Genomic DNA, 115,343 nt, shown 5'->3' with positions numbered 1-115,343 from the left:
TTAGCTATCGATTTTGTTTCCTGCATATTAACTTAATGATTTTATAAAACACATCCATGGCAATAATTCTTCATGGATATTTTGGAACCTTTCCAGGCAGCTTTTTAGGATTATCCTTAAAATATTCCATTATATTATCTTTTTTATATACAGTTCAAAAGAGCTTCCATTCCCGATCTTTTTTACCAGCTCAGGCACTTTTTCTGTATTCAGTGCATATATTTATTAAAGGGAATTACCGTTTATCCCCTTCCATTAATTTAAGCATATCATTAAGCCATGAAGGATCGTCAAAAACGTATTTCTGCCTGATAGGGTGTTTTAAATCAAGCTTTTGCATTTCTTGCCAGGCGAGGCTATATTTTTCATTAGCATCACTATTTTCTTCATTCAGTTTATTGTTTTTATCCTTTAGCGGAATTTCACCGGTTTTATAAGTATTTAAAAGAAATTTATCAGATAAGACATAATACCATGACAAATAAGTTTGGTAGTACCGCTCCCTGGGTAAACCACTACAAGCAATTTTTCTTTCTGCATCCCACTTAAGGTAATAGCCGTTGTCGATAAGCATCACAATGTCAGTCACGTTATAAAACTTACTATCAATTTTTATCGACATACTCAAAACATCTTCATTTATTGAAAAGCCCACTTGTACCACATTGTTTACAAGGGTAACTGCATCCAGTTCAGACCTGTCAATTTTGAAACCATATTGTTTAATCGTATCAGAAAACACTGACTGAACATCATCAGGGAATTTATAATAACCATCTATCATACTTTTTTATTTAATAAACATCTTTGTTGCAGGATCATAATGATAGCCATTTTGATTTAATATTTTCACTTCTTTTCCAAAACCAGTAAGTTTTCTTTCAGCAATCCCCGTATTTGGATCCGTTACCATTATCCAATCATTAGTTACTTTATTCCGTTCATATATAAATATTTCTTTGGTTGGATCGGAGGCTGAATAAAAATTATCCCCCCGCTTAATTGCCTCTAATAACCATGGGCGATTATAATTGTCAAAAAAAGTTCCCGGCTCATAAAATCCCTCACCAACATTCAATACGTTAAAACCACCCTTCTTTGCCCCGAAATCAGCATTTTTCAGATTACCAAAATTGTCAAACAGCTGTGGCATATCAACTATTTCAACTTTTCCATCAACTACCCTGAAGGCACCGATTATAGTAGTTGTTTTATTAGGATCAGCAACGATTCTGGCGCCACTGCTAAAGATGCCTTTAAGTGGGGCATTATTACCTGTAAGACCATGATATACTTTTAATTTTTCTGCCGCTGCCGGAATATCTTTTACGGGATCATTTATCAGTATCTTGGCAAATGCATTCTTTTTATAATTCCTGGCATCATCCAAATAAAAACCAAGTATTTCTCCAGATTGTGCATCGCCAATTAATAAACGCCCATCCTTCGGATCATATTTGAGGTAATACTTCCCTTCGTATACAACGTCATAAAGATTGGGACCTTTTTCGTCCCAAAAATCTTTTGCCGACACTATTGGTGTACCTGGCCCCTCTAATATTTTAATTGAGGGTATGTTATTAATATTATTCCAGTTTACATTTATTGAATGCGCATTATCAACCGCTAGTTTCACCGCAGGGCGTTCAAGTATAGTTCTGTTAATGGCGCTTTCTTTTGTATCCGGGTAAAAAACAAGTTTGGAGCCATCCGTCAATTTAACCTCGATCATTCCTTCTTTATCAGGTCCGCTCACATTTTCTTTCCCATAAAATCGCATAATTTCATCTACAGAGGCCTGGCCGGGCTTATAAGCAATTTTATCAGATGCGAATTGATTTTGCTTGAAATCTATCGCTCTTTGAAATTCAACCAACCTTATTTTTTCCAGCGCTTCTTCAACTTTCCTCAGTTCTTCGTTAACATTTATATCCGTTGAAATTTCTTTTGCATCCCTAAGTTCGGTAAGTATTTTTTGCTGTCGTTCCAGCAAAACACGTTGCTCTATAATAAGCTTAAGCCCTTCACTTTCGCTAATACTGCCTTTCCCGGTCATCGTCGCAAGCTTCTTTTGCGATAAAATAATATCCTGTTTTAGCCCTGTTATCTTACCATTTATCATTGCCACTCTCGCATCAAGCCCTTTTGCATAAAACGATTCAATAAGTGGCCTTGCCAGCGTGCTACCCGCCTCCACAGCGGCCAGAGTTACAAGATTTTCATATATAAACAGATAAAGGTCGCGGCCCTGAGGCAGTTTTTTATTTTCCCTATAATAGTTGAAAAGACTGTATCCTAAAAATGCACCGGTTGTTGCAGATAAGCGGTATACAGCTGCCGCATTTTTCATAATACGGCCGAGGCCGGAAAAAATGCCAGACAGCACCAGGTTTTCACCAAATGATTTGGCAAGATCACCAAATCCATAATAGGCCTTATCTTTACCCAAAGCTCCCTGGCCCATTGCCTGGTTCAGCCCTTCGGTCATAACCGTCATCGCGGCTGCACTTACTACAACCTCGGTTACAGCAAATGCTGTTGTTCCGGCTTCAAAAAATGCAGCCGCAACGCCGGCGCCTATTCCTCCAGACACCACAACTATTGCCGCAGTTACAATTGCTGTTAATGTAATGATGCCTATTTTTAATACCAACATGGCATCATCCATGTTAGCTACGGTATTAGCATATATCTGCTCCATCATTCCTGAAAAAGCGTATTCGCTTCCTGCTAGCGGTTCCGGCATAAAGCCCTTGGTTTCATCGTGATGTGGGAATGTATTTCCCTTTATTTTTGTGAAGCCGTTGTTTTTATAAACCTGATCGCGGATCATGTTCCCAAATTCACCTTCCACTCTTAGCGGTTCAAAATCACCGCTCTTTATTTGTTCTATAATCTTGGCAGTATCAGCAGCCACAGTTTTCATTGAAGAACGCAATACGTTAAAACCAACTGTTTTGACACTGATCCCAAATGCGATTTGCGAAGCAGTTTCAGGGTCAGAAAACATATTGTAATAAATATCCTTCCGATCATCTGGCACCCCCATCATTGAAATCACATCCCGCTTTGTCTTTGCATCCATTTTGGGAAATGAAAGCAATAAGTTTCGCAAAGCGTCATCAGAGTCAATCAGTGCCTTAAGTGGACTGTAGATTTTATTCAGTATATTAATCGCAATAGCAGCGGCTTCATTATTTAGCCTGTTTAATACGACCAGTGTAAGTGACGATTGTAAAGGCCTGCTACCTTGAGCGGTTTGCCTGAAGTTATAGTCCTCGCCGGCTCCGTGATCAAGCTGAGCTTCAATATATGCCAACAATTTTCCGCCTCCTGTTTCCTTGTATATGTCATACATTAATGGCGTATATTCCTGTTTGTCGGGGGTTACTCTTTTTACATCTTTTTTATACTCATCAACATTCTTAAAATACAGCCTTTTACCTTCAACATAATCTGCATCAATGCTATGAAATTTACCTTTCCCCTTTACATTTAAAGCCACAAATTGGCCTTCAGGCATTTGATATGCTTTGGCAATATTTTCAGGAAACTCAATCTGTTCATCTATTTTTTTCCATAAAGCAAGTGCATCATCATGGCTCACGGGCTTACGGGCAAAAAAACCGCTACTACGTGTTTTGTAAATTATTGCCTCACTATTTAATGATTTTCCATGGCCGGTAGCTGCTGCATCAGGGTCAACATAAAAATAGTTATCCGCAACATCATGCCCGTCCACTTCATTTCCGTTGATATACAGCTTTTCCAGTTTTACTTTATCTGGTAACTTCCGCCAGTCAATTTTAGGATCATTACCTTCATTGTTCCGTAACTCATTGGTGATCCTGAAAAGGTCCATCTGAGTAAGCTCATACAAATGAAATTTACCATCAGCTGTTTGAACAATCATCAGGTCCTTTTTACGCATTGCTGCGGCTGCTTTTTTAGCTTCGTCAAGCGTTTTAAACTCTTTCCCCTGTATTTTACGGTTAGGGTCGTCCAGCGCAATAGCTGAATGTGGCACATAGGCTAGCATCAGCTTAATTGCCGCGTCATATATATGTTGCGCATCCTGGTCGTAACCTGTCAGATCAGGGGCATAGGTATGTATTATATCATTCAGCGATGTTACCTGCTGATCGTTTATTGGGTCGGCACTTTCAGGCATATTTCCAGGAAAAGTTTCATTAAGAAGAATGGAAATGCTTGAAGTACCAAAAGGATAATTCAATAATTGATTAACTATTGAACGCGGAGATTTTTTTGTAATCTCAAAATTCCTTGTTAAGGTAGTTTGAGCCCTCAATGATACATTGCCAACCACGCCGTTGTTCGTTTTAATTGAAATTCGGCGTGTTACTCTTAATACAATTGCTTTTTTGGGCCCTTGTATTTTCAGCTCATTTGGAGGTGGTGATACAGGCGGTGCATTATTATCTTCATCAATAAAATGCATCTCATCTGAATTTTTAATCCTGACAGGTTTTGGCTCAGGCGGTAAAAATAGCTTTGTTTTTTCAGGAGGAAGGTTCAGCAATTCTATTTTAAGGTATCCTTTTAACAGTATACCCGGATACAATCCTCCGGCAGGTTGATTTGATAATTCATCCTCAAGGATTACTGTGTCCTCGGTAATAGTTTCAGTTACTTTTTCTTCCGGAATTCGTTGAATTTGAGCAGGGGCAGCCTGTCCCTGTTGTATTACGTGTGTTAACTCATGCGCCAGTAAATGTTTACCGCTATCGGTTTCCGGGTGATACTGGCCACTATTAAAATATATATTGTTGCTTATAGTAAAAGCCTTTGCATTTAATGACCTGTTTAGCTCAGTTGACTCACCTCCGTTGTGGATCTTTACATTGCTAAAGTCTGCTCCGAAACGGCTTTCCATAAAACTTTTAGTATCTGTCTGCATGGGGCTCCCCCCACCCATGCTTGACTGGATTTTACCTGATACAGCCTCACTTACTGCACGCGCTCCATTACCCTTTGCCTGTATAAAAGGCGTGATCTGGCTGGCCAATGGTTTAAGGCGGATATGCTCATCATCATAATCACCGCATGAAAATGCGGATTTACGCTGAATAAATGATGTCTCTGGCATTCGCATTACTTTATCAGCCATGGCATCTGCCTCGTATTCTAAAGGGTCATCTGCAGCGCCAACTGAAAGTTTTAGCTGTATTGGTAACCGCTCATTTAGTTCAGTTTCTAAATCAAGCTGTTCCTCCGGTAAGTGCACGGCCTCATTAGCCAAAGCAGCCGGGCTGCTTTGAGGCTGATTAGATATGGAAGTGCTCTCGCGCATATTTTTTAACTTTTACTATCAAATAAGACTTATTATCCTGTCGCTAACGAACAAACTGGATAAATACCCCACCCCCATAATCAACAGATTGAGGGCCGCCGGTTTGCAAAGTAAACCCGGTTGAACCCTGTCCTCCAAATTGAAACCAACTGTGCGACAATGACGGAGTTACAACCAATTGCGTACCAATTGATGGCTGAAATTGAAAACTCGCTGCCGGGTTAAAAGGCGAGCCTATAAGGGCCTGGACAAAAGCGCTCCACTGCAAATGGTTATGAGCAAAAGGCACAACATACGACAATTGGCTGCCTCCGGCTATACTCACTGTCCCGGTGCTTAAACTTATTTGCAGTTGTACAAGCCCCTGCAGCTCCACATGTCGGGGGTATCTGCTGGCAAATTGGTGTGTAAACGCCAACCCAAGCTGAACAACAGCCTCAGCTGCAGGATCAGTGGCACTTGAGGGACCAAGATAAGTATGTCCAACGCCGCCAAACCCAGGCTGAACACTAATTTGGTTACCTGCCTCAGTACCGCCGGATGGTGTAGCGGGTTGCCCGATGGCGGGCTGTCCGGTTGCAGGTGGTGCAGGAGTGATGCCGGGGATAGTTCCGCTCCCGGATGGGAAAGCCGGTCTTGCCGCTGGTGTGGGTGTAAACATTGAAACTTTCACCCTCCGGTCAAGGGGGTTAATTTCTGAATGTGCGTTTGCGGTTCCGCAACCGTATATGCCATCTTCAGCCCTTGCGCAGGTATGTGATCCTCCCGGAACATCATGTATGCGTCCAATACCAAGCTGTTGGCCAATATACCGGGCCCTGCGTATAGATAGCGCCTGGTTATTTTCCGGTGTTCCTTCAATAGAAGCATTTCCTTCCAGTTCAGCTTCCATGTTTGGGTTTGCCAGAAAAGAATTTCTAATCATATTTAATGAGCCGAGGCCACTCGCGGTAAGCACTGCGGATGGCGCTGCGGTAATTTCTGCCGGTGATGGTTTGTTGTTTAAAAACTGGATATCCCAATTTGTAGTAAGGGTAAATTGGCTCATTCCACCCTGCCTTTCCTGCCTTTGAATTTTCCTCCCGATAGAACCTGATTGCTGCACCACATGTGTTAGTTCATGAGCCAATAAACGTTTCCCATCAGCAGCCCCGGGCGCATATTTACCCGAATTAAAATAAATATCGCTGCCAACCGTAAATGCATGTGCATTTAATTCATTTGACATTTGTGCGGCATAATCGCCGGTATGGATCTTAACACCGCTAAAATCCGTTCCAAAACGATTTTCCATAAAATTTTTAGTAGTGGCTGCCATTGAGCTGCCTCCTCCTTTTGTTTCTTTTATTTTACCTGAAACTGCCTCACTTGCTGTGCCGCCATCCAAACTTTTGGTTTGGATAAAAGGCGCACGTTTAAGATGAACATGCTCATCGTCAAATTCTCCGCAGGAGCCAGCCGCTTTACGCTGCACAAACGGAGTTTCAGGCATCCTCATCATTTTATCAGGCTGATTGTTAAAGGCACTATTAATACCGCCAACAGTTGCTTTATGCAGGCTAGCAGCCCCACCCGCAGATATCATTCCTGAATTGCCAACACCCCGGTAATTACTTTGCCTGCTCATAATTCGTCGTTTTAATTGTATTATTTCGTTTTACATCAGCGAACTTTACTTCCAACAATCCAGGTTGCTGTTGTAAGTGCCGACAGCCAATCAGCAAAAGGTGCATATACATCTGCCGTAACTGTATTGCCGACATTCATTATCCTGTTATTAATATGTGCCCTTGCGGGGTCTATCTGGCTTGCTGATGTCCCGCTGTCATTTAAGTATTCATCCCCCAGTCCTATCATGTGGCCAAATTCATGAGCAGATGTGTTTTGGGTAAATGTTTGGTTATCATTTCCATCATTCACAGAAAAACCGGTGCCCGCCCGGATAGCCGAACCTTTGGCACTATGATTTTTATTGGCATTTTCATCCAGCTGCACAGTACGGAAACTTACATTATCCCTGATGTTAACTATCCTGGCATCCATGGTCCAGGCGGGCTTGCTTATTAAACTGTTATTCAGGGCTGCCGCTTCTTCATTTGCATCCTTCATCTGGTGCACCACCGTCTTATCAAAATCAATTTTAACATGTGTGGTTCGTTTCTTTCCGCCCTGTTCTTTTAACAGAAACCGGTCTTCCCAAATATCTCTTACAGCAGTTTCAAAATCGCTTACGTAACCATCACGTTTTGAATCGTTCCAGCCATGCGGAAAGATCCACGCCATTGAAAAGGTTACCCTAAATTCGGAGGAACTCTCATCGTACGATACCTTTGCATTAGGGAACGGAGAAGTTCCGCCGGCTTTCACCTGCTTGTTACTCCAGCCGTCTAGATTGTAGCTTGCTGTTGATGATTGGGTGCCGGCTAGTGGTGCCCTTTGTACAATTTGGCCTCCTGTGCTACGCTGCTGCGCTACATGAGTTAACTCATGAGCCAGCAAACGCTTACCATCGCTTGTGCCGGGAGCATATTTCCCGGAGTTGAAATAAATATCGTTACCTATTGTAAACGCCCTGGCGTTTAAGTCATTGGAAATTTGTGCGGCATAATCGCCAGTATGAATCTTAACGGCTGAAAAATCGGTACCAAAGCGATTTTCCATAAAGCTTTTTGTGCCATCAGCCATTGAGCTGCCGCTCCCCCTGGTTGTTTCTATTTTGCCTGAGACTACATCACCCGGAGATGGAGCAGCTTCACGCCGGATCAACGGCGTAGTTGGCATCTGCATAATATTATTGACTCCGGCCTTACGCTGCGTTGCTGCAGAACCCGCAGACGTTATTGCTGAATTTTCAGTTCCCGGTTTACGCTGATGCCTTTTCATACCCTGTTAATTTTTTTCGTCACATGCCCGCACAAATCCCTTACATCGTTTTTCCTTCTTTTTTAAATTCCTTTTTTATCCCCAGGATAATATCTTCAACCATAATTTTTTTATCATTCCTATTTAAAGCCATTAGCGATGCGTATTGAATAACATTCATAATGGACCCGCCCGAAAGTTCATGCTGATGTGCAATTTGTTGCATTTGCTCACTATCCGGCGGAGTACACTCCGGGCTAAAACCGGCATTCCAGATCCTTAACCGTTCGCGGCTCTGGGGTTTTTGAAAATGCACTATTGAGTTTAAGCGGCGTGTAAAGGCCTCATCAACGTTATTCCGCATATTGCTGGCGAGTATCACCAATCCGGGATAATCCTCCAGTCGCTGCAGCAGGTACGCTATTTCCTGGTTAGCATACTTATCATTTGAATCAGAAATGCTTGTGCGTTTACTAAAAAGCGCGTCAGCTTCATCAAAAAACAAGATCCATCTTTTATTTTCTGCTTTTTTAAAAACCTTCTCCAGGTTTTTTTCTGTTTCGCCTATGTATTTTGATACCACCATTGAAAGATCAATCCGGTACACATCCAAATTAAAAAGTTTACCCAAAAGTATTGCGGTAAGTGTTTTCCCGGTACCCGGTGAGCCATGGAACAATGCTTTAAAGCCAGGTTTAATTTTTTTGTTCATCCCCCAATCTGTTTGCAGTGTTTCACCATGTTGCAGCCAGATACGAATCTCATCCAATTGCTGCATCGTGTAATCGTCTACCACCAAATCACTCCATTCCATTCCTGTGGTTAGCCTTTTTGCAGGAAAATCAGGACTGAACTGAGGTTTACGCAAATTCCCGGTAGTGAAAAAATCAACGTATTCATCAGTAACATTTATTATACTGCAATAAAACGGTTCCGTCGCCCCGCCCTGGTCAAGCTGAAGAATATTATGCGCAAAGAAAATATGGTCAGGTTCAAACAGGCTATACAATTTAAACCGGTAGCTTAGGTCATTACCACCCAGTAAAAAAAGTGCAGTTTCAATAGTGGGTATAAAACCGCTGTGGCGGCTTCCTTTAACGCCGCCAAACTCGGTATAGCCCCTCCCCATGGATTTGTTGACAGAAAAAAAAGCATCCAGTAAATGTGGCTGGATGTAAGGAATGAGCGCCAATACCAAAAGCAGGCGTTCATCAGCGTTTAATTTATAGTAGCTAACAAAGTCTGAATAAACAGAATGATCGTTACTAAGGTCCGGCATGGCCACATCAGCAAATTTTGTTGTACCACCTGAGGAACTAACAATTTCCGGTCTTTCAGCATCATTGTTCAAATGCAATTTCTCCGCAGGGAAAAAATCCATGAGTTTCTTATTAACCACATTTACAAACCAGGTAACCTCGCGGGTTAGTGTTTCGGCATTTAAACCGGTAACATTACGGGCGGGTACCACCGGGCTTATTTGTTCTATATCCTTTCCTGACTTTTTCATAACCATTTACCATTCAACTGATACCAGGTAATTATTCCACGTTAAACTAAGTGTAGAAAAGCCCCAGGGAATACCATCAAGCAATACATCAAGGGTTTTCCTTTCAATCTGTACGCGCCAGCCGGTATCCTTTTGTGTCAGCAGCCCGTCGCGTTTTAAAAAAGTCTCGCGCAACCCGTCGATTGAGGTATTTTTGAGTGCGCTCCAGTGTTGTATCACCGCTTTTAAAAGGGATTCTGCTTCCCCGGTTTCCCTGTCATCCAGCAAAACGTTAAGTGGCACAGGAAAATCAACAGGCAACCCACATAATATCTTTTCAAACACCAGCGAATATTCCGGTACCTGCTGATGCCCATTGCTCAAAAACTTCAATAAATGCACCCCTTTAAATGTGCAGTCCATATTTTTCCAGGTGCCATCCTCCAGCAGGTTCAGCTCATCAAAAAATGCTTTTAAGAAAGGGGCCAGTAAAACAATTCCGGCATATTTTACGGAATATTTTTTAACAGGGTCTTCAGCATCATATCCGGAAGTAACAGAATCATCATCCACAACCTCATTCAATTTCGATACACTATTTTTTTGCGGCGGTTCTACACCTGCATTGGTAATAATCTTCATAAACTCTACAGCAGCCAGTCCGCCAGCCGCTAAATCACCTTTAAAAACACCATTGATATAAGTTTTAAAGATCCCCGGCAAAATATCGGCATCTTCCATATTTTGAAGTATTGAAGCTGCATTTTCTATCAGTGTATCATTAATCAGCAACTCATCATGAAGTACCTGAATATCACTAATATTTGCAAACGGCCCCTGTGGATTTGCAGCCTTTTGCTCATTAATGCCATCAATAAGGGTATCAATCCAGCCAGCGAACATTTCCTGAATGATTTTGAGCCCGGTTGACAAGTTGACAACTAGTTTTTTCGATTGGCTGTTAAGCTGCCATAATACCCGCTGCCATACCTTTTCCGTTAACCTGTTTTGAAAAAGAAAATTCCTGAACAATTTTTCGTCTTTAATTAAAACCTCCGCGCATATTTCATCAATATTTACATCGTCCGCATTAACCCACCACGGTAATGTACCATTGATTAAGAAGTGTAAAAGAATTTCGGTTTGTGAACGCTGTCGTGAAACCTGCAGGCCGGCGGGCGTGATTTTTGAAATATTTTTGGCTAACTCCTGCTCAAATTTTATACTCAGGATCTTTTTAAAATCTGCGGCAAAAGTTTGCCTATTAAAATTTCCAAGGTCAAGCTCAAGCCGCTCAATTTTTAAATCTTCGTCCTCACTTATATATTCCGAGCTGACTTTTTCAATAACCTCCGCTATCTCAGCCTGCAGGGTCTGGGCAAAATTTTGGCGTAAGTTTAAAGACATCTCTTCATCCGGGCAATTAATTTCAAAACGTAACCTGTTAACTGCGTGTGTCATTTACATCCTTTTTAATTACCGTTGGCGCTGCTTCATGGTTACAATCATCGTCACATACTCCGCAAGGCCTTAAAGTGTTAATAACATCAACCAGCGGGTTTACCACTTCATAATCAGGCACTTCAGTTTGCGCCATTTCAAGCAACCAGTTATTATACGCTTTCTCAAATCTTTGCATTTCTTCAATACCTATCCACATTACCTTTGTTTGAATATGCGCCGGTGATTCAGCTAAAATGGTTTTCTCAACCAATCTTCTGAACGATAGATTGCGGAGCCGTTTCGGCCAGCACGGCAGTACTATTGTAGTTTTAAAAGAATATGGATCGGCGTTTGCGTCACAAGGGATGCTTTTACAATACAGGTCAAGTTCATATCCAAAATATTGCATAAGGGTATTTATTTCCTTTTCAATATCAAACGGATCGGTTGCTGCTACCGCGCTGTCACTATTTTTATTAAAAATATAGATACTCTGCGCCAGCACCGCTCCATTTTCACCGTGAATTATAAAGCCATATTTTGTTTGATTTTCAGTTTCTGAAATAATCTCATAGTTGCCACGCTCTGACCCAAACTCACAGAGATCGCTGATTCTTTGAACCATGTCTTCATATTTTCTGAATTTCAGCAATACCGGGTTTGGATCGCCCGGCGTCACTTTCTGAAAAAGAACAGATTTTTCGTAGATCTCCGTACCAGGTGTGCGCCTGATATACTGAAGCACCCATGGCATCTTGTCATAGCACTTTTCGGCAGGCATTCTTGATATTTTTTTGCGGTAAGGCGGCTCTTCAATATACTCATCCTGTACCGACTTTAAATCACAGCTATCCAGGCAAATATTTAAAAAGCTCACCGGCTCGTCCACATTATTTTCGTCTAATACCTCATCCAGTTTTGGTCGCAGCAAGATATGCTCAACCAGGTGCAAGCCTTCATTTTTATTGATCAGGCTCATTGTATGCTGCAACCTTTCAAACGCGGCATCGCGATCTTCCTTTTTTCCAAATTGGTCGCTGCTGCCCAGCAAAACTGCCGTAGCGGCATCATTAGCGTCATACAAATCAAACCAAAACTTGCCCACTAACCCGGCTGCTCTCCTGCTGCGTGTTTTAAGCTCATCGCTAAACTTAAAATAAATGCGGTTGTCGGCGTGTTCCAGTATATCCTCCATCAATGCTTCGGTGCAACATCCCTGCATAACCTCAACGCTGGTAAAAATCACTTTTGTTTTGTCGGAAGGGTCAAGTATTTTAATAACATTAAGCGGCACACCTGTTTTTGTAACTTTTTGTACAGGTGGCTTGGCGGGGTCATCCTGAACCATTAGTGGCCCGCTCACCAGGTAATCGGGCACCAGTGACCTTCTTGTTATATCATTAAAGCCAAGCAGCCTGCTTATTCTCCGTTCTGCACCGGAAACATTAGCTGTTTTCCAGGTTTTAGTACGCGCATAATTATAAGCCCTGCCCCTTTCACTCCCTATAAACCGGTACTCATTATCTTTAAGTATATTTATCTTATCGTGTATCAGCCGTTGAGCCACGTTATCCGGCTCAAGCCACCCCATCAGTGATTGATATTCTGAAAGATCTTCGCTAAACCTGGCAAGCATGTGATCTAAAAAAATATTGCGCCTGTCATTAAATAATCGGGGCGTTTCAACCAGGTTTTGTACAACCTTTACAAAATCACTTAAAATTAAATCAAAGTGGTTGCTGCCATGGTTACCCTTATCAATCAATAGTTCGTTTAAGTTCTCAATCTCTGTAAGTGCACGGGTAAAGTAAGTATGCTTTACAGAATCATCGAAGGTAAAAAGGTCACGCAAATGGTCAAGCTGAACCAGGTAGTCGGCCAAAATCTGCTCAAAAAACAGCAGATAGCCGCTTAGCTGATGCGCCTGGGTTTTACGGGCATCATCTGCGTTGGCCGGCAGGCCAGCACGATCACTTATACCATAGGTATTCGGTAAGGAGTAAGTAACCGGGTAATAATCCTGCAACTCCATATAATCGCCGTTTGGCACCGGGAAATCAAGTTCAGCGCCAACCAGTTTGTATTTGCGTTCAGCGGTTTTCATGTCTTTAAATGCCTTCAGCATTTTGGCGGGTAACCTGTCTTTTGTACTACCGGTATAATAGGTTATAAACTCACGCTCTTTGCAAAACATAATTTGCGACATAGCTGGCTGGATCCTCGCAATTTTGCGTTCGTTTTTAAGCCGTTTTACCCATTCGTAAAAATAATTTGTTGCTGCTGATTTGCCGGCTACACCATTAAAAGGCAAATGAAGATAGGTGATAGCCTTAACGCCGTTAATGTCAGAAATTTCAGCAATTATATCAGACAGCATGATATCACGGAACAAGCTGGTGCGCTCAAGGTCAGTATCGTCAATAAATCCATGTTTTAAAGCCGGGCCTTCAAATATTTCGTCAACCTGATAATTTTTGGCCAGCATTTGGTCAATGGTATAAAAAGGCACTGATGGGGTAAAATACTTGTAGATGGTGAAAAATATTTGCGCTAAAACAAGGTCCGGATCAGCATATTCTTCCAGTACAATTGACGCACCAATCCCAAAATCAAGATATTCAACGGCATCTATACTCAAAAAATCTTCGCATAAATTACGGTTGGCAGCCAGCCGGTCAATTACTACCTGCCTTATCTCTTCCCGTTTGCCTCCGTCTATAATATCTTCCTCATATTCAATCATTACATTGTATAATCCTTCAATCTCAACAATTTCGGGTGCAATAAATGTATCGTTTGCAGCATCCCGCTGTTCCTGTTTCAGTTCGGTGTTTTGCTGTTCCAGGGCAGCTATATCTGCCGTTAACTTTTCCTTAACAGCCACATCTGAATCTGCGGGCAAATTTGAGAGTTCATCTCTCTTTGCCTTAATTTTTGATGCCAGCACGGCTATAGAGGCTGTTAGCTGGTTAAGCTTATCCAGCCGCTCCCTTTTTGCATCTGTTAAGTTAACCTGGTTAACACCCAGTTTTCCATAACAGATCTTTTCTTCCTTATCGTCACAGTCGCAATCATAATCTTCTCTTTTTTCAAAATGATTGTAATCAATCCAAATAGGCACCTCATAGTCTTTGCTTGGCGTAAGCCAGGCGTTTCGTACCCCCACAACATCAATAATTAATTTGCGGTAATCATTAATATTAAGTGCGCTATTATGCAAGATGTGCCTGGCAGTATAAAACACCTGGTTCCATGTATCATTGGTGAGCTGCTGCGGAGCCAGCAGATCTTTTATATCAAAATCGGTCCTGTATGACAGATCGGTTATAGCATAACAAACCGCCTCTAAAATAGTTATCCCCGGATCCGAAACATTATAATTCGTCCAATTGTCACTACCTAATTTTTCAATCAGTTTTATTCCCTCTGAGCGAAGTGAAACATAATCTTCTGCCGGCAGAAGCGGGTTGCTTTTTATTAATGAAACCGAATTTAACATAGCAGTAATTTTTGTAGAATGCCTTTGATAATTTTATAATTCCCCGCCTTGGTTACAACCGGCAAGGGCTTGTACAATAAGTATTAACTGTCCTTTTTCCCGGTACCGGCCTGATCTTTGCCACTGTTTCCGGGTTTATCGCTGTTTTGATTTGAATCTTTGGGAGTACCCTTAACTACATTTTTTAAGAAATCCTCCGCCTTTTTAACAGTAGCTTTACCCTTGGTTGTAATTAACGCAGCCTCATCTTTTAAAATTTTATCAACGTCGTCAATTGCCCCTTCAATTTTCTCCTCAATATTTTTCATTTCCGAAGGCTTAGCAGTTGCAGACGCTGTAACTTTTTCAGCAGCGGGTGTTTCAGCCGCAGTAGTTTCTTTCGCAACTATGGGCGTTGCCTTACCGGCAGCTTTTTCGGCGGTTACAATTTCATCTTTGGAAGATGCAGTAGCTGTAGCCGGCACTTGTTCTGTTGATTTACCGGCAACATTAACGCTATCTTCTTTATCTTTCTTAATAGCAGTTTTGGCGTTGGAGGTATCAGCTGTAACGGGCGCTTGTGCGGTAATCACTTTATCTTCAAAAGTACCTGTACCTATGGTGGTATCAGCCAAATTTGGTATCACCTTTATATTACCGGCATTACCCTTCGTGGTTACCTGCCCAACCGCAGGTGAAGGCAATGTTGATTTTTCCCCTCCGGGATAGGTGGCAACGGGCGGTAATGTATCTACGGGTATTTTCGGTTTCTTTATTAGCAGTCTTTTTTCACAGGGGGTAAGCACCACCGGCTCATCATACAGTAATATGATATGTTTTGGCGCAGACACCAGTAAGGACATTTGCGACGATGGCTTTGCGATTACGTCTCCTATAAAATAGCCCTGATCTTTCAAAAACACTTCGATGTCGCTGCACCCCGACACTTTATCCACTTCGGCAATAAAACCCTTTTCAGTTATTTTTACTGCATTGTGCTGTTTTGGCGGGCAGCATTCATCGCGGCATACCCCCATTAAAAAATCTGTTATGAAATCAACATAGGGCCTTTGTTCAATAAAATTAATCACTGCTGATGCATATATTTTTTGACCAAATTCTGCCTCAATGGTTTCATCAAAAGCCCATGGAGTAAGGTATTGAACAATTTCATCATTCAATTTTTTCAGGTAATACCCTTTATCCACCCCGCTAAGAAACTTCACCCTAAAGAATACGATCACCTGCTCGTAAACCGGGTTGCGGGCATGTACTTTAACAAATGGCGAAGTAACTTTACTTAAATAGTCGCTGATCTCTATCAGCGTTAACCTGCCCGTTTTAGGCTGCAATGGATTTACCGCATTATTGTTTTTAAGATTTGGAACCGGCACTATCAGTACATGGCCTGTAACAGATACGGGGCCGCAACATTTAATCTTCCCCAGGTGCTCCCGGTGTGTTACCGGTTTGCGGCAAATACAACCCGGATCGGTAGTGGGAATACATTTCACCTTAAAAACATTTGGAAAACGGTCCAGCACCAGGTGTTCATAGTCCCAACTGGTTACCGCCCTCCTTTTATGGCGCAACCTTTCGCTAACCCGGGTGTAGTATTCCTTTCCCACTTCTTTATGTTTTCCATCAAAAGACGCAAATGGCTGGGTTACTTTGCTTACCTGTGCTACCGCTACTGATAGTTTATTTATGGTGCCGGCTGCAAGCGCATTATCAAAATGAAGCTGGCTGTTGTTCTGGTCAAAAAATTGAACTTCTGTAGCCTGTGCTACCACGTCAATTAACTGCGGAATACACCTGGAATCTTTACAAACGCTGGCGCTAAACCAATACAGGCCATCGGTAATAATAGTATGCCTGCTATTTATGTCGCCGGGTACGTCAAGCTTAACAATCCCGGTTGTCTGGAAACCATAAGTACTGTCTGATATTAAGTTTTCAGCTTTCAAAGGCCTCCATTCGTTATATACCAGGTACGACCAGTTAATCAGCGGCGGGTCATTATCCTCGTCAATTGCGCTGCCATCGGCAAACTGAAAAAGTAGTGAAAGCGTTTGCAGCGGCTGCAAATTTTGCAAACCGATAAACAACTGCCCTTCTTCCTGAAAATCAGCTGAGTATTGATTATTCCCTCCGTTAATTTCTTCATTCAAACCGCTCGACTCCAATATCAACTGGTTTAATCTTCTGTCGCCAGACAGGTGCGGAAATTTCTTATCGGGATCTAAATAGATTGAGTTATCAGCCACCTGGTTTAAAAGTGCAGTTTTATACTTTAGGTCCGGATTCAAATAGGTAAACTGCGGTAACAGTGCATCGTTGGCATCAACCACTAAAGGGTTTTCCGAAATCTTTTTTAGGGATAGCCTGCCCAGCCCAATCAATTGATTTTTCCGTTGAAATTCAGCACTTAAGTCGATGTAAGTTTCAACGGTTCCAAACGGGTAAACGTGGAAAAATTGATCTATTGTGGGGTCAAGTTCCGTTAAATTTGAAATATAACTAACCGAGAGGCTTTTAATCTGCAATTGAGGCGCGAGATTTAAACGCGACTGAATATCATTGTAATAGCCGGAATTGCCATCTCCATTAACGCCATAAATATTATCTACTCTTAAAAAGCCCTTGTCGGCATCGATGTCATATTTGGGGAAATATTCTATTGGTGTTCTGCCAATACTGATTTCACTGGGAAATGCCCTTGCCTTTGTTTTGATCTCACCCTGACCAGCTTCCGACAGGTATTGGTTTAAAATATTAAATGTAAGGCTTGCAGGCGAGAACTGATCACCGTTGTAATCTACCAGATGCATCCAGTCGTTGCTATGTAACACACTAACATTATACTCAGCCGGGATATAACTCCCATCCTGTCCAAATGATATATCATCCTGTGTTTTTGAAATATTCAACGCAAGCTTGCCAAGGGGCTTATTAAATACCTCATCACTGCCAATGTAAAATGATGTTCCGGGTGATGGCGTTGCCGTAAAAGGATCAAACGCTTTTCCGGGAGTCATTGCGGCTACGTCGTTTTGAATAACCAGCTTTTTTAATCCGTCAAAATGTTGAACAAGGATGTCGCCTTTGGGAGTTGCGGGCGTATTAAGCAAATTAATTGACCCTACCTGTACCGCTATTGAAAGGTTACTAACCCTTAACCGTTTGTAAATACTGGCCGGCAGTTCTATCTGCGGCCCAATAAGAACCTGCGCTACCGGATACTTTGTATCATAGCTATGCCCGGTATGCAATTTGGCATTAAATGGCACTATTCCCTGTTCTGAAACAGGCAGGTACACATATATGGCGCCGCCAAGAAACATATACCCCGTAGTGTTTACCAAACTGGTGTCAAACCAGCCCTCTTTTGTTAATGTATCAAGCCATTGCTGGTTGTCTATCACGGCATCAACATTTAACCAACCCTTTTCGCCGGTTAAAGCTACCTTTATAGTAATTGCGCTGTTGATCTTGGCAAGTGCTGCTATCCCTATTTTTATCAGCCTGTTACCCCCCTGTAGCACTAACTGGGGTGAAGCTACGGCGAAACCTATTGCAGCCGTATTTTTTGCGCTTAACTCCGTTTCCTTTTTGCTGATAAATTCGCAAATATTTTTAACCCGCTGACTGCTCAAAATGCTATTTCCAAAAGTTGGCCACTTTGGCTCGGGCACTGTAAACTTCTCGCCATACCCATCTTTTGAATTGGCTACGGGATTAGCGTAAATCACGCCTATTTCTTTGTGCGCTTCATCGGCATCAGCAGGTGATTTAAGTATAAAAATATTTTTTAGTTCTTTTACGCTGGCCTGGTTAACAACAAAATCATTTTCGGTTTTATAAACCTGTTCTTTACCTGACACATCCTTGCCTGCGCTTAATGCTGTACCCTGCGCTAAATCATATTCAGCAACGTTTTTCGCCAATTCAAAAACCACAAATGCCTTATCAGGAACCGACGGTTTCTCCGCCAGGTGAAGCACGTCGCGATAGTAAAAGTCAAGCATTTTACCGGTTAATCCGTTCATCTGCTGTTGCGCAACATTAAAAAGTTTTAAAAAAGCAATAAACAATGCCATATAAGGCTGATGGGCCGGGTATTGCGTTAAAGCAAATTCAATATAACTTGTTGATTGTTCAACAATGTTAGTGATAACACCCAGGAACGCATGGAAAACATCGTCGACATATGGAACGGCATTCAGTATTTTATCCTCCGGGGTAATGCCTTCGTAAATATCAAATTCCGGGTCAATCTTATCATTTAATCCCCAGGTATCCTGATTTAAAATTTTACTATAGTCAATGTTTAGTATTGTTTTTGAATCAACTACAATAAAGCCTTCTTCATAAGCAATAGCCTTTTTCAGTTCGCTGCTAAGTGATGACTTAATTGCCAGGTTAATGTCGGTATATAAAGGATTTTCGGGAATTGACTGAGAATACCACTGATCTATCTTTATAGCTATTGCCGCTACCTGGTTAAATAACGATGCATATAAATCATTGGAAGGATTTGCAAGGATTTTACTGTTCGTATCGTCATATTCTTTTTTAATCCGGTCAAGGTCAACAGTAGCAATTGAGGCGGCTATTACAGCCATATCTCTTTTAAAAAATTCAGACCAGCTTGCTTTATTGGGGTCGTCAACGGTACTGTCGGGCATATCATAAAACCTGATCTGCTCGGCATATCCTGCTGCAAATACCAGCAGGTCTTCCATACTGCGGCCATCAATTGATACGTATGACGGATCAAGGGCTTTCAGATAACGCTCTAACTGGCCCGACCCTTTCAGGATTATTTCGTTATGGCAATTACAGTTTTCCATTGTAGCGTATGTTTGGTGTTTGGCTAAATGCCTTTTGGTAAATAATTATGTTGATTTAATAAACCGCTTTCACGTTGTAATATTTGTTGCCTCATTAATGTAGAATGGATAAACATAATTATAGCGCGTATTGGTACTTATAATGGTGTATTGTATATTTATCTGCAACACTCCGTGGTTTTCGTCAGGTGTGGCCGTAACACTTTCAACTATAATTCTGGGTTCGTTAAAAACAAGCGCATCGTTAACTATTTTTTGGATCATGGCAACATTTGGCGTGTTCATTACATCAAAAACATGAGGCTGCAGGTTGCAGCCGAAAGTTGGCAGCATAATCCGTTCACCGGTTATGGTTGATAAAATTATTTCAATGCTGCTGCGCACATCCGGCTCATTTACCAGCATATCAACTGTGTATGATTCTCTGCGAAAAGTTGGTGGAAAACTCCACCCCGTTCCTAAAAATGATTGGTCTGTTATAGCCATTGTTCTAATATTTTTAAAATCAACCTCCAATTAAAACTGTTGGGCAGCCTCCCACAATGCTGCCCCCATGTGCTGTCGAATCGCCCATCCGCGCTGCCGGGCTACCACCTATCATCACCGTTGCCGACCCCATTACAATGCTGTCAGGCGGACCTGCACAGGTACACATATTGCCAACCGTTGCCGCCGGCATACCACCAATTAGAACAGTTGGCACACCAGGCGGCAAAATCGGGCCGCCAGTGTGCGGAGTGGATGCCGGCGGTGGGTTCACCATCGGGCATACATGATTATCGGATGCGCGTGCTGCTGGTGGCATAGCTTGATATTTTTTATGTTGTTAATTTTCCTGTTAATTGATCATTACCTGCAGACCTTTTATAATTACATTGCCCATACCTGCTTGTATGGTAATTCCGCTCGAGTCCATTTTTATGCTGTTTTGATTTTCATCCGTCATCACAAAGGCACCCGAGTCATCATTTAAAATCACAGATTTTTCACCCGTAGCGGTTGTTACCGATAAAGTGAGGCGCTTGTTGGTATCGTCAAAAATTAATTTCACCCCTTCCTTTGTAACAAATCCATATTGTTCAGCACCTGAATCTACCGGTAACGGCGATTCTTTGGAACTGCTGCTGTGCAGGTATCCAAGTATCACAGGCTCCCGCGGATCATCGTTTAAAAAACCAAGCACTACCTCGTCCGATGCCTGGGGCCTGAAATATACACCCCGGTTTGCACCGGCATCAAGTGTTGCTACGCGGGCCCACATGCCCTCGTTTCCTGATGTAATTGTAGGTACCTGCACCTTTACCCGGTACTGGCCCGCATCGGCGTCATCCACATCCAACACTGTGCCTATCAGTAAACCGTTTACGCCCGGCAATAAACCACCGGTTGGTTTATCCATTACACCTTCTTTTTTATAAAACAGCTCTTCATTCCAGCCAAACTGAACGTCAGTTATCCAGTTGCCATCAAAAACATGCTGGGTGCCGCTAACAAATACATCGCCGTTAAAACGGTCGCCTACACCGGCAAGGGTGATCATTGCGCCTGGCTTCACACCGCTGTTACCCTGAATTCGTACCCGGCCAACATTTTTCGAAAGGTGGTTTCTCAATTCATAAGCGTCGGCCCATGCCTGTAACTGTGGTTGTGTTAAATGCCCCGGATGGTTTAACTTTACCTGAGCCCCAATAACATCGCCCAGGTCGGCCGTTGAAATATTACCGTTATCGGAAAAAGAAGCAACACCAGGGTCAGACTGTTCCATCTGCTGTTGGGTATAGTCCCATGATATGCCGGTAACTCCGGCAATCTGCCTGCGGGCATCCATTTCAGCTTCAAATTCATAAATTCCCTGCCCGTAAGTTGCTGTTAAAACGGCTGTGCCGCCGGTAGCGGGTTTCTTAACAACAAGCTTACCGTCATCAGTTAAAACCAGCATACCATTCGCTTCCGCCCTGGTTACAATAAAATCCCAGTCAGTAGTATCAAACTGCACCAGTTGGGGATGGGTTACCGTTGTATCGTCAATATCATTGTCAAGGCTGCCTGCAAGTGTAGTAATCACATCACTATCCTTTTTTTCAATATAATATGCGCTGTTGCGGTTAGCGGTAAGCTTAATAGCTTTATCCTTGGCTTCAATCAAAAGCAATGAGCTGCCGTTTTGCCTGGCTTTAATAGCGTGTTTAACAATTATTCCTTTAAAAACAGTTTCCACCTGCCCGTGATAGCCCAATTGAATTTCAATCTCGTTGCCGGGTTTATAATTATCATTATCGCTCAGCGGAAAATCAGCAGCCGATGCTGACCCATCCAAAAACACAATCTTAGCATAGGCCACTTTGTTGAAAGTTTTGTTTACGGTTATCCGCGAAAGCAACACTTCATTGCTCTGCACGGTTCCGTTTATCAAAACCTTTTGGCTAACTACGTCGGTTGGCGGTGGTGTGCCCGGTGGTAAGCTATCTAACATTGCTTAATTGTTTAATTGCTATTTATTTGAAATTGGCGGAAAAATCAATGTGCTGCCCGCTTTAAGCTTTCTAAAATTTTTGAGCTTGTTAACCTTCGCCACTTGTAAGTAATAGTTTTGATCCTTATAAATCCGGGTTGTTAAAAGTGGTAACAAGTCCCCTTCCATTACCTGTACCGAATGGGTAAGATCAGGTGAAGAAAGCATGCTCATGATATTACCGAACGTTGAAAGCGTGCGCTCGGTAAATGATGCGCTGATCTTGGCCCGGATGGGCAGGCCGAACATATCAAACATGGTATAGGTAACTGTTGAGCTGTTTAAAACACAATTACATATGAATAAACCGTATTGCAGCAATAAATAATTAGGTCGGTGAATGGTGCCCGAAATGGTGGTTGTTACCAGCCTGAAAAGCAATACCTGCGCTGTAACCGGGATCTTTACGCCATTTGTGTTAACACCCGTGCCATCAAGCGTAAGCTCTATGGTAAATGTGCGTGGTTGAATCCCTACGTGCCTTGGGTCGGTGCCGGTTTGGCCCGGCGGCGTTGTTACTTCCCATATTACCGACTCGCTAATAGCGATGTTTTCGGGATTGAACATAGCCAGGAATGGTACACCAAGAATAGGGATCCCATTCACATCTGTTTGTAAGATCTTAAGGTTAAATGGCAACATTGCCGCACTTTGAGTATCCATCAGCGTTCCTGTTTTTCTTTAATTATTTCCAATACTTTTTCTACAGCTTCATAACTTTCATCGCTTCCGACGCCCTGCGGCGTCTGGCTGCTGCTGCCGCTGTTCACAGGTGCCGGGTCAACAACCGCCCTGATAATTATTTCATTGATCTGTACAGGCATAGCTTTACATTTTTCGTTCAAAATATTGATAAGCCAGTTCTATGGTTTCCACTACTACTGAGTTGTCTGTCGATTTAAAATCAGACGTTGACCACTTTAACGGGTAGGCCTGCACTACATTCCAGATGGCATAGGGCTGATCCGCTTCGTCCAGCAACGTTATCATAATATCTGCAGGTTTAAAATCGTATATCGGTACCATGAAATAGGTATTCTGTGCCGATTTGAACCAGGCAAGCAGGGCTGTCCCTTTTAGCAATCCTCTTTTCAAAACAAGATTTGGATATTTGGCCCTTTTGGGCAGTTTATAAACAAACCTGTTCTCCCCGCCCTCGCGTAATTCTTCCGTTTCAATCTCTACAGACAAGCCGCTAACTTCCTGAAAGCGTTGTTCGGTATCGCTGTCAGCACCGCTTACCCCAACAAATTCAACTTTGAAGTGAAAGCCTGCCGGTGGATAGTAGGTTGCCATTTATTAAGCCGATTTTAATGTTATCCCTTCGTGTACAAGCTCAATTGATTCAATAGCTGTTTCGTTCCCGGTTGCTTTTAAACCGGGGCCCTCAATTTTAACCGGCCAGGCCTGCGCTATGCTCCAAACAAAAACAGGGTTGTTTTCATCATTTAACAAAGTGATCGTAAGGTCTCTGCGATCAACACCGGGATTTCCTTTATTATTCAGCCAATCGTACAGATCGTTGTTTGCGGTAGTCATACCCCTTTTCAAAGTAATGTTACCTGATTTTCTTAGCCCCGGTCTTTTCAGCGGCATGGTGGTATATGTCATTAAGCCATCCCTGTATTCAATGGCCTGAACTTCCTGCGAAAGTCCGCTTACTTCTGAAAAACCTATAGGTGCACCGCCGCCCAATGAAACACTGAAATGGAAGACTGGTAATGGATAATTTGCCATTTTTGTAGTTTTTATGTTTTACAATAATTTTAAATACTATTCTTACTTTACTGTTAAGAGGTTTGCATCATCTGCTCAAACTGCATAATGATAAATTCAGCCGGGCGTGCCACCGCCATACCAATCTGGATAATAAGCCTTCCCTCTAATATATCAACAGAGGTCATTGTGCTGCCCAGCCCGATGTTTACAAAAAACGCCTGCTCAGGTTTGGCACCGGCTAAAGCACCATCGCGCCATTTCAGGAAAAGGTAATTTTCAACCATAGCTTGCACCTTTACCCAGGTTGCCGAAGTATTTGGCTCAAAAACAAACATGCCCATTGAGTTTTTAATAGACTGTTCAACGGTTATAAAAAAGCGGCGAACGTTAATGTACCTCCACTCGTTATCATTGCCGTCCAGCGTGCGGGCGCCCATTACTACCGTACCAAAACCCGGCGAATTCAATATGGCATTTACCGATTTACCGGTTTGGTCATTTACATTCAGCAAGTCCTGGTCAATCCGGGCAACGGTAACATTTGCTTTTACAACATCGCTTAGCGAAATATTTGCAGGTGCCTTCCATACCCCTATCTTTTGATCAACGCCACAATACACACCCGCAATAGCAGCAGAAGGTGGTAAGGTGATGTGTAACTGCTGGAATTTGGCAAGGATAAAATTGTATAAACTTGATGCCGTAGTTTTGAGCGATAACATTGTTGCTCCGGCTTTCGGATCGGCAGGCGCAGGGGTGGCACCATTTATTTTATAAGTGCTTATGGTAAGCGCGTCAAAATTAAAGGCATAATTGTAAATGGTCTCCAGGTAAGGATAATATACCGCTGCATATTGAAGCGCGAATGGTGCCTTACCGGATGGGTTCACTCCGTTTATTGCAGTTGCCACATCAGTTGTTATGGAACCTGCTGTTTTAGGAATAGTTGGTGCCAGCGTATCAATAATAGCAAAACGATCAGTAAGTGAAGCTGCCTGGTCGGCCATGTACTGGTTGAGCGAAGCAAAGCTGGCGCCCAGGTGAATTGCCTCAGGACACAGCAAAATGGTAGGCCCATCTATTGCGCCTACTGCATCAAAACCTGCTTCCAGATCTGCCAGCGCAATGGCATTGGCATACTTACCTACCGATGTAATATAGCATCTTGTACCTCCATTTGCAAAATAATGCTTTACAGCGTGATACAAAATATGGGTACTCATTTGCGTTAAATCAGGAGTTATTACAGCACTATACCCTGTTGTTTTACCTCCCGACTGTTTTTCATCAATGTCAATGGTTATGTTAGCCGGGTCTTCAACATCAGGACCGCCAAAAAACTGTACATAATCACTCATGCTATTGATGGGTGTAGGTACGTTTGCCAGGTCGTTTGTAACCAGGTTAGTAGCTATACTTGTATAGCCTACAAAAGCAGGAACAGCAGATTCAACTTCTGCTATTGAAGGTGGAAGGGTAGATATTTCCTCTACATATACACCCGGAGATCTGTAATTTGCCATTTTTTATTGTTTTTAAAGTGTTATGAATACGTCTGAATAAATAGCCGGAAGACTGCCTGCATCAATTGTTGCTGTTGACGGGTAAGGCAGGTTTGTTTTTATTACCGCTTTTTTTGCGGGAGTATTGATATACTTGTTCAATGTGATAATCAGCGGATCTTTAGCAGCGCTTGTTGTAGAGGTATACTTTTCCATCAAGGCTATATTAGCCAGTGACACAAACACCAGGCTTAAATCAGTATTCGACAGCAGCTTAAACTTCACGTTGGTATCATTAGCGCTAATGCCCAGTTGCTTTATAAAATCGGTTTTCTGAACCGGGCTTAACTTTGACATCTCTAAATAAATTGCGCTGTTGGTTTGCAGCTGGATAGTATAGCGCCAAAAGGTTTGGCGGTTTTTAAATAACACCACGTAATTAGGTCTCGCTGTCACCAGCGACTGATCCGGCTCAATAATCCTGTAATTTGCAGGCAGGGCTGACGAGAGCGACAACTCAACTACGCCGAAAATTTGCTGGTTAGCCATGGTGCCTAAAAAATAAAACGTGTCTGTTACCACGTTATTAACCAGCAGCTGGCAGCACCCCGAAGGAAGTGCAGAAAGATTGAATGTAATGTCAGACAGTGTGTTTTGAACAATTACAGAACTCGCGGTAACTGTAGCACCCGTTAACAGGTGTTTCACTTTGGCATCAGCTGCCGTTATAACCCCGGCAAAATTATATTTATAGTTAGCAGTAGCTTTTTTTAACTGGTCAGCATTACCGTCAACTCCCGCAACATTTTTTGTTAAATGGAGATTGTTCCTGACAGCTGCCAGGTCCTTTACCTGGTTGCTGAAATAATAAATATTACCTTTATTTAGTGTAGTTGGTAAAAGATCGAAATTGATCAATTCGGGATTTCGAAGCACCATAAAAAAGCTTAGCTTATCGGCCTTTGTTATCTTGTTCCTGATGATGTTGTTACCGGTAATAGTTTTGCCGGACGTGGCCGCTAAAACGGTAAATCCACCATTAGTTCCCGTATTTCTAAATACCATATTTTTAGCTTGCATAAAGGCCTGGCATTCTGCAGTTGGCACAATGGTAAAATCTAATACCGGTGTGGATTGATAGCTACGGCATATTTTATTACTATAAAATAATTGCATAACCGAAAGGGTCACCAGTTCCGAATATTTTACTATTACTGTAGGCATAACATCAGTTTTCAACAAAATTAAGTTCACTAATTGCAGCAACTTTTTCATCGCTTTTGGTTTCAAAAACGGTGAGCATTTTCACACGGTACACAGCACTGGGCATATATTTGGAGCTCAACATTCCCCATAAATTATTCTGCTGTTCAAAGGTTAGGCTTACCAGTTTAATGCTCAGCCTTTCAATCAATTGCCAAACCTTGTTAACCGGGTCAGTTACCGATGCATTGAGCGACGGATACTTTTGACTATCAAATACAGTGTGCGACTGAAAAAATTCAATTACATCCGAAAGATCGCGTAAAGCTGTAGGGTAATCAGCGTTGTTGGCTACGAACAACAGGAAAAGGTCAATCTCCACCGGGGGACTCAGCTTTAAAAACTTCTTATCGTCAGTAGGGATATAATACGGCTGCTTGCCTTCGCGCCGCTCCTCCTCAATATTTACCAGCATTACCGTAACGTGGGTGCTTTCCGTAATGTTGATATTGCCATTGGGTAACACAATAGATTTTAAATCGACCACATTACCGGCGCTATAACTTGCGGGATCCTGCTCCCGGTCAACCATGTAGGTTTCAAGTTCTTTCTTTAAGAATTCGAGTGCAGTGCGGATCATATAAGTGTCTATTTATTTAGAAATACTAAACTTATAACTTGTTATGAAAACAACAAACTCATATCTGATACAATATTATAATATTTAATTAATAAACAAAAGATAATTTATAATTAAAAATGATAAAGTGACATTACAGGTTTGAGTTTTTGATATTGGTTTATACAGTTGTTAATATCTGGAATAAAATTATAACACAATCAATTGATCTACAATAGTATTTATACGGGTTTAGCCGCGTAGTTTTACGTTAAGTGGAGGGGTAAAAAATGCAGAAAAGCAAGTTACAAGTGTAAAAATTACCAAAAAGTATTAATTTTAAATTAATAAGAAATTTATCGAAACTTATTAATAATTAACACTTACCAATAATTTAATACACAAATGAAATATTGAACAAAAACTGAAAAATAACTAAAAGCCTGAGACCGGCATTTTTTTAACGATAAATTTTCATCATTTGGTTGAAGCGGCCTGCTCCAACTGATTTATCTTATCAAACATTACCCTGAAAGTATTCCACGGGGTATTGTTACCGGATTCAGGGTTAATTGACCTTCCATAATACCCATCAAGAAACTGAACAGGCGACGACCAGATGGTTTCCGCAACTCCGTAAAAACGGCGTTTAAGCTCCCTGCCGGATGCGGCCCTTGAACGATACAGATTTTCTACCTGGCTCAACGCTACCTGCGGACGATTCCACGCGCAGGTCACTACTCTTAAGCCTTTCATTGCAAAATAAACTGCTGTTTGATTATCCTGGTCATACTGCCAGTCGCAGATCACCACATCGCGCGGGATGAGGTCAATAGCCTTCCATGTATTATTATAACTTGCGGCCCACTCGCCTATGCCGGTAGTTCTGCCGTCAATTAAACGGTCGCCCCAAATCCAAAGTTCCCGGCCTTTTTCGGCCAAATGATCACGAATAGTTTGTACTTCATCAGCAAACAGGACAGCCTTATCGCGCCCGGCGCAACGCGGGCATTTATCCTCGCCCAGGTAAAATACTTCATCCATCCCCGCATGAAAAGCACTTGCTTCAAACACATCCATTACCTCATCAATCACGTCGAACACAATTTTATGAACACCAGGATGAAGCGGGCAATAACTTTTACAATACAAACCATCGGCGTTGGGCCATTTATATTCGCCCGCAGTTAAAGGAACTTTAATCCATGGAGTTTCATCAAATTCGGGATAAACCCTCAATAACATCCCTGTTTTGTTGGCCCATGACTGGTGCCCCAACAAGTTAACCTGCGGAATAATACTAATATTATGCTTCTTACACGCCTCCACAATTTTTTTAACATCGCTTTTTGAAAGCGCTATTGAATCCATTAGTTCCGGGTGGCTTTTATACTGGTAGTTATAATCAACCCTCAATATCAGCGTATTCACTTTACGCGGTGCCAGTTCTTCATCAATAAATTTAATAAAATCTGCAACACCATTAGGCCTCGGCGCCGCTATTGCGAAGCCTTTTACCTGGTAAAGGCTATCTGTAGTTTGTTGGGCAAACAAATTGATGCTTACAGCAAGGCCGGTAAATAACAGCAATAAGTATTTAAGTTTTTTCATATCAATAAGGATTCAAATAAAGGTGAACTAAGTTAAAACTAAATAGCTCCCGTTTTTACAGGCAAGTGATGAATTTCAGGTCCGGATTGTAAAAATAGTATAACAAATAATTTAAAAAGCGTGGCAGCTTAATTAGAAATGATAACACCTTTATTTTTTTTATAAATTAGACTTATGAAAAACACCTATACCCAATCCCGCTTAGGCCTTTGGCAAAAAACATTGCCCTTTATGTTAGGTGCGGTGCTTATCAGCAGCATTGCATTGGCACAATCAAACAAACCGGTTATTGACAGCATAATGGCCGAAGAAACAAACAACTCGCAATTGGAAAAATTGGCCCATGAGCTTTTTGATGGCGTTGGCCCCCGTTTGGTGGGCACCCCGCAAATGAAACAAGCTAATGACTGGGCTGTTGCCAAATATAAAAGCTGGGACATCCCGGCTCATAATGAAAAATGGGGCGAATGGCGTGGCTGGGAACGTGGGGTTTCGCACATTGATATGGTGTCTCCACGGGTAAAATCCCTTGAAGGTACCCAATTGGCCTGGAGCCCTGGAATGGGCAAAAAGACTACCACGGCCGAAATAATTATATTACCCGATTTAGCCGACTCTGTTGCTTTTCAACAATGGCTGCCAAATGTAAAAGGTAAGTTTGTTATGATCTCCATGTGCCAGCCTACCGGCAGGCCCGATGATAACTGGAAGGAATTTGCTACAACGGAATCTTTTGATAAAATGAAAAAAGAGCGCAGCGCCATGACTGATGCCTGGCGTAAACGCGTCAGCAAAACCGGCCTTAATAATAAAACATTACCGGTAGCGCTTGAAAATGCCGGGGCAGTGGGGATATTAACCAATAACTGGTCTGCCGGATTTGGAGTTGATAAAATTTTTGGCGCTTATACTAAAAAAGTACCGACCGTTGATATTGCACTGGAAGATTACGGGATGCTTTACCGTTTAACCGAATCGGGTGCAAACCCGAAGATCAGCGTGCATACCGAATCAAAAGAACTGGGTGTAGTACCAACCTTTAATACCATCGCCGAAATAAAAGGCAGCGAAAAGCCTGAAGAATATGTAATGTTAAGCGCGCACTTCGACTCGTGGGATGGCGGAACCGGGGCTACCGACAATGGCACCGGCACCCTTACCATGATGGAGGCTATGCGCTTGTTAAAGAAATATTATCCCCACCCCAAACGCACCATATTGGTTGGCCATTGGGGCAGCGAAGAGGAAGGATTGAACGGTTCACGGGCTTTTGTAGAAGATCACCCTGAAATAGTAAAAAACCTGCAGGCACTTTTTAACCAGGATAACGGCACCGGCCGCGTGGTAAACCTGACCGGGCAAGGCTATGTCGAGGCCAAAGACTACCTTACCCGCTGGCTTGCCGCAGTACCTGATACTATTAAGAACCGCATAAAAACGGTATTCCCCGGCGCACCCGGAGGCGGCGGTTCAGACTTTGCCTCATTTGTTGCCGTCGGTGCACCCGGCTTTTCGTTAGGCTCGCTTAGCTGGTCGTATGGGTCATATACCTGGCATACCAACCGCGACACCTACGACAAAATAGTTTTTAGTGACCTGAAAAATAACGCCATGCTTGCTGCCATGTTAGCCTACATGGCCAGCGAAGACCCCGCAAAAACAGTAAACACAAAAACAGAAGGGATTAAATGGCCGGTTCAGGTAAAAGCGACACGGAGGGGTGGGTTGGATAAGTAAACCCGTTTATTTCTGCCTCGCATATTCAATACACCGCAGGGTTGGCAAGCGTAATCCTGCGGTGTATCGGAAAGCGGACGTCAATTTACTTCTTTATAATCTTCTTCAACATAATATCCGCCGTTTGCAAAGCGCCTTCAACCCAGCCCTGGGCATCGGAGTAGGCTTCGCCGCAGATGTAAAGCTGTAAGTTATCAATGGGCTGCGTAATTTGATCCCGTACTTCCGAGCTTTTTACGCCTATGTTCCAGCTGTTCCAGCCACCGCCAAATGGATCTTCGCCCCAGTCGCGGAAGGCGGCATTTTTTACGATCGGAGTATGGCTCAATCCATGCATGAGTTGTAGTTGCCTTGCCACTTCATCAACCATTGGTGTGGGCGCCATGTATTCAAACCAATCCAGGTGAGCTTTGTCATTTTGGGCTTCTCCTAAAAACGGATCCTCAATTTTTGCATGGGCGAGGCCTTCTGCCCAGGCTTGCTTGCGTTGCGGGCGCAGACCATCCCAAAAACCGATGTTGTTGCCATCGTCATAACTGGCCAGCAGCATTGATTCGCCTTTTGTGGCGGGTTTGCCGTTGTTTTTTGGCCAGTAGTAAGTCTGTCTTACCGGGAGATCGGTAACGCTCCGGCCTGACTCAACCGGGACGAATTTACCGGTTGTTTTATCGGTATAGCCAGCTGCCATCCACCATGGGTTTGCGTAGGTGGTAAACAATTTAAACAGCGGACGCGGCGTAACGCTGCCTATCAACTGCTTAATTTGTTGTAATGACGGACTGTTCGGCGCAAGCAGATCAAGCGAACGGCGGGGCATCGCCAGGATCAATGAATCTGCAACAACGGTACTATCCTTAAAAGCTAAATGAAATTTGCCATCAATAGTTTCAAAACCGTTTAGTTTAGTATTCAAATTAATTTCGCCGCCCAGTTGGACAAAAAAATCGGCCAGGGTTTTAGGAATCTGCTGAAAACCTTTTTTAAAGCCCTTGTATTGCGGCACTATCCCAAAATCAGTCAGGAACCACGGGATAGCATCAGCGGCATTCCAGTTAGATAGGGTTGAATTATAACCACCTGCATCCATACCAAATTGATAAGCTTCGCCGCTGATAACGCGGTAAAGCACATTCCAAAATCCTTGTTTATAAAGTGGCTCCCCGGCAAATTCCGCATTTTGCGCCAGCAGCCGCCTTTCCTCTTCAGTTAGCTTTGGATTGGTAATTCCGGGCACTATTTGCTCAATGGCATTTACAATGATAACGCCTGGCGAGCCGCCTTTTTCAAGGAACGACAACTTATAAGGTACTTTATCTGGGTTTAATGTATAGTCAGATAACCTAAGGTAAACCCCTCTTAAATACGCTATGTTCTGATTCTCATCAACAGGAAAATCATATAACTCAATCTGATTATCATCCGCAAGCTGCTTGTTTAACTTTTTGATAAGCCCGACGATCAGCGGCTGGGCATTTTCAAGTATGCGCATCCCGCCAAGTTCAGCCACCATATCAGGAATATGAGGCGGCACAACAGAAAGTAACCGGCCACCTATATGGTCGCCACCTTCAAATACTACAATTTTTTTTGCGGGATACTTTAGCTTAAGTTTCCATGCGCTATAAACGCCGGATACGCCACCACCTATAATGGCGATGTCAATAGTGTCATTTTTTTTCATCATGAATCCTCTTTGCGGAGAGGTGCCGTTGTTAAAGGTTTTAGGATTAAATAGTGCAGCTATACTGCTTATTCAAATATTGGATTTTTTTTAATAACCGGTCGCTATTTTTTTATATTTTATAATAGGCGTTCTTTACAATTACAGCCCTCAGTTTTATATTTTACTTAACATTAAATTAACATAACGGTAATTAAACGTTAACAACATAGCATTTACCTTTGTATAGTTATTAATTGTTAAAGTTAAAATCATTGTATCATGCACAATAACATTAGAACTGAAACTCAAAACAGGGAAATATTTCAAATTCAGGCAAATTCTGAAGATGAGTACTGGTCGAAAAAATATGAAGTTTCTACTGAAGATCTGAAAGGAAAAGGCATGAATATTGGCATTTCCGATAAGATTTTAAAAGCCATCTCTAAAAACAAGGTTCTGGAACTTTAAACAACGGCATCCCGCCGGTAAATTTAACGTCGTTTTATTTAATCGGGAAAATCCCAAGAAACTTTTTCTTTTTCTTGTGCAATTTCTTTTTAGCCAACAGTGCTTTTTTGCGGGCCAACTTTATGCTGTCTGCTTTTTGTGCTGCTTTAACTGTGTCTTTATTAACAATAGGAACAGCTACCTGTAATTTCTTATTTTTAACAGTATCTGCCATAGGCTTTTTGCCGGCTAACTGCGTTGAATCTCTCAGGGCGGAATTCAAACCGGTTGTTTTAGCGGGTGATTTAAATATCCCGTAGGTTATTGAGGCCAACAGCAGCGTTATTACCCCCGCAAATACAGGCTTTGATAAATTGATCGTATTCTCTTTACCCGCTTCGGCTTGCTGATATCCTGATAGCCTTTGTTGTAATATTTTGTTTTCTGCTGTTAATGCAGTTATGGCACCTGCTGCTCCTTCTGTGCTTTCAGAAATACTGTTTTCAATAATTACTTCGTGGATCTCAGTGCCATTAGTAAACCGGTTATCCGGGGATTTTTCCAGGCATTTCTTTATCATTTGAAGCAGCCATGCCGGAACCTGCATTTCTTTTTCCTGCTGCAATAAAGGCCATGACTGAGGCAAGTTCTGTCTTCTTAGTTCCAGCACATCAGGAACCGGTTGTTCCAGGTGTGATAGCATTACATTATTTCTTGCAGTTTCGCCGTTATCCTTTAAAGGAAACGGAACCTGCCCGGCCAGCAACTCATATAATACAACCCCATAGCTGTAAATATCTGTTTGGAACAGCATTTGCCCCTCGTTTTGCTCCGGGGCCATAAACTCTATAGCGCCGGCGTGGCGCATACTGCTCCGCCGCTGTTCGTCTGACATTACCGACAGGCCGAAATCAAGCAGCACATAATTTCCCGAGTGGATGTTAAATTTGATATTGTTGCTTTTTATATCGCCATGCTTCACACCTACTTTATGGCAATGAGAGAGTGCAGATGCGAGCTGGTCGGCCAGTTTTATTACTTCTTTAATGGTGAATATCGTTTCGTGCGGTGGTTTTAATAACTCTCCAAGGTCCGGCCCTTCTATAAACTCCATTTCTATAAAGGGCAGCGACCCGCTTTCTGTTATCCCGGAGTTTAGTATTTTAACTACATTAGGATTAGGTATTTCATTTACCTTTCTGAGTTTTTCAACTTCATTTAAAAAATTGCGATAATTATGGTCATCCATACTTTCGCTATGAATTGGCGTTGGTAAAAGCTTAACTGCGCTAATGATAGCACCTATTCGCCTGCCTTTATATACAGAACCCTGGCCACCCGTTCGCAGGGCACCCATATTCTCCAGGCCTTCTGTTATAGTAAATACTTTACTCATTTAAATTGCTGATGGATTATAGCTAAACTCCAGCACTGCCGACTCTCCCAAAATAATCTGGTCACCTTCATTTAGTTTATGCCCGATATTGGTAGAATGGAGCTTAATTAAATTTACATTACCAACAGACTTGATCTTAATTTTATTGCCGGGGGGCACGCCGCCTTCATCTGCATAAAGAATAAAACACGCATCGTCATTATTCCATTCCACATGCGCATGTTGCCTGCTGATGAACTTGTTGCTTTCATTTGCACTATTTCCCGGAAAAGCTATTTGATTGAGCCTGAAAAAACCATCGTTTACCTGCACCTTGCTTTCGCGGCCGATGTTAACCTTTCCATCAGACGATGTAATGATATATTCTTCCTTTTCGGCCTCGCCATTTAGCACCCTGATGCTTGCAGAAGCCGACCGTTGGATATTGTGATCCCTGGTACGGATAAATATGGCAGCATCCACGGTATCAGACTTAACGGATTCCTGCGGAAAATCTTCGCTGAAGCTAATTTCCATAACCCAGTTTTCGGGAAGATCGAGCGCAAAATCATCAGCTATCCGCTGGATCTCTTCTTTAAACTTATCTTTTTCTTCCAGGTACACAGCTGCTTCGTAGAGGTGTTTTTCCGCCACGTCTGCCTTTATAAATAGGTGAATCCCCTTAATAAGGCGGCCCTCTCCCCCTTCTGATTTTTGCAGCTGCTCTTTAACCATGCGAAGCAGTGTATCCCTAAGGCTTTTTACATCCTGCGGCGCTTTATTATCTTTTCTTTTAAACAGATCAAACATACCAACCTTATTATTTTATATAACTATTCATCTGCCGTTCCTGTTTCACCGGCGGGAACAATACTTTTAATATATCCTTCTTTCAACAGTAAAGGGATCACATCCTTGCCGGCAAGCCGTACCGCGTCTGACGATCCTTTGGTTGATTCTACCCTGATACACACCACAATATTACCTTTTCCTTTTGCCATTGGTGCAAAAAACACGTACCAGCCGTCATTTATACTGTTACCTTTCCAAATCCTTTCCGGTGTCCCCGTTTTACCGGCAACTTTTACGCCCAGTATTTCTGTTTTCGGGGCGCTCTGCTCAATCATGTATTTGGTAAGCAATGCCGCATAACGCGGATCGTTAGCCAGCTTAATACTGCCTTTAACAGGCTGCAGCGTGTCGTTTACCTTTAAAACAAAACGATTTGCAACCAGTGCCCCATTGTTAGCTACGCCTGAAACCAGCCTGGCTATAGCAGCAGGTGTCGCTATTAGCTCGCCCTGCCCCCAGGCCATGCCTGAAATGCCTTTAGCGCGCGTTTTATGGATATTATTCGGATCGTACCTTGGCCGGGTATTGAACTCTGTTTTACGCCATAGCTCACGCCATTTTTCTTCCTGGGCAGTATTTTCCGGTTTCTTGTTGTAGAAATAACCACCTACCCCGTGCAGAAACATTCCGGCTTTAAGATACAGGTTAACCATATCTTCCTGCAAATGTTTTTCGTTGGCAAGCTTTATAAAGTAAACGTTATTTGATTTGGCAATCGCCCTTTCCAGGCTTATTACACCGGTTTCGTCGGGTTCAATCCCTTTTGTTCTGATCCGCTCCTCCGTACTTACATGAAATTTCACTTCATCTGCCGCTAACCCAAGTTTATTAAACGATGCCATAGCAGTTAACACCTTTGCAGTTGACCCTGGCTGTGTGGCATAGGTAAACCCAAGATCGCTGGTCGTTATCCATTGCGATAATTTATTTTGCTCCTGCAAGGGCATGGTGAGCTGGTCGTAATTATGAACCGGCGGCAATGGGTACACAGCCGAAGCCAGTACATCGCCTGATGCTGCTTCCATAACAACTACCGACACCCTGTTGTCATTCAGCGCGGTATCTGCAGCCATTGACCGCTGGATCCCCGTTTGCAGCTGTGCATCCACCGTTAACTGTACATCGCGATTCCGCTTTTTAAATGCGGCCACTTCTTCGCTATTTATCCCGGCAAAAAGTAAAGGTGCAATTGCCTTGTAGTCTCTTTTAGCTACTGACATTTCTTTCACCCCCTTTGGCAAAAACCGATCTTCCCTGAAACGACTGGCATGAGCATTAAAGCTGGTAACGGGCATTTTAAAGCCACGTAGTTCTGCAGCATGTTCGTATTCAGCAAAGTAACCGTTGGTACTACCATTAAAAATCCCGGTATTTTCGTCACCTGTCCAAAAAAACATTTGGTCTTCAAAAGGGTAATACCGGGTAAGGCGTTTATGCATTGCAGAATCCAGGTCGTAATGATCCGCCCCGGCGGCATTCAATAAATTTTCCTGTTTCTTTATTAATCCGGGGTTACTGGTAGCAAGTATGCGCCCGTTCCGGTCGTAAAGCGTACCCGCTTGTAATTTATTCATCAAAATAGCGATGCGCGGGTTATAGCTAAACATGCGCGCCCCGCTCCGGTCGGCCACCAATGCCGGCTTTATGATCCATTTTTTACTATCAAACAAATAGCTTGAAATATTTACTATCAGCAGCAAAATACCAATACAAGCTGCTAAAAGTGCTGGCACCAGGTTCCGGTCCTGCTGTTTGGTTATAAATGACATTTGAACAGGAGTACCCTTTACACCTGACGCCGACAAAAGAAAACCAGCGGCCAGGAAATTGGCAACGAGTGACGAACCGCCGTAGCTTTCAAAAGGTAATGCCACGCCCGATAACGGCAAAGCCCCTGTTGAGCCGCCGGCAATTAACAAAAACTGCATAAACGTACAAATACCAATGCCCGCGCATAAGTAGAAAAGAAACGGCGTACCAGTTTGCCTGCCTATAATGATTGAACGGTGCAGGTACACTAAAAACAAGAGGAAAATACTCACAATCCCCGTCCAGCCGAAGCTTTCGCCGATAGCCGGCAAAATCATATCCGTATGCGCCTCAGGTATAGTTTTTGCAAAGCCTTCGCCGACGCCCTGCCCGGTTACACCGCCGCCAGACATGGCCCAAAGCCCGTTAGCTACCTGGTCGCCGCCATACACCTCATTGTTCCATGCATCCTGCCATATCGCTTTACGGTCAACAAGCCGCTGTACCGGTCCGGGAATCAATTGATCAAGATGCGGAACCTTGTCTATAGTTAAAAAACCGGAAATAATAATAAGCGCCATTATTGCCGATTCGCTCAGTGTTTTACGCTTTGATAAAAACACCAGCAATACCACGGCTGCAGTAAGCCCAGTTGACAGCCATACATTTTTGAAGATCCAGGACAGCAGCACATAAACTACTACCGCCAGGGTCATAAACATAAAGTCGCCACGCGAAAAAGAGAACAGGATGATAAAGGTAAAACAGATCACAATAGCAGGGCCCATGTCGCCAAGCATCAGGAATAATAAAAGTGTGAAAGCGATTGCTATTACCGCGAACGAGAAAAAAGACCATCGTTTTTTCCAGCTTGTGTACTCACTAATAAACTTCTCGTTGGTGGCAAAAAAACCAGCCAAAAATATAATAACCAGGTATTTAACGATCTCACTTGGTTGAAAACCAAAAAGGTTAACTTTTACCCCGCTGCCTTCAGGGCCCGAACCGAAACGAATCGTCAACAGCAATAATCCCATCGCCAGGACTATCCACGGCCAACCGTTGGCTGCCTTGCGGTTATTTTTGAAAATAAGCATCCGGAACACGCCCGAATCGGAAGTAAAGCGGCGCAGGTTAAATTGCAATAACGCAATAATAGCCAACACCCCCATCCCGAGGTAAACCAGCGAATCTTTGGCAAAAAAACGATCACGTAACGGATCCTGCAGGTTTAATAACGTAATGAATGAAATCCCGGTCAATATCATTATCAGTGGCAGGATGATTTGATCTGTCTCCGGGAATTTCCAGCCTAAAATAAAATGGAGCAGAAAAAAGCAGCCGAAAAATACGCCTGCAATTATCCAATACCATTCGTTAAATTCAGCAGGTGTGCGGATGATCAGGGCCTTTTCTTTCTTTAATATGCTAAAATCCCTGGTGCTCAAAAGCCTTATGGTATGCGGCGACTGGTGAAAAACAAAAGCTACATCTTTGTCCAGGTCTTCCGTTCCTAATGAGCGTCCAAATTGAAATCCCGGCTGAAGCGGCAACACCTCAAACGCCTTGTCGGCAGGAAGATTTTTAAAGGTATAATCTCCCTGTGCATCCGTACGCGCATAGGCTACCAATGCCTGTAAATGGGTTTTACCGGCGGCATCATTAACATAGGTAACCTGGTACCCTTTACCTTGTTTAACCTTTGTTTTTACTTCATCGCTTTCTTCATCACTATAAAGACTGTCCTGCGGCAAGATCATTTGCAACCTCACCAATACACCCGGAACCGGACCAGTTTTATTAACCACTGAGCCCGATATCGTGTTGCCGGCAAACTCCAAATCTGTGGCAGATGGTAACACCGGTGGATTATTTCTTTCCTGGGTAAAGCGAACGGAATCATCACCTGTATAGCCCAATAATGTACGGGAAACAAGCACCCTGTCTTTAAAGGATTTTCCGCCGCGGCTAAACGCATCATCCGCATCTACATAATAAGCTTGTTTATTCAGCTCACCAATATTATCAAATTGTTTACCCTTACTTTTTGAGGCAACAACACTTTCAATCAGATCAACATCTTTCGGATCATCAAAATAATAACCTTTCTCCAGCAGTTTTTTTAAATTTTGTGACGGATTGGGCGCATTAAGGTTTACCATAGTACCATCCTTAAGCCGCCGGGCAACATCAGTAAAATTATTCTGCAGCACAGCAAACAGCCTGATAAACAGCAAGCCAAGCAATACGGCACACAGTAAAAGAAATATCCGTTCTTTTTTTCTCGACCCCATATCTATTTTTTTGCGGTTACAGGTAAGGAATCCATGTGCATTGTTAAATAAGGTATTTTACCGTTAACATACTTGCTGCCAGCAAAATTCAGCTGATTTTGAACGCTTTGCTGCACATTTGAAAAACGTACGTTCTTTAATTCCAGCGAGCCATTAATTAATGACACACCCGTTTGAAAATCAGTAAAGTTAAGACTATCCAAAACTATGTTTTTGCACTTTTCAGAAAGCTTAAATGCTGATCCTTTATAGCTTGATTCTCCCTTAAAAACAATTTTCCCTTTAGCCTTTATTAACAAAGTATCCTTATTAATTTCAATAGCATGAGTAATAATAATGGGATTTTTATAACTTGTATCTGCAAGGACCAGCAATTTTCCTTTAACATTATTAATAGCTTGCTGCAGTTTAAGCTCCTGCGGATCGGGAGTTTGGGGACTATCAATTATCGGCTGCTTTTTTATTGCGGCAGTATCCTGGTTTTTAAGCTGCAGATATAGATAAATGCTACTGGCCAAAAACACCAGCACCAGTAATGAAAGCAGCCCGATCAGCCCGTTCCTGCTCTTAGGAGACACTATTTCCTTTTCTGTTTCAGGTGCTGAATTTACCTTAGTTTTATTATCTTCAATAGTTACTACCGGTTCGCGTTTAACCGTTTTTGCAGCGTGTTGCCGGGCCACTTTATCATTATGTACCAGTACAACAGTTACATTATCCCTGCCGCCGTTATTATTGGCAGCATCAATTAACTGTTTGCCCTTTTCCTTCAGCGAAGTACTTTTTGTAAGGATGCCGGTTATGTCGGCGCTGCCAACCATATCAGTTAAGCCATCACTGCACAACAGCAGCATATCGCCGGATAAAAATGGCGACTGGCCTGTTTCAATATAATCTGTATTTTTTCCTAAATGGCTTTCAAAACCCAGCGCTTTATTGATCTCATTCCTTTTAGGGTGATTCATTGCCTCATCTTCCGATAGCCGCCCTGATTCCTCCAGGAAGCCAACAAATGACTGATCGTGCGAGATTTTCACGAGTGAACTATCCCGTAATAAGTACAACCGTGTATCACCCACATGGGCATAATAAAATTGGTTATTGATAATGTCAACCAGTGCAAGGGTTGATACACAGCTCATTTGTGCGTACTCCTTATTCAGGTGCTTTTCTTCAATAATGCGTTCATTGGCCAGTTCAAAACAGTCAATTATCATCGAAATAACATCACCAGAAGAATTTTCGAGGCGTTGAAGGATAGCTTCACGGGCCAGTCTGGCGGCTATTTCCCCGCCGGCGTATCCGCCTACCCCGTCTATTACACAGGCTATAATAAAACGGTTATCCGTGCTTTGCCGGGCAATAAATGCATCTTCGTTATTTTGCCGTACTTTGCCTGTATCAGTTATGCCGAAATATTGATCAGTCATTTTTGTTTACGGGATTTTTTAATTTCTAAAAAATGAGTTGCCAGTAACGCGGCGCAAACCGCCAGCAACCCAACTGATAATATTTGTGACATGGGTTACGATTTAAATAAATTTACGCCTACTATACCATTTAATAGTATTCTGGAATTTACAGGTAGCTCTACCCACGAAGGCGAATTAACATCACTCCGCACCAATTCCTGTTCATTCAGTATAGTTAACTCCCCAAACGAGGCAACGTAAAACTTCCCGTCTGATTTGTTAAACCTGATGCGCAAATGCGGGGTGTTAACCCATTCCGTAGGTATTTTAAAAATATTTGAATCTTCACGTGTTTCATCCTCGCCCGAGACAATTATTTCATCATCATTCATCAGGTATTCTACTTTTTTACCGGCAAACTGTTTTTCGGGAAGAATAGTTTCAAATCGTGCATGGTATTTTTTACCAGGCTTTACCACACCTTTTTCATCATAATTCAATTCTTCCATATAAGGCAGCTCATAATAGCCCTCGCTGTAGTAATTGAAGCTTTTAAGCACATCATCACTAATATCAAAGGTTTGTGCAACACCAGTTTGGCGTGGAATGAATGTTACCCTCAGGTTTTCTTCCTTCTTATTACTTCCCGGCAGTAACTTGCCAATAAAACCAATGTCACCCCTGGCATAATCCGGGTGCGATACCAGCCTGAATACCCATTTTGAACTGGAAGGCACAACTGTTTTACCCGCGGCGCGGTACTGCCCAAGCAATTCGTAAAATTTTTTCACCGTTTCATTTACAATCAGCCCCAGCAGCCCCTCTTTGTTGTTGATAAACTCCTTGTAATCTTCAGTATTGAAACTGATGATATACTCGTGGTAAAACACGATCCTGTCAGCAAAGGACAATTCCCTTACCGAGTCGCTGAATTTCGCTATTACGTAATTATAAACATCATCAGGCGTAAGTACCACCTGTTTTTTTATTTTACCGTTATCAGGGCTGGTTAAAAACCAATCCTGGATGCCCATACGTTGCCAGATAGTATTTTTTTGATCCATGTAATTATTAACTGGTTATTGGGTTAATTGCCTGTTGAGTCTGTTTTGGCGCTGTCCGGATTTGCATTTTTATCTTTTTTTAACGCATCGCCAATTACGTCTTTTGTCAGCGAATCAGTTTGCCTGCGCTTATTTCTAAAATCAATTATCCGCTGGCGTTCTGCCTGCCTGAAACTGTCATTTATCCGCGCAGTATCCGGGAGTATTGTTACCGGTTTTACCACTGTTTGTGCCGGGCGAAATAAAGAATAAGCAGAATAGGCCATGCAGCCAACCAGTAAGATCATGAGCCCGGCAAATACAGATTGTGAAATTTGCATCATACCCTGGGGCATAGGTAAATAGGCCCTTTCAACTGTAACTGGGGCCGATGGCACCGCAGCTGCTTTAATTTCTTTTACAACCTCTACCCTGATCTCTTTGACGCTGCTATCAGCAATTACGTCGTGAAGTTCCGTTCCGTTAGCGTATCGTTTTTCCGGCGATTTTTCCAAACACCGCGCAATCATCTGTAACAGCCATTCCGGAACCTTTAATTCGCGCGTTGGCCAATCATCCGGAAAATTTTGTTTACGTAGCTTAATGAGGTCAGGAACAGGAGATTCCAGGTGAGCCAGCATTACATTGTTTCTTGCTGTTTCTCCATTATCTATTAAAGGGAACGGCACTTGCCCGGCCAGTAATTCATATAAAATAACTCCGTAACTATAAATATCGGTCTGGAAAAGCATTTTTCCTTCGTTCTGTTCCGGCGCCATAAATTCTATGGCCCCGGCGTGCCGCATGCTGCTTCGTCGCTGCTCGTCTGACATTACCGATAGGCCAAAATCAAGCAATACGTAATTGCCTGAATTATTATTGAACTTTACATTATTGCTTTTGATATCCCCGTGTTTAACCCCCACTTTATGACAATGTGATAGCGCACATGCCAGCTGATCGGCCAGTTTTATTACTTCTTTAATAGTAAAAATCTTTTCGTGGGGTGGTTTTAAAAGCTCCTCCAGGTCAGGCCCCTCAATAAACTCCATCTCGATAAAAGGAAATGAGCCGCTCTCGGTAATACCGGAATTTAATATTTTAACAACATTCGGATTCGGTATCTCATTTACTTTTTTAAGCTTCTCAACCTCGTTTAAAAAATTCCGGTAGTTTTTATCTTCGGTGCTCTCACTATGAATAGGTGTCGGCAGTAACTTAACGGCAGTGATTATCGGCCCTATCCGCCTGCCCTTGTAAACCGACCCTTGCCCCCCGGTACGCAACGCACCCATATTCTCCAGCCCTTTTGTTATTGTAAATACTTTACTCATCCTTAATAATTGATTCTCTTTTTGTTGCGTTATTTGAACGTATTAACGTAAACAAATGTATTATGTTTAACGCTTTTTTAATAATGAACTTCAAGTTAAAAACAGCTATTGTTATTTATTCAGTGTCAATAGCAAAAAGTAGCCGTAACTAATTTATTAACGGCTAAAAAGGGGAACTTACACCTTTTGTTCAATGAGATAAGTGCTGCTTTGACCGCGCGGGACAAGGCTATGTTACTTATGTAGTATTTACAACTTCAGATCATTCACATTATCCAAATAAAAACAATGTTCGTGACGTGTCATTCCCGTTTTCGGGTAATAATTTACTGCAGCCGGAGCCGATAGCAGGATTAATTTTGCCTGTGGCGATTGTAGTTTAGTTTCCTTAATTAAGTTTGTACCTATTCCCTGTTTTTGCAGGCTTTGATCAACCGCCAGGTCCGATAAATAGGTACAAAATACAAAATCAGTTAACGACCGGGCAACACCAACCAGCTTTCCGTTGAGGCGTGCCGTAATAATCAAATCGGCATTTTGACACATTGTTTTTATCCGCTCCAAATCATCAACCGGCCTTCGCTCCCCCAGTGAGCTCCGCCTTAAAACATCAATGAATTCGTCTGCATTTAAGGTAAGCTCTCTTGCGTACACTATCTCGGTAGGCGCCATATGTTAACGGTTAATGAAAAGCAAGTTATAAGCTTATAACCATAATTGCAACTCATTTTCAACCAGGTATCTTGCTAATTTTATTGCTCATGCGTATGGCAACAAAAAATAAAGATTGGCACGTCCATCAGTATTAATTTATACAACCTTCATTACCAATTACTTGATAACTCAATATTAACGCCTAATTTAGTAATTAACATAATGATAATATTGATTAAACATTAATATAACTTACCTTTGAAGCAATCCATAAACCAAATGAAAAAAGAAAATTCAAAATCAAAAAGCAAACAAGAACAACAAACTGCCAAGAAGGAAATCCATACCGGCTTAATAGGTGAGTTAAAAGCCTTTGCTGCTAAACTTGGTCATACATCAAAAAAAATAGAGAAAGAAATTGAAAAGGCTGCAAAGAATTTAGCCAAAAAGCTTTCCAAACCAGCGAAACCCAGCAAACCTTCACCGTCAAAGCCTGTTGAAAAAAAGGCAGTCCCTGCTGCTGAGAAAAAAAGCGCACCTGCGGTAGTTTCACCAAAGCCAGCTAAGAAGGCTCCTGCTGTGAAGCCTGCTCCTGCAAAAAAAGTTAGCGAATAATATTATCGCCTGATACCAAAACGAGATAAATCAAGCTGGTTTATTTCGTTTTGGTATTATTAGCTGAAGCTGCATTGAATGGGATTATAACAGGAGAAAAAATTAAATCAGCGTTTATAAATCAATCCTTCTGCCCTGTTCCGGAAATATTAAATTTAACTGCAACTTGTTTTGAGCTTTCAGCTGGGCTTTAAGTTTATTGATGTTAACTTGTGGTGGCTTTGCATGCGTAACAATCAAGTCAAAACCTTTAAGGGCATCTTTCCCGGCCAAACCGGCAAGCGCTTCCATTTCCTTCATTAACCAATTTGGCGTTAAATGTCCAAAAAGGGTTTTATCAGGCTGCTCATTCGGGAAAGAGGTTTCGATCATTATGGCCTTTAACTTCCTGCTTTTTAACAACGGGGCAATGGCTTCCCACAAAAGATGCAGGTTATTGCTTTTTTCGATCTCGTCCGGCCCAACATCACCTAAATACAAAATATAGGATTCGTTGCTTTTTAATAAAAAAGCGGTACTTTGGAGGTTAGCGTGACTGAGCGGAAACGCCTTTACACTCATCCCGGTATTTTTAACCATTGTAACGCTATCCGGACTTAATATCTGGTAATGATATTTCTTTAAAGCCGGAGCTTCACCCTCATCTGCAAAATTAGCCCAGCTTTCCCACGTAAAATAATGTGTTTTAATTGTTTTTAATGTCGCTGACAGCCCGTAAATAGTTTTAGCGGTATCCTCCGGCGAATTTATGATCAATCCGGATACATGGTCTAAATGCGCATGTGAAATAAAATAACCCTTGATGTACCTTTTAAGTACCTGTTCCGCGGGTATGCTGAATATTTTATTTCGGATGGCCTGCTCAATCCCATAATTCAGGGTACCCGCATCAAGGCATATATAATCATCGGTTCCTGCCGCAGCAACCATGTAAGCTGATAAATTACTTTCATCAATACCGCCTTTCACGCCCAACGGCACAATCTTAAACGATTTGTTGCTTTGCGAAAACCCTGAAAACGGCAAAAAAAACAAATACAAAATATTGATAAACAAATATTTATTTAGCATAAATGACAGATTTGAAATACAGTTGAATATATTGAAACAACATGTCTAAATTATTATTATAAATCAACATATTTGCTGTAAAGATTTATGGCAAAGTTATAAACCGTTGGCAACTTTGGTAAAACTAATCGCTAATCTTTAACCTCTAATCACTATATAAATCCTGATGGAGAAAAGAAAAATATTAATAACCGGTGCCAGTAAAGGGTTAGGGCTGGCCATTTCCCAAAAGCTGTCAGGCGAATATACTCTGATATTACACGCATCAAAACCAGAAAGTTTCACAAATATTGAACCTGGAAATCATATTTTATGTGCTGATTTTTCTGATCCGGAAGCTATCAACAGCTTTTGCAAACAGTTAAAAAAAGAGCATGGCGACCTCTACGGTGTTATAAATAATGCAGGCGTAACCTATGATAAACCGCTGAACTATCAGCCCGAGCGTGAAATTGATGCCATGCTGAATGTAAATTTAAAAGCGCCCATCCTGATCTGTAAAACAGCTATGAAGATTTTTAGCCTTACACAGCAAGGTGTGATTATAAATATAAGTTCGGTAGTCGGCGAAAGTGGCAATGCATTCCAATCGGTGTACGCAGCCACCAAAGCTGGTTTAACAGCACTTTCACGATCATTGGCACAGGAAGCGGCGGCAACCAATACCGAGCATAAAATAAGAGTGCTTAGTGTATCGCCCGGTTTTATAGAGACCGATATGACCGCAACCATACCCGAAGCAATAAAACAAAAATACTTCAATATGATCCCGGCTAAAAGATTTGGAAAGGTTGATGATATAGCAGATACGGTTGCGTTCCTTTTATCAGACAAGGCATCATACATTAACGGAACAAATATCCACGTCAACGGCGGTTTAATATGACAGAAGAAGAAAGAGCAGCCTATTTAGAAACAATAATGAACGGCAACCTGGTTGGCGTTGATCCGTCACAATTACTACTGCATGGCCCCACAAAACGGCTCGTAAACACCTATCACTGGCATTCTCCTAACAAAGGAATTGTGGCCAGCTATTCTCCCACAGAAAGGGACGTGGAAGATCATTTCAATGTATTTCGCGGCGTAGATCAAATAGAGGCATTTGCCCAGGCTACCATTGTTTCATGCGCTACCTTTTTGGAATGCCGTAAGCTGAAAGGGCTGCCTGATTTATTAAGGGATAAGTTTGTTCCGGCATTTATCAGTGTTGGTAATGTTAGCTTTCAAAATTACCTTGAACTTGGCGATACCTTTATTAGTATTGGTAACATTACCTTTTATAAATGGCGTCAAATGGTTTGCGACGGGCGCATTTACAAAGTACCAAAGGGCCTGGATCTTGATGAATATTTTAGTGATTTTACGGAAGAAAGATTATTAAAGTATGATATTAGCAAAGATTTTATAAAAGTGGCCGAATTGCATGACATTACCGGCCGTGCAATACTTATAGAATTATTTAACAAATTAGCATAATATGGAAAACGAAAGACAAGAAATACTTGAGGGTTTATTGGAGGTATTAAAAACTGTACGAACAATTGATCCGGAAAGGTTAGTTGGCGTAACAGAAGAAACCGACTTTCTTACAGATTTGAGCACTCCGTCAACCGAATTGATAAATATTGCTGCAAAGGTTGAGCAAAAATTTAATATTGAATTTGAAGATGAAGATATTGACAGGATGGGCTCAAAAGTAAAAGATGTTATCGATTTGATAATAATGGTAAAAGAACGAAGCAAATAAATAGTTTATGATTGTAGCAGGCAGAAAAGTAGCAGTTGTTGGCATGGGCGGGGCTTTTCCAACCTGTACAGACCTGGATGATTTTGATAAAAAGTTATTTGCCGGCGAAAGCCTGATCCGCAATTGGCCCAAAGCAATGGCGTATGATAAGCAGATCCGTTCAATGGTGGCCGGTTATATTACCGAACCCGAAATGAACCTTGAAGCTATTCACCCCGTACCGGAGACTGAATATCCGGAAACTTATGTTGACCTGCTTGGCAGGATTCCGGATCTCAATCTTGCCACAGCCGATCTGGGCTGTGTATGGGCGATGTTAGGCGCACAGGAATCCATTAAAATGGCCGGGTGGTCAAAATCCGAAGTTGAATCAGAGCAAACTGGTGTGGTAATAGCATCAGGCGGCGGCGGCAACGTGATTTCGCGGCACGCATGGCATGCATTTTATGAGTTGGGCAAAAAAACCCGGATGGCCGGTTCACACACTGTTGACAGGGCCATGTCATACCGGGAGGCTGCAAACGTATCCTGCCTCATCCGCAATAAAGGTGTTTGCGAATCCATTATATCAGCCTGCGCTACCGGTCTTGGCAACATCGGTTATGCTTACCGGTTAATAAAATTTGGATTGCAGGATCGCGCCGTTACGGGAGGTGTTGAAGGTACGGCGCTTGAAACTTTTATTGGCTTTGACGCCATGCAGGTATTAAGCAAAGGGTTTGCACCTGAACAAAGCTCACGCCCTTTCGATTTAAAAAGAAACGGCTTTGTTTGCTCATTTGGGGCAGGCATTGTGGCGCTGGAAGAATATGAAATGGCCAAAGCACGCGGAGCAAACATTCTTGGTGTTATTGACGAATATTTCAACAATTCCGATGGTGACGGTAATATGTTCTACCCTTCGTACGATGGGCAGAAAAGACTATGGAAGGGATTAATGGCAGGCGGAAATATTAAGCCGGATGTTGTTAAAGTTCATGGTACCGCAACACCGGTGGGCGATATTTTAGAACTGATAAGCGTTGTTGATACCATCGGCGAAGAAGGCTATCATATTTCTGCACCAAAATCTCAATTCGGCCATATGCTTGGGGCAGCCGGATCCGTTGAATTCATCGCATCATTATTAATGCTAAAAAATCAAAAAGTACTGCCTTGCATAAATTCTGACGAATTAAATCCTGAATTGGAAAACTTTCAAAAGAAGGATGGCTGGGAAGGCTCAGACAAACCTGCGGCAGCTTACAGACACCTGATCTCGCCGGAAACCGTTGCAAAAGAAATTAACCAGATTGTTTGTTTAAATTATGGATTTGGTGGAACGAACAGTGCGTTAGCTGTTTCAAGGGATATATAAATGATTGACAATACAAATAAAGTTGCGGTAATATTCGGTGTAAGGAACGAGAGTTCCATTGCTTATGATGTAGCGGTTAAATTACATCGCTCAGGCTGTAAAGTGGCATTAAGCTATGTTGCTGACACAAAGAATGAGGTTTTGTACCTGATGGAACAAAACGGCATGGATCCAAAATTGTCGGCAGAAGTTGATGTGAGGCTGGAGGAAGAGATCAGTGCATTTATGCGTATGGTTTATGATACTGCAGGCCCAATAGATTATGTTTTGCATGGCGTAGCCTTTGGCACGCAGTCGGTTATGTGTTACAGCATCCCCGGCAGCGACGCACCCCCTCCCTCTTACATCGACATTCCTTTTGATGATCTGATGGACGCAATGAATATCAGTGCTTACTCATTGCTTAGGGTTTGCAGGGTAGCACAACCATTGTTGACAAAAAATGCGTCTATTTTGACGCTTACCTACAATGCATCGCAAAGGGTGTTCCCTGGTTATGCCGGGATGGCGATTTGTAAAGCGGCCTTAGAAAATATTATGATCTACCTCGCCAGCCACTTCAGGGGTACGGGCGTAAGGGTAAATGCTATTTCAGCAGGATTGGTGATGACAACTTCTTCCGGTGGAATTTTCGGCGTACGCAAGCTGCGCAAAATGGGGAAATTTACCGCGCCGCTTGGTAATATTGATTCGGGCGATGTAGGAGATGCCGCATTATATTACTTCTCTGATCTTTCAAAAAGAGTAACCGGTAATATTCATTTTGTTGATGGTGGCTTTAATATTATGGGACTTGGTGTGGATGGAGAAGGAAATTAAAAAGTCGCTGGAAGAACTGATCCCTGCTCAAAAATTTTCGGCAGGAAACGATATTGTGTTTGTTCCGGACTTTGAAAAATCATTCACTGAATCTTTCAAAAACAAAGTTTACACGGCAAACGAGATGGCTTATTGCGATCAGTTTGAAAATTCGTTATTACGTTACGCCTCCACCTGGGCAGCAAAGGAAGCGGTTTACAAAGCCATAAAACAAATTGATCCTTCAGCATTAGGTCCAAAAAAAATCGAGATTCTTCGAAATAAGCCGGTGGGAAGGCCGCTGGTTAAAATTCACCGCGAATCTGCTAACTTTGATATTGCACTATCCATCTCGCATGACGGCGATTATGCCTGGGCTATTGCCTTTATTGAAATCCTGTAATTAACCTGATGACTGACCATTATTTTGAAAATGACCTGGCGAACCTGCACTATTATAAATTCGGTAGTGGCGAACAGGTTATGCTAAGTTTTCATGGTTATGGTATGCATGGTAAGCAATTTAAACTACTGGAATCTAATTTAGGCGTCAAATACACTTTCATAGGCTTCGACCTGTTTTTCCACAAGGAAACTAAGTTAAAAGATCAAAGCCTTCCTGCTGTAAAAAAAGGCATCACCAAGAAGGAGTTTGCCGATTTTATTCTTGCCTTTTGCAAACACGAAAACATTAAACGTTTTTCTGTGATCGGCTATTCAATGGGAACACATTATGCAACAGTAGTTGCCGAAGAACTTGGCCATTTAATTGATGAATTTATTATTGCGGCACCCTCGTCATTAAACCCGGGCAAACTGATCCCGTTTTTCAGCAAAAATAAAACCGGGAATAAAATCCTTGAGAAACTGGTGCTTAACGAAACTACGCTGATCAAGATGCTAAAGTTATTTAAACGGTTCAGGCTGATTGATGCTGAAGCTTATAAAATTTTATATGGCGAAATTGGCACTGCCGAACTAAGGTTTAATTTTTATGCCTGCTTTACCTATCTGCGCTTTTTTGAAACGGATGAATCACGGTTGCTGAAAGCGTTAAATGACCAAAACATAAAATGCATCTTTATATTTGGCAAACGCGACAAAGCTTTCCCGCCGGGCATCGGCAGGGAATTTATTGCCAAACTAAAAAATGCAAAAGTAGTTGTGTTAAATGAGGGACATGAAATGATTAAAAGGGATTTTGTAACACAGTTAAACGGGCTGTTGACATGATAATAAAAGCCAAACCACTTCCTTTTACATTCATAAAATGGGGCTCGTTATTTCTGATGTTTTTTTTCAGGCGTCGATTTAACAAAATGATTATCCATCCTATCGATATAAAACCGAATCACTCTTATGTACTCATGTGCAACCACTTCGGCTTTTTAGATGGCTTTTTCTCCTATTACATTGCCTTTAAAATGCTTGATAAGCAGCAAAAATTAAAAGGGTTATATACCATGTCTGTAAAAAAGCAGATGGAGAAAAACTGGTGGCTAAAATATTGCGGCTCCTTTTCAGTAGAACCCGGAACCCGCTCTGTAAAAGAAAGCCTGGATTATGCTGCCGAAATTTTGAGCAGCCCGGGTAATATCCTGCTTTATTATCCGCAGGGCAACCTTGAATCGCAGCACATCAGGCATATTGAATTTAAAGACGGGATCTATGAAATTGTTAAAGGGATAAAGGGTGATTGCCAGTTAATTTGGGGAAGCACGGTAATTGAATATTATGAAAGCACTAAACCTTCAGCAAACATGAGTTTGTTAGATTGCGGAACTAATCATGATTTTGATTTTGAAGCGCTAAAGCAAAATGTAAATGCGCACCACCTGAAAAGTATGAAAAACTTGGTTCGGTTTACAAAGGAGCCCCAAAATTTAATGTGAGTTCGACACAGGCAAACATTCACCCCTATTTCAAACCTTTCTCTAAACGCTTGCAGCCGTAACTTTAGATGAGGCGAAGCGCAAGTTTATTTATTTACGCCGGCAAAGCGTTCCATTTTTCAGCGGAACGCGGTGGAACGCTATGAAACACACTGATTATCAGATACTTCTATTTTAAACAAATTGCAAGTAGCTAATAATCAAGCGCTATACTTAGCAGCTAACAAGCAAAAACCGTACAAGCCCCACATTAACCTACTGACCTATTCTTTTCAAACCAGCTTTGGCATCATTATCAATATCGGTTTGATAATCATGATTTTTCATATCAATTGCCTGGTTATAATAAATGGCAGCTTTTTTATAATCTTTAATTTCTTCATAAATATTACCAATCATAAGTGCAGAATTTGCAGCGTAATAGTAGCTGGTTTCCTTACCCAGCGCGATAGTTTTCTGATAGTTTAACACTGCTTCATAATTCTTATTGATCTTATCGTTGATCCTGGCGGTGTAATAATAATACTGAATTTTATCGCGGGTTTGCTTCAGGCTATTTACATCCTTATTCGAAATTTGAGCCAGAGCTTTGCTGTAGTAGCCACCATCGAAATAAAGGCGGGCTTTCAATAGATCTATATCAGGTTTGGGCTCGTTGGCCTCCCGCAGTGCAATTTTATCTTTAGCATCAACGGCGTAACCCCGGCTTCGAACAAGCTTTAAATAATCCTCGTATTTTTCTAAATCGTTTTGCAGCAAATAATGATAAGCGAGCTTTAAATAGGCATCCTTTACATAATTTGTGCCCCTATACTCATTTACATAACGTGATAAAAACAAAGGAGTGTCTTTATCCATGCGGCTAAGTTTTGCAACCCCAAGCATGTAACTCATAGCAGGTATATTTAGGTATTGAGTTGATTTAGGCGCGTTTTCCAAATACTTTATTGTTTCGTCATTATGCGCTGTTTTTGATGAAACATAGCCCTCCAGGTAAACCTTAAGCATACTATTGCCATCCATTGCGGATATGTAGGTCATTAGTTTGTTATAAGTATTTTTGCTGTGCAGTACGTTAATATCTGTAATACATAAAAACCAAATCACTTCATCATCATAAAAACTGTAATTTGACTTTGGCAACTTAGCTTTCAACTCCTCCAATTGTTTTATCCCGGATTGAACATTGCCCTTCATACCCAAAAATCCGGCTATCCATTTAAAGTTAGCCGGTATGGAGCCGAAAATAATATTTACAAGGGCAAGGCTTTTTTGATTAGGTAAAAAATCAGGATATTTTTGATTGTTATCTTTTAACAACCCATTTGCTTTTTTTGCGTCCGATCCGGATGCCATATAATCACCAAATTTCGCCTTTAAAAACGACCATTGTAAACAAATTTCGGCTTGCGAAAAAAGGTAATATGGCGAATTGCTGTCATTATCAGCCAACGCCGCTAGCCTGATCGATTTATTTTCCTTTAACCTGTTATAATCATTTTTATTTTCAGACGCCAGCAAGCTGAAATAGTCTATATAATTCTCCAGCAAAACAATTATTCCGTTTTGCGGATTAGCCTGCTTTTCTTTATTAATTAACTGCCTGGCTTCATTTATTCTTAAACTTAATATAGCTTTGTATGCATCAATACAGGTTGAATCATAAACAAAATTGGCCTTTGCCGTTAAACCGAAAAACAAAAAAAAGAGGGAAAGTAAAAGATATTTTTTAACCATTGCGGGCAAAGATATTGAAAACATTTATTAGCTACCTAAGCCTTAAGTAACGGTATTTTTATTAAAATGTTTAGGGCACCAACCTAATTATAGCTATTTTAATACTTTATACACTATAACCAAAATAAGCATTGTAACGTATAAAAAGAACAATTATTTTTAAGTATATTTAGTTGTCCCGCTTTATATAAATTTACTTAATATAATAACGATTTAAGTACAGATTGAAGGATTAAAGTTTGATGCAAATCATTTTTAACAACAACAGGAATATAATAACCTGATATTCAGTTTTAACTTAAACCGGTAAACTTGCTATTGATGATTTAAAACAAATTAGCTTATGGCTCCCCTAACCGAAGCACACAGCGTAGATATGAACGATTTGCTGATTCACCAACTTTTTGAATTACAAAAAAATAAAACGCCTGATGCGGTAGCTGTTATCTTTGGCGCACAGTCATTAACCTACAGTCAATTGGGCCAAAAAGCCGACGCGTTAGCTTACGCCATTTTGGCTAGCTCCCCCGTTTCGTTAAACGCGGGTGTGAGCACATTCCGCTCGGTTGAAACTATTGTGAGTGTTTTGGCAATATTAAAATCAGGTAAAGCATATTTACCACTCGACCCTGATTATCCGCAAGACCGCTTACAACAAATTGTGAACGACTCAGGTATTGATCTGTGTTTAACAGTAGCTGCGCAAAGACATTTATTTGAACCTTTAGGGATCAATATATTAAACTCAGACAGCGATTACAAGCCATCAGCAATGCCGTTGCCTGAAAGCAAATCGGCATGTTATGTATTATACACCTCAGGATCAACAGGTACGCCAAAGGGTGTGTCCATGGGTCACGCCGCATTGGCAAACCTGCTGTCGTGGCAGCAAAAGAATTCTATATCAGCTGGGGGAGTTAATACTTTACAGTTCGCGCCACTAAGTTTTGACGTTTCCTTCCAGGAAATTTTTGCTACCCTTACCACTGGTGGCACATTGATTTTGGTTGACGACGATTTAAGGGTTGATCCATACAGGTTGCTGCGATACATTGAGCAATACTCCGTTAACCGGATCTTTTTACCTTTTGTAGTACTTCAATATTTAACCGAGGCTGCCGATGCGGAGAAATATTTCCCTGCTTGCTTAAAAGAAGTGATGACGGCTGGTGAGCAACTCAAGATCACCCCACAGATCGTTCGTTTCTTTTCAGCCTTGCCCGGATGTGTTTTATACAACCAATACGGCCCAACTGAAACGCACGTAGTAACCCAGCTTAAGCTGGATGGAGATGCCACATTATGGCCTCCGCTGCCTTCAATAGGAATCCCCATTGATGAAACTAAGATTTTAATTCTTGATGAAGAATTAAACCAACTTCCTTATGGAGAGACCGGCGAACTTTGCGTAAGCGGCTTGAGCCTGGCTGACGGTTACCTTAACCGCCCCGAAATGACTGCCGAAAAGTTTATTTACCGGGAAGATTCCGCAGGTAAAACCACCCGCATTTACCGCACGGGCGACCTGGCACGTTACATGCCGGACGGCAATATTGACTATTTGGGCCGCAGGGATACCCAGGTAAAAATCCGTGGAAATCGCGTCGAACTGGGCGAAATTGAAGTGCTTATTAACCAGCTTAACGATATCCAACAGGCTATAGTTGTGGCCCGTGAGGATGTAATTGGTCAAAAAAGACTTGTTGCTTACATGGTTTCTAAAACCGGTAAGCCCGATACCGATTACGTGCGCAAGAGCATTGAACAAAGCCTGCCTGACTTTATGCACCCTTCGGCTTATGTATGGCTCAGTGAATTACCCAAAACCACAAGCGGCAAGGTTGACAGAAAAGCTTTGCCTAAACCCGACCTTAAAAGGCCGGAATTAAACGTGCTGTACAAAGCCCCTGTTACGCCTATCGAAAAAAATATCACTGGTATTTGGATGGAGCTTTTACTGCTGGATAAAATTGGTATTGACGATAACTTTTTTCAACTGGGCGGCAACTCGCTTTTCAACTGGGCGGCAAAATTATATTGGCGCATAATAATTACGGTGAAAGCCATGTTAAAAGCCACCAGTATTAATTACCAGCAGTGCCCATAAGGCGCAAATTATGACCAATACCCAACAATATAAGCTGTGGCATTAGTCAGCATTTTAATGGGTACTGTTACCCGATAAGGTGTACTGGACACCCACACCCCGCTAAGGTTGATCAATACGGGCATTTTAATGTCCGCACGCTAAATGAAAAAGATTACGTAGCAACCAGGACCGCTTACCAGCTTGATCTGAAAGGCCCTGCTGTAGCTGTGCATTCAGCATGCTCAACGTCTTTATTAGCTATTGCACAGGCAGTTAACAGTATAAGGGATGGCCAGTGTGATATTGCCCTTGCCGGCGCAGCCTGCATTACATCCCCAATAAAAAGCGGCCACCTTTACGAGGAAGGCTCAATTATGAGCAAAGATGGGCATTGCAGGCCGTTTGACGCAGAGGCAACCGGAACAGTGTTTAGTGATGGCGCCGGTGTTGTGCTTTTAAAAAGCCGGGAGGATGCAGAGCGTGATGGTGACATGATTTACGCCATTATAAAAGGCGTTGGAATAAATAATGATGGTGCGGACAAAGGAAGCTTTGGGGCACCCAGCGCACACGGCCAGGCAGGTGCCATTGCTATGGCTATAAACGATGCAGCTATAGACCCGGCAACCATCAGCTATGTAGAGGCGCATGGTACAGCAACTCCCTTAGGCGACCCTATTGAAATTGAAGGACTTAACCTGGCATTTGGCATTCAGGAACAAAAACAATATTGTGCTGTCGGCTCTGTAAAAAGTAATATAGGGCATTTGACGGCAGCCTCAGGTGTTGCGGGTTTAATAAAAACTGTGCTTTCGTTACATCACAAATTACTACCACCCACCTTATTTTTCAAAACTCTTAACCCCAATATTGATTTAACTGAAAGTCCCTTTTATATAAACAAAACACTTAAAGACTGGGACTCAGCAGATCAACGGCGTGCAGGGGTAAGCTCCTTTGGTGTTGGCGGAACTAACGTGCATATTATTTTAGAGGAGTTTGCAAACGTTCCGGTGCAGAGCGGTAGCAGTAAGCCTTTGAGTTTGATAACATGGTCAGCAAAAACTGATACCGTAAAATTACAGAAGCTACAGTTGATAACTTTGAAAATGTTGGCTGTTATATTGCGGATGTTGCGGACTTAAATGTATGGGCTGAAAGCTTGCCAGCTAAAACTAGCCTTGAAAACACCCTGGCAATTTACCTGCTTTTGTTTTACTTAATTTCCGGATAGTATTCTTTGCCGCAGCAATACTTTAAGATAAGGGCGTGAAGGTCTTTAAAAAGGCTCTCCTGAGCGTAGAAATTATCGGCCGTTGAAAAAGAGAGAGAGGCAAATTTTTAGTGTTATTATTTTATTTAATTTTTCTTTCAAAAAACTTGCCGCAGCCGTTCTTATAAGGATTATCCATGGCCAAAAAGAATAGTTTTGAGCGTAAAAGTTATCGGTAATTTCTTGCGTTCACTTAGCCTGCTTTTAACCTGGTTATTTGCTGCAATACCGGTTACCGCAGGCAAAAAACGCATTAGCCACTCGTTTGTGTAAGCTCTGCTGATAAACGGGAAGCCTTACCAACTATGAATATCCCCACATAAAAGTTAAACTTTGAGGTAATTCATCGAGGCTCGAATTTCGTAAAAATTTGCCGAGTTTGGTAACCCGAGGATCGTCTTTAATTTTAACAAATGCAGCTTTTGTGCCTCCATCCTCATTTGCGTACTGATTTTGTGTTGATAACTCAATTAATAACTTATCTGCATCGGTAACGCATCGACCTGAATTTATAAAAATCAAATACTTTATAACCTGTGCCTACGCGTTTGCTTTTGTAAATAACCGGGCCTTTTGAGCCCAATTTAATGGCAATAACAACAATAAGCATAATGGGCGACAACCCCAGGATCATACAGCCCGAAATAAAGAGATCCATAAATCGCTTCCCAACCGGCATCCTGTAAGTAGTGTCAACATCCTGAGAGATATCAACCAGTTTGGGTTTTATTAATTTAAACTTCACCAAAAAATTCAGCCGCTCGCGCAAATCCGACATGGAAAAGGGGTAAATGTAAAAATCATGCACTTTGAGTTGCATAGCTTTTAATTTTAACGACTTATCATTGTTGGTTGACATTAACACAATGATTATTCCGTTAAAAAGAGGGTTTGATTTTATTTGCTTTACAAAATCAAAGCATGCTCCATTTTCGTCAACCTCCAATAAAATTATTTCAGGCAGCGTTAAAATGGATTGGTTACCCAAATACTCTTCAAGTTTTTGAAGGTTATCGTTGTAAGTAATTTGGAAATATGAGTTGAGCTCAGCTGCCACCAAATCCTTCAAAGCTAAACCAGCATATGCTATTTGGGTATGTGAGCCTGCGTTCTCATTCCACTCAGTTGCTATGTGATTCGTCATAAATACTTAATACTTGATTGATGGCTGATTTAAAGAAGTAGGATTAAACGGTTTCGGCATATAAGCATCTACCTGGAAAGGCATTTTACTAACCTGGAGATCTAAATCATGAGCTGCAGACAGCATTATTATCGGAATGTCACGAAAAAGGCCGCTGATTTTAACGTTTTTGATAAATGATTGTCCGTCGAAATAGGGCATCTGTAAATCTGAGATAATTAATTCAGGTATATTTCCATCTTCAAGCCATGAGAATGCATCTATTCCATTATTCCTGACAACTATTTCATAGTCTTTTGAGAGAATAAAGTTTAGGAGCTTTAAAATACTTAAGTCATCATCAACAATCAGTATTCTTTTTTTTCATGTGCTATTCTGATACTATAAATTACCCTGATTACGTATTTCCAAGTGAAAAGGTTTGAAAAATTGAGTATTTGATTCATTATTTATTGACGGATGCCATTAAATCCGCACAGGTATCTTCAAAAAGTTTAATTTCTATTAATACTTTATAAAAATAATCAATTGCAAATAAATTCGAGTGATTATTAAAAGTTTTTTAAACTATACATTATGAGACAGATATCTTTAATTTTATTTTTTATGGACGAAAGCCATGTTTGAAATTGAAGAATTCAGGATTATTAACTGTCTCCGCGTCCCAAAACGTAATTTTATCTGCCAACGTATTGCCTGCAACGCTGGCAACATACTGATCGTTTAAATTAAAGCTGCTGATGAGGCAGTCTTTTCTGAAGCTATTACACCTTCGTGCACATCGTATGTTCCGTCAAGGGAAGGTAATAGCCGAAGGTCGCAGTCCAGCCCTTGTGCAGTAGCCTTTGTAATAGCTTCCTTACGCGTCCACATTGTGAAGAAACGGCTTGCCGGTTCGGCTTTATTTATATCATTAATTTCGTCTACACTAAAATTATCACCAAGACCTCATTAAAGCCAAACGATTGATTTATGAACTCAATGTCCGCCCCGATTGCTGAATCAGAAACAGCCAGCAATATCGCGTCGGCAGAGTGTGACATATTATATTCTAACTTCAAAGGGGGTATATTTTTCACCTGGGGTTTGTTATTCTTTCCGGCCGAAAATTGAATAGCTGCCGGCATTAGGTTTAAGTATTTCCCCAAAATCATCCTTAATATAATCCGGCTGATAATATATCTGTTACGATCTTTTAATTGATAAAATCGGTTAGCTCTCAACACTTCATCAGGGAAATAATTGAAAAAAAGTCGGCCATTAAATGCAGGTTTGCGCTAACCCCAATTTTCCAAACGTCAATATCGGCATTAATCTAAAGTTACATCCGCTGTAATTAAGCCAGGTTATATCCTTAAATACCGATTGGTGATTTTAATTGCCCCCATTTTTGTTAAACGATGGGCAATTTACCTTTTTACAGCATCATCCAAACATTTTTGCAACACCTTTGCAAATACCTTATCATTTGGTGATTTAAATATGGTATTGTGTTCACCCGGAATTTTGTGAATATTAACACCTTTTAAGGCATACGGCTTCCATCCGAGGTATTCAAAATCATCCATATAAAAAGTTTTGTTTTCAGCACGGAAAACGTCCACTGCAATATTATAAGGTGTTAATTGGTAACGTTTTTCAGCGAAGTTATTCATTTCATCTATTTTGTTTGAATAACCAAAAAAACCTTCCTGGTTTTGCTCCTTGCCATATCTAATTTCCAATAAGCACGTATCAGCCGCCGTTTTATCGATGTCCGCTTATCGTTTACAGTATCTTTAGGCCATTTTTAGAAGTAATGGCATATTTTATTTTATCCTTAAAAAAGCGGCCCCTTTTTTAAAACTTTTGTAATGGGGGCATCATAGTGCGGTGTTCGGTATGCATAAGTATCAAACATAGCCAGCATTTTAACTTCTTTACCCAATGCCTCCAATTGTTTCGCCATTTCGAAGGCAATTATACCACCGAACGAGTAACCAGCCAATGCATAAGGTCCTGCCGGGTTTTTGCTGCAGAATTGAGTTTATGTAGTGTTCGGCTATTTCTTCAATGCTGGTTAGTGGTTCTTCCACACCGTCAAGCCCTTTTGCCTGTAATCCGAAAACCGGTTGCTCAGGCGACATATTCATGGCCAGGTATTAAACAATAATATATTTAAACCAGCTCCGTGAACCATATATAATGGCATTTTGCTTCCTTTGGGTTTTATGGGTACCAGTGAATCCCAGGTTATTGATTTGCCGTCCATTTTGGAGCAATAATGCAGTTTTTCAACAGTGGAGGTTTCAAATAACGCGGCTAACGGCAAACGTTTTCCTGTTTCCTTTTCAATGCGCGTCATTACCTGTACAGCAATAAGCGAGTGGCCGCCCAATTCAAAAAATTATCATAGACGCCAATTTCTCAACTCCAAGGTATTCCGCCCAAATGTCAGCAACCATTTTTTCGATGTCAGTACTGGCGGAACATATCCATGCCGGCATCCACGTTGGATACACCGTCTTCGTAACGCTTTTTTTTTCTTTCCCGTTAGTGTTACGGCATTTCGGAATGATGATAAAATTGTCCGGTACCATAGTCCGAACAGCATTTTTTAATGATCTTCCAGCTGTATCTGTGTGATTCGCTTACATTAATTGTGCTTTTAACAACAAATGTACCAGTTTGTCAATTCCAAAATTATCCGGGGCGAATAACTACCGCTTCTTTAATTCGTCCGTTTACAAGCTGGTACTCAATTTCGCCGGTTTCAATACGATATCCCTTATTTTTACCTGAGCACAACACGGCCAGGCACTCAATTGGCAGTATTGTACCAAAAATACCAGGCGCAAAAATGTACAACACCGGCGATTTGGGGAGATTTATGCCGAATGGTGAAATTGAGTGCCTGGGCCGTGTTGATGCTCAGGTAAAAATAAGGGGATATCGTATTGAAACCGGCGAAATTGAGTACCAGCTTGTAAACGGGACGAATATTAAAGAAGCGGTAGTTATTTCGCGCCCGGATAATTTTGGAATTGACAAACTGGTAGCATTTGTTGTTGTTAAAAGCACCAATGTAATGTTAAGCGAATCAGCACAGATACAAGCCTGGAAGGAGTCATTAAAAAATGCTGTTCCGGACTATATGGTACCGGACAATTTTATCATCATTCCGGAAATGCCGTTAACACCTAACGGGAAAGTAGATAAAAAAGCGTTAGCGAAGTACGGTGTATCCAACGTGGATGCCGGCCATGGATATGTTCCGCCACGTACTGACATCGAAAAAATGGTTGCTGACATTTGGGCGGAATACCTTGGAGTTGAGAAAATTGGCGTCTATGATAATTTTTTTGAATTGGGCGGCCACTCGCTTATTGCTGTACAGGTAATGACGCGCATTGAAAAGGAAACAGGAAAACGTTTGCCGTTAGCCGCGTTATTTGAAACCTCCACTGTTGAAAAACTGGCATTATTGCTCCAAATGGACGGCAAATCAATAACCTGGGATTCACTGGTACCCATAAAACCCAAAGGAAGCAAAATGCCATTATATATGGTTCACGGAGCTGGTTTAAATATATTATTGTTTAATACCCTGGCCATGAATATGTCGCCTGAGCAACCGGTTTTCGGATTACAGGCAAAAGGGCTTGACGGTGTGGAAGAACCACTAACCAGCATTGAAGAAATAGCCGAACACTACATAAACTCAATTCTGCAGCAAAACCCGGCAGGACCTTATGCATTGGCTGGTTACTCGTTCGGTGGTATAATTGCCTTCGAAATGGCGAAACAATTGGAGGCATTGGGTAAAGAAGTTAAAATGCTGGCTATGTTTGATACTTATGCATACCGAACACCGCACTATGATGCCCCCATTACAAAAGTTTTAAAAAGGGGCCGCTTTTTTAAGGATAAAATAAAATATGCCATTACTTCTAAAAATGGCCTAAAAGATACTGTAAACGATAAGCGGACATCGATAAAACGGCGGCTGATACGTGCTTATTGGAAATTAAGATATGGCAAGGAGCAAAACCAGGAAGGTTTTTTTGGTTATTCAAACAAAATAGATGAAATGAATAACTTCGCTGAAAAACGTTACCAATTAACACCTTATAATATTGCAGTGGACGTTTTCCGTGCTGAAAACAAAACTTTTTATATGGATGATTTTGAATACCTCGGATGGAAGCCGTATGCCTTAAAAGGTGTTAATATTCACAAAATTCCGGGTGAACACAATACCATATTTAAATCACCAAATGATAAGGTATTTGCAAAGGTGTTGCAAAAATGTTTGGATGATGCTGTAAAAAGGTAAATTGCCCATCGTTTAACAAAAATGGGGGCAATTAAAATCACCAATCGGTATTTAAAGGATATAACCTGGCTTAATTACAGCGGATGTAACTTTAAGATTAATGCCGATATTGACGTTTGGAAAATTGGGGTTAGCGCAAACCTGCATTTAATGGCCGACTTTTTTTCAATTATTTCCCCTGATGAAGTGTTGAGAGCTAACCGATTTTATCAATTAAAAGATCGTAACAGATATATTATCAGCCGGATTATATTAAGGATGATTTTGGGGAAATACTTAAACCTAATGCCGGCAGCTATTCAATTTTCGGCCGGAAAGAATAACAAACCCCAGGTGAAAAATATACCCCCTTTGAAGTTAGAATATAATATGTCACACTCTGCCGACGCGATATTGCTGGCTGTTTCTGATTCAGCAATCGGGGCGGACATTGAGTTCATAAATCAATCGTTTGGCTTTAATGAGGTCTTGGCTGATAATTTTAGTGTAGACGAAATTAATGATATAAATAAAGCCGAACCGGCAAGCCGTTTCTTCACAATGTGGACGCGTAAGGAAGCTATTACAAAGGCTACTGCACAAGGGCTGGACTGCGACCTTCGGCTATTACCTTCCCTTGACGGAACATACGATGTGCACGAAGGTGTAATAGCTTCAGAAAAAGACTGCCTCATCAGCAGCTTTAATTTAAACGATCAGTATGTTGCCAGCGTTGCAGGCAATACGTTGGCAGATAAAATTACGTTTTGGGACGCGGAGACAGTTAATAATCCTGAATTCTTCAATTTCAAACATGGCTTTCGTCCATAAAAAAATAAAATTAAAGATATCTGTCTCATAATGTATAGTTTAAAAAACTTTTAATAATCACTCGAATTTATTTGCAATTGATTATTTTTATAAAGTATTAATAGAAATTAAAACTTTTTGAAGATACCTGTGCGGATTTAATGGCATCCGTCAATAAATAATGAATCAAATACTCAATTTTTCAAACCTTTTCACTTGGAAATACGTAATCAGGGTAATTTTATAGTATCAGAATAGCACATGAAAAAAAGAATACTGATTGTTGATGATGACTTAAGTATTTTAAAGCTCCTAAACTTTATTCTCTCAAAAGACTATGAAATAGTTGTCAGGAATAATGGAATAGATGCATTCTCATGGCTTGAAGATGGAAATATACCTGAATTAATTATCTCAGATTTACAGATGCCCTATTTCGACGGACAATCATTTATCAAAAACGTTAAAATCAGCGGCCTTTTTCGTGACATTCCGATAATAATGCTGTCTGCAGCTCATGATTTAGATCTCCAGGTTAGTAAAATGCCTTTCCAGGTAGATGCTTATATGCCGAAACCGTTTAATCCTACTTCTTTAAAATCAGCCATCAATCAAGTATTAAGTATTTATGACGAATCACATAGCAACTGAGTGGAATGAGAACGCAGGCTCACATACCCAAATAGCATATGCTGGTTTAGCTTTGAAGGATTTGGTGGCAGCTGAGCTCAACTCATATTTCCAAATTACTTACAACGATAACCTTCAAAAACTTGAAGAGTATTTGGGTAACCAATCCATTTTAACGCTGCCTGAAATAATTTTATTGGAGGTTGACGAAAATGGAGCATGCTTTGATTTTGTAAAGCAAATAAAATCAAACCCTCTTTTTAACGGAATAATCATTGTGTTAATGTCAACCAACAATGATAAGTCGTTAAAATTAAAAGCTATGCAACTCAAAGTGCATGATTTTTACATTTACCCCTTTTCCATGTCGGATTTGCGCGAGCGGCTGAATTTTTTGGTGAAGTTTAAATTAATAAAACCCAAACTGGTTGATATCTCTCAGGATGTTGACACTACTTACAGGATGCCGGTTGGGAAGCGATTTATGGATCTCTTTATTTCGGGCTGTATGATCCTGGGGTTGTCGCCCATTATGCTTATTGTTGTTATTGCCATTAAATTGGGCTCAAAAGGCCCGGTTATTTACAAAAGCAAACGCGTAGGCACAGGTTATAAAGTATTTGATTTTTATAAATTCAGGTCGATGCGTACCGATGCAGATAAGTTATTAATTGAGTTATCAACACAAAATCAGTACGCAAATGAGGATGGAGGCACAAAAGCTGCATTTGTTAAAATTAAAGACGATCCTCGGGTTACCAAACTCGGCAAATTTTTACGAAATTCGAGCCTCGATGAATTACCTCAACTGTTTAACATTTTATTGGGGGATATGTCATTAGTTGGTAACCGGCCATTACCCGTTTATGAAGCAGAAATGCTTACATCAAACGAGTGGTCAATGCGTTTTTTGGGGCCTGCCGGTTTAACCGGTTTGTGGCAAATAACCAAGCGTGGAAAAGCAGATATGTCTGAACGTGAACGAAAGAAATTAGATAACTTTTACGCTCAAAACTATTCTTTTTGGCTCGATTGGAAAATCCTTATAAGAACGGTACCGGCAGTTTTTCAGAAAGAAAAAGTGTAAATAAAATGAATAACAAATTAAAGATTATTTGCCTCTCTCTACTTATTTCAATTTCGGCCAGTAATTTATACGCTCAGGAGAGCCTTTTTAAAGACCTATCCTACCCTTATCTCGAAAAGTTAATTGCTGCGGCAAAGAAAAACTATCCGGAAATTAAGGTAAAACAAAAGCAGGTTGAAATTGCCAGGAGCACTTTTCATCAGGCTAGTTTTAGCTGGCTCGAAGCTTTCAGCGCATCATACATTTATAGTCCGCAATCATCAATCAATATAACCCAGCCAACTATTTTCAAAGGTTATCAACTGGTAGCTTCTGTAAGTTTAGGTTCGCTTTTTGAAAGGCCGTACACAATTCATAATGCACGCGAGGCTGTTAAAATTGCAGAATTTCAACAGGAAGAATACTCGCTGACGCTTGAAGCGCAGATAAAGCGTTCATATTTCGCTTATTTAGCAGCCCAGGCCGATCTTAGAAATAAGGTTACCGCTGTAACAAATGCTGAAACTGCTACGAAAAACCTGAAATACACTTTTGAAAAAGGCGAAACACCATTTATAACTTATAACGAGTCGTTAAACAATCTTTACAATCAAAACTCATTTAGGATACAAGCAGAGCTGAATGTTTTCACTGCTAAAACTAACCTTGAGGAGCTTATAGGGGACAAATTGGAGAGTATTAAATAGATTGATGGAAATATCCGGGTATTTTAAACTTTTAAATAAATATAAATATGTGATAGCTGCAATTGTTATAGCAGCAATGGTAGCATCCTATTTTTATGTCAAAAATCTTCCTGATGAATACGTTTCCCGTACGCAAATAGCCACCGGGATAGTTGATGCATCAACACATTTGCTGGATAAAGACAACGGCCCTAACGCGCAATCAGACCAGATAAACAGGGAGTTCAGTAATTTGATGGAAATCATCAAATTAAAAAAGCTGATTGACCAGGTATCGTACCAACTGATTATTCACGATTTAAGCAGCAAATCTCCTTTCAGAACACTCAATCACGACTTTAAAAACCTTAGTCCCGCAGCCGTGCAGCACGCACTTGGGGTTTACAGGGCAAAACTGGTAAATGGTGAGCCCTTATCTTTATACAATAAAGATGAAAACGGGCTAAACCAACTGCTCATTTCTATGCATTACGATGAGCGTTCGTTAAGAAAATACCTTGATATAGCGCGTGAAGAGGAAAGTGACTTTATATCCATAACCTTCACATCAGAGAACCCCCAGCTGTCGGCATTTGTTGTGAATATACTTGCTAAGGAATTTATTGAGTATTATTCTGTAAACATAAAAAAGAATGAATCAAACGCAGTTGATTTCTTATCGACCCTTTTGGATGAGAAGAGAAACTCGCTAAATCAGAAAAAAGACGAGCTGCAGCAATACAAAATAAAAAATGGTATTTTGAATTTGGAGGATCAGTCCAAAACAATATTTGCACAGATATTAGCTTATACTGACAAAAAACTGGAGAACCAAAGAAACCTTGCAGCTAACGAAGGTGCACTGCAAAATGTGTTTTCGAAATTCGACCCTAAGAGTAGAAAATACATAGAATCATCTGTAAATCAAAACAATACGGAAATAGCAACAACAAATCAGCAGCTTGTTGCGGCGAACGACGACTATGTTCATAGCGGCTTTAACCCCAAATTTAAACCTGTCGTTGATTCGTTACAGAATGAATTGGTAAGCAGGTTGCACAGTACTTCTGATAAATATATCCTTGATCCAAGAGTTGGTAAAGACAATCTTGTGTTGCAGGCACAAACCTTAGAAGTATCAAGGGACTTGGCGAAGTACAGCGAAAAATCCATCAACCGGGAATTAAATGATCTTAATGCAAAATTTGAAAAGCTGGTACCGTTGGATGCCACAGTAAAAAGGTTTGAATTTGATATTGATATTGCAAGCAAGGAATATCTTGATGTATTAAACAGGTACAATGCTACCAACCTTCAATCAAAGTTTTCAATCAGATTAATGCAGGTTGAACCTGCAACACCCGATATTGCACAGCCGTCAAAAAAAATGCTGCTTATTGCGCTTAGCGCAATGGTTAGCATGTTTTTATGTTTAATGACATTGTTTATCTTGTTTTACCTTGATGATAGCGTAAGAGAACCTGCAAACCTGGTAGCCCGCACACAATTACCGTTACTGGGCTCATTAAATGTAATAAAAGGTCCTAAGCCGGACCTGACTAAACTTTGGGAAGTTGAAAATCGCAATAAAATGCTGCAGTTTAAAGAGTTGCTGCGATCTGTAAGGTTTGAAATTGATCAGGAATTAAAAGGAGAGAAAGTTATAGCGATAACAAGCTTGTGTGCAGGTGAGGGAAAAACCCTTATAACAGCCAGCCTTGCTTATGCCTACACATCCATCAATAAAAAAGTTTTATTAATAGATGGCAACTTTGATAACCCGTCAATAACCCGGAATTTTCAACCAAAATTATTTGTCGAGGATTATTTCCGAACCAGTTCATACATTGAAAGAGATGAGAATAAGTTAAGTATTTTAGGTAACCGCGGAAATGATATTACTTTGCTTGAAATTAATGATGAAAGACAAATTCAATACGAATTTGACCAGTTAAGATCAAGGTATGATATAATTTTGATAGATCTTCCACCGCTTGATGCTTTGAACAAAGCTAAAGAATGGTCGTTATTTGCAAATAAAACGATAGCTGTATTTGAGGCTAACCAAACTATTAAAAACTCGCAAAAACAGTACGTTGACTACTTAACGGCTATGAATAATAAATTCGGAGGGTGGATTTTAAATAAGGCCGCAATTATTGAAGCGTCAAAAAAGAGCAAAAATTAATCCTCAATAGCTAAATAAGCTCATTTTGAATTATTACTAAAATCTTAAACTATGGAACTTGAGCCAAAACAAATAGCACACGATCCGATAAAAGATTTATCCCCTCTGCATCGAAAATGCTATTACACAGCGGTTACAGTTGCGTTTATAAGCATTTTTTTTTGGGCCATAAAAATTCTGTTTCTTTAATATTACTTTTTATAAATGTCAAATGACCAGATCAGAAATAGTGCGCCTAAAAAAACAGTTTGGGAAAATATAATTATATATAAATTTTCCCGTCCTGTTGTTCTTATATTTCTGCTGCTAAGCTCGCTTGCTGCAAGTTATCTTATAGCAAAGCAGGGTATGGTTATCGGCATACTGATGCTCATTTTAATTGTGGGCATCCCACTTGTATATGCAGCAGTTTCATACCCCAAACTCGGAATAATACTATTTATAACAACATCTTTTTTTATAAATTTCCTTTCGAGGCCCCTTCCTGATGACATTCCCTTAGGCGTAGTGATGGATGCGTTAACGGGCATTCTTATCCTTGGATTTTTTGTAAAACAAAAAAATGAAAAAAGATGGGACTATTTTAAGGACCCCATCAGCTATTTTATATTAGCCTGGTTAATTTATAACCTGTTCGAGGTAATTAATCCTGCAGCGGCCTCTGTTTTGGCCTGGGTTTTCACAGTACGCACCGTTGCTGTATTAATGCTGCTGTATTATGTTTTTGTTTTCCAGATCCGCTCAAAAGACTATATCAAAACGCTCTTTAAATTGTTATTGATCCTTGAGTTTATTGGGGCATTGTCTGCATTTCAACAGGAAAACATTGGCTTCTTCCCGTTTGAAACCAGGTGGCTAAACGCTGATCCTTTACGGGTAAGTTTACTTTTTATCAATGGGCATATGCGTAAATTCGGCATTTTTTCTGATCCTGTGGTATTTGCATACAACATGGTAGCCGCATCATTACTCTGCCTCTCGTTATTATTTACCAATATTCGTACTTATAAAAAGGCAATACTGGTAGGTTTAATGTGCTTTTACCTAACGGTAATGCTTTATTCAGGAACCAGGGCCTCTTACGTTTTAATCCCTGCGGCGGTAGGTATGCTGGCCATATTAAAGTTTAATAAAAAGATTTTAGTATTCGTAATCGGCGCCGGCTTCATTTTAGCATTTTTAATTAAAGTTCCAACTTCTAATGCCAGCCTGGTTAGGTTCCAAACTGCCTTTAATCCATCAAAAGACGCATCTTTTAATGTGCGTGCAGAAAACCAACGGCGCATTAAGCCTTATATTTTATCACACCCAATAGGCGGCGGCCTTGGCTCGGTAGGCGTTTGGGGCCAGCGGTTTGCACCAAACTCTTATCTTGCAAAATTCCCGCCGGATAGCGGGTACGTAAGGGTAGCTGTTGAAATGGGTTGGGTTGGACTATTGCTTTTTTGTGTATTTAACTTTGTTGTATTACAAAGGGGAATTTATTATTACTACATCATAAAGGACCCTGAGCTAAAAACTTATTGTATGGCAATGGTATTAATCATCTTTACACTGGATATAGGTAACTATCCGCAGCAAGCCTTCGTACAATACCCCACAAATATTTTGTTTTATTTAGCAATGGCTATTATCAACGTTACCATGCGCCTGGATAAGCAAAAAAATGCGGTTCAGCAGCGTTTAAGGATTAATTTATATGCTGAAATAATTAAAAAGTAATGTCATTACTGTCAACTATTAAATCAAATCCTAAATTAAAAAAAATTGCACACTGGCTTATAATTCCGCCGGGCCAGGCAAGGCCGAGATTATGGGTGAGGTTATTGGTAAATCCGTTTGTTCACAAAAGAGGAAAAAATACCGTTATCAGGTTTAATAGCCGGATGGACCTTTTCCCGTTTAGTAAATTTGAAATAGGCAATAGCTGTATAGTTGAAGATTTTGCTACTATAAATAATGGTGTTGGTGAAGTGGTGATTGGAAACAACGTGGGCATAGGATTAAGTAATGTAATTATTGGTCCGGTAAAACTGGGCAACTATGTTATGCTTGCTCAAAACATAGTTATTTCGGGCCTTAACCATGGATACGAAGATGTTAGCACTCCGCCCCGCACCCAAAAAGTAGTAACTAAACAGATCATAATTGAAGATGATGTGTGGATTGGTGCTAACTGTGTAATAACCGCCGGTGTAACCATTGGCAAACACGCCGTTATAGGAGCCGGCAGTGTAGTAACAAAAGATATACCCCAATTTTCTGTTGCTGTGGGCAATCCTGCCCGTGTTATAAAAAAATACGACTTCGAAACCAAAAGTTGGGGAAAAATATAATGTCTTTCGCAAAAAAGTTAATAAATAAACATACGCTTTCATTAGCAAGTAATGCCGTTATGCCTGTTGTGGGCATGGTTACCGTTGGTTTACTTGCACGGTACATGACCAAACCCGATTTTAGCCATTGGATTATATTTTTAACAACATTTACGCTCGCTAATTTATTCAGGAGCGGTTTTTTGCAGACTTCCCTCGTGAAATTTTACGCTGGCTCAGATAAAGAAAAAACGCAGGAGGTAGCCGGCTCAACCTGGTATATTGCTTTTATCCTTACGTCAATATTAGGAATTATAAGCCTGGTGGCATTTATTTTTTATCATGGCTATGCAACTACCGAGCTCACCATAAAATGGTTTGCTATTATTTTTTTCAGCACCCTACCCTCCAGTGTCGCCTTATGGATCTTGCAGGCTGAGGAGCGTTTCGATCGGATTTTTATTTTACAGCTATTGTGGCAGGGATGTTATTTAGTATTAATTCTTTTCTTAATTATAATCCACAAAACCACATTCCCTATAATTATAATAGCTTATTGCTCAACCGCAATGATCACCAGTCTTTTTGCAATTTTGCGAGGATGGGCTAAAATGGGTTCAATTCGGTATAAAACCAAAGAATGCGTTAAGCAATTGGCTAACTTTGGGAAATATAGTGTGGGCACATCCGTAAGTTCTTATCTGCTCAGAAGCTCGGATACCTATATCATCAATTTTATGTTTATTGACCCCACCGTGGTTGGCATATATTACCTTCCGCAGCGGCTTATGGAAGTTATTGAAATTCCGCTCAGAAGCTTTGTGGGAACAGCCCTGCCGGCCATGTCAGCAGCTGTTAACCAGGACGACAAAAAACAGCTTACTTATATTCTTAAAAAATATGCGGGAATCTTAACCATCCTTATCATACCTCTTACCCTGGGATCCTTCATTTTTGCTGATCTCGTAATTGACTTGTTAGGCGGCCATCAGTATGTTCATACTTATGCATCAAACGTTTTCCGTATTTTTATGTGCTTTGCCATTTTAATGCCCGTTGACCGTTTTTTTGGGATAACACTTGACATGCTAAATAAGCCTCATATAAACATGACGAAGGTTATAATTATGCTGGTTGTAAATGTTGCCGGCGACTTTGCAGGTATTTTTATATTTCATAACCTTTATGGTGTTGCACTTGCATCAATATTTACTTTTTTAGCCGGTGTAATTTATGGTTATTGGGTACTTAGAAAATACCTGAACTTTACAATGTTTGGAATATTAAAAATGGGCTTTGTTGAAACAAAGGCATTAATAGTCAGCTTCATTGTTAAGTATAAAGAACGAAATGTTTAGGCTGGTATAGCTTTAAACTTTTTTATAAAAATACCCCTGTTATTTTACATGAGCCTCAAGAATCAAAATATCATCATTTTCTCGCAGATGCAGTTTGACGGCAAATTGGAATCGACCAATTATACCATGGCCAAACACCTTGCAAAAGACAACTTTGTTTATTACGTTGACAGGCCATATACCTGGTTTGACTATATCAAATTTAAGGACACACCTGAATTTAACACAAGGCGGCCGCATTTTTTTTCGTCATCCAACAGTATCATTGAAACCGAGATCCCCAATTTAAAAATCATCATCTCCCCTCCTGTCCCATCAATTAATATGCTACCCGAAGGTAAGGTTTACCGGCTGGCCCTGAAAGTTAATGAATGGATTGTTGGATCGAGGATAAAGAAGGTTATCGAAAGCTTAAATATTACAGATTACATTTACATAAATTCATATAATTTTACGCTACCGACGCTTCATAAGCTTTTAAACCCCAGCTTGAGTGTTTATCACTGCGTAGATCCTATAATTGAACCATATCAAACCAAACACGGTTTAATCTCTGAAGACATATTGGTTAAGGCGGTTGACATGGTAATATGCACAAGTAAAGAGCTGCGCAATAAAAAAGCCTTGCTAAACCCCAATTCCTATTTTATACCAAATGCGGCAAACATAAGCCATAGTTTAAAAACGCTCGACCCCAATTTAAAAGAATCGGCAATTTTATCGGGCATAAAAAAGCCAATTATAGGCTATTTTGGAGCCATTGAGCGCAGGATAGACTACGATATGATGCAAGCACTTTTTAAGACGAACCGTGATAAAAGTTTTGTAATGATTGGGCCGATAGACAGGTATTACATAAAGGAAGAGGAATATAACGCACCTAATCTATACCTCCCCGGGCCTGTTCCGTATGAAGAGATGCCTGCTGTATTAAAAGGGTTTGATGTTGCTATCATACCATTTAAAAAAGATGAGGTAAGCAGCGATATATTTCCTTTAAAGCTTTTTGAATACCTGGGGTCAGGACGGCCGATAGTAGCCACTGATTTTAACCCCGACCTAAAAGATTTTACATTTGAAACAGTACCCTATTGCACCAGTGCAGAAGAGTTTTCTGATGCAATAGCTGTAGCATTGAACGATACTCCTGAACTGCAGAAAAGAAGACTTGAAGTAGCGGCGGATAATACATGGGAGCATCGGATAAGCGAAATAAAAGATCTTTTGAAAATAAATTTCGATATAAAAAACGGTTCTTCGTCATAAACTTAATAAAGTTCAAATAAAATTAATCGTTTAACAAAGAACTTACGTATAACACCATAACACATGGAGATCATCAAATTTATTGCGGCTGTTATAACAAGTGTACTATTTGGCTACCTGGGTATATATAGCCTTTATTTGTTTATTTTTTCAGTGGCGGGCAAGCTCATAAAAGTAAAAGTACCGTCACAAAGCTCAACGCTTGCTAAATTTGTGATTTATATATGCTCTTACAAAGAAGACGAGATCATATTAAATTCTGCCGCAAATGCTTTAACATTGGATTACCCGAAAGACCGTTTCCATATATGTGTAATTGCTGATTCATTAAAGCCCGAAACCATAGCTCAGTTAAAAAAGATGCCCTTACAGGTTTTAGAGGTTGTTTTTGAAAGCAGCACAAAATCTAAAGCGCTGAATAAGGCCATTCAAAACACAGTTGATGGTTTTGATGCAGCAATAGTTTTTGACATTGATAATATTGCAGCGCCAGATTTTCTGTATCAGATGAATAACTATTTACAAGCGGGAAACCGGGTTATACAGGGACACAGGGTGGCAAAAAACACCAATACATCAGTCGCTGTATTAGATGCAATAAGTGAAGAGGTAAACAACCACATCTTTCGGAAATCACAACGGGTTTTTAATCTTTCCGCAGCAATAATAGGGTCAGGAATGGCACTGGAATATAAACTATTTACAGAAGTTATGAAACGGATTGACGCTGTGGGGGGGTTTGACAAAGAAATGGGCTTGCTGTTAACAAATGACAATATAAGTGTTGCTTACGCCGATTACGCACTGATATATGATGAAAAAGTAAGCAACAAGGAGGTATTTAAAAAACAACGCCGCAGATGGCTTTCGGCTCAGTTTAATTTACTAAAAAAATATGGCAGCAGCGGCTTTTCAGCCTTGTTCAAAGGCAAGTTTGATTATTTAAACGAAGTATATCAACTATCTATTTTGCCAAGAGTATTAATGCTCGGGTTAATGCCATGTATGCTGTTGGTGTCATTAGCATTACCCGGGATTGGCCCTGACTGGCATTTATGGCTGGCTGCCACTATTTGTTGCTATGCGGGTATTTTAATAGCCATACCGGTTAACTTTTACAATAAGGATTTTTTCGGGGCCCTGATCAGGATCCCGGCAATATTTTTTGCTATGCTGCTGTTATTATTTAAACTAAAAGGTGCAAATAAAAAATTTATACATACACCGCACACTCACGGCGCAAAATAGAGAGTTCACCTTGAAAAGATTATCATACCAGGAAGTATTATTATATATTTAAATTTTAATTATTATAAAAGGCGCACTGGCTAAGCCGAAACAAACTGTAAAAATGACTACCCCTACCCATTTCAATAATATAAATAATTTGAACGATACGTTTGTTGCGTACCCCGTGGAAAAGGCACTTCCTTTTTTCATTAACGAATGCGCAAAAAAATATCCGGGTAAGGTGGCGGTTAAATTTAACCACAGCAGCTTTACTTATAAGGAACTCTATGAAAGTTCTAATAAGCTGGCTAAGATACTTATCGATAATAACATCAAAACCGGGGATATCGTTGGGCTGGCGCTTGACCGTTCACCGGAAATGATCATTTCCCTGCTTGCTATATTAAAATCAGGTGCTGCATATATCCCTCTTGATCCTGAATACCCGAAAGACCGGGTAGAATTTATGCTGGAGGACTCATCGGCCAAAATATTACTAACCTCAAAAAAATATCATAGCCACTTTATTTCCAACGCCACAGAAATATTGATAGAAGATGCGTTTGAAAAATTCACCGATTATACAGCCGAAGAGCCCACCATTGAAGTTAAAGGCAAAGACCTGGCTTATGTACTGTACACTTCAGGATCAACAGGCAAGCCTAAAGGTGTACAAATAAGACACTTTAACCTGGTGAACTTTTTACTGAGCATGCAGAAAGCGCCGGGAATGACTGCCGTCGACAAAATATTGGCTGTCACTACTATCTCATTTGATATCGCTGGGCTGGAACTATATCTCCCATTAATCTCGGGTGCAGAAATAACACTTACTGATTCAAATACAGCTAAGGATGGCCGCATATTATTTGATATAGTAAAAAATGATGGCATTACATTTATGCAGGCCACACCTTATACCTGGCGGATGATGCTTGAGGCTGGCTGGGAAAAAAAGTTACCGTTAAAGATACTTTGCGGCGGCGAAGCTCTTCCAAAAGACCTTGTTAGCAAACTCACCTCGCGTACCGCCCAATTGTGGAACATGTACGGTCCTACCGAAACCACAATCTGGTCCACAATTAAGCATATTGAAAGCGATGAAGAAATTACTATAGGGAAACCTATTGCTAATACCCAGGTCTATATTGTAGACGAAAACCTAAACAACCTCACCGATGGTTCAATAGGTGAATTAATTATCGGCGGCGATGGCGTGGCAGCAGGTTACCTTAACCGTGCCGAACTTAGTGCCGAGCGGTTTATAGACGATCCGTTCTCCGCAACATCGGGCAGCAAGATGTACCGCACCGGCGATTTAGGAAAATATAGCGAGAACGGCGACATCATTTGCCTTGGCAGGATGGATCACCAGGTTAAAGTTAGGGGTTACAGAATTGAACTGGAAGAAATTGAACACGCCCTGGCTAAGGAGCCTGATGTAAAGCAAGCCGTTGTTATTGCCAGGGAAGACACCGCCGGCGACCCGCGCCTGGTGGGTTACGTTGTTTTAAAGGAAGCCAATGAAAATGCTGATTTTAAAACCCATATCAATAAATGGCAACAGGCACTACTTGCCGTTTTACCGGAATATATGGTGCCTGACGACTTTGTTTTGATGGACGCGATTCCAATTACCCCTAACGGGAAAATTGATCGAAAGGCGCTGCCTAAACCCGATTACAATGTAGTGGCCCGTACCGGCGATTATCTTGCCCCGCGTACCGAAATAGAAAAACAGATTGCAGAGGTTTGGCAGGAATTGATGGGGATTGAAAAAATAAGCGTAACCGATAATTTTTTTGAACTGGGCGGCCGTTCACTGGTTGCAGTTCAAATTATGGCCCGTATTGAAAAACTGACGGGTAAGCGGCTGCCACTTGCCACCCTTTTTGAACACTCAACTATCGAAAAACTTTCAATAGTGCTTGATGCTGATTCAAAATCAATTACATGGGATTCCCTGGTGCCAATAAAGCCCAAAGGCTCAAAAATGCCAATCTATATTGTTCACGGTGCCGGACTAAATGTTTTATTGTTCAATGCCCTGGCTATGAACATGGATGACGAACAACCTGTTTACGGCCTGCAGGCTCGTGGGCTCAACGGTGTAGATGAGCCCCTTGACGTGATGGAAGATATCGCGGCTAACTATATATCCGAAATTATAGCACAAAATCCTGAAGGACCTTATGCTTTGGCAGGATACTCGCTTGGTGGAACCATAGCCTACGAAATGGCAAACCAGCTGATGACTATGGGGAAAGAAGTTAAAATGCTTGCTGTATTTGATACTTATGCCAAGCAAACCGACATATTTGACCCACCGGTAAAAAGGACATTTAACAGGACAAGACTATTTTTCATGAAATTGTTTAACAGTTTTGCCTTACTGGCCGAAGACCCCAAACGAACGTTTGAATATAAGAACGAACTGATTAAACGACGAATAATCAGGGCATTTTGGAAATTACGGGGCAAAACTGAAAAACAACAGGGCTTTTTTGCTTACGATAACGAAATTGATGAGGCCAGCGCAAAAGCCAAACGCAACTATTTTCAGAAGCCTCTGAATATTACTGTTGATTTATTCAGGGCTAAAAAACGAACTTTCTATATGGACGATTACGAGTTTATGGGGTGGAAGAAATTCGCGCTTAAAGGCGTAAATGTGCATGACATACCCGGGGAACATAATACCATATTTGCACCACCTAACGACAAAGAATTTGCCGTTGTATTACAACAATGCCTCGACAGGGTATCGAAACAATAACCTTTCTGCGAACCAGGATATAGACCAATGAGCGGCTGTGATTAGATATTTCATCAGTTTATGGCGCCCAAAAACGAGAAAAAATCACCCTGATGAAAACTGTATCCATAATCACAGTAAACTTTAACCAGCCTAAAATTACGGAAGAATTGTTGTGGTCTATTCCCAGTGATTATAAGAATCTTGAAATTATTGTAGTTGATAATGGCAGTAAAACAGTTTCCGTAAACAACTGGCAGGCCAATTTCCCGTATGTAAAGTTCATCCGCTCAGAAGAGAACCTAGGCTTTGCCGGGGGTAATAACCTGGGAATAAAAGCAGCAACCGGAGACTATCTTTTCCTGGTTAACAATGATACCGAATTTACTGCCGGCTTAATTGAAACGTTGGTCAATGTAATGGAGTCAAATCCAGCCATCGGCATTATTTCTCCATTGATCAAATACTTTGCCGACAAAACCCTCATCCAGTATGCCGGCTACACCCCCATGAATTATTACACCTGCCGCAATAGCTGTATTGGGCTGCGCGAAAAAGATAACGGACAGTACAATAACATCATTTCTCCAACAGCCTATTGCCACGGTGCTGCTATGATGATAAGAAAGGACGCCATTAATAAAGCTGGATTAATGAGTGAAAACTTCTTTTTGTACTACGAGGAAGTTGACTGGTGCGAGCATATAAAACGTACAGGATATGAGGCCTGGGTATGTACAGAAGCACTTATTTATCATAAAGAGTCCGTTTCAGTCGGCAAAAAAAGCAAGTTGAAAGAATACTTTATGAACCGCAACCGTATGCTTTTCATCAGGCGGAATGCTCCTTTGTTTAAAACAGTGGTGTTTTACGTTTACTTTATTTTATTGGTAGTACCCCGAAATTTATTGGCATACGTAAAGGATAAGAACTATAGTTTTATACCTATGCTGCTAAAAGCTGTCTGGTGGAACTTTACCCATAGCAAAAACAGTAATAACTTAGGATATCCTATTAAATCCATCTCATGAAAATCATTCTCTGGATAAGCTTTTTTATTGTTTTTTACACCTTTGCAGGTTATGGCATTTTACTTTATTTTTTAATTAAAATAAAAAGGGCTTTAAAAGGACGGCCAGCGATACCTGCGGTAGATAATAATCTGCTACCGGGCTGTACATTGGTTGTAGCAGCATTTAATGAAGAGCTTTTTATAACGGATAAAATAGCTAATTGCCTGGCATTAAACTACCCGGATGGCAAGTTAAAACTGCTTTTTATTACAGACGGTTCCTCTGATAAAACGCCCGAAATCATAAGCGGCTATCCGCAGATTCAGCTGCTGCACCAGCCGGAACGTGCCGGTAAAATTGCCGCAGTACACAGGGCAATGGAATATATTGATACAGAGATAGCGGTATTTACAGACGCGAACACGTTTTTAAATCCAGATGCTCTTATAAAAATATGCAGGCATTACGCTGATAAAACGGTAGGCTGCGTAGCGGGCGAAAAGCGCGTTCAAATGAATGAAAATGCCGATGCCAGCGCAGCCGGCGAAGGCTTTTACTGGAAATACGAATCGGCATTAAAAAAATGGGATTCAGAGTTATATACCGTTGTAGGTGCGGCAGGAGAATTATTCAGCGTTAGGCGCTCTCTTTACCAGGACGTACCGGCAGATACTGTACTTGACGATTTTATGATCTCTATGCTCATCGCTTCACAAGGCTACCGTATTGTTTACGAACCTGAAGCTTATGCCATTGAAACCGCATCAGAAAATGTATTGGAAGAGTTGAAAAGAAAGATTAGGATTGCTGCGGGCGGTATCCAGTCCATCTTGCGGTTGCTGAACCTGTTCAATCCTATTAAATACCCTGTCCTATCATTTCAATATATAAGTCATCGGGTGCTTCGATGGACGGTTACCCCCTTTTTGCTTATCCTGGTGTTTATATTAAATGGCATTTTGGCTATTAAGGGCGGCGAACTGTTTTACACTTTATTTTTCGCGGCGCAAATATTTTTTTACATGCTGGCTTTCCTTGGTTTTATCATGGAAAAACGACAGATCAGAATAAAAGCGTTATTTGTACCTTACTATTTCTGCGTAATGAATTATGCTGTATTAATGGGCATAATCAGGTATTTCACTAAAAAGCAAAGTGCAATCTGGGAAAAGGCGCAGCGAAAACAGTAAGCGCTATTCCCGGATATTTTCCCAAATTATCAATAAGGTTCAGAGCGTTAGTTCCAACTGAATGTCGATTCTTTTATCAGCTGATGAGGGCGGCCCTGTTATTTATTAAAGCCAGTTTCCGTTGCAGCTGGCACAAATATTAACAAAGCCCGATACGTTGGTACCAGGCTTTGTTTTTTATTATCCGGCGCGCTTATACACACTGGAAAACAAACATCATTTTTCCTTATTTTGCCGGGGTTATCACAATGTTCCTATAATCAATAGGCCCATGGTCTCCCTGGATTAAAATCGGACCAGGCTCGCCTTCCTTGCTGTTTATTGCTCCTCCGGTAATACCAGGGATCACCTGGTCACAGATAACCGTTTTTCCGTTGGCAACGAGGGTTACCATTCTGCCAACCAGCGTAATATCGTATGACTGCCACTCACCCGGATTTTTCGCCATCATCTTATTTGGCGGCAGAAAACCATAAATTGAGCTAAACTGGTTATTTATAGGTTCCGGGTCGCCGCTTTTGGTATCAATTATCTGGGTCTCATATCGCCCCCTAAGGTAAACACCGCTGTTACTGCCTTGAGGATACCTAAACTCAATATGAAGTTTAAAATCGGTAAAGTTTCTATCGGTTATAAGGTTGGCACCTGAATGTGGACTCCTCAAAATACCACCTTGTGCTATCCATTGATTGGTACCGTCGGTATGCCAGCCCTTCACATTTTTACCATTAAACAACTTAACGGGCGTGCCCCAAACAGGCTTTTTAGCTCTGATCAGTGCAGGAGCGCGCACACCTGTAAAGTTATAACTAACGCCATCAGTATAAATCATTGAGCCTTTTATATTATCACCGCTTACCTCAAATTGAAAATCCATGTTTCGGGTTCCTTCTTCCCATTGTACAGGAATAGAAAAACTATACTTACCATCATTAACTTTTACCTCTGAGATAGGACGGGCACTTCCGAAAGCATAAACAAAACGGCCTATCAGTGTATGAGTCCCTGATTTTTGCACTTCCAGCCATGAAGGCAAGCTTTTACCTCCTTTATCAAGCGTAAGATCCCACCTTCCTATAACATCCGGATCTTTGGACGGTTCCACACGGTTTGCTGAAACCTTAATTGTTGATAAAATAAGTAACAGCAATATTGCTTGTCCCTTTAAAAAACTAAAAATTGGCTTATTGCCTGGCATTGATGGGGTCTTCATATTATTTAACTACTTTTTATAATTGGTGGTTGGCAAACAGGATTTACTTAATCTGTATTTACGACCCCAAATTAAGTAAATAAGTTAACTCTGTAAACACTTTTAATTTATTTCATAGGTGCTGTTAGTCGGTTAGGTAAAGAAATTTCAATCTGAACCTTTTACAATCTCCCGCTGTGCAGCCATTAATAGCCCATACACTTTTGAAATACATAGGTAAAACAGGGCAGTAAGATTCGGATGTAAAAAAGAGTAGGGTATTATGTTAAGGGTGGTTAAATCTTGACGCCCTTTCTGCGGCTGCAGCTTTTCCGGACGCCAGTTTTTAAAACGCGGAATGGTTACTAAATGGCAAAACTATATGACGATTTACAGACTGGTTTTTACCGGATCATGTAACATATCACTCATCTCAATTATTTTATTGTCGATTTCGCCCACACATTTATTCATCATTTTAATACACTCTGGCTGGTCAACCAAGCCTTCTTTTTCAAGATTCATTAACCCTTTGAGTGTAGCAATAGGACCACGGATCTGGTGTGACAGGTACGATGAATATTCAGAAAGTTTCTTATTTTTTATTTGGAGGTCCTTTGTTCTCTCATCAATTATTTCTTCGAGGTGGTGGTTAATTCTGTCGAGATTATCTTTTTGTCTTGAAACTTCTGCATTAAGATTTGTAAGCTGATCGTTCGTTTTTGCTTTACGTTTAACGTTACTTACCAACAGACCCACTAATACCATAAGCAAGCCAGCTACAATAGCCACACCCCAGAATTTCACCCTATCATATTGCTGTCGTTCGAGCAAAAATTCATTTTCCTTTTGCCTGGCCTGTTGTTTAATTTGCTCAAGCTTTACATTCAATTGCGTGGTAGAGTTCTTTTTATATACAACACTATCATTTTTACTAATATCCTGCAGATAGTGTAATGCCGCTTCGTAATTTTTACGCCTAAGCTCCATTTGATAGCTTGTATATTTAAAGTCAGACTCTATGACATCGTTCTTTACCATCCGTGCAAACGCTACACCTTCGTCAATTGTCTTCTCCGCCTGTGCAAATTTCTTTTGAGAAATATACAAATCGGCAAAAGTGAGATCGATACTGGCAACTGTAACAATCAGGTCCATCTTTTTTGCTGCTTTATTAGCTTCTAAAAGTAGTCTTTCGGCCCGGTCGTACTGATGAAGATTAAAGTACATTACACCTTTGTTTTGCAAACACTGTATTTGGTTCACAGTGTCTTTCAAAGCGGCATAAAGCACATTACTTTTATCGTAGTACATTAAGGCCAGGTTGAATTTATTTTTCCTGTAATAAACATTCCCAATATTCAAATAGGCAGTAGCTATAAGTTTTTTATCTGAAACCTTTTGAGCTATGGCAAGCGCTTTTTGAAAATACTCCAATGATAAGTCATAATCATTATCAATGTAGAGATTACCGATGTTATTATTAACCTTACCTACGCTGCGCAGGTCATTGATCTTTTGGAAACAGTCAATCGCATTTAAAAAATTATCAATTGCTTTTACCCGCTGGTTTAAATAATAATACCCTATACCTATCACCCGGTACGATTCGCCAATTCCTGCTTTATAATCCAATTTCTGCGCAATAGCCATTGCCTTACTGGCATTGGCTACGGTTTGGTCGGGATTGTTCATGCGATTATCAAACCCAAGTTTATTGAGCTTTATAACCATGCTGGTATCCTGGCCATACCCTTTTGTTGAAGCACAAATTGCAAGTGATAAAAACAATATGAGTATTAAGGCTTTTTTCATTAATCTTCTATTACGTTTAAATGCGTAAAAAGTTATAGCTTGTGATAACAATACTACAGAATGTTATTTATTTAATAGATATTTTATTTTGTTTATACGAAAAAAAATATTTAGATTTGTTACTGATAAATTATTGAACACCCAAGTAAGTTAGTTGATTTTAGTTTTTGTTAGCGTTCCAACGCCCGATTTGTGCAATTTTATTGGTCAAATCACATCTGCAATAGCTTTACAATCGTACGTAACACGCTTGGTATAAGTAAGTTAAACAATCCTGTCTAACAACCGGTATATTTTATACTTATCTTATTTTAGTTGCGCCTTTTACAGTGTGGAATATCACTATCTGCTGTTATCGTTGCGTTAAGCTGGATGACGCAATGATAGTAAAACGCTTTTGGGGCATTATACGCAATCAACTAAAAAAAGATTCAGACAGGTGCTGTTAATGACGAAACTTTTTTCTTCGATAAATTATCAATAATTATTTAACAAAGAATTAAAAAGTAAATCATTAACACTCAACATGAAAAAATTATTATTCTGTGCAGTGATCGTTTTAAGTTCGGTAGCGCTCTCAACTTCCGCCCAAACTTTAAACGATAATTCAGCAACATCATTTGCCGACAAAAGAACTGTTGGTACCGGTGACCTGAATGACAAAAGAACTGTTGGTACCGGCGACCTGAACGACAAAAGAACTGTTGGTACTGGTGATCTGAACGACAAAAGAACTGTTGGTACTGGTGACCTGAACGACAAAAGAACTGTTGGTACTGGTGACCTGAACGACAAAAGAACTGTTGGTACTGGTGACCTGAACGACAAAAGAACTGTTGGTACTGGTGACCTGAACGACAAAAGAACTGTTGGTACTGGTGACCTGAACGACAAAAGAACTGTTGGTACTGGTGACCTGAACGACAAAAGAACTGTTGGTACCGGTGACCTGAACGACAAAAGAACTGTTGGTACAGGCGACCTGAACGATAACACACTGTAGTTGTTGTTTTCTAATATTATTGCGTCATATGCTCAACTGAGAGAATTTTTCAGTTAAGCATGTGACTTTTTTTGTTATGTACCGAATTCTTGTATAATTTTCCGTAGTTAGTACCTGAGGATAAGCGAATTTTAATCCTAACCCTTCCCTCTTATTCTTTCTCATCTAACAAATCTTATATTTGCTTCAAATTAATAATTATGCAGCTTATAAAAGAGTATGTTGAGCAGAACAAAGAGCGCTTATTAGAAGAATTATTCGCACTCCTGCGTTTCCCATCCGTAAGTGCCGATCCTAAATATAAACCCGAAGTATTAAAAACAGCTGAATTTGTGGCTGACAAACTGCGAGAGTCAGGGGCTGACCATGTTGAAGTTTGTCAAACTGCGGGTTATCCCATTGTATATGGCGAAAAAATAATTGATTCATCAAAACCAACTGTATTAGTGTACGGTCATTACGATGTGCAGCCTCCAGATCCACTTGAGCTTTGGAAAACTCCTCCATTTGAACCTACAGTTCGCGATGGCAAAATTTACGCCAGGGGTGCCTGCGATGACAAAGGGCAATTTTATATGCACGTTAAGGCGTTTGAATTAATGATTCAAACCAATACCCTGCCCTGCAATATCAAATTTATGATAGAGGGTGAAGAAGAAGTTGGTTCAAATAACCTGGGCATATTTGTAAAACAGAATAAAAACAGGTTAAAGGCCGATGTGGTGTTGATTTCTGATACTTCTATGATCAGCATGGAAAACCCGTCGCTTGAAACTGGTTTAAGAGGGCTTTCATACCTGGAAGTTGAAGTAACCGGCCCAAATCGCGATCTGCATTCGGGTGTGTACGGGGGCGCAGTAGCTAACCCGGCAACTATCCTGGCTAAAATGATTGCATCCTTACATGATGAAAATAACCATGTCGCTATTCCCGGCTTTTATGATAAGGTAATTGAGTTAACAAATGCAGAGCGTAATGCAATAAACGAAGCGCCTTACAGCGAAACAGAATATAAAAAGGACTTGGAAGTTGAGGAACTGTGGGGCGAAAAAGGTTACAGTACACTTGAACGCACAGGAACCCGTCCTACGCTTGAAGTAAATGGAATTTGGGGTGGCTATATTGGCGAGGGCGCCAAAACTGTGCTGCCATCAAAAGCATTTGCAAAAATCTCTATGAGATTGGTGCCCAACCAGGTTTCAGACGAGATAACAAAACTATTCACAGACCATTTTGAAAAGATAGCCCCTGCATCAGTTAAGGTTAAAGTTACCCCTCACCATGGCGGAGAACCTGTTGTTACTCCAACTGATAGCATAGCTTATAAAGCAGCCCAAAAAGCGATAAAAGAGTCATTTGGAAAAGATCCAATCCCAACCCGGGGCGGCGGTAGTATTCCTATTGTTGCTTTGTTTGAAGCGGAGCTGGGCATCAAAACCGTATTGATGGGCTTTGGCCTTGACAGCGACGCATTACATTCACCCAACGAAAAGTACGACATCTTTAATTATTACAAAGGGATTGAAACAATTCCTTTATTTCACAAATATTTCGCAGAGTTGTCGGTGTAGTTTAAAGGGTTGTAATATTTATTTACAACCCTTTAAACCTTTTTTCAATTCATAACAAATTTGCATTTCCGAACAATTGCATTATATTTGTGTTTCTACATTATAAAAATTCAACTTTAGCCACTAATTCCCACTCAAATCAGGGAAAAATGTCTGCGCTAATTTTAAGATCTTCATAACATTAATTACTTGGCTTAATAAACTATGCCCCAACAATTTGATTATAACTCAACCAGGAACAAACTGATCCTGTCTGAATACGGCCGTAACGTGCAAAACATGGTAAAATACATTGTTGCACTGCCGACTAAAGAAGAACGCAACCGCTACGCGCAGGTGGTTATTGACCTGATGGGGTTTTTAAACCCACACCTGCGTGATGTTGCTGATTTTAAACATAAACTGTGGGATCACCTGCACATCATCTCCGATTTTCAGATTGATGTAGATTCGCCTTATCCGAAACCATCGCCTGAGGCTATTCACTTGAAGCCCGAGCCGCTTAAATACCCGCATCAACGTATAAAATATAAGCACTACGGTAAAACCATTGAGCTTATGATTGAAAAAGCAAAAAGTATTGAGGACCCGGATCGCAAGCGCCATATGGTACAGGCGGTTGCCAATTTCATGAAAATGGCGTATGTGCAATGGAACAAAGATTCAGTTACTGACGAAAGTATTTTGAACGATCTTTATAATTTATCCGGCGGGCAGCTTAAGTTGGAAGAAAACATTAACCTTAACAGGGTTGAATACAGGGCAAACCCGCAGAACAGCAGCAGCACCAATACCAATCGCGGGCGTACCAATAACCAGAACAACCGCGGGCGTACCAATAATCAGAATAATAATCCGCGCAACAGCAACAATCAAAACCGCAACCGTAATAACGGCCCTAAAAAATATTAATTAGTTCGTGGTTCATGGTTTCGGTTCGTGAATAATAGAAGTAATTTTGTATTCATGACCAGCTACTTTGTGCAGCTAAGCATGAACTACTGACTATCAACTATTATATACCATGACTAACGCATTTGAAATAATTGGCGGCACACCATTAAAGGGCGAAATAACACCACAGGGTGCAAAGAATGAGGCTCTGCAAATCCTTTCGGCTGTACTTCTAACCAGCGAAAAAATAACCGTCAGCAATATTCCCGATATTAAAGATGTTAACAAGCTGATAGAATTGCTTGGCGATATGGGGGTGCAAGTTGAAAAGTTGGCTCCTGACACCTATAGCTTCGAGGCTAAAAATATTGACCAGGATTTCTTCCTGTCTGATGCCTTTAAAGAAAAAGGGGGCAGCCTTCGTGGCTCTATCATGATCGTGGGGCCACTTTTGGCGAGGTTTGGAAAAGCATCAATACCTAAACCCGGAGGCGATAAAATTGGCCGCCGGCGCCTGGACACGCATTTCTTGGGCTTTGAAAAACTGGGGGCCCGTTTTGACTACGATCCCTCCAACGGTTTCTTCAACGTAGACGCATCCAACCTGAAAGGTACTTATATCTTGTTAGACGAAGCGTCGGTAACCGGGACCGCTAATATTGTTATGGCAGCCGTTTTGGCAAAAGGCACCACCACTATATACAACGCAGCGTGCGAACCATATTTGCAGCAATTATGCAAAATGCTTTCACGTATGGGTGCCAAAATAAGCGGAATAGGATCTAACCTGTTGACCATTGAAGGCGTAACGGAACTTGGCGGCACAGAACACCGCTTGTTGCCCGACATGATAGAAATAGGTTCCTTTATCGGGCTGGCGGCTATGACAGAGTCGGAAATAACGATTAAAAATGTACATTACCAGGAGTTGGGGATGATTCCTGATGTTTTCAGGCGTTTGGGTATCAAGCTTGAACTTAGAGGTGATGATATTTATATTCCGGCACAAAAACATTATGAAATAGAGACGTTTATCGATGGCTCTATAATGACCATCGCCGATTCACCATGGCCAGGCTTCACTCCGGATTTGCTAAGTATTTGCCTGGTTGTAGCGATTCAGGCTAAGGGATCCGTGCTGATCCACCAAAAAATGTTTGAAAGTCGCCTTTTCTTTGTAGATAAATTACTGGACATGGGCGCACAGATCATTTTATGCGACCCGCACCGCGCAACAGTAATTGGCCTTGACAAACAGGTACAACTGCGCGGCATCTCCATGACTTCGCCTGATATTCGCGCAGGTGTGTCTCTGCTGATAGCCGCCTTATCGGCACAAGGCAAATCAACTATTTACAATATCGAGCAAATTGAGCGCGGCTATCAGCATATTGATAAGCGCCTTATCGCCCTGGGGGCTAATATTAAGAGAATCTGATATAAAGTAAAAGGCGAAAGATTAAAGGCAAAAGGTACCCTCCTCTTGCCTTTTATTTTTACCATTCACCCTTTACCTTTCACCTTTTACTATAAATTTCTATCTTTATCCAAACCAGTATAAATTATGCCCTACCAAAACCGGAGATCAACATATGCTACTTTTATACTGATCTTTGTTGCTGTTAAAGTTGGATTAAATTTACTGGCGATATCGCACTTCGGTTTTCACCGCGACGAACTCCTGCACCTTGTATTGGCAGATCATTTGGACTGGGGATACAAAGAAGTTCCACCATTTATAGCTTTAGTGGCCAAAGCAAGTTCTTTATTATTTGGCGACTCGGTTTTTGCTGCCCGCATTTTCCCTACTATCGGCAGCGGGTTTATCATTTGGTTTACAGGTTTAATAACGGTTGAACTGGGCGGCCGCAAATTTGCCATAGCGCTCGCATGCCTCGCCATGATCTTTTCGCCGGCATTCGCCGCCAGCGGATACCTTTTTCAACCGGTAGTTTTTGACCAGCTATGGTGGGTAATGACGGTTTGGCTACTTACAAAGTACTGCAACACATCATCTGTTAAATATTTGTATTTTCTTGGTGCTGTGGTAGGTTTAGGTTTGTTAACTAAATACACCATGGCCTTTTTTACGTTTGCCTTAATTATCGGCCTGGTATTCAGCAAAAACCGTAAGCTATTGCTAAACAGGCATATTATTGGCGCTGCAATTTTAGCATTATTTATTTTTTCACCTAATTTAATCTGGCAGTTTCAGCATCACTTACCCGTGATCACCCACATGAAAACTTTGCGGGAGGAACAACTCGATTTCATTAAACCATCTGACTTTATTACGCAGCAGCTATTGGTAAACGGGGTTGCGCTGTTTGTGTGGCTAACCGGCTTTGTATTCCTGCTGTTTTCATTCAGGCTCCATAAATTCCAATTCCTTGCAGTGGCATTTGTTTTAATATTTGCCTTTTTATTAATAATGAATGGTAAAAACTACTACTTATTCGGCGCCTACCCTATACTGTTTGCGGCCGGTGGTTTTGGTTTTGAGCGTTGGTTAAAAACCAGCGGTTATGCTTTGCGCGGTTTGGTAATTGCAGTTTTCACCGTTCCAAACCTTTTGCTATTCCCTTTGGTGTTGCCTGTTTTATCCTTAAACCAAACGCTGTCCGTATTTAACTTCGCTCACAAAAGCCTCCATTTTTTAAGTTTTGCCACAACCTGGGAAGACCATAAACAACACGCTACCACGCAAGATTATGCCGATATGTTTGGCTGGGATGAGATGACGGCCGGCGTAGCTAAAGTTTGGAATACCTTAACGCCAGAGCAGCAAAAACACACTCAAATTTTTGCCGATAACTACGGAGAAGCCGGGGCAATACATCATTTTGGCAAACAGTATAATTTACCCGAAGTAATTTCGCTCAACAGTAGCTTTACCTTGTGGGCACCTGATAACCTGAATGGACAGTATATTATTTATGTTGATGACCGCGGTGGGAAAAATATCGAATCGTTTAAATCTTCCGTGGAAGCCTATCAAAAATTTGGCGAGGTTAAAAACCCGCTGGCTGTGGAAAAGGGAACAGGAATCTTCCTTATTATTCATCCAGGACCAGGCTTAAACGACAGGTATAAAAAGGAATTAGCAAAAAAAAGGATGGAGTGATCCTATCATTCGGTTAAAATATCTAAGGGTTCAACTTATTGTTTACAATCCTGTTCATATAGTCCTGTATAAGTGCCTTACAATCCATCATACCTTTATTCATTTCAGGGTTAAATCCATCTTCCACCAGGTTTTTTTCAAGGGCTTTATCAGCAATATTAAATATCCCGGTAATCCTTTTCCTATCAAATAAATAAATATAATTTCCCTGCATAAACTGGTACAAGTTACCGGGAGAATTAATTACCCTTGGCGTTTCATCTGGCAAATTAGAAATCAGGCTCCTGCCCCATGATCTGAAAGGTTTATGATAGCCCGCCAGGTCAACCAGCGATGGATATATGTCCAGTTGAGAAGCGAGATCTGTTCTTACCCCTCTTAACCCGTAAGCTTTATTGGCACTGTAAAACAAGATAGGATCAGCAAAACGATTGATAGCCTTACTGTATTCGGGATAATATGTTTGGCTGGTATGGTCGGCCGTGATGACAAAAATCGTATTGCTGAACCACGGCTGGGTTTTCGCATAGTTAAAAAAACACCTCAAAGCGTTATCTGCGTATTGCACACACTTGTCAATAGCGAGCGGCCCCCCTTTAAACCGGGATTTATACTTATCAGGAATTTGAAAAGGATCGTGAGAGGACAGGGTAAACATAGTTGCCATAAATGGCTGTCTTTGGGCTCCTAACGTTTTACCCATAAACTTCAAAAATGGCTCGTCCCAAATCCCCCACATCCCGTCAAAATCCGATTCGTTGTTATATTCTGTTCTGCCATAGTAATTTTTAAAACCTAAAATGCTTGCAAATCCCTGGAAACCCATAGAACCATTGGCAGCTCCATGAAAAAATGAGGTTTGATACCCCATGCTATCGCAAATAGACACGATAGACTGAATTTTTTGCTTGGCATAGGGCGACGATGTGAACGCAGCCTGGAAAGATGGAATGCCCGCCAAAACAGAGGACATAGCATGGATTGATTGACGCCCGTTTGCATAAGCATTTGTAAATATTAAACTACTATCAGACAAAGAATCCAGGAAAGGCGTGTACGACTTAAAATTGGGGATAACTGTATTTCTGTTCATGCTGCCCCAATACTCCCTTGCCATGCTCTCCAATATGATTATAACAATATTAGGGCGGCCTCCAGGAGTACCGTTATACTGTTTTAAAGGCTTAATATTTGTATTGATATAATTTTCTGTTGTCCAGTGTTCTGCTTTAAAATTATTGCTTTTAAGCGTTCTGAAAATTGCGAACGGGGTATTGAGGATAATATCGCCCTGGTTTGGGATCGTTACATGTTTGTAAGCGTCAACCATATTAATTGGCCTCGTACTGTGCCTAAAGTCGCCTCGTACACCTCCAATCATCAAAGCAAGTATAACCAGTACGGCAACTATAGAAGATGAATAGTAAACTCTTAAACTTTTTACCGGAACGTGTTTAACTTTTACACGATAATACAACCATCCCCAGGCGAGACAGCACAGTATAAACAGAAAAATTACATACCAGTATGTCCAGGTAAAATGTTCAAATAGCGCTTTTTTGTTAGTCTCGTCAGAAAGTAAATCAAGTGTCGCTTTGGTTGACCGGACCTGGCTAAAACGATAATAAATGATATCAACAAAGTTGGTTGCTAAAGCCAGGAAATTGGTAACAAAATATAGTATTGCCAACCCCTTTTGATACCCGGGCCTCGTATTGACGGTTAGTGGCAGAATGCTTAGTATAATAAACAAGCTATTAATGTACAACAAAGCGGTGGTATCGAAGGCTATGCCGTAATAATAGAGCCTTGCTAATTTAGCAAAGCTATCTACAGCAAAGAGATTGGTATTGAACGAGAAAAACAAAACCCTGCTGATAAAATAAAACAGGTATCCTAAAAATATCCTGAAAAAAAGCGTCTTATATTCATCAAGTCGAAAGGTTACCATCTTAAATATCATATATGCATACACGGGCTATCCTGACCGGCAAGTAGTGATAAGGTTCTTCTGTGGAAAGCGCCATTATTAATAAAACATTAATAAAATGTTAAATTAAAACACTAAAATACTAAAAGCTATTTTTCTGAAATACGTTTTCAACAAACAATCGCAAAAATGACATCAGGATAATTATTGCATAACTGATAAGTTATCTATTGAAATTGTAAGGCGATTTTATTTATGGATTGCGGGGGTGATATAAAGATTGATTTAAATGTAAAAAGATGTTTTGCTTTGGCAAAACATCTTTTTCTGTGGCCTGTATTATTACAGACTAGCCAGATATAGCATTGATAATATCGTATTGGGTAATGATCTCTATCTGCCCGTTATCTTCGACCAATACAGCAATATTATCTTTATTGATCATGGCCGAGATCTTGTCTATCGAAGTATTCAGATCGACAAACGGGAAAGGACTTGTAGTGATGTTTTTTATAGGCTGAGACTTAATGGAAGGGTTTTCAATCAGCGAATTTAAAATATCACTCTCCGTAATTTTACCAATCACCATACCTTTTTGAGTGACAGGAATTTGCGAAATATTAAGTGATTTTATAGTATTGATAGCTTCCAGTACAGATTTTTCGCAATCAATGGTAACTATTTGCTGGTTATCCTTTTTTTGGATAATATCCCGTGCTGTTAATTTACCGTCTTTTAGAAATCCGCGGTCGCGCAGCCAGTCCTCATTATACATTTTACCAAGGTACCGGGTTCCGTGATCAGGGAATATAACCACCACAACATCACTTTCTTTAAAGCGGTCTTTCATTTGCAGGACACCTGCTATGGCCGATCCTGTAGAGTTGCCTGCAAATATACCCTCCTTACGTGCAATTTCACGGGTCATTAAAGCGGCATCCTTATCTGTTACTTTTTCAAAATGATCAATCAGGTTAAAATCCACGTTTTTTGGTAAAAAGTCTTCACCGATACCTTCTGTAATATACGGGTAGATTTCATTCTTATCCATAATGCCCGTTTCCTTGTATTTTTTAAATACGGAACCATAAGTATCAATCCCCAATACCTGGATAGCCGGGTTTTTCTCCTTTAAATACCTTGCAATACCCGAGATGGTCCCCCCAGTGCCCACTCCAGCCACCAGATGGGTGATCTTTCCTTCAGTTTGCTCCCAGATTTCCGGCCCCGTTGACTCATAATGCGCCTGCGAATTTGATAAATTATCATATTGATTTGGCTTCCATGAATTTGGCACCTCGCGCTCCAGGCGTGATGAAACGGAGTAATAAGAGCGGGAATCTTCCGGGTCAACATTGGTAGGGCAAACGATTACTTCTGCACCAAAAGCACGCAAGGCATCAAATTTTTCTTTTGACTGTTTATCCGTACTTGTGAAAATGCATTTGTACCCTTTTATAACGGCAGCTATTGCAAGCCCCATCCCCGTATTACCGGATGTTCCTTCAATGATAGTTCCGCCCGGTTTAAGTTTACCGCTTTTTTCAGCGTCTTCAATCATCTTGAGCGCCATCCTGTCTTTAATTGAATTACCGGGATTGGTAGTTTCAATTTTAGCCAGAATAGTTCCCGGGATGTCTTTGGTTACTTTATTCAATCTAACCATTGGCGTGTTGCCAACGGTCTCTAATATATTATTGTACCACATAATTTAAAAGTCTACTAGTTTACTATACAAACTGGTTCAGGCTCAAAATTAGCTTTCTTAAATGATATATTTTGTTCAATTTCAGAAATCCCGGTCACTTATTTTTATATCGTCAGCCGCTCATCTGATCCACTTAGAAGATCAAGTGCTTAACCGTTAAACCGTTATTTATTAATTGCTTTAACGACTCAATGCCTATATGCAGGTGTGTTTCAACAAATTGCTCTGTCACACTCGAGTCGCTTTCAGCGGTTTTAACCCCTTCAGGGATCATTGGCTGATCAGACACCAGCAACAATGCGCCGGTGGGGATTTTGTTGGCAAAACCCGTTGTAAACACAGTAGCTGTTTCCATATCAACCGCCATTGCTCTCAATTTCTTTAAATATTTTTTAAACTCCTTGTCATGCTCCCAAACGCGGCGGTTGGTGGTATAACAGGTGCCGGTAAAATAATCGCGGCCATAATCACGTATAGTGGTCGAAATTGCTTTCTGCAAGGCAAATGCGGGTAACGCCGGCACCTCCGCGGGTAAGTAGTCGTTTGAAGTCCCTTCGCCCCTTATAGCCGCTATAGGTAAAATCAAATCCCCTACGTTATTTTTCTTTTTTAAACCACCACATTTTCCTAAAAAAATAACAGCTTTAGGTTTTATCGCAGTCAGCAAGTCCATTATCGTGGCTGCAACAGAGCTTCCCATGCCAAAATTTATAATCGTTATGCCATTAGCAGTTACGCTTTGCATAGGCTTGTCCAGCCCTAAGATCTGGGCGTTATCGTTCCATTGCGAAAATAGCTGAATGTATTTGGAAAAGTTGGTCAGAATAATATACTGCCCAAAATCAGCCAAAGGCCTACCCGTATATCGTGGCAGCCAGTTGGTAACAATTCCCTCTTTGGTTTTTAGTCCGGGGGTAATAGGGGTAAATACTTCTTTTACTTTTTTTCCGGCTTTTAATGGCTGTTGATCCTTCTTAACATCTAGTTCTTCGTTCATACTGTTCAATTTTATTTACACATCATCTTAAACTTCTTTTAACACCTTGGGCAAACTCGTAACTCTTATCACGGGCCTTACCGGGGTTATTTAAATGGTTTAGTACATCTTTTATTATACAACAAACCCCGGCGCAAGCCAGGGTTTGTTTATTGTCTTAAATATAAGTACACGTTGTATGCTTATTGTTAAGCCACTTTTAATTTTTTTAAATCGGCTTTTTCAAATTTCTCATGCGCATAATCAAGCGTTACGTTCAATCGTTTTATGTCTTTTTTAGACGGAAACTCAAACATGGCGTCGATCATTATCGCCTCACATATTGACCGCAGCCCACGTGCACCCAACTTAAACTCCACTGCCTTATCCACAATAAAATCAAGCACTTCGGTATCAAATTCAAGCTTAACCCCTTCGTACTCAAATAATTTTTTATACTGTTTCAACAATGAATTTTTTGGCTCGGTTAAAATATTATGTAATGCCTCGCGGTCTAACGGATTTAAATAAGTAAGCACCGGTAAACGGCCAATTAATTCGGGTATAAGCCCAAATGACTTTAAATCCTGCGGGGTTATATACTTATAAAGGTTTTTAAGATCTATCTCGTTATCGTCCCGTTTCATTTTATAGCCCACTGTTTGGGTGCGTAAACGATTAGCTATCTTCCGGTCGATCCCATCAAATGCGCCGCCGCATATAAAGAGGATATTGTTCGTATTAACGGTGATCATTTTTTGATCGGGGTGTTTACGTCCGCCCTGTGGCGGCACGTTAACATTTGTACCTTCCAATATTTTAAGCAGGGCCTGCTGTACGCCTTCGCCGGATACATCCCGTGTTATTGACGCATTGTCGCTTTTACGAGCAATCTTATCAACCTCATCAATGTAAACTATACCGCGTTCGGCAGTTGCCACGTCATAATCGGCCGATTGTAGTAAACGCGTAAGGATACTTTCAACGTCCTCACCTACATAACCGGCTTCGGTTAATACGGTTGCATCGCAAATACAAAAGGGGACATTCAAGATCTTGGCAAGTGTTTTTGCAAGCAGAGTTTTGCCGGTTCCGGTTTCGCCTACCATTATAATGTTTGATTTTTCAATCTCCACATCATCTTTTTCTACGCGCTGATTTAAACGCTTATAGTGGTTATAAACAGCGACAGCTAATATCTTTTTCGCATCATCCTGGCCAATAACATACTGATCAAGGTGACTTTTTATTTCGGCTGGTTTTAAAACTGAAGGGGCTGCAGGCGACGTTTTTACCTTGCGTACTTTTAACTCTTCGGCCAGGATCTCATTTGCCTGGTTAACACATTTATCACAGATATGCGCATCCAAACCTGCTATCAGCATCAGGGAGTCCTGTTTACCTGCACCACAAAACGAACACCTGATCTCCTTGCTGTTTTTATTCATCTGGTTTACTTTTCTTATTCAAATTTAATTAAAAAAGTCGGAATTAGTTAATCAGAGATTGGAGACCAGTTTTTTCTAAAAAACCACTGGTGTCCAGTCTCTGAACGCTAATCACTTATTTCTTCGGGTTATTTCCCCTTAAAATTTCATCTACCATACCAAATTCTTTAGCTTCTTCAGCTATCATCCAATGGTCACGATCTGACGCATCCCAAACTTTCTCATAAGATGTACCGCTATGGTCAGCAATGATCTGGTACAATTCTTTCTTCAATTTGGTAATCTCGTGATAGGTAATTTCAATATCAGACTGCTGGCCCTGGGCACCGCCTGAGGGTTGATGAATCATCACCCTTGCGTGCGGTAGCGCAGCTCTTTTACCTGCAGCACCGGCGCATAACAATACGGCGCCCATTGAAGCTGCCATACCTGTACAAATTGTAGCTACATCATTTGAGATAAATTGCATCGTATCGTAAATTCCCAAACCTGCATAAACTGAACCACCAGGTGAATTGATATAAATCTGGATATCGCGTTTTGCATCAGCCGATTGAAGGAAAAGCAATTGAGCCTGAATAATGTTTGCAATATTTTCATAAATCGCATCACCCAGGAAAATGATACGGTCCATCATTAAACGTGAAAACACGTCCATCTGCGCAACGTTAAGCTGACGTTCCTCAATAATATAGGGCGTCATGCCTGTCGGGATCTGGCTTGCGTCAACCCGTGAAATAAATTTATCTACATAAATGCTGTTAATGCGGTGGTGCTTAACAGCATATTTCCGGAACTCATTCTTATCAATGTTACTGCTCATGATTTTTTTTTGTTAAATGTGCGGGTTTTAATCGCGATAAATATAGTTGTTACTTAAATACAATTGTTACCAGAAAGTTTGTTAAAAGTAAATTTATTTGATGGAGAAAAACCGATAAGGAAAAAACAAGGAATAACAACGAGTTCTAACAGATACAAAAAGTCCGAAAGCAGCACATAGCTTACTTTCGGACTCAAACTGAATTCAAAGAATTTCCGTTTACTTGGCAAAAAGCCCGGTAAATTCAGTATAAGTTATTTCTTTTGGCTCCAACGTAACAACACTTTTTATGTATTCAAATACTTTCAATGCCTTAACATCTTCAAATATTTTGTTAGCATTCTCCCTATTCTGCAAATATTGAACTGCGTATTGCCCCAGTTGCTCTTCGTCAATTCCCTGCCCGTACATTTGGAACTGCTGGCCTAAACGGGCTTTAGCTAATTCAAAAACTTCTTCATATTTGATCTCGATGCTGTTTTGTTTCAGCACCTTGTTCTCAATAAGCGTCCATTTAAGATTTTTTGCAAAATCATTGTAGCCGCCTTCAAGCTCTTCAGGGGTAAGTTTTTCGTTAGTTGCTTTTAACCACCGTTTCAAAAATTCATCAGGCAATTCAAACTGAACTTTATCCAAACCATATTGGAAGATATCTTCCTGCAGTTTGCGTTCTGAATCCTGCTGCATCATGGTTTCTATTTCTGTTGTTATTTTAGCCTTGAACTCCTCCTCGGTAGTCACGGTACCTTCACCAAATAATTTGTCAAAGAACTCCTGGTTCAGATCACTTTCTTCCAAACGATTAACATTTTTTACAGTTAAGCGAAAGTTCGATTTCAGATCTGCTGCTGTTTCTTCCTCAATTTTCAATAATCCAGCAACCTTGGCTGCGTCGTTATCAAAAGCCTTCTGAATATCCAGTATTAATTCATCTCCCTTTTTCAGACCGATCAATGATGCTTTTATAGCTTCATCTTTTATCTGGTCTAAACGTACAGATGCTGTATTGGTAATCCCGTCCTCAAAAACAGAACCATCCGGAGAAAGTTGCACTAAATCTGAATAAAGCACATCATCTTCTGCCGATACGTCAGGATTTGTCATTTTGCCATAGCTCCTGCGAATGTTTTTTATCCTCGCTGCCAGCGTTTCCTCATCAACCTTTATAACGTATTGCGTTAATTTATCCTTGGCTGAAAAATCAACGCCAAAGTCAGGTGCAAGACCGAGTTCGTAATTGAACTCAAAATTATCAGCAAAATCCCAGTTATATTCTTTTTCGTCGCCGGTTTTTGGAAGCGGCTGACCCAAAACTTCCAGCTTTTCGTCCTCTAAATATTTATTTAAAGTATCAGACAGCATGTTGTTGATCTCATCAACCAAAATACTTTTACCGTACATCTTTTTTATATGCGATGCAGGCACCATGCCGGGACGAAACCCAGGTATTTTGGCTTTTTTTGCCTGATCCTTAATTGCTTTATCAACACGTGGCTGATAATCTTCGGGATTGATATTGATTTTTACAACTGCATTCAGGTTATCAATCTTTTCCTGTGAAATATTCATTTTTTACCGGTATTTAAGCTTTACTTTATATGCAGGGCAACTTTGTATTACAGATGTAATAAAGCCCCTGCTTTTGGAGGGGCAAAGGTATAAAAAAAGTATGAAAGTTAGAAAAGCCGGCGATGCACGAAATAAATTCAGATAATAATTTATTAATTGCTTTTAGTCAGGGCAAAACTATTAACAGTGAACTTAATTACTTTATTACTAATTGGTTTCAGCGTCCTTAAATAGGCAAACATTGCTTTAAGATCATTTTCAGTTATCCTGCTGTAATCATACCAGGGCATTATAGTTTGAAAATCAGTTTCAGATATAGTGGCCGCTTTTGCAGGATCATTAAAGGATTTAAATCTTTGCAGAAATGATGCGCTCGTCCAGCGGCCAATTCCTGTTTCGGTATCAGGCGTAATATTGGCAGAACGGATGGTATTGTTACCTATTTTAAACTCGCGTCCTCCTGCGAAATCCATGCCGGGCACAGCCTTTCCTTTAACGTTTTTTGTGTGGCAATCCATACAGGCTGCGGCATTTACAAGATAAGCCCCGTATTTAATAGTATCTGCCGGGCTTGGGTTGATCCCCGGCACTGCCTTTTTAGGAAAGGTATGGACCAAGATATTTAAAGGAAAGTCATACGACGCCTTCGGGTAATTGGCTTCCACGGGTTTTAAGGTACGCAGGTATGCAATAATAGCATAAATATCTTCGCGGCTCATTTTTGAATAGGACGGCCAAGGCATTAAAGGAAAAATAGCAGAGCCATCTTTCCTGACCCCGGCGGTAATTGCGCGGAAGATCTCCCCGTCTGTCCATTCTTTTAAATTGAATGGAGTAATATTAGGGACGTGAACACTTCCGGGAAAATCAACCTTGCTGTCAAAAAGTTCGCCACCCTCTCCCAGCCTGCCGTCAACTATCGGCCCGGCAAATTTGGACCAATCCCGTTGCGAATGGCAATCAGTACAAAGGGACACGTGATTCGCAAGATATTCACCCCTGGCTATTTTTTCGTTAGTTAGCGTAACCCGGATGTCATCAGGTTCGCCAACATTGGGCAGCGCTAATGTGATATAGGATATGGCTATCACAACTGTTAATACTATCGCAATTACCGCAGATAATATTACTTTTTTAAGTTTTTTCATTTTATTGAGTGATTGGTTGATTAGGTTTAATCAAAGCAAATTAAGTTTTTTATTCGAAAAGGCTTATTAAAAGCATTATCACATCAACCTAATCAACCGCGCCTGTAATCAGCCCGCTCATTTTACAACCTCAATCTGCTTTTTCAATTGATGACGCTCCCGATTTGTCGTTTCTTATCGTAGGGTTACCACGGTATTTAACTGCAGATGCGCCGCTTGAGCGAACATTCAGGCTGTTTAAAACATTAACCTCACTGTGGCCTACGCCGGAGGTTTCAATATTGCAGGTGTTCACAACAAAATCAAAAGCATGGATTTTACCACTGCCGCTTAGGTCAATGCTGTGAGATGAGGCCTGGCCTTTTAAATTCACCTCGGTGACGCCGCTTCCTTTTGTAGAAACATTATTGGCAGTCAGATCCATTGTTATTTTAGTAGCCCCTGACAATTTAAAGCGAAGGTCATGCACGTTTATTTTGCCATCCGATTCAACCTCAACTGCTCCTGATGCTTTCAATCCTTCCAGTTCGCGTATGCCTATATTAACCGTCATTTCGCCGGTATTGCACATGTTCTTCTTGGTAAAAACTTTAAGCATATCGCCATTTATTTCTGTTCTGATATATTTAAGCAGGTTGTCATCAGCTGTGATTTTAACCGCATACGAGCTATCCTGCTTTAAAATAACCTTAAAGCCGCCCGAAATACTGATAGATTTAAAACTGCCAACCTTACGGTCCTCAGATTTTTGATTGCCAGAGCCATGAACACAACCGAGTTTGCACGATGCTATTCCGGCAATTGTGATGCCTGCGGTTAATGCCAATATTATTAAGTGAATCTTTTTCATTTTGTTGCTATGTGAGTGTTTTAAAGGCTTTTTGTTTGGACAATTGTCAGGTAGCTTAAGTTACATCAAAAATAATAAAAGCTACCGTATTGTGATAGCTTTTGTTTTTTGTAGTTCCTACAGTTATATTATAGATCCGCTAAATCAAACTCTTTAGCTGCGACCACTTTGGCTGGGGTTTGTTTTTTTGAGGAATGAAATGCAACCAGGTCTTTTTGGTCAACATTTTCATCGCGATCAATTTTGCAGTTATATTCAGTTACGGTGCCGCTCAGGCTTGCTTTTGCATTGTCATTTACAATCACGCTCACGCTAAAGGCCTCTAAGTTTAATTTAGCAGTAGCATTGTCGGCAGGTCAACATCAAATTCAATTTTAGAAATATTACCAAATGATTTTATCTGTGCGTTATCAAATGCAGAGATTGCGCGAAGGTCATTTGCAGTAACCCAAACCACCAATTTTTCTGCTTTATATGAAGCGATGCTCAATACGCCGTTTTTGCTTTTAACCAATGCGCTTTCGCTGTAATATTTATTATAAACTTTAACCTGATCGGTCGCACCGTCGCTAACGTAAAGTTCAACATTGCCGCGCACCTCTATTTTATTGATCGCGCTGATGTCGGTTAATACAGTGTAGTTATCATCAGCATTTTTTGCAGTTCCTGCGAAGGTTGAATTTGTTACTCCGAATGCTACAACGAGCACTGCGAAGAAAGTTATGATTTGAGTTTTCATGATGGTTATATTTTGATTGTCAAGTAATTATATTTTAAATACACCTATATGACGATCACAGGTAAAGAACGTTACAGCAATATGGCCCCTATTAGGTATAGTGGTGGTTTTTCCCGGTAAAGCCGGAAAATTAGTCGGTGAAAACGCGTAGAAATTTATGGTTTTAAACCAGGCATTGCCAGCGGAAGACCGTCTTTGGGGTGATTAAACTTTGGTTACCCCAAAATTGAACTACCACCATTATAAAGTAAGTGGAACAGCAGCTTTTAGTTAAAGCGGTTAACATGTATCTTGCAGGCATAATTATAAACTATGGAATATGTTTTGGGGATAGATATTGGCACCGGCAGTGTAAAGGCTGTGGCGGTAAATCTTCAATTTCAGTCATTTGCTGATCACCAGGTTTATTACCCCTTCAGTTCGCCCAAACCCGGTTATCATGAACAGGACCCAGAGCAGATCCGGGCTGCTTTTGCTAACGTTATAAAAAGCATTATCCTGAAAATAGGCAGTGCTCCATTGGCGGTGAGCCTGAGCAGCGCCATGCACAGCCTTATCCCTGTAGATGAGCTGTGCCGTCCTTTAGCACCGATGATAACCTGGGCCGATAACCGCAGCGCAGAAATAGCAAAACGATTAAGAGGCACAAACAATGGCATGGCTATATATAAAGCTACAGGTACCCCTTTGCACGCCATGTCGCCGCTGTGCAAAATCATCTGGATCAAGGAAAATGACCCTCAGCTTTTCAGTAAAACCTACAAGTTCATTTCCATAAAAGAATATATCTGGCACCATCTTTTTAACGTTTTCGAGGTAGATCAATCCATTGCATCCTGTACCGGTTTATTTGACATTGAGCAGCTTACCTGGCATACTGATGCCCTGAAGCTGGCGGGGATAACTATTAAATCTCTTTCAAGGGTGGTAGCAACAGATTATTGCCGGTTATATGTTGCCGCTGAAAAAAATAAATATCTGCTTAGTCCCGATACACCATTTATTATTGGTGCCAGTGACGGCTGCTTAGCCAACCTCGGCAGCATGGCTGACAAACCGGGTATTGCTGCCATTACCATTGGCACAAGCGGTGCCGTTAGGGTAGCCAGCAGCATCCCCTTGCCTAATGAACAGTCAATGACGTTCAACTATATACTAAATAAAGAAACATTTATTTGCGGCGGCCCGGTAAACAATGGCGGCATAGCGCTGCAATGGTGGTTAAAAAATATTAATCCCGAAGCGGACGAAAGGAGTTACGAGCAGCTTTTTCAACAAATAGCAACCGTACCGGCCGGCTGTAATGGCTTGCTGTTTTTGCCCTATCTAACTGGCGAACGCGCCCCTATCTGGGACAGCGAAAGTTGCGGTACTTTTTTTGGTGTAAAGTTACCGCATACCCAGGCTCATTTTTCGAGGGCGGTATTAGAAGGCATCTGTTACGCACTGAAAGATGTTTTAGATGCTGTGCAGCAAACTTCTGCACCCATTACCCAAATTAACGTAAGCGGCGGCATTGTGCGCGCTGACCTATGGGTACAAACACTGGCCGATATAACCGGCAAAAAAATGGTGGTAGTGCAAAGTGAAGATGCATCAGCTATTGGCGCGGCATTTATGGCTTTAAAAAGTATTGGCACTATTAAAGATTACCCAACCTCTGATTTTCTGGGGCTAAAGACTTTTAACCCCAACCTGACTAATGTTGCAGCTTATGCAAACGGGTTTGTTATTTTCAAACAGGTTTATGAAGATTTAAAGGCAACTATGCATAAAGTTTACCAATACAATGGTTAATGCCTTTCAATGAGGTTTACTACTAAAAAAGCCACCCGCTTAAAGCGAATGGCTCCTGTTATATATATTGAACTTTTGCAAAAGTTTATTTAAAGACCAGCAAGGTCATTGTTATAAGCATTTTTAACTTCAGTATAATGAAGGGCGGTAAAGTTGTTGCTTTTTACGTTTGAATCAATTTCTTTATTAACAACCAATTCGGTAGCTGAACCTTTCAAGTCAGCTTTTGCATTATCTTTCACAATAACGTTAGCACTGAAAGTGTCAAGGTTTAAACGGGCAGAAGCATTGTCGTGCAGGTCAACATCAAATTCAATTTTTGAGAGGTTACCAAATGACTTTACTTCGGCATTGTCATAAGCTGAGATTGAACGCAGATCACTGGCACTTACCCAAACCACTAATTTTTCGGCTTTATATGATGTAATACGAAGCACGCCATTTTTGCTCTGTACCAAAGCACTTTCTGAATAATATTTGTTATAAACCTTTACCTGGTCAGACGATGCGTCAGAAACAAACAGTTCAACGTTTCCGTGGACTTCAATTTTATTTATTGCGCTGATGTCGGTTAACACGGTGTAGGTGTTGTTATCATTTTTTGCAGTGGCTGCGTATGTTGAATTTGCTATTCCTGACACTAAAACTAAGGCTGAGAATATGGTTAAAAATGCGGTTTTCATGATCTTTATATTTTGATTGTCAATTAATTATATTTTCTAAATTTTAAATACACCTATATGACGATCACACGTTGAAAACGTTACAGCAATATGCCCTGTATTAGGTATGAGCGTGGTTTTTCCCGGTAAATACGGAAATTTTGTCGGTGAAAAAATCCCCTGATAATTGTGGTTAGGTTTTATGCTGCATGCAATCCTGGTACAGAAACCATCCTTGCAGCATCAAACATTCCTCAAAACTATTTTTCCTTAAAACCGGGAGCCTGTTTTTTTGTTATTTTGACTTATGCAAAACCAACCCGAGCGCTCCCAAAAAATACATTTAGGCGATACCCGCCTCCGTAAGTTTTTTACCGATAATCTCGATAAAATATATTGTGCCAAAAAACACATGGTAGATCGTTTTCCTGAAATAGCCGGCCATGCTCATTTCAGCGATCTGAACCATGCGATAATGGAAACTGTTGATGACGTAAAAAAACAGATCATCAGGATGGACGAGATTTACGAGCGCCTGGGGGAACAAAATTCCGTAGCGGGTTGCAGTGGCCTGGCAGGTATGATTGAAGAAGCTTTTACTGCAATAAGCGAGCAAAAAGACGATACCGCCTTAAGAGACATGGCCATTCTTTTTTACCTCCAAAACATGGAAAGCGTCGAAATCGCCTCCTTCCAGGTGTTGCAAATGATGGCTGTAAAAATGAAAAATCAGGAGATCCTTCAGCTGCTAAAAGAAAATCTTGACGAGGCCAAAGATGACCGGATGCTGTTATTGCTTATTACCGCCAAATATGTTACCAGCTAATAAATCGCAACTTTTTCTAAAACAAGCGCGTTTGCCTTTAAAACAAAAAAGCTACCTGTTTAAAACAGATAGCTCCCGTAATATATGTTGAACTTTTGCAAAAGTCGGTTTACATACCTATCATTTCGTTGCTGATCTCAGCAGAAAATGATACCTTATTTTCGTAAAAATGGGCTACAGCAAAGTTGTTGCTTTTTACATTCGACTCGATATCCCTGTTCAGGTTTAATTCAGTTGCCGAACCTCTTAAATCAGCCCTTGCGTTATCTTTTACAGTTACGTTTGCATTAAAAGCATCTAAATTCAACCTTGCCTCAGCATTATCATGTAATTCAACGTTAAATTCAATTTTTGAAAGGTTACCGAATGATTTAACCTGTGAGTTGTCATAAGCAGATACAGAACGAAGATCATTGGCACTTACCCAAACCACTAATTTTTCTGCTTTATATGAAGTGATACGCAACACGCCATTTTTATTTTGTACGAGGGCGCTTTCTGAGTAGTACTTGTTGTAAACTTTTACCTGGTCTGATGACGCATCCGAAATATAAAGCTCAACATTTCCGTGAACTTCTATTTTATTAATGGCGCTCATGTCATTTAATACGGTGTAGGCATCTTTTGTTAAAGAACTTGCATAAGTTGAATTGGTTAATCCTGCTAATACAACAAACATTGTAATTACGGATAAAATTTTGGTTTTCATTTTTTTATTTATTATTGTGACTCTAAATGTTGTACTCTTCTATTTTTGAAATACAACCATAAGACGGCATCCATTTTAAAACGTTACAGTAAAACTTTACTTAATAGACCAACGCCTTGTTTTCGTCTGCAAAGGTGCACTTTTAATCCACGAATTTTTTCATCTTAGTGTAATTATTACACCTACTGAGTTTATAGGCATTACAGAGTTGATTATAATTTAAGACCCTCATTATCAATCACTTAATAAAATATAAACAAATTACTATTGGCTTTCAATCGGCAGCCATCGGTTTTCCCGCGGTAAATCTGATTTTTTGGCGGCGTAAAATTGGCTGGCGGCTGTATTTTTTTTCGTTCACGGTTCCGCTTTTTGAGGATCGGGTACAAGAAATACCGGATAAAAATGAGATTAGAATAATTATATGGTTTTATGATTGATAAAGAGAATGACTAATTCGCTACCAACGGCATAATAAAGAAAGAAGATCAATTTTAAAACTAAAGGGTAAAATCATTTTCAAACGGCTCAAAACCACTAACTAATCACCAGCTTCTCCCCTGCAAATTTTATCTTACCTGCGTCAAGTAATAGTCTTATGGTATCTATCCGCTCTTTCTCCGTTCCACTTTTTGCGGCATTTACCAGAGACCCCAGATCATGTGACGAGGTAGTTAAAATTTGGATCAGCTCGCTGGTAATGTCATCAAAAATTTCAGCAGCATTGTTTTGCCGCTTTTCTTCCAGGCATACGTCGCATACACCGCACTTGTCAGCGTTGTGTTCATCAAAATAAGTCAGTAACTGTTGGCTGCGGCATTTTTTAAGTTCCGCATAGGTAAATACAGCCTCCATCTTTCTGCGATAAGTGGCCTTGCGATCGTCAATTACTTTTTTGTTGATGTACAATGCATCATTATGTTGCCGTGGTTTTAACCAGGTAACCTGCGGCATGTCCGTTTGCTGCTGGTAGCTTAATATCTTATATTCATTGAGTTGCTTTAAGCCTTCAATTACCTGCTGCACGTTCATGCCGGCGCGCCGGGCCAGATCAAACTCCCTGATCCGGACGTAATTATCAAACGAACCTCCATATGACCGTAATATATTCTTGATGAATGCATCCCATCCCGGGTTCTGGATCTGGAAGTTATACAACTCCTCGTTCTGCACATCAAATTTAAACCGCGATGGTAAAAAAACACTTTCATTAAATGACAGGTATTCGTCCAGTTCTAAAAACTTAAGTGCGTTTATAGTTTTAATGCTATCCAGCTTAAAGCGGCTGCAAAAATCACCAAGATCAAGGTCAAGGCTTACGCCCTCGCCTGCCTCATAGGCCAAATGGTAATAATTGGCCAGGTAATGGTAAACCTGTTTAATTTCGGGTATGGTCGGAAAACTCAGTTCAAATTTATTTTCCTGCCTCAGCCTGTCGGCATAGTTATATAATAATACTCCATAGGCTTTTTGTTCATCCCGCCCTGCCCTTCCGGCTTCCTGATAATAGGCCTCCAGGCTTTCGGGCATATCCTTATGGATCACAAACCGTACATCGGGTTTATCAATGCCCATTCCAAATGCGTTGGTGGCTACTATTATTTGCGTATGATTAGTTTTCCAGCTTTCCTGTTTCTTTGATCTCAAACCGCTTTCCAACCCGGCATGGTAATAATCGGCCTTTATGCCATTATTTGTATAAAATTTGGCTATTTCGGCAGTTTCCTTGCGGGTACGCACATAAACAATCCCGCTGCCTTTAACTCCTTTCGCTATGTCAAGCAGCTTGCGAAACTTATCTTCCGTATTTTGAACCACATAACTGATATTTTTACGTTCAAAGCTTTTCTGGAAAACAACTGCATTTTTAAATAATAGCTTTTGCTGAATATCTTCCCTAACATCAGCGGTTGCGGTTGCAGTAAGCGCAAGTACAGGCACATCCGGGTGCAACTCCCTTAAATCAGCAATATGAAGGTAAGGCGGCCGGAAATCATAACCCCATTGCGAAATACAATGGGCCTCGTCAACCGCAATCAAATTCACCTTCATGTATTTTATGCGTTCACGAACCAGCTCAGAAAGTAAACGCTCCGGCGAAAGGTATAAGAACTTCACCTCCCCGTAAATACAACTATCCAGCGCGATATCAATTTCGCGTTTTCCCATCCCGGACACGATGGAAACGGCCTCAATACCCCTGGCTTTCAGGTTTTCAACCTGGTCTTTCATTAAAGCTATCAACGGCGAAACAACAATACAAAGCCCATCTTTTGCTAAAGCAGGAACCTGGAAACATATTGATTTACCTCCGCCTGTTGGCAGCAGCGCAAGTGTATCATGCCCCAGCAGAATAGATTTAATGATCTCTTCCTGCATGGGCCTGAAGGTATCGTGGTTCCAATAATGTTTTAAAATCTCCTGTAATGTCATTTCTTGTTTCGAAATTCCGATGTTCAATGTCAGACCTGATAATCTTATTGGTATCCCGCTAAAATTTATGGATTGTAAAGATACCTGCCAAATCGAAATTCCAAAATCCGAAATCCTTTTATATTCTTAAATTCGCAGCTATAATCAGCATATAAATGAAAGTTATCTACACTACACTCCTGTTTCTCTCGGTTTCCCTTAGTTTATTTGCACAAAAATGGAACATAGAAAACACGCCGGGCCCTTCAAAAAAAATAACAATAACAACAGATGAAGGCACCTGGTTGAATTTGGATGTAAGCCCCGATGGCAAAACAATAGTTTTTGACCTGCTGGGCGATATTTACAGCTTACCGGTTAGTGGTGGTAAAGCCACTTTACTAGCCGGCGGAAAGGCCTGGGAAGTGCAACCACGCTTTAGCCCTGACGGGAAACTGATATCCTATACAAGTGATAAAGAAGGTGGTGATAATATATGGCTGATGAATGCTGACGGAAGTGGCAAACACGCTATTACTAAAGAAAGCTTCAGGTTGTTAAATAATGCGTCATGGACTCCCGATGGTCAATACCTGGTAGCCAGGAAACATTTTACCGGCACCCGTTCATTAGGCGCAGGCGAAATCTGGCTTTACCATAAAACCGGGGGCGAAGGAATCCAACTAACTAAGCGGAAGAACGACCAGCAGGATGCCGGCGAGCCTATAGTTTCACCAGATGGCAAATTCATTTACTGGAGCGAAGACGTTACGCCCGGACCTAATTTTGAATACAACAAAGACCCCAATAAAGGTATCTACGCCATAAAAAGACTTAATCGCCAAACCGGGGACATTGAAGAGGTAACAGGTGGTGCAGGTGGTGCCTGCCGCCCGCAAATCTCGCCCGATGGCAAACTGCTTGCATTTGTTAAGCGGGTAAGGTTAAAATCAGTGCTGTTTATTCATAATTTAAATACAGGAGAAGAATGGCCCGTTTATGATGGGCTGTCACATGATCAGCAGGAAACATGGGCTATTTTCGGTGTTTACCCAAACTTTAACTGGACCCCGAACAGCAATAACCTGATCTTTTACGCAAACGGAAAAATCTGGAACCTGGACATTTCATTACTGAATACCACGCAGATCCCTTTTGAAGTAAGCACAACGCAAACCATTACCGAAGCGCTGCACTTTCAGCAAAAGGTTTTCCAGGATGAATTTACAGTAAAGATGATTCGCCAGGCAACCACCTCTCCGGACGGTAAAGTTATTGCTTTTAATGCGGCTGGACATATTTACACCAAGAGCCTTCCGGATGGTAAACCCACCCGAATAACCGCTACAACAGATTTTGAATACGAACCGGCATTTAGCCCGGATGGCAAATCATTAGTGTATGTTAACTGGACTGATGAATTAAAAGGTTCAATAAATAAGATTGACCTGGCCACCGGACTTGTAACCCGGCTTACTGCCGAAAAAGGTTACTATTATTCGCCAAAGTTTTCAAACAAAGGCGATAAGATAATTTTCAGAAAAGGCGAGGGCAATGGAACTTCGGGCTATACGTTCGGTAAAAACCCCGGCATTTATACGCTTCCTGCCAATGGCGGTAAACCTAAATTTATTATTAATAACGGTATATATCCGCAATTTTCTACCGATGACGCTAAGATCTATTATCAAAGTGAGGAGGGCGACAAAAAAGCTTATAAAGCAATGGATACTACGGGTGCTAACCAGCAAACCCTTTACACGTCCAAATATGCCACACAGTTCAATCCAAGTCCTGATGGTAAATGGATGGCTTTTACTGAGTTATTTAATTGCTATATAACTCCTATGGTATATACCGGCAGCCCGCAGGAGTTATCGGCGTCAAACAAAGCTATCCCGTTAAATAAACTTACCCGCGATGCCGGAACTTACCTGCACTGGAGTAAAGACAGCCAGAAGCTGATGTGGACGCTCGGTCCAAAATATTTTGTTAAGGATATTCGCAACGCGTTTCCTTTTACCGATGCAGGAAGCGACAAAACGCCGGCCATTGATACAGCTGGAACAGACATCAACCTAAAAGTAAAAACAGACGTCCCCACCGGTATTATCGCATTTAAAAATGCACGGATAATTACCATGAAAGGCGACGAGGTGATTGACAACGGAACAATTATTATTACCCAAAATACAATTTCGGCAATTGGAAAATCAGATGCCATTGTGGTGCCTGACAGTGCGAAAGTTTACGATTTAAGCGGAAAAACAATAATGCCGGGTATTGTTGATGTGCATGGTCACCTCGGCACCAGTCCGGATGGAATTTCGCCGCAGCAGGACTGGCATTACTACGCTAACCTGGCCTTTGGTGTTACCACCAGCCATGATCCGTCGAGCAACACGGAGATGGTTTTTAGTCAGAACGAGATGTTAAAAGCCGGTACAATGGTTGGCCCGCGGGTTTACTCGACCGGAACCATATTATATGGGGCTGATGGCGACTTTAAAGCCGTGATCAACAGCCTTGATGATGCCCTTTCAAATATCCGCAGGTTGAAGGCGGTTGGTGCGTTTTCGGTAAAAAGCTATAATCAGCCACGCCGCGAACAGCGCCAGCAGGTTATTGAGGCAGCGCGCCAGTTGCAAATGGAAGTTGTTCCCGAAGGAGGATCGACATTTTTCACTAATATGAATATGATATTGGACGGGCATACCGGCATTGAGCACAACATACCAGTTTGGCCTGTTTACAAAGACGTAAAAACATTGTGGAACGCCAGCAAAACCGGCTATACGCCTACGCTGATTGTGAGCTACGGCACTCAGTTTGGTGAAAACTTTTGGTATGACCGTTCTGAGGTATGGAAAAACGAGCACCTGTTAAATTTTACGCCACAAGCTATTATTGACGCACGGTCAAGGCGGCGGAGTACGGCTGAATATGGCGATTATGGCCATATTGAAGTATCAAAATATGTTAAACAGATTGCAGATGGCGGCACTAAGGTTAATTTGGGCGCGCATGGGCAGCTGCAGGGGCTTGGCGCTCACTGGGAACTTTGGATGCTTGCGCAGGGCGGTATGACGCCTTTACAAGCTATCCGTTGCGCCACAATGAATGGAGCGTTCTATCTGGGCATGGATAAAGAAATTGGTTCGCTGGAACTTGGTAAACTGGCTGATATGATTGTATTAAACGCTAACCCACTTGACAATATCCATAACAGTGAAAAAATAAAATACGTGATGGTTAACGGGCGATTGTATGACGCAGATTCAATGAACGAGATCGGCAACCGCGAAAAACCACGTTTACGCTTCTGGTGGCAGTTAAATAGAGGCGCGATAGCTGACTTGCCGGTTGGAAATACAGAAACTTACCAGTTTACAACGCAGGATGGCGATTAGATTGTAGTCTGACCGTCTCAAAAGTCCGGATAGAAAAAATAAAGCTCAGATTGATGGTTAACGCTAATATCTGAAACACACTTCTTTCTTTTCGGACTTTTCCAATTGCCACTTTTCCTATTTCCGGAAAAGCCACTCATAAAAGCCTGGAAAATCGCCACTCCATTGTTTTTCGTTATGGCCGGCACCCGGTATAATTACCACCGGCGAACGTTGTTTATCTTTAACCTTGTTTCGGATTAAGGCTCCCATTTTCTGCATATCAGCAACCATACTGTCACTTTCAGCATCTCCGCAAACAAAATAGAACCTGGAATTTTTCGATAGTGTTTGTTGCCCGGCATATTCGTAAATACGCGGAGCAATCCAAAAAGCAGGTGAGAATATTCCTGCATTTCCGAATATTCTAGGATATTTTAATGCAGCATACATAGATATCAGCCCACCCATTGAACTGCCGGCAATGGTTGTGTGTGCCGCATCCTTCCTGGTACGGTAGTGTTGATCAACATACGGTTTAAGGGTATTTACTATAAAATCAACATAATCATTACCCCTGCCCTTCCCATACTTCGAATCGTAAGGATCGTATTCCGTTATTCTAAAATCCCCCCCATGATCAATCCCAACTACGATACATTCTTTTTTGCCGTAAAACTTGTCCAATATTTCATCAATACCCCATTCGCCGTAGCCTGATGTATAGCTATCAAATAAATTCTGCCCATCGTTCATATAGACAACCGGAATTTTTTTTCCTGATGACAGGTAATCCGCAGGCAGGTAAATCCAAATACGGCGTTGCCTGTTTAGCTGCGGTATATCAAACTTATCATTAAGGATATGCACCTGCCTGCTTGCGGTATGAACCTTTTCTTCAGCGGCAAAATTATCCTGCCAGCCATTTATATTCAACGTTACAGTAGTATCGCTATTAATTGAGAGCATACGGTTATCAACAGGCTTCCCAATCTTATCACACTCAACCGTTTGCCAGCTGCCCCGGGTAACTTTGAAATGGTAAATTCCTTTTGAAAGCTCCTTAAAAAGATGGTAGGCCCCGGTAGAATCTTTCGCTAATTCCCAGGCCTTATCGGCGGGGTTCCAGCCGTTAAAATCACCCGCTAAAAACAGGTGTCTCTCAGTTGCTTTCGGAGCAATAAAAACACCGGTTTTAAAGGTGATTTTTTGCTGTCCAAACAACAAAAAACTTTGGCTAAAAAGCAAAAACGCGCAGAAAATATTTTTTTTCACCGTTAATAAATGTCTTGTTAACAATTATTTTCCGGGAACGTTCCCGGAAAATCGTTACATATTAGTAAAATTGTCGATTGTGTAATTTTGACACTTAGAAAAATACAAATCTTTCTTTCCTGTTAAAATTACGGGTAAAAACCTAAAAAATGCTAACAAAAACGTTACAATTTACTGTTTCGTTAAAGTTAATTTAACATAAATAAAGCTTATTAAAATTATCTTTTATATAACATTTGCATTTATTACTTCTAAATGTAAATTAGGCAGTGCTGTTTCAGCAAAAATAAAAAACCAATTGTACCCGGCATATTTGATGCCCTAATTTAATTTAAAACTAAGAAGTATATGAGAAAAAATTACTCAAAAAAGTATGTCCTCTTGTGCGCATTTCTGATGATGTCAGTTGTTGCATTTGCGCAAACTGGAGGCATAAAAGGCAAGGTGGTTGACGAAACAAGCCTCGCCCTGCCAGGAACATCTGTTACGATAGATGGAACAACCTTAGGAGCCACTACCGATGGCAATGGCGACTATGCTATTACCGGCCTAAAACCGGGCAACTATTCAGTTACCGCAAAATTCTTAGGCTATATAGCTTTTACAAAAACCATTACTGTAGGGAATTCAGTAACAACTGCTGATTTTACCTTGAAGCCACAAAATACCAGTTTAAATGAAGTGGTAGTAGTGGGCTACGGCACACAGCGCAAAAAAGACCTTACGGGATCAGTAGTATCCATTAGTGCCAAAGATTTTAACCAGGGCCCTATTACCACGCCTGAGGCTTTGATCTCGGGTAAAGTATCAGGGGTTCAAATCACCTCAAACAGCGGCGCGCCTGGTGCAGGAAGCACTATTCGTATTCGCGGCGGAGCTTCAATAAGCGCCAGTAATGATCCTTTGATCGTTATCGATAATGTTCCCGTAAGCAATTCAGGCATTGCCGGTATTGACAATGCGCTGGCAACCATTAATCCAAATGATATTGAATCGTTCAATATTTTAAAGGATGCATCTGCAACAGCCATTTATGGCTCACGCGCGTCAAATGGTGTAATTATAATAACCACCAAAAAAGGCAAAAGCGGTAAATTTGCAGTTGATTTCAGCACTTTAAATTCACTTTCAAAGATAGTTAAGGAAGCACCTGTATTAACAGCAGCGGAATTCCGGGATGTAACAAGCAGCGCGCAGGCAGGCTTAACTACCGCTCAAAAAGGATTGGTTGGTACTTCAAATACTGACTGGCAGAGCCTGATTTATCACACAGCATTTTCCACAGATAATAATATAAACTTTTCCGGCGGCATTAAAGGTTTACCATATCGCCTGTCAATTGGTTATTTAGACCAGGATGGAATTTTAAAAACGGATAACTTAAAAAGAACCACCGTAGCTTTAAACTTAAATCACGACTTTTTACACCAAAGCTTAAAGATCGACTTTAACGTTAAAGGAACATATACTGATAGAAAATTTGCAAATCAGGGAGCTATAGGCGCTGCGGTAGGTTTTGATCCTACGCAACCGGTATATTCGGGCAACAGCAATTACGGTGGCTATTTTGAATGGCTTGATGCAAGTGGCAACGGAAACCCAAGCACTTTGGCTCCGCGGAATCCACTGGGACTATTAAACCAATATAATTCTAACGGTTACACCAAAAGAACACTTGGAAGCTTAACGCTTAATTACACTTTCCCATTCTTAAAAGAATTACAGGCTAATGCAACTTTTGGCGGTGATATTACCGACGGCATGGGAAATACCTATATCCCCCCTACTGCTGCTTCAAACTTCAATCAAACCTATAAAGGTTCATATAGCCAATATTTTAGCGAGAACTATACTTATACTAACGACTATTACCTGAAATACACTAAAGATTTCAAGAGCATTAAGAGTCATTTAGATGTACAGGCCGGATATTCATATCAATACTTTCATTTTTACACTAAACCTGAAAACACTTACGCAGCCGATAAAACAAATGTGACTTCAGCTGCAGCGGTATCGTTCCCGGGACAGTATTATATAGAATCTCCTTTCGGACGTGTTAACTTTACTTATGATGACAAGTACCTGTTAACGGCAACAATCCGTGACGACCGCTCTTCAAGATTCTCTGAATTACGCCGTAACGGTTACTTTCCTTCCCTTGCTTTGGCATGGAGACTTAAAGAAGAGCCGTTCTTTAAAGCAATGAGTTCTTTATCTGATCTTAAATTAAGAGTTGGTTATGGTATAACAGGCCAGCAGGACATCGGCCCACTATTCCCTTATTTGGCTGTTTATGATCCAAGTAACTCAAGTGCAGGCTACCAATTTGGGAGTGCCTTTACCAATACATTGCGTGCTGATGCCTATAATACACTTATTAAATGGGAACAGACTGCGACATCAAATATCGGCTTTGATTACGGCTTCCTGAATGGCAGAATAAATGGCAGCATTGACTACTATTACAAAAAGACAAAAGACCTTTTGTTTGATACCCCGGTACCCGATGGCACAAACCTGACTAACCACGTTTATGCAAATATTGGTAACCTGCATTCAAGAGGTATTGATTTAAATATTAATGTTAACGCAATAAGCACTAAAGATATAAGCTGGAATATTGGTTACAATGTTTCATTCAACAGAATTACTGTTGACAATATATCTGCAACAAAAGACCCCAACCAAAGCATTGCAACCGGTGGTATCCCCGGAGGCGTTGGAAATACCATACAGTTGTTAAAAGCCGGTTATACTCCATACCAATTTTATGTGTATCAGCAGGTATATGGAAAAAGCGGTATGCCACTTGAAGGCGTATATGTTGACAGAAATGGCGATGGCAGTTCCCTTAATGACAAATACTTATACAAACATCCAAACCCTACCGTGTTTATGGGCTTTAACTCAAATTTAGCCTACAAAAAATGGAACCTGGGTTTTACCATGCGGGCCAATCTTGATAACTACGTTTATAATGCCGTTCAGGCAAGTAACGGTGCTTATGCCGGTTTAAAATTCCAGGGTTATTTAAACAACCTTCCAAACAGCATCTTGAAAACCAACTTCTCCCAGTACCAGCTTTACTCTGATTACTATGTTGAGAATGCTTCATTCCTGCGCATGGATAATGCTAATCTTTCGTACAACTTCGGTAAAGTTGCCGGACTTAGGAGCCTAAGAGTAACAGCTAACGTTCAAAATGTATTTGTTATCACCAACTACACAGGTCTTGATCCTGAAGTATCATCAGGAATAGATAACAATATCTATCCACGGCCACGTGTATATTCTCTTGGTGTAAACGCGTCGTTTTAAGAAATTAACATATTATGAAATATAATATAAACATGAAATTAAAAACATTAAATAAACTGCCATTCATTATAGTAATGTGTGTAGCAGTTATAGCAACCTCTTGTAAAAAGAACCTTACGCCCGAAGGCCAGTTAACTACGGCAAGCGTTTACAAGGATTTTAATAACTATAAACCTGTTTTGGCAAAGCTGTATACAGCATTCGCATTAAGCGGCCAGCAAGGACCTGCCGGCAACCCGGATGTTGCGGGTATTGACGAAGGTTTTTCCAATTATCTGCGAGAATTGTTCAACATGCAGGAGCTTACTACTGATGAGGCTCAAATTGTATGGAACGACGGCACGGTTCATAACCTGCATGATATGACCTGGAACTCTCAAAATGAGTTTATCAGGGCTATGTATGACAGGATATTCTATGAAATAGCTTTAGATAACGAATTTATTCGCCAAACTACCGACGCTCAATTATCAAAAAACGGAATTACCGGCAATAACCTTGTATTGGCAAAACAATACAGAGCGGAAGCCCGTTTTTTAAGAGCACTTGCTTACTATCATGCAATTGATTTATACGGCAGCGTTCCTTTTGTGACTGAAAACGACGAGGTAGGTGTATTTTTCCCGAAGCAAAAATCCCGTGCCGAATTGTTTGCTTATGTTGAAAGCGAACTTAAGGCAATTGATGGAGACCTAGGCAATCCTCGTTTTGAATATGGCCGCGCAGACAAAGCTGCAGCCTGGACATTGCTTGCCAAACTATATCTAAACGCACAGGTTTATACCGGAACGGGCCATTATACCGAAGCTGTAACCTATGCAAGTAAAGTGATTGCGGCAGGTTACACACTTGAGCCAAACTTTAAGAACTTGTTTCTTGCTGATAACAATACCTCAAACGAGATCATTTTTCCGATTGAATCAGACGGGACCCATACCCAGGGATACGGAGGTATGACCTATTTAATCCATGCATCTGTAGGTGGAAAAATGGACCCTGCCGCATTTGGCATCAATGGTGGCTGGGCTGGTTTACGTACCACCCCTCAATATGTGTCTTTATTTAGCGATGTAACAGGCAATACGGACAAAAGGGCGCTATTTTTTACAGATGGCCAAAATTTAGACATCAATGATGAATATACGTTTACGGATGGATATGCCATTCAAAAGTTCAGGAATGTGACATCAGCCGGAGTTAAAGGTTCTGATGCGACAGGAAACTTCCCTGATACGGATTTCCCAATGTTTCGTTTGGCTGACGTTTACCTTATTTACGCCGAAGCGGTTTTACGCGGCGGTGCAGGCGGCGACCCGGCTACTGCCCTTAGCTATGTTAATAAAGTGCGTACAAGAGCTTATGCAGGAAGCACGGCCGGCAATATTACTCAAGGGGAGTTAACACTTCCATTTATGTTGAACGAACGTGGCAGAGAGTTACTTTTTGAAATGCAAAGGAGAACAGACCTGATTCGTTTTGGGAAGTTCACCGGCGATTCATACTTATGGCAGTGGAAAGGTGGTGTTAAAGGCGGAACTTCCGTTTCATCAAACCTGAACATCATGCCTATCCCATCTACCGATATAATTAACAACCCAACACTGGTGCAAAACCCAGGGTATAAATAGCATTTAATATTAAGTAAGGTGTGGTAAAACACCTTACTTGTATTTTGTTTAAAACCAATTAGAAAAAGAAATATGAAATCGATTTTTACAAAATTTTTTGCATTGAGCAGCATTGCGCTGTTAATGCTTGCATCCTGTAAAAAGGATGGGATTAAGGTTGTGGCCGATACAGGAAAGAGTGGAGTGCTTCAGGCTTCAGCTACTACTTTAGTACTGGATAAAACAAAACTGACCGATACATCAAAAGTGATGACTTTTAGTTTTACCCAGCCGGATTTTGGTTATAGTGCCGCAGTTACTAATACCCTGCAAATTGATGCGATGGGCGATAATTGGGCTAAACCATCCACAGCTGTAATAGCTGCAAAAAAAGGAAAGCAAAGTTATTCAACTGCTGATTTTAACAATCTATTATTAAAATTAAACCTGGCAGGTGGGGTTACCGCCCAGGTACAGGTACGCATTCAACATTCGTTAGGAGCCGGTGCACCACCGGTTTATTCAAATGTGCTTACGCTTACAGTTACCCCATTTAATTTAACCTCGTTTTTGTACACAGTAGGTGCGTACCAGGGATGGGATATTGGTCATCAGGATAGTTTGATGTCTGCTACGAGCAATGGTATTTATACCGGTGTTTTAAACTTTACTGCAGGCAACAATCAATTTTTGATCGTACCGGGTAAAAATAGCTATGATAACAAATATGCTACTAACGATCCTCAAAATACAACCTCCAGCACGGTAGCGGTTGGCGGACCTAATAACTTATACGCTCCGGCCACCCCGGGCTTTTATACAGTTACGATCGATATTAACGCTAAAACCATTTCTTTTACCCCCTT

General features: G+C 40.9%; 93 protein-coding genes and 1 pseudogene (2 of these 94 only partly in view). 38 read left to right on the top strand and 56 right to left on the bottom strand.

Going from position 1 to position 115,343, the window contains the following annotated elements:
• From MuYL_RS09470 to MuYL_RS09380, 20 genes are all read right to left on the bottom strand, one after another.
• Window positions 1-26 carry the start of a DUF2817 domain-containing protein gene (locus MuYL_RS09470; protein ID WP_094570330.1) on the bottom strand. 2,428 nt of this gene lie to the left of the window's left edge, so 26 of the gene's 2,454 nt are visible here — the first part of the coding sequence; it begins with the start codon at window positions 24-26; its stop codon lies beyond the left edge, outside the window.
• A 209-nt stretch (window positions 27-235) separates the two neighbouring features.
• Window positions 236-784, bottom strand: coding sequence for a hypothetical protein (locus MuYL_RS09465; protein ID WP_094570329.1), 549 nt, complete (start codon window positions 782-784; stop codon window positions 236-238).
• A gap of 6 nt (window positions 785-790) precedes the next feature.
• The gene (locus MuYL_RS09460; RefSeq protein ID WP_094570328.1) at window positions 791-5,311 is read right to left on the bottom strand and encodes an eCIS core domain-containing protein; all 4,521 of its coding nucleotides are present in this window, start codon (window positions 5,309-5,311) and stop codon (window positions 791-793) included.
• A 43-nt stretch (window positions 5,312-5,354) separates the two neighbouring features.
• Entirely contained in the window at window positions 5,355-6,938 is a 1,584-nt protein-coding gene (locus MuYL_RS09455; protein ID WP_094570327.1) for an eCIS core domain-containing protein, read from the bottom strand.
• A 35-nt stretch (window positions 6,939-6,973) separates the two neighbouring features.
• Complete coding sequence (locus MuYL_RS09450; protein WP_094570326.1) at window positions 6,974-8,194, bottom strand: eCIS core domain-containing protein; 1,221 nt, start codon at window positions 8,192-8,194, stop codon at window positions 6,974-6,976.
• 40 nt (window positions 8,195-8,234) lie between these two features.
• Window positions 8,235-9,683 (bottom strand): ATP-binding protein, encoded by a 1,449-nt coding sequence (locus tag MuYL_RS09445; RefSeq protein WP_094572901.1) that lies wholly within the window; start codon window positions 9,681-9,683, stop codon window positions 8,235-8,237.
• A gap of 6 nt (window positions 9,684-9,689) precedes the next feature.
• Entirely contained in the window at window positions 9,690-11,123 is a 1,434-nt protein-coding gene (locus tag MuYL_RS09440) for a contractile injection system tape measure protein (protein WP_094570325.1), read from the bottom strand.
• On the bottom strand, window positions 11,107-14,604 hold the full coding sequence (locus MuYL_RS09435) for a baseplate J/gp47 family protein (RefSeq protein WP_094570324.1): 3,498 nt from the start codon (window positions 14,602-14,604) through the stop codon (window positions 11,107-11,109). The genes MuYL_RS09440 and MuYL_RS09435 overlap by 17 nt, the downstream gene beginning before the upstream one ends.
• An 83-nt stretch (window positions 14,605-14,687) precedes the next feature.
• On the bottom strand, window positions 14,688-19,436 hold the full coding sequence (locus MuYL_RS09430; RefSeq protein WP_094570323.1) for a hypothetical protein: 4,749 nt from the start codon (window positions 19,434-19,436) through the stop codon (window positions 14,688-14,690).
• 69 nt (window positions 19,437-19,505) lie between these two features.
• Complete coding sequence (locus tag MuYL_RS09425; RefSeq protein WP_094570322.1) at window positions 19,506-19,922, bottom strand: GPW/gp25 family protein; 417 nt, start codon at window positions 19,920-19,922, stop codon at window positions 19,506-19,508.
• Between the two features lie 19 nt (window positions 19,923-19,941).
• The gene (locus tag MuYL_RS09420) at window positions 19,942-20,241 is read right to left on the bottom strand and encodes a PAAR domain-containing protein (protein WP_094570321.1); all 300 of its coding nucleotides are present in this window, start codon (window positions 20,239-20,241) and stop codon (window positions 19,942-19,944) included.
• A 33-nt stretch (window positions 20,242-20,274) separates the two neighbouring features.
• Window positions 20,275-21,909, bottom strand: coding sequence for a type VI secretion system tip protein VgrG (gene vgrG / locus MuYL_RS09415; RefSeq protein ID WP_094570320.1), 1,635 nt, complete (start codon window positions 21,907-21,909; stop codon window positions 20,275-20,277).
• A gap of 18 nt (window positions 21,910-21,927) precedes the next feature.
• Window positions 21,928-22,611 (bottom strand): CIS tube protein, encoded by a 684-nt coding sequence (locus MuYL_RS09410; RefSeq protein WP_094570319.1) that lies wholly within the window; start codon window positions 22,609-22,611, stop codon window positions 21,928-21,930.
• Window positions 22,611-22,772: a DUF5908 family protein gene (locus MuYL_RS23145; protein WP_157740723.1), complete on the bottom strand. Its 162-nt coding sequence runs from the start codon at window positions 22,770-22,772 to the stop codon at window positions 22,611-22,613. Before MuYL_RS23145 ends, MuYL_RS09410 begins: the two co-directional genes overlap by 1 nt.
• A gap of 4 nt (window positions 22,773-22,776) precedes the next feature.
• A complete protein-coding gene (locus tag MuYL_RS09405; protein WP_094570318.1) occupies window positions 22,777-23,244 on the bottom strand; it encodes a phage tail protein in 468 nt (155 codons plus the stop codon).
• Window positions 23,245-23,247: 3 nt separating this feature from the next.
• A complete protein-coding gene (locus tag MuYL_RS09400; RefSeq protein ID WP_094570317.1) occupies window positions 23,248-23,685 on the bottom strand; it encodes a phage tail protein in 438 nt (145 codons plus the stop codon).
• Between the two features lie 53 nt (window positions 23,686-23,738).
• A complete protein-coding gene (locus MuYL_RS09395; protein ID WP_094570316.1) occupies window positions 23,739-25,190 on the bottom strand; it encodes a phage tail sheath family protein in 1,452 nt (483 codons plus the stop codon).
• 12 nt (window positions 25,191-25,202) lie between these two features.
• The gene (locus MuYL_RS09390; RefSeq protein ID WP_157740721.1) at window positions 25,203-26,393 is read right to left on the bottom strand and encodes a hypothetical protein; all 1,191 of its coding nucleotides are present in this window, start codon (window positions 26,391-26,393) and stop codon (window positions 25,203-25,205) included.
• Window positions 26,394-26,397: 4 nt separating this feature from the next.
• Window positions 26,398-27,012, bottom strand: coding sequence for a DUF4255 domain-containing protein (locus MuYL_RS09385; protein ID WP_094570314.1), 615 nt, complete (start codon window positions 27,010-27,012; stop codon window positions 26,398-26,400).
• Window positions 27,013-27,468: 456 nt separating this feature from the next.
• Window positions 27,469-28,602, bottom strand: a complete 1,134-nt coding sequence (locus MuYL_RS09380) for a family 20 glycosylhydrolase (protein ID WP_094570313.1) — start codon at window positions 28,600-28,602, stop codon at window positions 27,469-27,471.
• Window positions 28,603-28,776: 174 nt separating this feature from the next.
• Between MuYL_RS09380 and MuYL_RS09375 the strand changes: the two genes are divergently transcribed.
• Window positions 28,777-30,339: a M20/M25/M40 family metallo-hydrolase gene (locus MuYL_RS09375; RefSeq protein WP_094570312.1), complete on the top strand. Its 1,563-nt coding sequence runs from the start codon at window positions 28,777-28,779 to the stop codon at window positions 30,337-30,339.
• Between the two features lie 85 nt (window positions 30,340-30,424).
• Here the strand turns inward: MuYL_RS09375 and MuYL_RS09370 are convergent, their stop codons facing one another.
• Window positions 30,425-32,023, bottom strand: coding sequence for a flavin monoamine oxidase family protein (locus MuYL_RS09370; protein WP_211710256.1), 1,599 nt, complete (start codon window positions 32,021-32,023; stop codon window positions 30,425-30,427).
• A gap of 258 nt (window positions 32,024-32,281) precedes the next feature.
• On the opposite strand from MuYL_RS09370, the gene MuYL_RS09365 reads away from it, so the two are divergent.
• Entirely contained in the window at window positions 32,282-32,470 is a 189-nt protein-coding gene (locus tag MuYL_RS09365; RefSeq protein WP_094570310.1) for a hypothetical protein, read from the top strand.
• A 34-nt stretch (window positions 32,471-32,504) separates the two neighbouring features.
• Here MuYL_RS09365 and MuYL_RS09360 read toward each other — a convergent pair whose 3' ends face one another.
• From MuYL_RS09360 to MuYL_RS09330, 7 genes are all read right to left on the bottom strand, one after another.
• Window positions 32,505-33,845 (bottom strand): serine/threonine protein kinase, encoded by a 1,341-nt coding sequence (locus MuYL_RS09360; RefSeq protein WP_094570309.1) that lies wholly within the window; start codon window positions 33,843-33,845, stop codon window positions 32,505-32,507.
• Window positions 33,846-34,634: an FHA domain-containing protein gene (locus MuYL_RS09355; protein WP_094570308.1), complete on the bottom strand. Its 789-nt coding sequence runs from the start codon at window positions 34,632-34,634 to the stop codon at window positions 33,846-33,848.
• Window positions 34,635-34,657: 23 nt separating this feature from the next.
• Window positions 34,658-38,719 carry an FtsW/RodA/SpoVE family cell cycle protein gene (locus MuYL_RS09350; RefSeq protein WP_094570307.1) on the bottom strand — a complete coding sequence of 1,354 codons (4,062 nt, stop codon included), beginning with the start codon at window positions 38,717-38,719 and terminating at the stop codon, window positions 34,658-34,660.
• A 2-nt stretch (window positions 38,720-38,721) separates the two neighbouring features.
• A complete protein-coding gene (locus MuYL_RS09345) occupies window positions 38,722-40,149 on the bottom strand; it encodes a PP2C family protein-serine/threonine phosphatase (protein ID WP_094570306.1) in 1,428 nt (475 codons plus the stop codon).
• A 95-nt stretch (window positions 40,150-40,244) separates the two neighbouring features.
• Window positions 40,245-41,195: a hypothetical protein gene (locus tag MuYL_RS09340; RefSeq protein ID WP_094570305.1), complete on the bottom strand. Its 951-nt coding sequence runs from the start codon at window positions 41,193-41,195 to the stop codon at window positions 40,245-40,247.
• Window positions 41,196-41,218: 23 nt separating this feature from the next.
• Window positions 41,219-42,508, bottom strand: coding sequence for a serine/threonine protein kinase (locus MuYL_RS09335; protein WP_094570304.1), 1,290 nt, complete (start codon window positions 42,506-42,508; stop codon window positions 41,219-41,221).
• A gap of 249 nt (window positions 42,509-42,757) precedes the next feature.
• Window positions 42,758-43,180 (bottom strand): GNAT family N-acetyltransferase, encoded by a 423-nt coding sequence (locus tag MuYL_RS09330; RefSeq protein WP_094570303.1) that lies wholly within the window; start codon window positions 43,178-43,180, stop codon window positions 42,758-42,760.
• 261 nt (window positions 43,181-43,441) lie between these two features.
• On the opposite strand from MuYL_RS09330, the gene MuYL_RS09325 reads away from it, so the two are divergent.
• Window positions 43,442-43,777, top strand: a complete 336-nt coding sequence (locus MuYL_RS09325; protein ID WP_094570302.1) for a hypothetical protein — start codon at window positions 43,442-43,444, stop codon at window positions 43,775-43,777.
• A 114-nt stretch (window positions 43,778-43,891) separates the two neighbouring features.
• On the opposite strand, the gene MuYL_RS09320 is transcribed toward MuYL_RS09325, so the two are convergent.
• A complete protein-coding gene (locus MuYL_RS09320; protein WP_094570301.1) occupies window positions 43,892-44,848 on the bottom strand; it encodes an MBL fold metallo-hydrolase in 957 nt (318 codons plus the stop codon).
• A 166-nt stretch (window positions 44,849-45,014) separates the two neighbouring features.
• Here MuYL_RS09320 and MuYL_RS09315 point away from each other — a divergent pair, with 166 nt between their 5' ends.
• From MuYL_RS09315 to MuYL_RS09280, 8 genes are read left to right on the top strand one after another with little or no spacing between them, the layout of a single operon-like run.
• Entirely contained in the window at window positions 45,015-45,734 is a 720-nt protein-coding gene (locus MuYL_RS09315) for an SDR family NAD(P)-dependent oxidoreductase (RefSeq protein WP_094570300.1), read from the top strand.
• A complete protein-coding gene (locus MuYL_RS09310) occupies window positions 45,731-46,327 on the top strand; it encodes a hypothetical protein (RefSeq protein WP_245845827.1) in 597 nt (198 codons plus the stop codon). Before MuYL_RS09315 ends, MuYL_RS09310 begins: the two co-directional genes overlap by 4 nt.
• 1 nt (window position 46,328) lies before the next feature.
• On the top strand, window positions 46,329-46,598 hold the full coding sequence (locus tag MuYL_RS09305; RefSeq protein WP_094570299.1) for an acyl carrier protein: 270 nt from the start codon (window positions 46,329-46,331) through the stop codon (window positions 46,596-46,598).
• A 7-nt stretch (window positions 46,599-46,605) separates the two neighbouring features.
• Window positions 46,606-47,955: a beta-ketoacyl-[acyl-carrier-protein] synthase family protein gene (locus MuYL_RS09300; protein WP_094570298.1), complete on the top strand. Its 1,350-nt coding sequence runs from the start codon at window positions 46,606-46,608 to the stop codon at window positions 47,953-47,955.
• Window positions 47,956-48,774: an enoyl-ACP reductase FabI gene (locus MuYL_RS09295; protein WP_094570297.1), complete on the top strand. Its 819-nt coding sequence runs from the start codon at window positions 47,956-47,958 to the stop codon at window positions 48,772-48,774.
• Window positions 48,758-49,156, top strand: coding sequence for a holo-ACP synthase (locus tag MuYL_RS09290; protein ID WP_094570296.1), 399 nt, complete (start codon window positions 48,758-48,760; stop codon window positions 49,154-49,156). Before MuYL_RS09295 ends, MuYL_RS09290 begins: the two co-directional genes overlap by 17 nt.
• A gap of 8 nt (window positions 49,157-49,164) precedes the next feature.
• A complete protein-coding gene (locus MuYL_RS09285) occupies window positions 49,165-49,986 on the top strand; it encodes an alpha/beta fold hydrolase (protein ID WP_094570295.1) in 822 nt (273 codons plus the stop codon).
• Complete coding sequence (locus tag MuYL_RS09280) at window positions 49,983-50,645, top strand: 1-acyl-sn-glycerol-3-phosphate acyltransferase (protein ID WP_094570294.1); 663 nt, start codon at window positions 49,983-49,985, stop codon at window positions 50,643-50,645. Before MuYL_RS09285 ends, MuYL_RS09280 begins: the two co-directional genes overlap by 4 nt.
• A gap of 255 nt (window positions 50,646-50,900) precedes the next feature.
• On the opposite strand, the gene MuYL_RS09275 is transcribed toward MuYL_RS09280, so the two are convergent.
• Complete coding sequence (locus tag MuYL_RS09275) at window positions 50,901-52,382, bottom strand: tetratricopeptide repeat protein (protein WP_094570293.1); 1,482 nt, start codon at window positions 52,380-52,382, stop codon at window positions 50,901-50,903.
• 343 nt (window positions 52,383-52,725) lie between these two features.
• Here MuYL_RS09275 and MuYL_RS09270 point away from each other — a divergent pair, with 343 nt between their 5' ends.
• Both MuYL_RS09270 and MuYL_RS09265 read left to right on the top strand, forming a co-directional pair.
• Window positions 52,726-54,489, top strand: coding sequence for a non-ribosomal peptide synthetase (locus MuYL_RS09270; protein ID WP_094570292.1), 1,764 nt, complete (start codon window positions 52,726-52,728; stop codon window positions 54,487-54,489).
• 17 nt (window positions 54,490-54,506) lie between these two features.
• Window positions 54,507-55,616: a beta-ketoacyl synthase N-terminal-like domain-containing protein gene (locus MuYL_RS09265; protein ID WP_094570291.1), complete on the top strand. Its 1,110-nt coding sequence runs from the start codon at window positions 54,507-54,509 to the stop codon at window positions 55,614-55,616.
• A gap of 431 nt (window positions 55,617-56,047) precedes the next feature.
• Here the strand turns inward: MuYL_RS09265 and MuYL_RS23625 are convergent, their stop codons facing one another.
• From MuYL_RS23625 to MuYL_RS23435, 10 genes and pseudogenes are all read right to left on the bottom strand, one after another.
• Entirely contained in the window at window positions 56,048-56,266 is a 219-nt protein-coding gene (locus MuYL_RS23625; RefSeq protein WP_262493679.1) for a sugar transferase, read from the bottom strand.
• Window positions 56,223-56,888 carry a sugar transferase gene (locus MuYL_RS23740; protein ID WP_262493678.1) on the bottom strand — a complete coding sequence of 222 codons (666 nt, stop codon included), beginning with the start codon at window positions 56,886-56,888 and terminating at the stop codon, window positions 56,223-56,225. The genes MuYL_RS23625 and MuYL_RS23740 overlap by 44 nt, the downstream gene beginning before the upstream one ends.
• Before the next feature lie 6 nt (window positions 56,889-56,894).
• Window positions 56,895-57,194, bottom strand: a complete 300-nt coding sequence (locus MuYL_RS09255) for a response regulator (protein WP_245845850.1) — start codon at window positions 57,192-57,194, stop codon at window positions 56,895-56,897.
• Window positions 57,195-57,611: 417 nt separating this feature from the next.
• Window positions 57,612-57,809 (bottom strand): annotated as a pseudogene (locus tag MuYL_RS09250) (4'-phosphopantetheinyl transferase superfamily protein); the annotation flags it as partial.
• A gap of 2 nt (window positions 57,810-57,811) precedes the next feature.
• On the bottom strand, window positions 57,812-58,114 hold the full coding sequence (locus MuYL_RS23850; protein ID WP_394338991.1) for a 4'-phosphopantetheinyl transferase family protein: 303 nt from the start codon (window positions 58,112-58,114) through the stop codon (window positions 57,812-57,814).
• 183 nt (window positions 58,115-58,297) lie between these two features.
• Entirely contained in the window at window positions 58,298-58,612 is a 315-nt protein-coding gene (locus MuYL_RS09240) for a thioesterase domain-containing protein (RefSeq protein WP_094570287.1), read from the bottom strand.
• Window positions 58,613-58,707: 95 nt separating this feature from the next.
• Window positions 58,708-58,836, bottom strand: a complete 129-nt coding sequence (locus MuYL_RS23845) for a hypothetical protein (RefSeq protein WP_394338990.1) — start codon at window positions 58,834-58,836, stop codon at window positions 58,708-58,710.
• Complete coding sequence (locus MuYL_RS23440) at window positions 58,808-59,020, bottom strand: thioesterase domain-containing protein (protein WP_170309707.1); 213 nt, start codon at window positions 59,018-59,020, stop codon at window positions 58,808-58,810. The genes MuYL_RS23845 and MuYL_RS23440 overlap by 29 nt, the downstream gene beginning before the upstream one ends.
• Window positions 59,017-59,265, bottom strand: a complete 249-nt coding sequence (locus MuYL_RS09230) for an acyl carrier protein (RefSeq protein ID WP_094570285.1) — start codon at window positions 59,263-59,265, stop codon at window positions 59,017-59,019. The genes MuYL_RS23440 and MuYL_RS09230 overlap by 4 nt, the downstream gene beginning before the upstream one ends.
• A 305-nt stretch (window positions 59,266-59,570) precedes the next feature.
• A complete protein-coding gene (locus MuYL_RS23435; RefSeq protein ID WP_170309739.1) occupies window positions 59,571-59,738 on the bottom strand; it encodes a hypothetical protein in 168 nt (55 codons plus the stop codon).
• On the opposite strand from MuYL_RS23435, the gene MuYL_RS09220 reads away from it, so the two are divergent.
• The 14 genes from MuYL_RS09220 to MuYL_RS09155 all read left to right on the top strand — a co-directional run bounded on the left by MuYL_RS09220 (window position 59,728) and on the right by MuYL_RS09155 (window position 77,689).
• Window positions 59,728-61,203, top strand: coding sequence for a thioesterase domain-containing protein (locus tag MuYL_RS09220; RefSeq protein ID WP_170309738.1), 1,476 nt, complete (start codon window positions 59,728-59,730; stop codon window positions 61,201-61,203). The genes MuYL_RS23435 and MuYL_RS09220 overlap by 11 nt on opposite strands.
• A 21-nt stretch (window positions 61,204-61,224) precedes the next feature.
• Window positions 61,225-62,013 carry a 4'-phosphopantetheinyl transferase family protein gene (locus MuYL_RS09215; RefSeq protein ID WP_094570282.1) on the top strand — a complete coding sequence of 263 codons (789 nt, stop codon included), beginning with the start codon at window positions 61,225-61,227 and terminating at the stop codon, window positions 62,011-62,013.
• A gap of 240 nt (window positions 62,014-62,253) precedes the next feature.
• Window positions 62,254-62,643, top strand: a complete 390-nt coding sequence (locus MuYL_RS09210; RefSeq protein ID WP_094570281.1) for a response regulator — start codon at window positions 62,254-62,256, stop codon at window positions 62,641-62,643.
• Window positions 62,621-63,709, top strand: a complete 1,089-nt coding sequence (locus tag MuYL_RS09205) for a sugar transferase (protein ID WP_094570280.1) — start codon at window positions 62,621-62,623, stop codon at window positions 63,707-63,709. The genes MuYL_RS09210 and MuYL_RS09205 overlap by 23 nt, the downstream gene beginning before the upstream one ends.
• Before the next feature lie 5 nt (window positions 63,710-63,714).
• Window positions 63,715-64,395 carry a TolC family protein gene (locus MuYL_RS09200; protein ID WP_157740717.1) on the top strand — a complete coding sequence of 227 codons (681 nt, stop codon included), beginning with the start codon at window positions 63,715-63,717 and terminating at the stop codon, window positions 64,393-64,395.
• A gap of 4 nt (window positions 64,396-64,399) precedes the next feature.
• Entirely contained in the window at window positions 64,400-66,562 is a 2,163-nt protein-coding gene (locus tag MuYL_RS09195) for a GumC family protein (RefSeq protein WP_094570278.1), read from the top strand.
• A 204-nt stretch (window positions 66,563-66,766) separates the two neighbouring features.
• Window positions 66,767-68,284, top strand: coding sequence for an O-antigen ligase family protein (locus MuYL_RS09190; RefSeq protein WP_094570277.1), 1,518 nt, complete (start codon window positions 66,767-66,769; stop codon window positions 68,282-68,284).
• Window positions 68,284-68,898: an acyltransferase gene (locus MuYL_RS09185; RefSeq protein WP_094570276.1), complete on the top strand. Its 615-nt coding sequence runs from the start codon at window positions 68,284-68,286 to the stop codon at window positions 68,896-68,898. The genes MuYL_RS09190 and MuYL_RS09185 overlap by 1 nt, the downstream gene beginning before the upstream one ends.
• Window positions 68,898-70,235 carry a lipopolysaccharide biosynthesis protein gene (locus MuYL_RS09180; protein WP_094570275.1) on the top strand — a complete coding sequence of 446 codons (1,338 nt, stop codon included), beginning with the start codon at window positions 68,898-68,900 and terminating at the stop codon, window positions 70,233-70,235. Before MuYL_RS09185 ends, MuYL_RS09180 begins: the two co-directional genes overlap by 1 nt.
• A 48-nt stretch (window positions 70,236-70,283) precedes the next feature.
• Window positions 70,284-71,501 carry a glycosyltransferase gene (locus MuYL_RS09175; RefSeq protein WP_094570274.1) on the top strand — a complete coding sequence of 406 codons (1,218 nt, stop codon included), beginning with the start codon at window positions 70,284-70,286 and terminating at the stop codon, window positions 71,499-71,501.
• A 63-nt stretch (window positions 71,502-71,564) separates the two neighbouring features.
• A complete protein-coding gene (locus MuYL_RS09170; RefSeq protein WP_094570273.1) occupies window positions 71,565-72,749 on the top strand; it encodes a glycosyltransferase in 1,185 nt (394 codons plus the stop codon).
• Between the two features lie 103 nt (window positions 72,750-72,852).
• Window positions 72,853-75,507, top strand: coding sequence for a non-ribosomal peptide synthetase (locus MuYL_RS09165; protein ID WP_094570272.1), 2,655 nt, complete (start codon window positions 72,853-72,855; stop codon window positions 75,505-75,507).
• Between the two features lie 92 nt (window positions 75,508-75,599).
• Window positions 75,600-76,517, top strand: a complete 918-nt coding sequence (locus MuYL_RS09160; RefSeq protein ID WP_094570271.1) for a glycosyltransferase family 2 protein — start codon at window positions 75,600-75,602, stop codon at window positions 76,515-76,517.
• A complete protein-coding gene (locus tag MuYL_RS09155; protein ID WP_094570270.1) occupies window positions 76,514-77,689 on the top strand; it encodes a glycosyltransferase family 2 protein in 1,176 nt (391 codons plus the stop codon). Before MuYL_RS09160 ends, MuYL_RS09155 begins: the two co-directional genes overlap by 4 nt.
• Before the next feature lie 226 nt (window positions 77,690-77,915).
• Here the strand turns inward: MuYL_RS09155 and MuYL_RS09150 are convergent, their stop codons facing one another.
• Both MuYL_RS09150 and MuYL_RS09145 read right to left on the bottom strand, forming a co-directional pair.
• Window positions 77,916-78,902: a 3-keto-disaccharide hydrolase gene (locus tag MuYL_RS09150; protein WP_245845817.1), complete on the bottom strand. Its 987-nt coding sequence runs from the start codon at window positions 78,900-78,902 to the stop codon at window positions 77,916-77,918.
• 369 nt (window positions 78,903-79,271) lie between these two features.
• Window positions 79,272-80,696 carry a tetratricopeptide repeat protein gene (locus MuYL_RS09145; protein WP_094570269.1) on the bottom strand — a complete coding sequence of 475 codons (1,425 nt, stop codon included), beginning with the start codon at window positions 80,694-80,696 and terminating at the stop codon, window positions 79,272-79,274.
• A 526-nt stretch (window positions 80,697-81,222) separates the two neighbouring features.
• Here MuYL_RS09145 and MuYL_RS09140 point away from each other — a divergent pair.
• The 5 genes from MuYL_RS09140 to MuYL_RS09120 all read left to right on the top strand — a co-directional run bounded on the left by MuYL_RS09140 (window position 81,223) and on the right by MuYL_RS09120 (window position 87,288).
• Window positions 81,223-81,699, top strand: coding sequence for a hypothetical protein (locus MuYL_RS09140; protein ID WP_094570268.1), 477 nt, complete (start codon window positions 81,223-81,225; stop codon window positions 81,697-81,699).
• Window positions 81,700-81,899: 200 nt separating this feature from the next.
• Window positions 81,900-83,270: a dipeptidase gene (locus MuYL_RS09135; RefSeq protein WP_094570267.1), complete on the top strand. Its 1,371-nt coding sequence runs from the start codon at window positions 81,900-81,902 to the stop codon at window positions 83,268-83,270.
• Between the two features lie 204 nt (window positions 83,271-83,474).
• Window positions 83,475-84,182, top strand: a complete 708-nt coding sequence (locus MuYL_RS09130) for a DUF4290 domain-containing protein (RefSeq protein WP_094570266.1) — start codon at window positions 83,475-83,477, stop codon at window positions 84,180-84,182.
• 112 nt (window positions 84,183-84,294) lie between these two features.
• Window positions 84,295-85,602, top strand: coding sequence for a UDP-N-acetylglucosamine 1-carboxyvinyltransferase (gene murA, locus MuYL_RS09125; protein ID WP_094570265.1), 1,308 nt, complete (start codon window positions 84,295-84,297; stop codon window positions 85,600-85,602).
• Between the two features lie 126 nt (window positions 85,603-85,728).
• Complete coding sequence (locus tag MuYL_RS09120; RefSeq protein ID WP_094570264.1) at window positions 85,729-87,288, top strand: glycosyltransferase family 39 protein; 1,560 nt, start codon at window positions 85,729-85,731, stop codon at window positions 87,286-87,288.
• 22 nt (window positions 87,289-87,310) lie between these two features.
• Here the strand turns inward: MuYL_RS09120 and MuYL_RS09115 are convergent, their stop codons facing one another.
• From MuYL_RS09115 to MuYL_RS09070, 10 genes are all read right to left on the bottom strand, one after another.
• Window positions 87,311-89,239 carry an LTA synthase family protein gene (locus MuYL_RS09115; protein ID WP_094570263.1) on the bottom strand — a complete coding sequence of 643 codons (1,929 nt, stop codon included), beginning with the start codon at window positions 89,237-89,239 and terminating at the stop codon, window positions 87,311-87,313.
• Between the two features lie 328 nt (window positions 89,240-89,567).
• A complete protein-coding gene (locus MuYL_RS09110) occupies window positions 89,568-90,926 on the bottom strand; it encodes a pyridoxal-phosphate dependent enzyme (RefSeq protein ID WP_094570262.1) in 1,359 nt (452 codons plus the stop codon).
• Between the two features lie 133 nt (window positions 90,927-91,059).
• A complete protein-coding gene (locus MuYL_RS09105; protein WP_094570261.1) occupies window positions 91,060-91,923 on the bottom strand; it encodes an AMP nucleosidase in 864 nt (287 codons plus the stop codon).
• A 188-nt stretch (window positions 91,924-92,111) separates the two neighbouring features.
• Window positions 92,112-93,350 (bottom strand): ATP-dependent Clp protease ATP-binding subunit ClpX, encoded by a 1,239-nt coding sequence (gene clpX / locus MuYL_RS09100; RefSeq protein ID WP_094570260.1) that lies wholly within the window; start codon window positions 93,348-93,350, stop codon window positions 92,112-92,114.
• 115 nt (window positions 93,351-93,465) lie between these two features.
• Window positions 93,466-94,173, bottom strand: a complete 708-nt coding sequence (clpP, locus tag MuYL_RS09095) for an ATP-dependent Clp endopeptidase proteolytic subunit ClpP (protein ID WP_094570259.1) — start codon at window positions 94,171-94,173, stop codon at window positions 93,466-93,468.
• 219 nt (window positions 94,174-94,392) lie between these two features.
• Window positions 94,393-95,742, bottom strand: a complete 1,350-nt coding sequence (tig, locus tag MuYL_RS09090) for a trigger factor (protein ID WP_094570258.1) — start codon at window positions 95,740-95,742, stop codon at window positions 94,393-94,395.
• Window positions 95,743-95,894: 152 nt separating this feature from the next.
• Complete coding sequence (locus MuYL_RS09085; RefSeq protein ID WP_094570257.1) at window positions 95,895-96,890, bottom strand: c-type cytochrome; 996 nt, start codon at window positions 96,888-96,890, stop codon at window positions 95,895-95,897.
• Between the two features lie 130 nt (window positions 96,891-97,020).
• Window positions 97,021-97,740, bottom strand: a complete 720-nt coding sequence (locus MuYL_RS09080) for a head GIN domain-containing protein (RefSeq protein ID WP_094570256.1) — start codon at window positions 97,738-97,740, stop codon at window positions 97,021-97,023.
• Between the two features lie 128 nt (window positions 97,741-97,868).
• Window positions 97,869-98,051: a hypothetical protein gene (locus MuYL_RS09075; RefSeq protein WP_094570255.1), complete on the bottom strand. Its 183-nt coding sequence runs from the start codon at window positions 98,049-98,051 to the stop codon at window positions 97,869-97,871.
• A 17-nt stretch (window positions 98,052-98,068) separates the two neighbouring features.
• Complete coding sequence (locus MuYL_RS09070; protein ID WP_094570254.1) at window positions 98,069-98,479, bottom strand: GIN domain-containing protein; 411 nt, start codon at window positions 98,477-98,479, stop codon at window positions 98,069-98,071.
• Between the two features lie 312 nt (window positions 98,480-98,791).
• On the opposite strand from MuYL_RS09070, the gene MuYL_RS09065 reads away from it, so the two are divergent.
• Window positions 98,792-100,276 (top strand): gluconokinase, encoded by a 1,485-nt coding sequence (locus tag MuYL_RS09065; RefSeq protein ID WP_094570252.1) that lies wholly within the window; start codon window positions 98,792-98,794, stop codon window positions 100,274-100,276.
• Window positions 100,277-100,365: 89 nt separating this feature from the next.
• On the opposite strand, the gene MuYL_RS09060 is transcribed toward MuYL_RS09065, so the two are convergent.
• Entirely contained in the window at window positions 100,366-100,959 is a 594-nt protein-coding gene (locus tag MuYL_RS09060; RefSeq protein WP_094570250.1) for a GIN domain-containing protein, read from the bottom strand.
• A 286-nt stretch (window positions 100,960-101,245) separates the two neighbouring features.
• On the opposite strand from MuYL_RS09060, the gene MuYL_RS09055 reads away from it, so the two are divergent.
• Window positions 101,246-101,764 (top strand): DUF892 family protein, encoded by a 519-nt coding sequence (locus tag MuYL_RS09055; protein WP_094570248.1) that lies wholly within the window; start codon window positions 101,246-101,248, stop codon window positions 101,762-101,764.
• 109 nt (window positions 101,765-101,873) lie between these two features.
• On the opposite strand, the gene MuYL_RS09050 is transcribed toward MuYL_RS09055, so the two are convergent.
• Together MuYL_RS09050 and MuYL_RS09045 are read right to left on the bottom strand one after the other, a co-directional pair.
• Complete coding sequence (locus MuYL_RS09050) at window positions 101,874-102,473, bottom strand: GIN domain-containing protein (protein ID WP_094570246.1); 600 nt, start codon at window positions 102,471-102,473, stop codon at window positions 101,874-101,876.
• A 537-nt stretch (window positions 102,474-103,010) separates the two neighbouring features.
• On the bottom strand, window positions 103,011-104,906 hold the full coding sequence (locus MuYL_RS09045; protein WP_094570245.1) for a RecQ family ATP-dependent DNA helicase: 1,896 nt from the start codon (window positions 104,904-104,906) through the stop codon (window positions 103,011-103,013).
• A 155-nt stretch (window positions 104,907-105,061) separates the two neighbouring features.
• Between MuYL_RS09045 and MuYL_RS09040 the strand changes: the two genes are divergently transcribed.
• Entirely contained in the window at window positions 105,062-108,295 is a 3,234-nt protein-coding gene (locus MuYL_RS09040; protein ID WP_094570243.1) for an amidohydrolase family protein, read from the top strand.
• A 117-nt stretch (window positions 108,296-108,412) separates the two neighbouring features.
• Here the strand turns inward: MuYL_RS09040 and MuYL_RS09035 are convergent, their stop codons facing one another.
• Window positions 108,413-109,549, bottom strand: a complete 1,137-nt coding sequence (locus MuYL_RS09035; RefSeq protein ID WP_094570242.1) for an alpha/beta hydrolase-fold protein — start codon at window positions 109,547-109,549, stop codon at window positions 108,413-108,415.
• Window positions 109,550-109,897: 348 nt separating this feature from the next.
• On the opposite strand from MuYL_RS09035, the gene MuYL_RS09030 reads away from it, so the two are divergent.
• From MuYL_RS09030 to MuYL_RS09020, 3 genes are all read left to right on the top strand, one after another.
• Entirely contained in the window at window positions 109,898-112,870 is a 2,973-nt protein-coding gene (locus tag MuYL_RS09030; RefSeq protein WP_094570240.1) for a SusC/RagA family TonB-linked outer membrane protein, read from the top strand.
• 14 nt (window positions 112,871-112,884) lie between these two features.
• Window positions 112,885-114,498, top strand: a complete 1,614-nt coding sequence (locus tag MuYL_RS09025) for a RagB/SusD family nutrient uptake outer membrane protein (protein WP_094570238.1) — start codon at window positions 112,885-112,887, stop codon at window positions 114,496-114,498.
• 72 nt (window positions 114,499-114,570) lie between these two features.
• Window positions 114,571-115,343: the 5' portion of a SusE domain-containing protein gene (locus MuYL_RS09020; RefSeq protein WP_094570236.1), read on the top strand. 316 nt of this gene lie beyond the right edge of the window; only the first 773 of its 1,089 coding nucleotides appear in the window; it begins with the start codon at window positions 114,571-114,573; its stop codon lies off the right edge, out of view.

It is taken from the genome of Mucilaginibacter xinganensis, assembly GCF_002257585.1.
Classification (GTDB): Bacteria; Bacteroidota; Bacteroidia; order Sphingobacteriales; family Sphingobacteriaceae; genus Mucilaginibacter; species Mucilaginibacter xinganensis.
Note: the sequence above shows the minus strand (reverse complement) of the source record. Positions and strands in the feature narration are given on the sequence as shown.

Coding starts and splice junctions, on each gene's coding strand:
- MuYL_RS09030 (WP_094570240.1), top strand. CDS start 109,898: ATGAGAAAAAATTACTCAAAAAAGTATGTCCTCTTGTGCGCATTTCTG.
- MuYL_RS09210 (WP_094570281.1), top strand. CDS start 62,254: ATGAAAAAAAGAATACTGATTGTTGATGATGACTTAAGTATTTTAAAG.
- MuYL_RS09290 (WP_094570296.1), top strand. CDS start 48,758: ATGGAGAAGGAAATTAAAAAGTCGCTGGAAGAACTGATCCCTGCTCAA.
- MuYL_RS09085 (WP_094570257.1), bottom strand. CDS start 96,890: ATGAAAAAACTTAAAAAAGTAATATTATCTGCGGTAATTGCGATAGTA.
- MuYL_RS09435 (WP_094570324.1), bottom strand. CDS start 14,604: ATGTTAAATTCGGTTTCATTAATAAAAAGCAACCCGCTTCTGCCGGCA.
- MuYL_RS09165 (WP_094570272.1), top strand. CDS start 72,853: ATGACTACCCCTACCCATTTCAATAATATAAATAATTTGAACGATACG.
- MuYL_RS09420 (WP_094570321.1), bottom strand. CDS start 20,241: ATGCCACCAGCAGCACGCGCATCCGATAATCATGTATGCCCGATGGTG.
- MuYL_RS09275 (WP_094570293.1), bottom strand. CDS start 52,382: ATGGTTAAAAAATATCTTTTACTTTCCCTCTTTTTTTTGTTTTTCGGT.
- MuYL_RS09430 (WP_094570323.1), bottom strand. CDS start 19,436: ATGGAAAACTGTAATTGCCATAACGAAATAATCCTGAAAGGGTCGGGC.
- MuYL_RS09140 (WP_094570268.1), top strand. CDS start 81,223: ATGAAAAAATTATTATTCTGTGCAGTGATCGTTTTAAGTTCGGTAGCG.
- MuYL_RS09390 (WP_157740721.1), bottom strand. CDS start 26,393: ATGCCTACAGTAATAGTAAAATATTCGGAACTGGTGACCCTTTCGGTT.
- MuYL_RS09060 (WP_094570250.1), bottom strand. CDS start 100,959: ATGAAAACCGCATTTTTAACCATATTCTCAGCCTTAGTTTTAGTGTCA.
- MuYL_RS09295 (WP_094570297.1), top strand. CDS start 47,956: ATGATTGACAATACAAATAAAGTTGCGGTAATATTCGGTGTAAGGAAC.
- MuYL_RS09320 (WP_094570301.1), bottom strand. CDS start 44,848: ATGCTAAATAAATATTTGTTTATCAATATTTTGTATTTGTTTTTTTTG.
- MuYL_RS09270 (WP_094570292.1), top strand. CDS start 52,726: ATGGCTCCCCTAACCGAAGCACACAGCGTAGATATGAACGATTTGCTG.
- MuYL_RS09340 (WP_094570305.1), bottom strand. CDS start 41,195: ATGGATCAAAAAAATACTATCTGGCAACGTATGGGCATCCAGGATTGG.
- MuYL_RS09385 (WP_094570314.1), bottom strand. CDS start 27,012: ATGATCCGCACTGCACTCGAATTCTTAAAGAAAGAACTTGAAACCTAC.
- MuYL_RS09055 (WP_094570248.1), top strand. CDS start 101,246: ATGCAAAACCAACCCGAGCGCTCCCAAAAAATACATTTAGGCGATACC.
- MuYL_RS09110 (WP_094570262.1), bottom strand. CDS start 90,926: ATGTGGTACAATAATATATTAGAGACCGTTGGCAACACGCCAATGGTT.
- MuYL_RS09355 (WP_094570308.1), bottom strand. CDS start 34,634: ATGTTTGATCTGTTTAAAAGAAAAGATAATAAAGCGCCGCAGGATGTA.
- MuYL_RS09465 (WP_094570329.1), bottom strand. CDS start 784: ATGATAGATGGTTATTATAAATTCCCTGATGATGTTCAGTCAGTGTTT.
- MuYL_RS09280 (WP_094570294.1), top strand. CDS start 49,983: ATGATAATAAAAGCCAAACCACTTCCTTTTACATTCATAAAATGGGGC.
- MuYL_RS09115 (WP_094570263.1), bottom strand. CDS start 89,239: ATGGTAACCTTTCGACTTGATGAATATAAGACGCTTTTTTTCAGGATA.
- MuYL_RS09145 (WP_094570269.1), bottom strand. CDS start 80,696: ATGAAAAAAGCCTTAATACTCATATTGTTTTTATCACTTGCAATTTGT.
- MuYL_RS09175 (WP_094570274.1), top strand. CDS start 70,284: ATGAGCCTCAAGAATCAAAATATCATCATTTTCTCGCAGATGCAGTTT.
- MuYL_RS09360 (WP_094570309.1), bottom strand. CDS start 33,845: ATGAGTAAAGTATTTACTATAACAGAAGGCCTGGAGAATATGGGTGCC.
- MuYL_RS23440 (WP_170309707.1), bottom strand. CDS start 59,020: ATGAATATGTCGCCTGAGCAACCGGTTTTCGGATTACAGGCAAAAGGG.
- MuYL_RS09300 (WP_094570298.1), top strand. CDS start 46,606: ATGATTGTAGCAGGCAGAAAAGTAGCAGTTGTTGGCATGGGCGGGGCT.
- MuYL_RS09185 (WP_094570276.1), top strand. CDS start 68,284: ATGTCATTACTGTCAACTATTAAATCAAATCCTAAATTAAAAAAAATT.
- MuYL_RS09200 (WP_157740717.1), top strand. CDS start 63,715: ATGAATAACAAATTAAAGATTATTTGCCTCTCTCTACTTATTTCAATT.
- MuYL_RS09045 (WP_094570245.1), bottom strand. CDS start 104,906: ATGACATTACAGGAGATTTTAAAACATTATTGGAACCACGATACCTTC.
- MuYL_RS09215 (WP_094570282.1), top strand. CDS start 61,225: ATGGGGGCAATTAAAATCACCAATCGGTATTTAAAGGATATAACCTGG.
- MuYL_RS09395 (WP_094570316.1), bottom strand. CDS start 25,190: ATGGCAAATTACAGATCTCCGGGTGTATATGTAGAGGAAATATCTACC.
- MuYL_RS09150 (WP_245845817.1), bottom strand. CDS start 78,902: ATGAAGACCCCATCAATGCCAGGCAATAAGCCAATTTTTAGTTTTTTA.
- MuYL_RS09365 (WP_094570310.1), top strand. CDS start 32,282: ATGCACAATAACATTAGAACTGAAACTCAAAACAGGGAAATATTTCAA.
- MuYL_RS09285 (WP_094570295.1), top strand. CDS start 49,165: ATGACTGACCATTATTTTGAAAATGACCTGGCGAACCTGCACTATTAT.
- MuYL_RS09335 (WP_094570304.1), bottom strand. CDS start 42,508: ATGAGTAAAGTATTTACAATAACAAAAGGGCTGGAGAATATGGGTGCG.
- MuYL_RS23740 (WP_262493678.1), bottom strand. CDS start 56,888: ATGACGAATCACATAGCAACTGAGTGGAATGAGAACGCAGGCTCACAT.
- MuYL_RS09170 (WP_094570273.1), top strand. CDS start 71,565: ATGGAGATCATCAAATTTATTGCGGCTGTTATAACAAGTGTACTATTT.
- MuYL_RS09370 (WP_211710256.1), bottom strand. CDS start 32,023: ATGATGAAAAAAAATGACACTATTGACATCGCCATTATAGGTGGTGGC.
- MuYL_RS09455 (WP_094570327.1), bottom strand. CDS start 6,938: ATGAGCAGGCAAAGTAATTACCGGGGTGTTGGCAATTCAGGAATGATA.
- MuYL_RS09445 (WP_094572901.1), bottom strand. CDS start 9,683: ATGAAAAAGTCAGGAAAGGATATAGAACAAATAAGCCCGGTGGTACCC.
- MuYL_RS09305 (WP_094570299.1), top strand. CDS start 46,329: ATGGAAAACGAAAGACAAGAAATACTTGAGGGTTTATTGGAGGTATTA.
- MuYL_RS09450 (WP_094570326.1), bottom strand. CDS start 8,194: ATGAAAAGGCATCAGCGTAAACCGGGAACTGAAAATTCAGCAATAACG.
- MuYL_RS09130 (WP_094570266.1), top strand. CDS start 83,475: ATGCCCCAACAATTTGATTATAACTCAACCAGGAACAAACTGATCCTG.
- MuYL_RS09345 (WP_094570306.1), bottom strand. CDS start 40,149: ATGACTGATCAATATTTCGGCATAACTGATACAGGCAAAGTACGGCAA.
- tig (WP_094570258.1), bottom strand. CDS start 95,742: ATGAATATTTCACAGGAAAAGATTGATAACCTGAATGCAGTTGTAAAA.
- MuYL_RS09190 (WP_094570277.1), top strand. CDS start 66,767: ATGTCAAATGACCAGATCAGAAATAGTGCGCCTAAAAAAACAGTTTGG.
- MuYL_RS09195 (WP_094570278.1), top strand. CDS start 64,400: ATGGAAATATCCGGGTATTTTAAACTTTTAAATAAATATAAATATGTG.
- MuYL_RS23845 (WP_394338990.1), bottom strand. CDS start 58,836: ATGGCGAAACAATTGGAGGCATTGGGTAAAGAAGTTAAAATGCTGGCT.
- MuYL_RS09080 (WP_094570256.1), bottom strand. CDS start 97,740: ATGAAAAAGATTCACTTAATAATATTGGCATTAACCGCAGGCATCACA.
- MuYL_RS09070 (WP_094570254.1), bottom strand. CDS start 98,479: ATGAAAACTCAAATCATAACTTTCTTCGCAGTGCTCGTTGTAGCATTC.
- MuYL_RS23145 (WP_157740723.1), bottom strand. CDS start 22,772: ATGCCTGTACAGATCAATGAAATAATTATCAGGGCGGTTGTTGACCCG.
- MuYL_RS09380 (WP_094570313.1), bottom strand. CDS start 28,602: ATGAAAAAACTTAAATACTTATTGCTGTTATTTACCGGCCTTGCTGTA.
- MuYL_RS09315 (WP_094570300.1), top strand. CDS start 45,015: ATGGAGAAAAGAAAAATATTAATAACCGGTGCCAGTAAAGGGTTAGGG.
- vgrG (WP_094570320.1), bottom strand. CDS start 21,909: ATGTTAGATAGCTTACCACCGGGCACACCACCGCCAACCGACGTAGTT.
- MuYL_RS09120 (WP_094570264.1), top strand. CDS start 85,729: ATGCCCTACCAAAACCGGAGATCAACATATGCTACTTTTATACTGATC.
- MuYL_RS09135 (WP_094570267.1), top strand. CDS start 81,900: ATGCAGCTTATAAAAGAGTATGTTGAGCAGAACAAAGAGCGCTTATTA.
- MuYL_RS09205 (WP_094570280.1), top strand. CDS start 62,621: ATGACGAATCACATAGCAACTGAGTGGAATGAGAACGCAGGCTCACAT.
- MuYL_RS09400 (WP_094570317.1), bottom strand. CDS start 23,685: ATGGCAAATTATCCATTACCAGTCTTCCATTTCAGTGTTTCATTGGGC.
- MuYL_RS09310 (WP_245845827.1), top strand. CDS start 45,731: ATGACAGAAGAAGAAAGAGCAGCCTATTTAGAAACAATAATGAACGGC.
- MuYL_RS09160 (WP_094570271.1), top strand. CDS start 75,600: ATGAAAACTGTATCCATAATCACAGTAAACTTTAACCAGCCTAAAATT.
- MuYL_RS09325 (WP_094570302.1), top strand. CDS start 43,442: ATGAAAAAAGAAAATTCAAAATCAAAAAGCAAACAAGAACAACAAACT.
- MuYL_RS09025 (WP_094570238.1), top strand. CDS start 112,885: ATGAAATATAATATAAACATGAAATTAAAAACATTAAATAAACTGCCA.
- MuYL_RS09220 (WP_170309738.1), top strand. CDS start 59,728: ATGTACAACACCGGCGATTTGGGGAGATTTATGCCGAATGGTGAAATT.
- MuYL_RS09460 (WP_094570328.1), bottom strand. CDS start 5,311: ATGCGCGAGAGCACTTCCATATCTAATCAGCCTCAAAGCAGCCCGGCT.
- MuYL_RS09050 (WP_094570246.1), bottom strand. CDS start 102,473: ATGAAAACCAAAATTTTATCCGTAATTACAATGTTTGTTGTATTAGCA.
- clpP (WP_094570259.1), bottom strand. CDS start 94,173: ATGAGCAGTAACATTGATAAGAATGAGTTCCGGAAATATGCTGTTAAG.
- MuYL_RS09330 (WP_094570303.1), bottom strand. CDS start 43,180: ATGGCGCCTACCGAGATAGTGTACGCAAGAGAGCTTACCTTAAATGCA.
- clpX (WP_094570260.1), bottom strand. CDS start 93,350: ATGAATAAAAACAGCAAGGAGATCAGGTGTTCGTTTTGTGGTGCAGGT.
- MuYL_RS09350 (WP_094570307.1), bottom strand. CDS start 38,719: ATGGGGTCGAGAAAAAAAGAACGGATATTTCTTTTACTGTGTGCCGTA.
- murA (WP_094570265.1), top strand. CDS start 84,295: ATGACTAACGCATTTGAAATAATTGGCGGCACACCATTAAAGGGCGAA.
- MuYL_RS09375 (WP_094570312.1), top strand. CDS start 28,777: ATGAAAAACACCTATACCCAATCCCGCTTAGGCCTTTGGCAAAAAACA.
- MuYL_RS09155 (WP_094570270.1), top strand. CDS start 76,514: ATGAAAATCATTCTCTGGATAAGCTTTTTTATTGTTTTTTACACCTTT.
- MuYL_RS09065 (WP_094570252.1), top strand. CDS start 98,792: ATGGAATATGTTTTGGGGATAGATATTGGCACCGGCAGTGTAAAGGCT.
- MuYL_RS09410 (WP_094570319.1), bottom strand. CDS start 22,611: ATGGATACTCAAAGTGCGGCAATGTTGCCATTTAACCTTAAGATCTTA.
- MuYL_RS09105 (WP_094570261.1), bottom strand. CDS start 91,923: ATGAACGAAGAACTAGATGTTAAGAAGGATCAACAGCCATTAAAAGCC.
- MuYL_RS09180 (WP_094570275.1), top strand. CDS start 68,898: ATGTCTTTCGCAAAAAAGTTAATAAATAAACATACGCTTTCATTAGCA.
- MuYL_RS09440 (WP_094570325.1), bottom strand. CDS start 11,123: ATGACACACGCAGTTAACAGGTTACGTTTTGAAATTAATTGCCCGGAT.
- MuYL_RS09040 (WP_094570243.1), top strand. CDS start 105,062: ATGAAAGTTATCTACACTACACTCCTGTTTCTCTCGGTTTCCCTTAGT.
- MuYL_RS09425 (WP_094570322.1), bottom strand. CDS start 19,922: ATGGCTATAACAGACCAATCATTTTTAGGAACGGGGTGGAGTTTTCCA.
- MuYL_RS09405 (WP_094570318.1), bottom strand. CDS start 23,244: ATGGCAACCTACTATCCACCGGCAGGCTTTCACTTCAAAGTTGAATTT.